We start from the raw sequence: 113,918 nt of genomic DNA, 5'->3' as shown, positions 1-113,918 counted from the left end.
GCGGCGGCGGTGCACTGGGTCTACTGCTCGGCGGCATGCTCACCGAGTGGGCCAACTGGCGCTGGAGCCTGTACGTCAACCTGATCTTCGCTGCGCTCGCCTTCGTCGGAGCCTTCCTGTTCCTGGCCAAGCACAAGGTCGACGTCCGGCCCAAGCTCGACATCCCCGGAACGATCGCCGTCTCCGCCGCGCTGTTCTCTATCGTCTACGGCTTCGCCCATGCCGAGTCCGACGGCTGGAGCAACCCCGTCACCCTCGGCTTCCTCGCGGCAGGTGTCGTTCTTCTCGCCGTCTTCGTGACCATCCAGAATCGCGTCGAACACCCTCTGCTGCCGCTGCGCATCGTTCTGGACCGCACCCGGGCCGGATCCTTCCTCGCGGTGTTCGTCACCGGCGCAGGCATGTTCGCGGTGTTCCTGTTCTTGACCTACTACCTGCAGAGCACGCTGAAGTACACCCCGATCACCACCGGGTTCGCGTTCATGCCGATGATCGCGTCGCTGATCCTCACCGCGACACTGTCGACGGCACTGATCCTCCCCCGGTTCGGACCACGCATCCTGATGACGACCGGCCTGATCGTCGCGTCGATCGGAATGGGACTGCTCACCCAGATCGATCTGGACAGCAGCTACGTCACGCACATCCTGCCCGGCTTGATCATCATGGGCCTCGGACTCGGTGCCACCATGGCACCGGCCATGCAGGGCGCAATCTCGGGCGTCGCCCCGGACGACTCCGGAGTCGCGTCGGCAACGGTGAACACCATGCAGCAGGTGGGCGGCTCGATCGGCACCGCACTCCTGAGCACCGTGGCAGCCAACGCCGCCACCAGCTACGTCAGCTCCAACATGGCGACGGCAACCGATGCGGCTCTGCTGCAGGCCAACGCCGAAATTGCCAGCTACACGACCACCTTCTGGTGGGCGTCGGGCATCTTCCTACTGGGCGCGGTGCTCTCTGCCACGCTCTTGAAAAAGGGGCCGTTGCCCTCCGCTCCCGAGGGTGCGGTCGTCGTCGGGCACTGAGAGCGGCTTCGCCGCATGTGAGTGGAAACGCGTAGCCTGCTACGAGTTTCCACTCACATGCGTTCAGCCTTCGAGCAGCTTTTCCGTCGCGGCCAGCAGAACGCAGGTCGCGACGCCGTCCATCGACTTCTCCAGCTCACCGAGCGACGGGAAGCTCGGGGCGAGGCGAATGTTCTTGTCTTCCGGATCTTTTCCGTACGGGAAGGCCGAGCCGGCGGCCGTCAGAGCAATTCCGGCGTCCTTGGCCAGCGCGATCGACCGCGCGGCCGTGCCTTCGAGCACGTCGAGACTGATGAAGTAGCCGCCCTTGGGTTCGGTCCACGACGCGATCTTCGACGCACCGAGCCGGTCCTCGAGGATCTGCTGCACCAGCGCGAACTTGGGCTTCAGGATCTCGCGATGCTTGGCCATGTGAGCCCGCACCCCCTCGGCGTCACCGAAGAAACGCAGGTGACGTAGCTGGTTGAGCTTGTCTGGTCCGATGCTCTTCTTGCCGAGGTGCTTCTGATACCACGCGAGGTTCTCCTCGGAACTGCCGAAGAAGCTGACCCCGGCACCGGCGAACGTGACCTTCGAGGTCGACGCGAACACGAACGCACGATTGGGGAAACCTGCCTCCGCCGCCATCCCGATGACGTCATAGGACGGCGCGAACTCCTCGGTCAGCGGATGCACCGCGTAGGCGTTGTCCCAGAACAGACGGAAATCAGGCGCAGCAGCAGGCATGGTGGCCAGCGCGCGAACGACTTCCTCCGAGTAGACGGCTCCGGTGGGGTTGGCGTAGTTCGGCACCACCCACATGCCCTTGATCTGCGGATCCGACGCCACCAGGTTGGCGATCTCGTGCACGTCCGGTCCGTCGGGACCCATCGGCACCGTAATCATCTCGATGCCGAAGCTCTCGGTGATCGCGAAGTGACGGTCGTAGCCGGGGGCCGGGCACAGGAAGCGAACGTTCGGCTCCGCCGACCACGGGCGCGGCGAATCCGACAGCCCGTGCAGCAGAGCCCAGACCACGAGGTCCTGCATGATTTCGAGGCTGGCGTTGTTGCCGGCCACCAGGTTCTTCACCGGGATGCCGAGCAACTCGCCGAAAATGGCACGCAGTTCCGGCAGACCCGCGAGGCCACCGTAGTTGCGGCAATCGGTGCCGTTGCCGTCCTTGTAGTCCGCGCCGGGGAGCGTCAACAGATCGGCAGCGAGATCGAGCTGCTCGGGCGACGGCTTGCCGCGAGTGAGATCCAGCTTCAGATTCTCGGCTTTGAGCTGCGTGTACTTCGCGCTCTGCCGCTCGTGCTCGGACGCGAGCTCCTCATGGTTCATCAGACCCAACTGGGTTTGCGCTGGCATGCGGAGCGGCCTCTCGGTGACTGGGTTCCCCGGACAGTGTCTATGTCACTGAAATAAAGGGGACCCCGCGCACCCGGCAGAGCCCATTGACCCTTGCTGCCTTCCGGCCCTGGGGGAGTTCACAGGATGCGCGCCGCGCGGGATCCGTTAGGAAGTGTAGCCGCCTCCCGTCGGGCAACGCATCACCACCCTTCGCGCCTCCCGATTTGGGAGATGGTGGGGGTAACCGGGTAAGCTCCCCCACGGAGGATTCGCCTAGTGGCCTATGGCGCTCGCCTGGAACGCGGGTTGGGTTAACGCCCTCAGGGGTTCAAATCCCCTATCCTCCGCCAAAGAAGCCCCCGTGACCTGTCACGGGGGCTTCTTGCTGTTCAGGGAGGGGTGCTCCGGCTCGCGCCCACCCGTCTCCCGATCAGCCCACCCGTCTCCGGATCAATGGGCGTTCGAGTCCGTCTGAGTGCAACAAAGCCGCATTCATCCGGTGGGGTGCGGCGACCCGATCCGGATGAATGCGACTTTGTTGCAATCTGAGCGACTGAAACCCACATTGATCCCAAAGTGGGGGCGCAGCAGACGGGCGGCACCGAACCTAACGAGCCGACCAACCACCATCCATGGTGTAGGACGCCCCGGTGACCATGCCTGCGTTCTTGGACGTCAGCCATCCCACCAGTGAGGCGACTTCGTCCGGTTCGACGAGTCTCTTGATGGCGGCTTCGGTCAACAGCACCTTTTCGAGTACTTCGTCCTCGGGGATGCCGTGCGCCTTGGCCTGATCGGCGATCTGTTTTTCCACCAGCGGTGTGCGGACGTATCCGGGGTTGACGCAGTTGCTCGTCACGCCATGCGCGGCACCTTCGAGGGCTGTCACTTTCGACAGTCCTTCGAGTGCGTGTTTGGCGGTGACGTAGGCGACCTTGAATTCCGATGCCCGCAGTCCGTGCACCGACGACAGGTTGATGACCCGGCCGAACCGGCGGGCGTACATCCCAGGCAGCGCCGCACGAATCAGCAGGAACGGCGCCTCCACCATCAGCGTTTGTATGCGACGGAACGCGCCGGGGTCGAAGTCGACGATAGGTGCGACGGTTTGAATACCCGCGTTGTTCACCAGGATGTCGACGTCCAACCGAAGGTCGTCCAGTGCGGCGGTGTCGAGCAGATCGACCGACCACACCTCGCCGTCGAGCTCGGCTGCCAATTCCTTTGCTGCGACGTCGTTCACGTCGGCGATGGTGACGCGGGCACCGCGGCCGGCGAGCTCACGCGCGCACGCGGCCCCGATGCCGGACGCTCCTCCGGTGACGAGGGCGGAGCGTCCGGTCAGGTCGGTCACCGCTTTACACTCGGATCGAGCAGACCGGCCTTCGCCAGCTCGGCTTCGGTGGCCAGGTTCTTGGCGTCGGCGATGTCGATGCTTTCGAGCGCCAATCCCTTTGTCTCCCTGGCTACGACGACGGCAACCACGGTGATCGCGCAGGCCACGGCCAGGTACACCGCGATCGGGACGGACGAGCCGTAGATGTCGAGCAGCTTCACCGCGATGATCGGGGCCAGCGAGCCGGCGACGATCGAGGTGACCTGATAGCCCAGGGACACACCGGAATACCGCATCCGCGTCGGGAACATCTCAGCCATGATGGCGGGCTGCGTGGCGTACATGAAGGCGTGGAACATCAGACCGATGATGATGGCCAGCAGGATCACGACGTTGTGGCCGCTGTTCATCATCGGGAAGGCGAAGAAGCCCCACGTTGCCGCGGTGAGGGCACCGGCGAAGTAGACCGGACGGCGGCCGATGCGGTCGGCGAGCCTGCCCACCAACGGAATTGTGCAGAAGTGGATCGCGTGGGCGATGAGCATCCACCACAGGATCGTGCTGGTGTCGGTGCCGACCTCCACCTTGAGGTACGTGATGGAGAAGGTGACGACGAGGTAGTACATGACGTTCTCACCGAAGCGCAGGCCCATTGCGGTGAATACGCCACGCGGGTAACGCTTCACAACCTCGAAGACGCCGTACGACGCCGCCTTGATGACCTCGGCCTGCTTGTGTGCCTCGATGAAGATCGGGGCGTCGGAGACCTTGGTACGGATGTAGTAGCCGACGAAAACGATGACGGCAGAGAGCCAGAACGCGACGCGCCAGCCCCAGCTGAGGAAGGCTTCGTCGGACAGGGTTGTCGTCAGGACGAGCAGTGCGACGGTGGCAAGGAGGTTACCGGCGGGCACGCCTGCCTGCGGCCAGCTGGCCCAGAATCCGCGGCTCTTGTTCGGACTGTGTTCTGCGACAAGGAGAACCGCGCCACCCCATTCGCCGCCGACGGCGAAGCCCTGAATGAATCGCAGGGTCACCAGCAGTGCCGGGGCCCAGTAGCCGATGGCCTCGAATGTCGGTAGGCAGCCCATGAGGAACGTGGCACCGCCGACGAGGACGAGGCTGAACTGCAGCAGCTTCTTTCGGCCGTATTTGTCGCCGTAGTGCCCGAAGACGATGCCGCCCAGGGGTCGTGCGACGAAGCCGACGGCGTAGGTGACGAAGGCCGCGAGGATGGCGTCGAGCTCGCTGGTTCCGGCGGCGAAGAAGATCTTGCTGAACACCAGTGTGGCGGCGGTTCCGTAGAGAAAGAACTCGTACCATTCGACGATGGTGCCGGCCATCGATGCTCCGACGACCTTCTTCAGGCCGGTGGGGGTGGCATCGGGGTCCGGCTCGGACCTTTCTGCCAGCGGTTGGTCGACGCTCATAGCTTCTCCTGTGTTGCTCGGCACTGCGTGCTCGTGTTTGTGACAGACCACACATGTAGCGGGGTTGGTCTGAGTATTGGTGCAGATCTTTTTCTGCGCAAGAGGCATGGACGCAGGTTCGATCTGCAAAACTGCACACATGACACGCGGTGACGGGAAGGTTCCCAGTGCCGACGACCTGCTGGTGCTGCTCGCCGTCAGTCGAACCGGACGCTACAGCTCCGCTGCCGACGACCTCGGCATCAACCACACGACCATCTCCCGACGCATCGCCGCACTCGAGGACACCCTCGGCGGACGAGTGCTCACCCGTGCCGGCGGAGGTTGGGAACTGACCCAACTGGGGCACGGCGCACTGGCCGCTGCCGAGGCCGTCGAAAACGCGCTGCAGACGCTGGTCTCGAGCGACGCGGGTGCGCTGAAGGGCGTCGTACGCATCTCGGCCACGGACGGTTTCAGTGCGTACATCGCAGCCCCTGCGGCTGCTCGCGTGCAACGCACCCATCCGCTGGTGTCGGTGGAGATCGTCGCGACCACCAGACGTGCGTCGAGGCAACGGTCCGGACTGGACATCGAGATCGTCGTCGGACAACCGCAGGTGCATCGGGCGGAGGCCATCCGGCTCGGCGACTACGTGCTGGGTCTGTACGCGTCGCAGACCTACGTGGACGAGCACGGCACACCGCAGGTGCCGGCCGACCTCGCCGCCCATCCGTTCATCTATTTCATCGACTCGATGCTGCATGTCGACGATCTGGATCTGGCCCCCAACTTCACTCCGACGATGCGCGAATCGGTGACGTCGACCAACGTGTTCGTCCACGTCGAGGCCACACGAGCCTCGGCAGGCATCGGATTGTTGCCGTGTTTCATGGCCGACCGACACCCCGACCTGCAACGAATCCTGCCCGACGCCATCGCCGTAACACTGACGTACTGGCTCGTCACCCGCACCGAAACTCTCAGACGCCCCGAGGTGTCCGCGGTGATCGACGCAATTCGCGCGGTGGTCACCGAACAACGCTCGGCTCTGCTGGGTGAGAAATGAACGCACGGAACCTACGCCCCACAAGGAGAGTCCCCTGATGTCCGATATCGACTTCTATTTCGATCCGGTATGCCCGTTCGCGTGGATGACCAGCAAATGGGTTCGCAAGGTTCAAGCCCAGCGCGATTACACCGTCGACTGGCGGTTCATCTCGCTTCGCCTGCTCAACTCCCACATCGACTACGACGCCCATTTCCCACCCGAGTACGAGGCCGGCCACACCGCAGGTCTGCGACTGTTGCGGGCCGCTGCCTCTGTTCGTCGTGAGCATGGGTCGGACGCTGTCGGGCCGCTGTACGAGGCCCTCGGCACCCATATCTTCGATACCGAGATCGTGCCCGACGACGCTGCGAGCCACGGACATCGCGGCACCGCCGCGTTCCTCGGGCCGATCCTCGAGGAAGTCGGGCTGCCCACCCATCACACTGCAGCACTGGACGATTCGACGATCGACGACGAGATCCGGGCCGAAACCGATCATGCGCTGTTGCTGACCGGTAAGGACGTCGGAACTCCCATCATCGCCTTCGAGCCGCCGGACGGTGTCGCGTTCTTCGGTCCGGTGATCAGCCGGCTTCCCAGTGACCAGGAGGCAGTAGCGCTGTGGGACAACGTGATCGGACTCGCACGATTCCCTGGATTTGCCGAGATGAAGCGCAGCATGCGTGAACTCCCCCAGTTGAAGGCACTCGGGGTGAGAGAGGACGAGGTTGGCGTGCAACAGGATTGGCACGGCGGGAGCCGGCGGCAGAAGAAGTGAATTTCCCTCCGAGCTAGTCGGTCAGTACGTCGTCCATGTTGCCGACGTCCGGAGTCCCGGCGTCGAGGCCGTATCGCAGGTAGACGGTGCCTTTGCTTCCGACGGCTGGTGGCTCGAGCAGCGTCAGGTTGCTGGGCACGGTGCCGTCGGCGAAGACCTTCTTTCCGACTCCGAGAAGGATGGGGTGCACCCATAGATCGAGCCGATCGAAGAGCTTCTCGCGCAACAGGGTCTGCACCAGATCGAGACTTCCTACCACCTTGATGTTGTCGTGTCGATCTCGGATCTCACGCACCGCCCCGGCCAGGTCCGGTCCGAGTTGAGTCGAACCGTCCCACCGCAGATCGGGTGTGCCGCGCGAGGCCACGTACTTCGGGATGGTGTTGAACAACGTTGCGAACGAATCGTGTTGGTGTGGCCAGTACGCGGCGAAGATGTCGTAGGTGCGCCGCCCGAGCAGGAGCGCATCCGTGCCCTCGTAAGCGGCGGCGACCTGCGCCCCCGAAACCTGGTCGAGCAGAGGAGCCTGCCAGCCGCCGAAGGGAAAGTTCTCGGGGTCTTCCTCCGGGCTTCCGGGTGATTGCGCGACGAAGTCGAGGGTGGCGAACAGCTCCAACGTGATGAGGCCCATGATTGCTCCTGGTTCTGTAGGACGAAAGCTTCTTCAGCTCAATACTTTCCGTAGTGTTTCGGCAAATTCGGTCGGCTTTCCCGTCTGACCGAATTCGCCGCCGAGGAAGCCCGAGTGGCCGCCCGGAAAGACGATCGGCTCCGATCCGAGGAGCGCCGCAGTGGAATACGCTGCGCGAGCGGCGATATGACCGTCCCCGGGACCGCCGGATTCCTCGCCGACTCCGATCACAACCGCGGTGGGAGCAGCACGCACCGCATCGACGTCGGGTGCGAAATCGACCCCACCACCGCGCATGTTGGCCATCAGGGCGTCGTCGCGGGTTCCGTCGTCCTCGGCCGAGAGGCCGAACTGCGCCGGGTCCGGTGCCGGGCGATCGAAGAACGTGTTGTCGATGGGGCCTGCGTGCATGAGCAACGCCATGAACTGGGCCATGGCCGGACCGCGGCCGTGAGCGTCGTATGCGGCCACCATGTTTGCGCACACGGTCGCGATGTTCTCGCGGTCCGGCAGGGTGCCTCCGGCGGGTGGTTCGTGGGCCACCAACGTCCGCACATCGGACGGGTATCGGCTGACGAGTACCAGCGCATTGACCGCACCCCCGCTCGAGGCGAACACATCCACAGGCCCATGTCCGACGGCGGTGAGCACTGCGTGCAGGTCGTCGGCATGTTGGCCGAAGGCGACCGCGGCCGTCGTGTCGTCTCGTCGACTGCGTCCCACATTTCTCGGGTCGTACGTGACGACCACTCGGTCGCGGAAGTGCGATGCCAACGTCCCGAACCCGCTCGCATCCATCGGTGAGCCGATGAGTACCAAGGGAGTGACCCCGGGCTCGAGTTCGCCGACCACGTCGTACGTCAGGGTCGCACCGGGAACGGAAACTGTGTGTGTGGTCATGCTGGGGTGGACCTCGGTACGAGCGAAAACTCACCGGTTAGTCGTAGAGAATCGCAGTTCCCGTCTGTCGCAACTTCTCCAAACCTTCACGAAACCGGCTCAGGTATTCGGGCGAATGCCCGACCCACTCGGACGTCTCCTCGACGACACGAACCGGTTCTGCGCTGCGATAGGAGTGCGTCGGATTGCCGGGAAACTTCTTGTCCGTCACGTTCGGATCGTCCTCGACACTGCCGGTCGGCTGCACGATGTAGACCCGAGGACGCCCCTCGCCGACGGCCATCTCGGCCGCGAGCACGGCACCGTCCAGCACCTTGGTCATGTAGATGTAGTTCGAGATGTGCTCGGGACGGTAATTCGAGCGATAGCCGGGAGACAAGTAATCGCCGGCCTTCAGATCGGCCTTCGTGCCATGAAAGTAGGCACCGGACTCGTGCACGCGAAATCGCTCCGGTGTGTCGGCCATGTCTGCCATAGAAATTCCTCCGTGTCGGTAGCCGGAAGAGTGTGCACCGCCGATGGGGTCTTGCCGCAAGCCCCCAACTCAGCGATAAACTGAAGGCAACGGTGGCAGGCACGGCCACATCACGTCGCGCATTCACTCGACACGAGAAAGTCACGCGTAGTTCGTGGTTCGCGACCGAGCAGTTCGCCCAACAGCGGGTCGGTACCGGCGAATCGGCCGTCGTGGGCGGCGAGAAAGAGGCCAAGAGTGAAGCGAGCCATGAACTCGTTCGCACCTGCAGCCACGCGATCGGCGACCCACTGCTCCTCACCCACGATCGATACCTCGATCTTTCGACCCACGACTTTCGACGCGATGGCCGCTACCTCGGTCATTGTCGGGGCATCGCGGGCCGTCAACACCGTGGGGCCCTCGTATGCGCCATCCGACGTGAGTATCGCGGCGGCAGCTTCCGCCGAATCCGCTCTGTCGGTCCACGAAACAGGGCCGTCCACGGGTATGGATGCAACGCCGGTCTCGCGCCAATCGCCCATGACGAAATCGAGGCTGTGTGCGTAGAAGCCGTTGCGTAACGACGTCCACGCCACACCACTGTCGGCCAACATCTGCTCGGTCGCAGCATGATCGCGCGCAGGCTTGAACGGACTGTCGAGCCCCGCGCCCTGGTGACTCGTATAGAGAATACGTCCGGCACCGGCGGCGACCGCCGCGTCGATCGCGTTGCGATGCAACGCTGTCGCGTCGGCCCCGGGATCGCTGGACGAGACGAGCAACACCTGGTCTGCCCCGTCGAACGCCGTCGTCAGCGAGTCCGAATCGTCATAATCGCCTCGACGCACCTGCACGCCACGATCCGCAAAGCGCTGCGCCCGAGCCACATCGCGAACCGCGACGGCGATCTCCGAGGGGTGAACGAGTTCGAGTAGATGGTCGACGGTGGCACCGTTCAACGCCCCGGTAGCTCCGGTGATGACGATCATGACGACCTCCTGTTATCAATGGAATTAGACAAAAGATAACACCGGAAACACAACGATAGCAACAGTGCGTTATCGTCGATACGTGAAGGATTCGTCGACGAGCACCAGAGACAGCACACGTCGACGAATCGTCGATGCCGCAGCTCGGCTTCTGCAGGAAAACGGCCCGGGGGCGGTGACCACTCGCGGCGTCGCCGAGTCGGCCGGGGTTCAGGCACCGGCCATCTACCGATTGTTCGGGGATAAGAATGGTCTGCTCGACGCCGTCGCCGAACATGTCATGGCCACCTATGTGTCCACGAAGTCCGAGATCGCAGACAATGAGCTCGCCGAGAATGGTGACCCCGTGGAGGATCTGAGAACCGGATGGCGCGCACAGATCGAGTTCGGGATCGCCAACCCAACCTTGTTCGCTCTGCTCAGCGACCCTGCTCGAGTGCCCGATTCTCCCGCGGTCCGGGAAGGAGAAGCCGTTCTCGCGGCACGGATTCGCCGGATAGCCCGCACCGGCCGACTTCGGGTCACCGAGCAGCGCGCGGTGGAGCTCATTCATGCCGCGGGTACGGGTGCTGTCCTGACCATCCTCGGCACACAGCACGATCGCCGAGACGTCGGACTCGCCGACGAGCTGTTCGATGCAGTCATGCGCCACGTCGTCGTCGACACACCTCGGTATCCCGAAAGCTCTGCGCACGGTGCAGCGATTGCCTTGCGAGCCTCAATTTCCGACATCGACGTACTGAGCGATTCGGAGCGGCAGTTGTTGGCCGAGTGGCTCGATCGGATATCCGGGTGACGATGCACCCGATGCGCGGACGCTGGTGGTATGGCCGCACTAATTGACTCGATCGCCGTTCGACGAGGCAGACCTCGCGCGACGACGAGCCGTTCGACGCCACCGTTCATGAACTCGGCTCTGCCGAGCCAGAGTTGACAGTCCCGACGCGAATCTGGATATGGCCTCCGCGGACAGCGCGGGCCGAAAGATCCTGCAGCAGAGGCGTCATCGCCGTCCACGGATGCGCCTCGATATCCGCCCCTCCGAGTCGACACGCAAGCTTCGCGAGCGGCGTCCACGCAGTTGCTCGTCCGACGGGCCGCTGCATGTCGACGACGGCCACAACGCCGCCCACCCGCGTAGCCGAGATCATCGACTCGAGGGCCACCTGCCATGGCGTCATCAGGGACAGCGCGTAGGTGCTCAGGGCCGCATCGAACGGGACCTGCTCCCCCAGATCGGCGGACGTCAGGGCGGTGGCGTCGGCGGGGATCAATGTGACATTCATCCACCCTGCGCGGGCAGCTCGAAGTCGGGCCTGTTCGAGCATCTGCGGGCTGGCGTCGATTCCGGTGATCGAGCCGGTCGGGCCGATCATCCGCTGCAACCCGGCGAAGTTCAGCCCCGTCCCGCAGCCGAGGTCCAGAACATGGCTCCCCACAGGCAGATTCATCAGCTCGAACGCCGCGTCCCGTCCGGCTCGGTACACCGGCCATTCGGCGGAGATCACGTCGTACAGGCGCGCCGAGAAGGTGTACTTGGTCGGTCGTCTCATCTCGGGTCTCTCCAAGGCGCGGGCATAGTGGGAGGTATGGGAATTCGTCGTTCGTCTTCGAGTGTGCCCGAGAACCGCGCCGACGTGGTCGTGGTGGGCGGCGGTACCGCCGGCATCGTGGCGGCAAAGACCGCGGCCGGCTTCGGCGTTCGCGTCGTGTTGATCGAACGGGACCGCACCGGCGGCGACTGCCTGTGGACCGGATGCGTGCCGTCGAAGGCCCTGCTCGCGGCGGCCTCGGTGGCAGCTACGGTTCGATCCGCGTCCCGGTTCGGCATCGACACCGAGCCACCGCGCGCGGATTTCGCGCGCGTGATGCAGCACGTGCACGGGTCGATCGCCGAGATCGCGCCGATCGATTCACCGGAGGCACTCACTGCGGCCGGGGTCGACGTCATCAGCGGTGACGCAGTCTTCACCGGTCCGAACACCGTTTCCGTCGGTACGCGGATACTGCATTTCGGTCAGGCGATCGTGACCACCGGCGCGCATCCCACGGTGCCGGCGATCGACGGCATCGAGCAAGTGGACTACCTGACCAGCGACACCCTGTGGGATCTGAAGGACTTGCCGCAGCGACTGCTGATCGTCGGTGCCGGGTCGGTGGGTTGCGAAATGGCGCAGGCATTTTCGCGCCTCGGTTCGGACGTGACCCTCGTCGGACGGTCAGCGACGATCCTTCCCCGCGAGCACCCTGAGGCCTCGTCGATACTGACGAAGGCCCTGACCGACGAGGGCGTGCGCGTCCTGACCTCCACCGCCGTCGTGCGCATCGAGAACGGCTCGGCCGTGACCGACGCAGGTGTCGAGATCCAATTCGATCGAGTACTGATCGCCACCGGACGGACTCCGCGGACCGCGTCACTCGGGTTGGATTTGGCCGGTGTGGAATTGGACGACAACGGATTCGTACGGGTCGACGAGCATCTACGAACCACCAATCCCCGCATCTGGGCGGCCGGAGATCTCACCGGCCATCCGCAGTTCACGCACACTGCCGGCGTGCACGGCAGTCTGGCTGCGAGCAATGCTGTTCTGGGACTGCGGCGCAGGGTAAGTACGACGGGAACTCCGCGGGTGACGTTCACCGATCCCGAGATCGCATCGGCCGGAATCGATGTGCGGACTGCAAGGGAGCGTGGTTTGCGGCTGCAGACGCTCGAGCACCACCACGTCGATCGCGCCGTGACCGAGAGTGCAACGAACGGATCGACGACGCTCGTGCTCGACACCAAGCGACGTATCGTCGGAGCCTGCGTGGTGGGTCCGCGAGCGGGCGAGACGATCGGGGAGCTGATCATCGCCATCGAGCAGGGTTTGCGTACTCGCGACCTCGCCGGGACCACGCATCCGTATCCGACGTACAACGACGGGCCGTGGAATGCGGCGATCGCAGACGTGAAGGCGCAGTTGGGTTCTCCGGTGATTTCCCGAGCAACGGCCGCACTGGCGAAGGTCCGGGGCAGGTGGATCAGGAGAGGGCGCGATACCCGGCGATGATCCGCTGGGTGGAGCTCACCGCGACCACCGCCGCCCACACCACCGCAATCTGCCACGAGATGCCAGGTAGCAGTAGCCAGAGACTGTGCACCGCAATTGTTTCGGCACCCTCGGCCAGGCCCCCGAGGAACGACAGCGAGCGGCCGTCGTCGATGGTGCGACCGGTGCGCTCGGCAATGGAGGAGAACGCAAGAAACGCGGTCCCGTTGATGTAGTACGCCAACAGCACCAGCAGGAACGGCCACCACGGGGCGTCGTATCCGGCCGAGGCACCCACCGCGACGCCCACCACCGTGGTGCCGTACACCACGAAATCGGCGGTGATGTCGAAGAATCCGCCGGCACCTCCCGTATTGGAACGCCTACGCGCCAGAGGCCCGTCCAGACCGTCGGCGATGCGGGAGACGATCCACAACGCCAACGCGAGCAGCCAGAACTGCAGGCCGGCGGCCAGTGCACTACCGAGGCCCAGAACGAGTCCGGCAGCGGTGATCCGGTCGGGTGTGATCGCGGGGCGATCGAGTGCGCGGGCACAGCGATCGAGTGGGCCCTCGAGGTGTCGGCGCAGGAAGCTGTCGATCATTCGGCAGCTCCGGTGAGTCCCAGACGCCGCGCCAACAGCGCCGAGCCGGCCGCGATCGCCAGGACCGCGAGCAATGCGATGGCGAACGGCCATGAGAGCGGCGAGGTCCCGTAGGCACCGAGCGCGGTGTACGCGACGGTCGCGGGCACGATGCCGATCATGGTGCCCACCACGTAGTCACGTTGCCCCACGGCACTCACTCCGGCCGCGTAGTTGACCAACGAGAACGGCAGCGGCACCAGTCGCACGAGCAGTACCGACAGCAACCCGCGTCGTCCGAGCATGGCGTCGAGCCGACGGAGCCTGTCCCATTCGGTGCGGGCCACCTGTCCACGGCCGAGCGCCCGGGCCCCCCAGTACCCGAGATATGCCCCCATCGTGGCGGCGAACACCACGACGGTTGCGCCCACCGCCAATCCGAACAGCAGTCCCGACGCGATAGTCAACGTGCTGGCGGGGAACGGGGTGGCCGACAGGACGGCATAGAGCACGACGAACAACGCGATGCCCCACGGCCCGGCCGACGCCACTCGGTCCCGGATGAACGACGGATCGGGTAGGTCGACGGTGCCGAGCACGATCACCACAGCGACGACGACCACGGCAGCCGCGAGCAATTTCAGGGTGGTGCCGCGGCGACTACGCGTCGGGCGGTCCTGCGTCACGGTGGTGCCTCTCGTCCGGCGGTCAGGATCCATTGTGCACACGACCGGTGTGCCCGCGTGTTCAGCGGTTGTCCCATACGACCGATTACGGTGGTGAGGGCAGCGTCGACGACGGCTGCTTCGGTTGATCTGGAGGGCCCACGGTGATTCGTTCGGTACGGCGCGCAGTGACGATTGCCGCGAGCGCTGGGCTGTTGCTCACCGCATGCGCAGCACCATCATCGGAGGCTCCGCGCGCCGAGGAGTTGTCCTGGAGCGAGATCCAGGAGCAGGCGCAAGGACAGACGGTGTCGCTGTGGATGTACGGCGGCGATGAGCAGGGCAATGCCTATGTCGACGACGTGCTCACCCCCGCGGCCGCCGCGGAGGGCGTGACGCTGCGTCGCGTTCCTGTGGAATCGACGACCGATGCCGTCAACCGCATCCTGTCCGAGCGGCAGGCCGGGGTCACCGACGGCGAAGTGGACCTGGTGTGGGTCAACGGCGCGAACTTCGGCACCGGTAAGCAGGCCGGGGCGTGGCTGTGCGGGTGGACGCAAAATCTGCCGAACATGGAACTGACCGATCCCGAGGATCCACTGTTGCTCGACGACTTCGGCACTCCGGTCGAGAACTGCGAATCACCCTGGCACAAAGCTCAATTCACCCTGGTCTACAACGCAGCAGCCATCCCCGATCCGCCGACGACATTCGACGGCGTGCTCGACTGGGCGCGAGCGAACCCGGGCCGCTTCACCTACCCCGCTCCCCCGGACTTCACCGGTTCGGTGTTCGTGCGTGAAGCCTTGATCAACGCCTCCGGCGGTGTCGACGAGGTTCCCGCTCAGTTCGATCAGGACTCCTACGACCGACTCGCCCCGGCATTGTTCGATCGATTGAACGAGCTCGCCCCGTCACTGTGGCGCGAGGGAACGACGTATCCGCAGTCCTCCTCCGAGCTCGACGCCCTCTACGCCGGTGGCCAGGTCGACATGACCATGACGTACGGCCCCGCGACCCTCCCGAAACTTGTCGCCGACGGCACCTTCCCGCCGGAGACCCGCGTCCTGACTCTCGACGAGGGAACCGTCGGGAATGCGAGTTTCCTTGCCATTCCGTCGACGTCGGGGAAGTCGGCCGCGGCGCAGGTGGTTGCCAATCTCGCGTTGTCGCCCGAGCAACAGCTTGCAAAGGCGACGCCGGACGTGTGGGGCCAGTTCACCGTGCTCGATATCGAGCGATTGCCCGATGACGCCCGCGCCCGGTTCGAGGCGTTGCCGAGTTCGACGGTGCTGCCCTCCTACGAGGAGTTGTCGGCCAACGCGCATCCCGAGCTGTCGGCGGACTGGGTCTCGCCGGTCGACGAGGGTTGGCGTCGAAGCGTGCTCGCCGGTCAGTGAGCGCGTCCACGAAGAGCTTTCGCGGCACGGCTGCGGTACTCCCCGCCGTCGTCTTGGTTGTTCTCGTCGTCGGCGGCGGTCTCGGAACCGTGGTGCTGCAGAGCCTGGGTCTGATGCCGTTGGTCGGAACCCCCGAACTATCGGTCGACGCGTACTCCGCGCTGGGCGACGACCTGTGGCGCTCGGTGGTGCTGACACTGTCGATCGCCATCGTGTCGACCGCCTTGGCCACGGTGATCGGGCTCGCGGCGGCGCTGACGGCTTTGTCGGGTGGACGCGCCGCGTTGGTTGCTGCCGGGTTGACGGTCACGGTGCCGCACCTGATCGGGGCCGCCGCGATGGCATTGCTGTTGGCGGATTCGGGCATGCTGCCCCGCATTCTCGGCATGACCGACGGCGGCTGGCCGGAGTTGGTCGGTGGGAAGTGGTGGATCGCCGTCGTCGCCGAATATGCCTGGAAGGAATCGGCTTTCGTCGCCGTCGTCGTGGCGGGCACGCTCGCCACCCGAGTCGCCGCATTCGACGAGACGGCCGCGACCTTGGGTGCAGGCCGGTGGGCTCGACTCCACTTGGTCACCCTGCCGTTGGCGCGGCCCGCACTGATCGCGTCGGCGGCCATCGCGTTCGCCTACACGGTCGGATCGTACGAGGTGGCCCGCATTCTGGGTCGCCCGTATCCGGAGCCGTTGTCGGTGATGGCCATTCGCCTGTTCACCTCGATCGATCTCGAGACGCGTCCGCAGGCAGCGGCCGCCGCGACGATCGCCACCGCGCTGACGGTGGTCGTGGCCGCCGTGGCCCTGCACTATCTGCGCAGATCGGCAGCGTGGAAATGAACAAGGTGAAAGTGACTCGGGTCTTTCCAGCGTTCGGCCGGGCCGTGTTGATCCTGTGGTTCCTGCTGCCGCTGATTCCGGTTGGCTTGTGGGCCATCAGCAATCGCTGGTCGTTTCCCGGTTCGGTTCCTCAGGAGTGGGGATTCGACGGCGTTCGGAGTGCTCTCGACGCCGGTGGCGTCGATGCGTTCTTGCGCTCGACCCTGCTCGCTCTCGCCGTCGCCGCCATCGCAACACCATTGGGCGCGTTGGCCGCTCGCGCCCTGGTGAACGGTACTGTGCGTTTCCCCGCTGTCGTGGCCGGCGTTCTCTTCGCTCCGCTGGCCCTGCCCCCGTTTGCCGTGGCATTAGGGCTCGATGTCCTGGTGCTGCGCTCACGCGTTCCGAGCACGGTGGCGGTGATCGCATTGCTGACCGTTGCGGCCATTCCGTACACGACGTATTTGATGCGAGTGGCATTCGGCGCGTACGACATCGGCTACGAGGAGGAGGCACGCACTCTCGGTGCGTCGAGTGCCATGGTTCTGCGACGGATTCGCATTCCGCTGTTGGCTCCGGCGTTGGCGGGTGCGGCGTTGCTCGCGTTTCTCCTGGCGTGGAGCGACTACGTGATCACGCTGCTGATCGGTGGAGGCAGACTGGTCACCGTGCCCATTCTCGTCGCCTCGTTCGCCGCAGGCACCGGCAACGATTCGGTGGTGGCTGCGCTGTCGGTAGCTGCCGTGGTTCCGCCATTGTTGTTGGTGCTCATGCTCGCTCGGTTGCGTCGTAGGAGTGCACGATGAGCATCGAATTGTCCGTTCACGGACTCACGAAAGTGCATGCCGGTCAATCGGTTGCGGCTCTGGATTCGTTGGATCTCACCGTGTCACCGGGGTCATGCACGGCGATTCTCGGGCCGTCGGGTTCGGGCAAGAGCACTGCACTGCGACTCATTGCCGGCCTCGATTCACCCACTGCCGGAACGGTGCGCATCGATGGCCGCGAGGTGAACGGCGTTGAGGCCGAGAACCGCGGAGTGGGCATGGTGTTCCAGCGTCCGATGTTGTTCCCGCACATGAGCGTGCTGGACAACATCGGCTTCGCCTACCGCGCTGCCGGGGAAAGTCGCAAGCGGTCGCGCCAACGTGCCCGCGAGTACCTCGACCTAGTCCATCTCGGTGACATCGGGGATCGAGCAGTGTCCGAGGTATCGGGCGGGCAGGCCCAGCGGGTGGCATTGGCGCGTTCCCTCGCCGGTTCACCGCAAGTGTTGTTGTTGGACGAGCCCTTCAGTGCGCTGGACCCGGTGCTGCGCACCGAGATGCACGACCTGGTGCGCGAATTGCGTTCGACGTTGGATCAGACTCTGCTGCTCGTCACCCACGATCAGCAGGAAGCGGCTGTGCTGGCCGATTCGGTGGCGGTGCTCATTGATGGCAGGCTGGAGCATAACTCTGATATCGCGACGGTTTATACGCGGCCGAGCACGCTGGCCGTGTCACGGCTGATGGGCGGAATCAACGAAATCGCGGGGCAGTGGGATGGGGTTGGGGTACATCGCTCCGAGCTCGGGGAGTTCGAGGTCGACGGAGTTTCTCTGCCGGCCGGGCCTGCCGTGCTGCTGTTGCGACATGAGCTGATCACTCTGGATGACAACGGGGTTCGTGGGGTTGTTTCGGGCTTGAGACCCACCGGATTTCGCAGCATTGCCGATGTGACGGTGGGTTCGCTGACCGTGAAGGTGGAGTTGGAGGCGGGATCTACGGTGCGGGTCGGGGATGCAGTGGGATTGGAAATTCCCAGTGGGGTGAGGTTTGTTGTCACGGGCTGAGGATGTGGCTAATCACAGTCCTCACGCTCCTGGATCCGGATGTAGTGCCCACGTCACTCAATCTATTAAAACTACAGTTTCCGCACCGTCATCGGCATATTGACGGTTAGGTACCCGAAGAGCAGAACTAATCAAAGACAGTGGGGGTAGAATTGGCTCACGCGATCACAGACGTCCCAGCAACCAGGGGCTAATGACACCACGCGCACCATTGCCCGGGAGCGCGTGGTGCCGCACCAACAGGTCTATCTTGATTCCAATTCCTAAATCCCTATACATAAGATGCGCCACGCATATAGTCAATTGGCCCACGCATATAGAGTTAATAAAGCTCCTCACGGAGAGGTCAGCCAGGGTCTTCACCGTCGCCAGCTGGAGACGATTCTCGGTCAGTCATGTTCAACATAATGAGAAGTGCTGATTTTAACAAGCACAGGTAACGCATGGCGTCAGGACTTTCAAGGGAAAGAGAGGAAATCCGTCGAATTGCATATCTCGCACGGAGAGGTTTGGAGCTTCCGACGGCCTCGGCGCTCTCCTCGTACAGCTTCTCCCAGTGCTCGCAGAACAACTTTCCTGCCATCGCCTCAAAATTCGGGTTCTGAGTAGCATAAATAGGGTTAACGTCTAGAGGATCTTCACTCAGATTTTTAACGTCTGCCATTTCAGGGTCAAATCCAAAAGATTTGAAAATATCTTCCCTTGCGGTCTGGGTACTTGAAATGTCGCTAGTTTTCGTTTTGTCGCTGTCAGTATCGAAAATGCAGTAAACCGGAATTCCCATAGCCGAGTACAAACGTCGCCACTTCGCAATATTACTAAGCCCTTCAGCTGATACCACGGCGATCCCGTGGCGGAGAGGATCGAGGCCGGCAAACCTCAACATCTCAGGTAAGGCAATAGCTTCGGTTGGACCCTCGACCAGAACGCACAGACGAGCGAAAAGTCCGTTCTTGATTTCTGTCGTAGCGGCAGCCGAGTAGAATGAACCTACACTGTCCGGGGTAGTACGGGTCTCATCCGCACCAGCCTCGATCAAGCTAGCCGCCAAGTTCGCTCGGGATAGCTGCGTTGTTCTCGTTGTGCGCCCGTCTGGCTTTCCAACAACAACGAGGTTTTCGGGCCGGGCCAGGTCCACAAAGTGTGGGCTGTGCGTGGTAATGACTAGCTGCAAGCCTTCGTTCGTAATATTATTAAGTTGAGTCGCTAGCCATTGCTGCGCAAGTGGATGCAGATGCGCCTCGGGCTCGTCAATTACTAGTATCAATGTTTCGTGATCACCAAACGATTTTGAATATGCGTAGGCGAAAGCCATAGCCAACACCTGTTCTTGGCCTGTCCCAAGTTCGTCGAACGATCGAATTTGCGAGTCTAGTTTCGGATTTACGCGCAAGGAGCGGAAAAAATTGCTGGGATCGTAAGCAGAGAAATCGATGTCCAATCGGTAAGAAAGATTTTGCCCAAAGTCTTCCGCCGTTGAACCCAGTAGGCTTCTAAACGTTTTGAACTCCGCCACCCCGCCGAATTCCTCTACCAGATAGTTGAACGTATTCTCAAGGCGTTCTTTACGTTCAGGGTCGCCAACCAACTTCTCGTGGAAACGATGCATCAGTTTCGATAGAAGCGTGTACTGATTCGTATATGAAAGTTGATATTTAAGGCCTCGGTCAGCCTGCATCGAAAAAGCAAACAGACGCGACCTCAGATCCTTATTTATGTAATTTCTAGTGCCACATTGCGTGCACGACATCCAGTACTTGGCCGGCCCGCCATCTCCCTGTTCGTCGTATTTCCAGGCAGCAAAATTGATATTTCCACCACATTTGTCACACGAAAAATTAGAAATTTCTGCCTGAACTGTGATTGCTATGCCATCGGAGTCGCGTCCATGGAAGTCATGCTGTTGGATTTGGTGGGTGGTGGGCCAACGATCGCCGAACAAGATATCCACGGCTTTGGTGAGATTACTCTTGCCCGCGTTGTTTTCGCCGAGAAGCACCACGGGTCCCTCAGCTGGAAGCTCAAATACCTGAAGTTCATTACCGATCGAGCGGTAGTTACGAACACCAATCCGTGTAAGGCGAGGGGGCACTTGCGAGAGCTCCGTTCTCTTACCACCAGGCATTATTGCTGGCTACTGACAGCGTACTAGCCGTTCGGAGCAATACGTCGGACGACACGGCCGCGAGGTCGAACCCATTTAATCTGGATGACCAGGCGGTGACACGCCATGGGTGGGTCGGGTGTGTCCGCGCTGGGGTGGGGACCGTCTTGCGAAGACTGTCAGTGAACAAACCTGGTTTGACAAACCCATACCGTTGCTTAGTGGCAAGCTGATTGGCATGACACACCAAACAGCGGACCATCCAAATCCTAGCGTTGTTCTATACCAGAATCCAGATTTCGTGTCCGGGCTGATCCAAGAGATGCTGCAGACCGGCCTACTTGAATCGGCCGAAACCGACGCCCAGAGTCAGTCGAACAGTTCCGAAAGCGCAAATCTTTCGACCGACGGTAAGGCATCTGCCGAGGTAAGCGTGCCAGGTTTCGGCGGCGCTGGTCTCGGTGGGGGTCGCAGTAAAGTTCGTGAAACGATGAAGGCAGATGAGAGCAGCAACGTCGAACGGTTAAGGTATGTGTTTTCACAAGCATATTATTTGGATCAAGTTCGAAAGCGTCTGAAGGCCGACGGACGAATCAAACAGGTGCACGCGTTGACAGAGGCCCAAGGGTTGAGGCCAGGGGACATTGTCGAGTACTCAAGTAGTTTCGTGCCCAACGAAATAAATACGGTGCTAGACATTGCGACGCCTGAACTTGTCTCAACAATTGTGAAGTTTTGGAAGCTTCGTGAGAACCGCCAACTGATGAGCAGTATCGACAACGTCGACCAGCTCCGGGTTCATAGGCAAGCTGGCGAGTACCTTGCGGCAGACTATGCGGAACTGGGGGCGGCGATCAGCTCGGCCCTCCGTAAAGATTTTCGCTCAGAACATACCCGCGAATACCACGGTGTGATCGTGGAGGGGTACGCCGGTGAGTCAGTCGTTGACGGCGCTCCTGAGGCCGCCCTGACAGCGTTAACCATATGTGAAACCGCGCATTTTGTGACCGCAGACCCAGACCGGTTGCTGGATGGAGAGTTCACCGTGCTTGGTAAGGTGGTGACGCTCCTGGCCAAGGACGTTCCAGTCCTGGACAGAAACAAATTACTAAACCGTATTGATCCTCAGTTGCTAGAAAAGACGCTCGCAAAGATGCAGCCAGATGAGGCCGCTCAACGGCTGGCTGGCGACGACTACTCTGGGGCTGGCGTTGATTTGACGTTCTCAGCTTTGATTGAGGGCAACTCATTCACGGTTTTACCAATAGCAATTTACGTATGAACGTGGTGGGTCTCTCTACATAGTGTTGGTCTCGGCGGCCTGGATTGTCCCCGCTTAGTTACTACAGCCCAATGCCGGAAACTACGTTGTCGATGATGGGTGCGTGTTCGCTGCGGTACACCTCTACCGAGCCGAGCCGAGCCGAGCCGGGGCTGGCGTGGCCGGTCTGTCGAGCGACGGCAGATCCGTCGGCACGTTGCGGGTGCCTCAGTGACGAATCCAGCGCGGAGCGGGTGGCCATTAAGTTTTATCAGAGCGGCGGGGTCGAAGCCGGCGTGTTCTGCGCGGCGGCGGCCGGTCTGGTGGACCGCAGCCCCGGACAGCGGCGTGTCGCTGAGGTTACCGTTCTTTGCGACTGCCCAGAGTAGCGGTGCGCGGGCAGCGGTGCGAGGCACTCCCCACGGCACGCATGTGCGTCGAACGGTTCCCGCTTACGGAGCCACCGGATCACTGAAGGCCTGCCGCCAACATCGAATGCGGCGACCACCTGCACCCACGATGGTGCGGAAAATGCAATTTGCAACGCCTAGGTCTGGTCGGTCGGGGCGAGCTCGGGGTCACAACTTCTGTGTCCGACAACCAGAAACTAAGCTGCTCCCATGCCCGCCGGCCGCTTCGCTCCCAGTCCCTCCGGCGACTTGCATCTCGGGAATCTAAGAACCGCCTTACTGGCCTGGCTCTTCGCCCGCTCCACCGAACGTCGTTTCGTCATGCGCGTGGAAGACCTCGATCGCGTCAAGGCCGGCTCGGAGCAACGCCAACTCGACGACCTTGCCGCCATCGGACTCGACTGGGACGGGCCGATCATGCGTCAATCCGAGCGTCGGGAGATCTACGACGCCACGATTCGGGCGCTCGCCGCAGCGGGGATGACGTACGAGTGTTTCTGTACGCGTCGGGAAATCCTGCAGGCCGCATCCGCGCCTCACGCTCCCGACGGCGCATATCCCGGAACCTGTCGCAATCTCACCTCGGACCAAAGAGCGGCGAAGGACCGCCCACCAGCCATTCGACTACGTTCGCAGGTAACCGAATTCACCATCGTCGATCAGCTGCACGGCCTGTTCCGAGGCCAGGTGGACGACTTCGTTCTCCGTCGATCCGACGGTGTACCTGCCTACAACCTTGCCGTCGTCGTCGATGATGGTGCGCAAGGCGTCGACCAGATCGTGCGCGGCGACGACCTTCTCACGTCCGCGCCGCGGCAGGGCTACCTCGCTCAACTCCTGGGCCTGACCCCCGCGACGTACGTCCACGTCCCCCTCGCACTGAACGTCGAGGGCAAGCGTCTGGCCAAACGAGACGGCGCGGTGACGCTGCGCGAACGACCCGATGCATGGGTGCTCATCACAGCATCCCTCGGCATGCCGGACGTCAAGAACGCCGAGGAACTACTCGAGCGGTGGAAGCCGAGGCTGGTGCCGCGCGAACCATGGGTGTTCGACCCCTCGATCGTCTAACCACGGACCGATCGAGATCACGTTGCAATGCGACAGAACCCGACTCGAGGACGAATCGGACGTACAGTGACCGCGACAAACTTATCCCGAGGGAGAAGGACACCATGACCTCAGGCGGCTACGACCCCGACAAGGATCCACAGAACCCCGGTGGTTATCCCCCGCCGCAGGGCGGCGGCTACCCACCACCCGGCAACTACCCACCACCCGCGCAGGGCAACTATCCGCCGCCCGGGAATTACCCGCCTCCTCCCGGCGATTACCCCCAGCAAGGCGGTTACCCGCCACCCGGCGGCTACCCACCGCCCCCACAGGGCAACTACCCGCCTCCTCCGCCGTTCGGTAACTCGCCGACGGCGACGCAGCTATCCGTGGGAACAGCCATCGGCTACGCGTTCGAGAAGTTCAAGCAGAACGCCCTCGTCTGGATGGGCATCGTCCTGATCGCCGCGATCATCCAGGGCGTGCTGAACTTCGTTCTGAGCTCCGACAGCATCGTCCTCAGCCTGGTCTTCAGCATCATCGTCGGTGTCGTCGCACTCCTCATCCAGGCGGCGCTCGTCCGCGGCGCTCTGCACGAGGTGGACGGGATCAAGCCCGCGTTCGGGTCCTTCTTCCAATTCGGCAACGTCGCCGCCGTCATCATCGCCGGCATCCTCGTCGGCATTGCAACCAGCATCGGCTTCGTCCTGCTGATCATCCCCGGCATCGTCATCACGTTCTTCACGTGGTGGACCTTCCAGTTCGTCATCGACCGCGGCGACGAGCCGATTCCCGCCATCAAGGCCAGCGCGCAGGCAATCGCGTCGAACGGTGGGACCCTCTTCGTGCTGGCCCTGGCCTTGGTCGGCATCAACATCGTCGGAGCGATCCCCGTCGGCCTCGGTCTGCTGGTGACCATTCCGATCACGATCATCGCCGGTACCTACGCTTACCGCGTCACGGTGCGCGGCAACGTTGCCTGACCTGTAATCCGCCTCGATGGGCGCGCATCCCTCACCCGGGGATTCGCGCCCATCGTCGTCTCGGTGCTTGGATCGTCAGGTGACTACTACCCAACACACCGCCCCCGACGGCGGCGCCGAGTCTGGGCAGGCCACGTTCGCTCACATCAGCCGGGGCTACTACCCCACCATTGTCGCGTTGTTCGTCGCGACGCTGCTGATCTCGAATGTGGCCGCCAGCAAAGGTGTCGCCTTCTTCGCCTCGTCCGACGTCATGCTCGGACCGTTCCAAATCCTGCCGATCAATACCGACGGCGCATTCTTTCTGTTCCCCCTCGCTTACATCCTCGGCGACGTGCTCAGCGAGGTCTACGGCTTCAAAGCCACGCGCCGCGCGATCTACCTCGGTTTCGGCTCCCTGCTGCTCACGTCCGTGTGCTTCTGGATCGCCATCGAACTCCCCGCCGCCTCGTTCTACGAGAACCAGGCCGCCCTCGAAAGCGTCGTCGGCGTCGTTCCCCGTCTGGTCCTCGCCGGTCTCGCCGGGTACACCGTCGGGCAGCTCCTCAACTCCGTCGTGCTGGTCAAGATCAAGGAACGCACCAAGGAAAAGCACCTGTGGGCGCGACTGATCGGCTCGACCATCGTCGGCGAATTCTTCGACACCCTGATCTTCTGCTCCATCGCCGCCGGAGTCATCGGCATCACCACGTGGACCGACTTCATCAATTACGTCATCGTCGGATTCCTGTGGAAGACGCTGGCCGAGGTCATCGTCATGCCCATCACGTACCGCGTCATCTCGTACATCAAAAAGCGCGAGCCGTCGTACCAGGATCGCTAGAACGCGACCCACTCCATACTCAGATCGAAGTAGCGCTCCCGGGCCGTCTCGAACGTGGCGACGGCCCGGGTGCCCGGCCAGTCCTCCGGCGTCATCGACGGCGGGAGACCCGGGTCGACGTAGGGAATGACGCGCCATTCGTCGAGCAACGGCACGAATGTGACAAACGCGTCGCGCGGGTTCCGCGCCGGCGACCCGCCGTCGAAAGCGTCGAGAAATGCCCGATGCCGATCAGCGATGCCGGCCAGATCCCACCACTGCTCGGCACTTTCGCGCAGCGTGCCGGGAGGCGCGACCTCGGACGCGACGAACGTCGTGACGTACTGCGACAACTCCAACGCGTCGACGATGGCAATGGCCTCCGCCGCGAGATATTCGGGCGCGATCCACAATCCTGGTGAGACGGTCCCACAACCTATCGACGTGAGCCGACGCCTCAGCTGGTGCCGCGCCGCGCGTTGCGTCTCGGGAATGGTGAACGAGATCAACCGAAATGGATCGCCGTCGGCCATCCGCCGGAAGCCGAAGATGCGTCCGTCTCCCCGAGCGAACATTGCGTCGGCCTGCTCGGTGATCCGATAGCCGGTGCGGCCCTCTCGATTAGCTGATTCGACGACGCCCTTCTTCTTCAACCTCGTCACCGCAATGCGCGTGCTTTCCGGTGGCACTCCCAGCGTGTCCATCCAGACGACGAAATCGGCGATGGCAAACCACCCGCCGAGAGGGCGAACGTAGGCACCGAGCACCGTGCGCACCAACGACGTCGCACTCCCCGGACGCGACTCGAAGTCGTCGAGGATGGCCCCGGCAGTGCTAGGCGCGGAGTTCGTCACGAATCGCCACGATACCCAGGTACACCTCGCGATACGAGGTACTCAGTGGGCTCAACCCCAGCCGAATACCCTGTGGTGCGCGGTAATCCGGGATGACACCCTGCTCCCACAGCCGAGCAGTGATGGCCTTGAATTCCGGATGGTCGATGGTGACGTGACCACCGCGCCGATTCGAATCCTCGGGTGAGGCGATCTCCACCCCGAGCGGTACCAGCATCTCGCGCACGAGCTCGAGGGCGTATTCGGTGAGCGCAACGGACTTCGCACGGATCGCGTCCATGCCCACCTCGGCGATCATCTCGATGGTGTCCTGCATCGCGATCATCCCGAACACCGACGGCGTGCCACTGATGACGCGTCGAATACCCTGCGCCGGAACGTAACCCTGCGCCATCTCGAACGGATCGGCCCGGCCCATCCAGCCCCAGATCGGCTGCACGAAGTCGGCCAGAAGGTCACTACGCACGTACGCGAAGGCCGGCGAACCCGGACCGCCGTTGAGGTACTTGTAGGTACACCCGACGGCCAGATCCACTCCCCACGAATCGAATTCGAGCGGAACCGACCCGACGGAATGGCACACGTCCAACAGCATCAGAGCGCCGGCCTCGTGCGTGATGCGCGTCGCCTCGGCCACGTCGACGAGGAAGCCCGACCGGTACGCGACGTGGGTGATCACGACCAGTGCGGTGTTCTCCCCCACCACCTCGGCGAGTTGTTCCGGTTCGATACCACCGCGGCGGTCCGTCTCGATCCACCGGAGCGTCATATTCATCTCGGCCGCAATACCTTCGAGCAAGTATCGGTCGGTCGGAAAGTTGTCCCGATCGATGACGATCTCGCTGCGGCCCGGCCGCATGGCGATCGCCGCCCGTGCCAGTTTGTACAGCAGTACCGTCGTCGAATCACCGATCGTGGTCTGGCCGGGCGCTGCTCCGAGGGTGGCGTCGGCCAGGGCGTCGCCGATGGTGACGGGGAGGTCGAACCACTGCTCGTCCCAGCCGCGGATGAGGCGTCCGCCCCAGGCGTCGGTCATGAAGGTGTTGATGCGTTCGACGCTGGCTTTGGTGGGCCGACCCAGGGAGTTGCCGTCGAGATATGCGGTGATCGACGGGTCGTCGCTACCGAGGAACTTGTCGCGATAGCTGCGGAGCGGATCCGTGTTATCGAGTTCGACTGCGAGTTCCATCATCGACCGATCTCCGTTCTCACAGCGAGCAATTCGGGGAAGAACGTGAGTTCGAGTGCTTTCTGTAAGAACCCGACGCCGCTCGACCCTCCCGTCCCGCTCTTCATTCCGATGGTGCGCAGCACCGTGCGCATGTGGCGGAATCGCCAGAGCTGAAAGTTCTCCTCCAAGTCGACGAGCTCCTCGAATGCCTCGTACACCGCCCAATGTTCGGTGTGGTTCTCGTAGACGAACTTGATCAGCGGCATCAGGTCCTCGTTGAACGTGTATGCCGTCGTGACATCACGGTCGAGGGCCGATGCCGGTACGTCGTACCCTTGCCGCGCCAACGACTGCCAGAAGGCGTCGTACAGGCTGGGTTCGCGCAACAGGGTCGAAAGCAGCTCATGCGCAGCAGGATCGGACTCGAAGACCGTCAGCATGCCCGCATTCTTGTTGCCGAGCACGAACTCCACGGCCCGGTACTGATACGACTGGAACCCCGAGGAGTTGCCGAGGAAGTCGCGGAACTGGGAGTACTCCGTCGGGGTGAGTGTCGCCAGTACCGACCACTGCTCGGTCAGCGTCTTCTGGATGTGCTTCACCCGGGCCACGCATTTGAGTGCGGTGCCGATGTCGTCGGCATCGAATGCGGCTCGCGCAGCGAGTGTCTCGTGCAGCACCAGCTTGAGCCACAGCTCGGTGGTCTGGTGCTGGATGATGAACAGCAGTTCGTCGTGATGCTCGGGGGTGCTCACCGGCTTCTGAGCGCTGAGCAGTGTATCGAGGTCGAGGTAGGACCCGTAGCTCATGCGGTCACTGAAATCGGTGACGACGCTCTTCTCGATCTTCCGGGTGTTCGCTTCGACGCTCATGGATCGTCCTCGAGGTGGTGGGCTGGTGAGATCAGCGTATTACATCAATGTGCCGACCGCTATGCATCTGTAAGCTAGCGAATGCCGCGAATCCGTACGGCACCGATCAGCGCAGCGATGCTGACCAGGGACACCGCCAGGATGTAGTAGCCCGGGGACACCGCCTGACCGGTAGCGGCCACCAGAGCGGCCGCGATGGTCGGAGTGAATCCACCGAAGATCGCCGTGGTGACGTTGTATCCGAACGACAGGCCGGTGGCCCTCGAATGGACCGGGAACGCGTCGGACATCACCGACGGCAGCGCACCGAAGTACAGCGCCTTCAGCAATCCGAGCACGGTCATGACGAGCGCGAGGGTGAGGAACGACGGCACCGCGATGAGCCACATGAAGAGCGGGACGACGCTGACGCCGATCGCGATCGCCGACGGCAACATGATCTTGATGCGGCCTACCTTGTCGGACAACTGACCGACGAACGGCGTCACCACGGTCAGAATCACGCCGGTGATCATCAGTGCGACGAACGACAGCGAATTGTTCAGTCCCAGTTGCTTGATACCGAAGGTAGGCAGGTATTGCAGAATGAAGTTCAGCGCGGTGGACACCACCAGCACACCGCCGGCAATGAGAATTCCGCCCCACTGATTCCGAAACAGATCGCGTACAGGCGATTTCGGGGTGTCCGACGCGGCGACGACGGCCGGTGATTCGTCGACGTGACGTCGGATGAACCATCCCACCGGGCCCACCATGAGCCCGAAGACGAACGGCACTCGCCAACCCCAGTCGACCATGTTGGCCTCGGACAACACCGCGGTCAATCCGGCGGCGAACGAGGCCGCCATCAGTGTGGCCAGTCCCTGGCTTGCGAACTGGAAGCTGCCGAAGAATCCGCGGCGCTTGCCGTTCTGTTCGACGAGAAAGGATGTGGCCGCGCCGAATTCGCCACCGGCCGCGAAGCCCTGAATCAGGCGCGCCACGATGATACCGATCGGAGCGAGGATGCCGATGTCGTCGTAGTTGGGCATGAAGGCGATCAACGCGGTGCCGAGCACCATCAGGCGAATGCTCATCACCAGAGCCTTCTTTCGCCCTTTCCGGTCTGCGTAGGAGCCGAGGATCAGTCCGCCGAGGGGACGGATCAGATACGAGACTCCGAAGACCGCGAACGTCTGCACCAGTTGCACGCCGGGGTCGGCCGAGGGAAAGAAGTTCTGCCCAATGTAGATGGCGAACAGCGCATAGATGGCGATGTCGAACCACTCGAGAGCGTTGCCGATGGTGGCGGCCGCGATGGCGCGGACCGGATTCTTGACGGACACAACGGCTTCACCCGCGCCGTCTCGATCGGGAGTTCGATGAACGTGTGCAGTGGACATGTAGGATTCTCCGGTGGGTTCAGGAGCGCGAGGCGCTGGCGGATTCGAGCGATGCGTCGCGGTCGTCGTCTGCACCTGCGCCGAGGTCGAAGAACAGGCCCGTGGCCATGGCGAGTCCTTGGCGCGCAACGGATGCGAGCATGTGTTCGTCGGGTGCATGTTGACGACATCCGGGGTAGGAGTGCGGCATCCAGACCGTCGGAATGCCGAGGGTGTCGGTGAATACGTGATTGGGCAGTGACCCACCGATGTTGGGCAGCACGGTGACCGGGGACCCGACGGTGCGCTCGACCGACTGGGCGACCGTGCGAACCCAGGGGTCGTTCGGGTCCGTTCGGCTCGCAGGAAACGAGATGCCGAGTTCGACGGCGACCATCGAGTACCCGTGCGCGTCGAGGTGTCGTCGTAGCCGCACGCCGAGATCGTCGAGGTCGGTCCCGACGACGTACCGCAGCTGCAACCGCGCTCGCGCCTGGCCCGGAATCGCATTGACCGGTTCGAGAATGTTGCCAGCGTTCATAGCGATCACTTCGAGAGTGTTCCACCCGAAAACCCGCTCTGCAGGCGACAATTCGGTCGCCGACCAGCCGGAGTCGACCACCGGATCGCCCGGGGTGCGTCCGACCTCGATAGCTCTGAGCGCGTCGACGACGGACTCGGGAATGTGCTCGGGTACGAGGCTGTCGAGCTGGATACGGCCGTGGCCGTCGACGAGGGTCCCGATGGCACCGGCCAGGGTGGTCGCGGGGTTGCGGAGCAGTCCACCCCAGTTGCCCGAGTGGTAGCCGCGCTCACGTAGGTCGACGACGAGGTCGAAGTCCACGCCCCCACGGGCACCGAGAAACAGTGTGGGCGTCTGGGCGTCGAGGCGTGGTCCGTCCGAGGCGATCAGCACGTCGGCAGCGAGGTCGCCTCGGTGATCCGACACGAATTGTTCGAGTCCGGGTGAGCCGATCTCCTCACCGGTCTCGAACAACAGCGTCAGGTTGAATCCCAACGATCCGCGGGCGTCGAGAACCGTCCGCAGTGCCGCGAGGTTCACCAGATGCTGACCCTTGTTGTCGGCCGTTCCGCGCCCGTAGAGCCGGCCGTCTCGCTCGACGAGAGTCCACGGCGACAATCCGTCCGACCAGTCCTCGGCCATGCCCAGAACCACGTCGGCGTGGCCGTAACAGAGCACGGTCGGCAGTTCGGGGGCCTCGTGACGGGTGGCGATCAGGAAGGGACCACCCTCCTCGACCGGGTTGGGATAGGTCTCGACCGCACACCCGAGTGCCTCGAGCCTCGGCACGAGCAGATCCTGAAGATATGCCGACAACGCAACTCGACCGGCCGTCGACTGGCTTTCCGAGGGGACCGACACGAGCTCGGAGAGTTCACGATGGAACGCACCCGAATCGTAGAAGTCCTGGGCCTGCGCGATCACATGCTCGCGGTTCATCGAATCTCCCTCGCCGTCGGCCTGGTGTTCGCCTGACAGTAGCGAGCCCGATACCGTCTACACCATTGCCGATTGACGCTCCCTGCGTTGCCTCAGAAGCAACGCTCGGACCGACAGAGGCTCGATGACAATCACGTGTCACCGCCGTGAGAGTGCTGTGAAAGAAGAGGTGATTTCGTTGCATCTGATGCCCTCTGCGCTGACGTACTTCTGCGAAGTAGCGCGAACGGGGTCGGTCACCGAGGCGGCCGCAACACAACATCTGGCCGCGTCGGCGGTCAGCAGACAGATCGCCAAGCTCGAACGTGACATCGGCGTGCCGCTCTTCGCGCGACATGCCCGGGGAATGACGCTCACCGAAGCGGGCCATCGCCTCCTCGCCCACGCGCGCAGACACGAAGTGGAATCGTCGACTCTCATCGCCGAAATACGCAGTGTCGACGCCACCGAACACGGCAGCGTCACCGTGGCCTGCACCGAAGGTTTCTCGCAGTCCGTCGTCCCACGGGCCATGGCGTCGGTCCATCGGACTCACCCGTCGGTCACGTTCACTTTGGACGTGGTGGGGCCGGACGAGGCCAGCCGACGGGTGGTCGACGCCCGCGCGGACGTCGCGGTCACCTTCTCGCTCGGTCGACGCACCGACGTGACGGTCGAACATTCCGTCACCGTGCCCATCTGCGCCGTCGTCGCGCTCGGTCACCCGCTCAGCGACCGAGCCAGCGTCGATCTGGCCGATATCTGCGCCTATCCCCTCGCGCTGTCGACCACCGGATCGAGTCAACGCGAATTGTTCGACGCCGGAATCCGTCTGGAGGGACTCTCACCCCACGTCGGTCTGCAATGCGAGCGGCTGGCTCCGATACTGGAGTTCGCTCGCTCGAGCGACGGCGTCGCACTCGTCAGCGACCTCGGTGGTGACCGCAAATCGGGCCTGACGTACATCCCCCTCGTGCATCCGGTGTTCGCTCAGCGCCGGGCCGAAATTCACACGATGCGCGGTAGGCCGCCGTCGGCCCGAATCGTGGCCCTGATCGACGCGTTGACCGACATTCTCGAGGCCGCGGGATAAAATCGGACGCAGCCGAGCACCATCGATGCCTCCGCTCCTGATCGTCGCCGTCTTGCCGTGGGCGCTGTCGCTGCTCCTCGGATTCGGAGCCGACCGCATCGACCGTCGTCTCAACCCCTCGACCGCCGTCGTACTGCTGCCCGTTCTGTCTGTGGTCACGGCGTTCTCGCTGCTCGCGTCCCTGACTGCGCTCGCCGCGGTGTTTCTGACGACGAGTCGGGCCGTGTGGGTGACACTCGGAATCGTAATCTGCGCGTGGGCAATCTGGCGGTCGGTCGAGGTGGCCCGCCATGTTCGACGCGTCATCGCCAGTACGTCCATCGCATCCGAATGCGGCGGCGAGGCGCGGACGCGGGCGGCATCGTCGTCGTTGAGTCCGAGGTTCCCGACGCTTTTGCCGTCCCCTCCGGCGGAGGTGCGGTCGTGATCACCACCGGACTCGCGGAAGCGTTGTCGAACAACGAATTGCGAGCAGTGATCGAGCACGAGCGCGCCCATCTGAGGCACCGTCACAGCGTGTGGATCCAGATGTGCGAAATCGCGGCCCGCGTCGATCCGATTCTCGAACCGTTGACCGCGAAGGTACGGCACGCGGCGGAGCGTCGAGCAGACGAGAGTGCGGCAAGGCTGGGACGGCGAGAGACGTTGTCTGCCATCGCCAGGACCTCTCTGCTCCGGAATCATTTCGACCGTGGAACTCGCACTCTCGCCGGTACCTGGGGCGACGTCGTACAAGATATGGTGGCACCCGAAACCGGAGAAGCAGCCACCTCGATCTTCCGCTGATCTCAAATACCCGCGACGCCCGCGAGTTGCCCGATCGCGTAGGTGACGGCCATCGCGATCGCACCACCGATGACGATGCGAGTCACCGCCGGCCGACTCGGCGCTCCACCGAGGCGTGCGCTGATGGTTCCGGTCAACGCCAGAGCAAGCAACACGACGACGAATGTGACCGGAATACGTTGCGAAGCAGGCAGAAGCAGGATCGAGAGCAACGGCAAGAGCGCACCGCTGATAAACGACACCGCCGACGACGCGGCCGCCTGGCACGGATTGGTCAGCGCATCCGGATCGATACCCAACTCGACGTCCACGTGGGCGGCAAACGGATCGTGTTCGGTGAGTTCCTGCGCGACCTTCTGCGCGGTCTCCACCGAAAGCCCCTTGGCCTCGTAGAGCGCAGCCAGCTCGGCCAACTCTTCCTCGGGTTCCTCGGCCAGCTCTCGCCTTTCCTTGATCAGCAGAGAACGCTCCGCGTCGCGCTGCGTGCTCACCGACACGTATTCGCCAAGTGCCATCGACACCGCTCCGGCGACGAGACCGGCGATTCCTGCTGTGAGCAGCGACCCACGATCGGTGGTGGCAGCGGCCACGCCAACCACGAGGCCCGCCGTGGAGACGATGCCGTCGTTCGCGCCCAGTACCCCTGCTCGTAGCCAGTTCAACCGACCCGAGAGATCACTGTGCGGTTCATGCTCGTGCAGGGCCGGCTCGGGTTCAGACATGACCGACCGCTGTCACGTCTTCCCACGCGGCACGCGCGCCGAACTCTTCGATTCTGTACACCTGCACGATTGTCGTCGTTCCGAAGCGAACAACCAAGACGGCGACAGAGCCGCTACCAGCCCACCAGTTCCCGAAGACAGGCTAGGCTACACTCACCAACTGGCTGATTGTCTCTGTCGAGAAAGTAGCGTCGTTCGTGTCGGTGTCTGATTCCGCGGTACCACTGATATTCGATGCGGTGACGGTGTCGACGGTGTTCGTGACTCCGTCGATGATCAGGGTTCGATTCGGAGGTGCCGGACTCGACGGGTTCGAGAGCACCGGGGTACCCGACGAGCGGCTACGACTGCTGTTCGATGACGGCACCGAACAGGTCGCACGCAGCTACACAGTGCGTGCATTCGATCCACAGGGACCATTTCTGGATGTCGACTTCGTCGTCCATGACGGTGGAATCGCGGCCGCCTGGGCGCTTCATGCGGAGCCAGGCGATCGTCTTCGAATTTCCGAGGCCCGCGGCTGGTACGAGCCTCCTGCCAACACCGACTGGCAACTACTGGTCGCCGACATGACCGGGCTCCCGGCTTTGACCCGTGCCATCGAACAGCTCTCTGCGGGCGCTCGCGCTTTCGTGATCGCTGCGGTTCCCGATCGCGCCGATCAACAGATCGTTCCCACCCGGGGCGACGTGTCCTACCTTTGGCTTCACACAGATCCATCACGGCGTGAGCAGACCCGAGGACCGCAGGCCCCGTCGCTTCCCGACGCGGTACGAAACTTCGACCTCCCCTCCGGTGCCGGGTACGTGTGGGCGGCCACCGAGGCATCCGAGGCCCGATCCATCCGAAAGTACTTTCATCGCGAATTACGCTGGGATCCAAGATCTTTCGATATCAAAGGCTACTGGCGGCACGACAAAGAACGATGGCAGCAACGCTTCGCCCAGGTAGAAGATCGCATCGACGCTGTCCGTGAACAGGCCATGGCCGACGGGAAATCCGGTGACGAGCTCGCCCGGATCGTCGACGACGCACTCGAACAAGCTGGATTGTAGATCGCCCCTTCGAACCACCCGACGATGTAAAGGAACTCTCATGCCCTCCCTCAGCGTCCACGACAACCCCGTCACCGATGACCTCTCACGCCGGCGCTTCGGTGCTGCTGCAGGGCTGTCCCTCGCTGCCTGGTTCGGCGCGGCATGCTCCACCGCGAGCCAGAACACCGACGACGGTGCGAGTAGTGAGACTCGCACCGTCGACACGCCGATGGGCCCGGTCGAAGTCCCGGTGGATCCACAGCGGGTCGTGAGCTTGGACGCATACGTCGGCTTGCAGGCCCTCGACGAACTCGGAGCCCCGGTCATTGCAACCGGAACCCTCGGCGGTGGACTACGCACACTGGTCAGCGCCGCGTCACAGGAATTGCCGTCGATCGGTGTCACCGCGCTGGGGGACATGCAACTCGAAGCGATCGCCGCCGCTGCACCCGACCTGATCGTCGGACGCCAACCGATCGGCGAGGAGTATTACGCCGAACTGTCCGGTATCGCTCCCACCGTGCTGATCCCGTTCACCTACTGGCGTGACCAGTACATCGATGTTGCCGATTCCGTAGGACTCACGGCGCGGGCCTCGCAGAACTTCACCGGTCTCGACGAGCGCATCGCCGCCCTCCGCTCCGACCTCGAGCAGGCTTGGCCGAACGGACTACGCCTGTCGGTGGTTCGAGTCTCGGACACATCGGGCGATGTGCGCTCCTACAACACACTCACCGCCTCGGCCACATTCCTGTACGCCGACATTCTTTCCGGAGCAGGAATCGTGCCCAGCTCCAACTTCTTGCCCGGAGCCGACCCGAGCAAGGTCAACACCGCTGTCAGTGCAGAGAATCTCCCATTCATCGACGGTGACGTGATCATCTATTACGTCGGAGCAGGCGGCCAAGCCGACGCCGGTGTCGCCGTCGAGCAGGCTCTCACCTCGAGCCCTCTGTGGTCGAGACTTTCTGCCGTACAGGCAAATCGGGCCTTCAAGGTCGATTCTGCGCCGTGGTTCGACGGCTACAATCTGAGCGGGGCGAACGCAGTCATCGATGACCTGCGAAGGATACTTCTCTGACGGTAGAAATGGGCGGGATCGCATCTGGCACCCGCCCGCTCGCAGCTCTATGGTTGCACTGTGACACTGCCTGAACGTACGAGCACGCCGTCGGCCTTCTGACATGCCGCCGAACAACCACTATCACCACTTGATGTTCGGTCCTGCCGCGATTGCGCGGCAGCAGGTCGACGGCAGTTACACCGCCTACGGCTCGCAGACCGAGCGACCCGACGACGGCCCGATGCCGCTCGACGATCGCGAGAAGGCGATGATCCGAGCCCTGGATCAGTTCCAGATCGCCACCGTCACCGAGTCCGGGTGGCCCTACATTCAGTACCGCAGTGGGCCGAAGGGGTTCCTGCAGGTACTCGACGACCACACTCTCGGTTTCGCCGATTTCGCCGGCAACCATCAGTACGTGACGGCAGCCAATCTCGACCATGACGATCGCGTCGCGATCTTCCTCGTGAATTATCCTCTGCGACAACGACTCAAGCTCTACGGACGGGCACGTACGATCGAGGCCGCGGACGATCCCGAACTACTGGAGCGACTCAAAAAGATCGGCGACCTGACCGTCGCCGCCACCTGCGAACGCAGCGTCGTCATCCACGTCGAGGCATTCGACTGGAATTGCACGCGCAGCATCATCCCGCGCTACGACGCGGCGTACCTCGCGGACCTGTCCGAGGTGTACCAGCGCAAAGCTGCCGAGCGGGAAACCGAACTACTGCAGCGTATTTCGGAGCTGGAGGATCAGCTCAGGCAGTCTTCGACGCATAGAACCGGCCCAGAAACTCCGACTTGAATTCGGCGAAGCGTCCCTGCTCGATCGAGGCGCGGATGTCGTCCACCAGTTTGACCGTGAAGCGCTCGTTGTGGATGGTGCACAGCGTCGACGCGAGCATTTCCTTGGCCTTGAACAGGTGATGGATGTACGCCTTGGTGTAGTGCGCGCAGGTGTAGCAGTCGCAGTTCTCGTCGATCGGGGTGAAATCGCGCCGATGCTTCGCGGTGTTGATGTTGAAGCGGCCCGTGGGCACGTAGATCGCCGCATTGCGCGCCACCCGTGAGGGATTGACGCAGTCGAAGGTGTCGGCACCGTTCTCGATCGCAACGAAGAAGTCGTCCGGCTCGCTGATCCCGAGCATGTGGCGCGGCTTGTGTTCGGGCAGTTCCTCGTTCACCCACCGAGTGATGGTGCCGAGGTTCTGCTTCTCGAGTGCGCCGCCGATTCCGTAGCCGTCGAACCCACGGCCCGTGTCCCCCGTGATGGTCTCGAGGTCGTGCGCGGCCTTGCGTCGCAGGTCCTCGTACTGCGCTCCCTGCACCACTCCGAACAGCGCCTGGTACGGCTTGTCGGCACGCTCGACGGTGAGGCGTTCGTGTTCGAGGACGCATCGCTTCGCCCATGCCTGGGTGCGGTCGACCGACTTCTCCTGATACCCGCGGGTATTCATCAAGGTAGTCAGCTCGTCGAACGCGAACATGATGTCGGCACCGAGCCGATGCTGAATTTGCATCGACACCTCGGGAGTGAATCGATGCTTGGAGCCGTCGAGATGGGATTTGAACGTGACTCCGTCGTCGTCGACGTGGGCCAATCGCTCTTTGCCCTCGGCGATGACGTCGTCGGACTCCACTCGTGAGGCGTCCATCGAGATGACCTTCTTGAACCCGACACCGAGGGACATCACCTGGAAGCCGCCGCTGTCGGTGAACGTGGGCCCGTCCCAGTTCATGAATTTGCCCAACCCACCGGCCTCGTCGACGATGTCCGAGCCCGGCTGCAGGTACAGGTGATACGCGTTGGCGAGTACCGCCTGAGCGCCGAGTTCCTTCATCGCCTCCGGCAGCACTGCTTTGACGGTCGCCTTCGTCCCCACCGCAATGAACGCCGGGGTGGCGATGTCGCCGTGCGGAGTGTGGATGGTGCCGGTGCGGCCGAGCTCGCCGTCGAGCCGGGTGCCGATATCGAAGCCGAAATTGGAAGAACTCACCGCGTCAGTATGCGGCTTCGCCGCATGTGAGTGGAAATTCGTAGCCCACTACGATTTTCCACTCACGTGCGGCGCCAGCCGCCTAACTGCTGTAGAGCCGGTAATACGCGCCCTTGGCCTCGAGCAATTCCTCGTGGTTGCCCTGCTCGACGATGCTGCCGTTTTCCATCACGACGATGGTGTCGGCGTCACGGATGGTCGAGAGACGATGCGCGATAACAAAACTGGTGCGGTCGTTGCGCAGCGCTGCCGTCGCCTTCTGCACGAGCAGTTCGGTGCGGGTGTCCACCGAGCTGGTGGCCTCGTCGAGGATCAGGATCAGCGGCTTGGCCAGGAAGGCACGGGCGATGGTGATGAGCTGCTTCTCACCGGCGCTGACGTTGTTGCCCTCCTCGTCGATGATTGTGTCGTATCCATCGGGCAGCGAATGCACGAACTTGTCGACGTAGCTCACCCGAGCCGCCTCGAGGATTTCTTCCTCACTGGCGGTCGGGTCACCGTAGGCGATGTTGTCGCGGATGGTGCCGCCGAACAACCACGTGTCCTGCAACACCATGCCGGTTCGTGAACGCAGCTCGTCGCGCGTCATCTTGCGGGTGTCGACGCCATCGAGTGTGATTCGGCCGGAATCGATCTCGTAGAACCGCATGATCAGGTTGACCAGTGTGGTCTTGCCGGCACCGGTCGGTCCGACGATCGCCACCAGATGTCCCGGATCCGCTGTGAGCGACAGGTTCTGGATGAGCGGCTGCTCCGGCGAATAACTGAACGAGACGTCGTCGAACACGACGAGTCCGCGGCGCTCCATGGGGCTGGACGCAGGCACGACGTCGGGGTCTTCCTCGTCGGCGTCGAGCACCTCGAAGATGCGTTCGGCGGACGCGACTCCGGACTGAATCAGGTTGATCATCGCGCCGACCTGCGACAGCGGCTGAGTGAACTGCCGCGAATACTGAATGAACGCCTGCACTTCGCCCAGGCTCAATGTTCCCGACGCCACGCGAAGACCGCCCACAACGGCGACGACGACGTAGTTGATGTTTCCGAGGAACATGATGATCGGCATGATCAGACCGGAGATGAACTGCGCCCGGAAGCCTGCTTGGAAGAGCTTCTCGTTGCGGTCACCGAACTCGCGTTCCACCTCCGCCTGGCGGCCGAACGCCTTGACGATCTCGTGGCCGGTGTAGGTTTCCTCGATCTGGGCGTTGAGCTTGCCGGTGTGCTGCCACTGCGCCACGAAGTGCGGCTGCGACCGCTTGGCGATCAGGGCGGTCACCAGGAACGAGGCCGGGATCGTCAGCAGCGCAACCAGAGCGAGCAGCGGCGAGATCCAGATCATCACGCCGAGGATGCCGAGCACGGTCAAGATACCGGTGATCAGCTGGCTCAGTGTCTGCTGCAGGCTGGTCGAGACGTTGTCGATGTCGTTGGTGACGCGGCTGAGTGTCTCGCCTCGGGCATTGTTGTCGAAGTACTGCAGCGGCAGACGATGCACCTTGGCCTCGACGCTGCCGCGCAGCAACAGAATTCGACGTTGCAGCGCGATGTTGAGGATGTAGCCCTGTGCCCAGGCCAGCAGTGCAGACACTACGTACAGTGCGAGAACCCAGAGCAACACCGTTCCGACGGCACCGAAATCGATTCCCGCACCCGGCGTCACGTCCATGCCCGAGACGAGGTCGGCGACGGTGTCGTTACCGGCGGCCCGAAGGCCGTCGACCGCTTGCTCTTTCGTCTGCCCCGGTTCGAGATCTCCGCCGACGACTCCGTTGAAGATGAGGTTGGTGGCATGCCCGAGGACGGTCGGCGCAGCGACGCTGAGGACCACGCTGACGATTCCCAGCACGAGCATGAGGCTCAGCAGGAATCGTTCCGGAGCGAGCAAACCGATGACGCGTTTGAACGAGCCCTTGAAGTTCTTGGCTTTCGTGGCCGGCAGTGCCTTCGCGACGCGACTGCCCTTCTTCTTCTCCAAAGAGGGCTTGGCCGCGGAATCCTTGGTGGTGTCGGTGTCGGTCACAGTGCACCTGCAACTTGCCGCTGCGAGTCGACGATCTCGGCGTAGGTGGGGCAAGTGGCCATGAGTTGCTCGTGGTTACCCACGCCCACCGGCTTTCCGTCGTCGAGCACGAGTATCTGGTCGGCGTCGACGATGGTCGACACCCGTTGAGCCACAACGATCATGCATGCATCTCGCGTCACCGGCCGCAGCGCCGCACGCAGTTTCGCGTCGGTGGTGAGGTCGAGAGCGGAGAAGGAATCGTCGAACAGGTAGATCTTGGGTTTGCGTACGAGTGCCCGGGCAATGGCCAGTCGTTGCCGCTGCCCTCCCGACACGGTGGTGCCGCCCTGCGCGACGGCAGTCTCGAGGCCGTCGGGCATCGCGCGCACGAAGTCGGCTCCCTGGGCGATCTCGAGCGCCTCCCACAGTTCCGCGTCGGTGGCGTCGGCCTTGCCGTACCGCAGATTGCTGGCGATGGTGCCGGAGAACAGGTACGGCTTCTGCGGCACGAATCCGATCTCCGATCGCAGCAGGTCCAGATCGAGTTCGCGAATGTCGACACCGCCGACCCGCACCTGACCGCCGGTGACGTCCATCAGCCGTGGAATCAGATTGACGAGAGTCGACTTACCCGATCCGGTGCCGCCGATGATGGCGGTGACCTTGCCTGCCTCGGCAGTCAGATTCACCCCGCACAGCACCGGGTATTCGGCTCCGGGATAAGAGAATTCGGCCCCGACGAGCTCGACCGTGCCCGGTGAGGACACGAACGTCCGGGGATTCTCGGGCAGCACCACCGAGGATTCGGTCGCCAGAACCTCGCTGATGCGATCGGCGCACACCGATGCGCGCGGCACCATCATCGCGATGAACGACGCCATCATCACCGACATCAGGATGAGCATGATGTAGCTCAGAAGCGCAGTGAGCGAACCGATCTGCATCGTGCCGTTGTCGATGGCGTGACCGCCGAACCAGATGACGGCGACACTGGTGACGTTGCTGATGAGCATGACGGTCGGAAACATCAGGGCCATCAGCCGGCCGACCTTGAGTGCCGTCTCGGTCAACGAGGTGTTCGCTGCGCCGAAACGGTCGACCTCGAACTGTTCGCGAACGAACGCCCGCACGACGCGAATACCGGTGATCTGTTCGCGTAGTACGCGATTGACCGCGTCGATGCGCTTCTGCATGGAGCGGAAGGCCGGCACCATACGAACGATGATCAGGCCCATCGCGAGTGCGAGGCCGGGCACGGCGATGAGCAGGATCCACGACAGGCCGATGTCCTCGCGTAGCGACATCACGATGCCGCCGATGCACATGATGGGAGCCATCACCACGATGGTGAATCCCATGATGATCACCAACTGCACCTGCTGCACGTCGTTGGTGTTGCGCGTGATCAGTGACGGAGCACCGAATTTTCCGACCTCGCGGGCGGAGAACGTCCCGACGCGTTCGAGGATTGCTCCGCGAAGGTCGCGTCCGACACTCATGGCCGTGCGTGCACCGAGGAACACCGCTGCGGCAGAGCTGATGATCTGTACTGCCGAGATCAACAGCATGACGCCGCCGGCGGACAGGATGTAGCCGGTGTCGCCGACGGTCACACCGTTGTCGATGATGTCCGCGTTGAGGCTCGGGAGGAACAACGCGGCGAGGGTGGCGATCAGCTGCAGCAGCACCAAGCAGAGAATCGGCAGCTTGTACGGGGCGAGAAACCTACGCAGAAGGGGGATCAGCATGATGACCGAAGATTACTCGTACACATGGATAACAGTCTCTCCGTTTCGAGTATTACGAGCAATCTTCGGCCTCTCAGCTGCGACGCGAGTACTACGCGCGCTTCTCCGGGGCCGTCTTCAGCTTGGCCCCTTCGATGTCGACGTTGGGCAGGATCTTGTCCAGCCACTTCGGCAACCACCAGGCTTTGTCGCCCAGTAGCGCCATCACCGACGGAATCAGCACCATACGGACGACGAACGCGTCGAAGAAGACGGCGGCGGCCAATGCGAAGCCGATGGACTTGATGAACGAGTCCGGCTCGGCGATGAAGGCGGCGAACACCGAGATCATGATGACCGCTGCCGAGGTGACCACGCGTGCGCCGTACTTGAAGCCGTTGACGACGGCGTCCTTGGCGGCCGCGCCGTGCACGAACTCCTCACGCATGCGCGAGACGAGGAACACCTGGTAGTCCATCGCGAGGCCGAACACCACACCGATGAGGAAGATCGGCATGAAGCTGACGATCGGCTGCGGGTTGGAAATGATGCCGAGCCCGCCCTCTTGGAAGATGAACACCGTCGCGCCGAAGGTGGCGAGCACGCTGAGCAGGAACCCGACCGTTGCCGTCAGCGGCACCAGAATCGAGCGGAACACCAGCATCAGCAGCACGAACGCCAGTCCGACGACCACGGCCAGGTACGGAATCAGCGCGCTCTGCAGCCGCTCCGAGATGTCGATCCCGATCGCGGTTTCGCCCGTCACTCCGTAGGAGACGCCCGAGCTCTCCTGCAATCCGCTCTCGGCATCGCGCAGGTTGGTCACGAGCGCCTTCGTCTGGTCACTGTTGGGTGTGCTCGACGGGGTGACGAGTATCTGCGCGGTGTCACCCGCCGGGTTGACGGCGACGATCTGTGCATTCGTGACGTCGGATTGTGCGGTGATCGTCTCGATGACCTTGCCGAAGGACGCGGTGCGGTCGGCCTCGGCGACGTCGGACGCGTCGGCGATGACGAGCAGCGGTCCGTTACGTCCCGGCCCGAATGCCTCTTCGGTGATGTCGTAGGCCTGACGGGCAGGCGTGGACGGGTCCGAGGTGGCGATCGACGGGAGAGCCAGCGACAGCCCGGTGGTCGGGCCCGCGATGACACCGAGCAGCACGATGCCTCCGACGAGGCCGAGGATCGGCTTCTTGACCAGGAACCGTGCCCACCGAAGACCGTTGGTGGGGGTTGCGTTCGGGTCCTCCGGGTCGGTGGTGTTGACGAACTTGAGCTTGCCCGCGAAGGCCTTGCCCTTGTAGACGCCCAGCATGGCGGGCAGGAACGTCAGGGCGATGAGTACCGCGACGAACACTGCGAAGCCTGCTGCCAGACCCATCTGCGACAGGAACGGGATGCCGACGACGCGCAGGGCGACGAGGGCGATGAGCACGGTCGCGCCGGCGAACACGACGGCCGATCCGGCGGTACCGACCGCTCGACCGACTGCTTCTTCGCGGTTGTCGGTGAGCGTGAGCTCGTGCCGGTACCGCGCGAGGATGAACAGCGAGTAGTCGATCGCGACGGCAAGACCGATCATGATCGCGAGAATCGGGGTGAACGAGGACAGGCTCGCGAACCCGGAGGCCGTCGTGATGGCCAGACTCGAGATACCGATACCGACGATCGCGGTGATCAGCGGCAGGCTGGCAGCGGCGGCGGAGCCGAACATGATGAGAAGCACGATGGCGGCGACGGCCAGACCGACGATCTCCGAACTTCCGCCGGGCGACGGGTTCTCCTGGGCGACGGTGCCACCGAGGATGACGGTCAGTCCTGCGTCACGCGCGGGTTGCGCCGCGGCATCGAGATCGCTGCGAATCGCGTCGGTGACGTCGGCCAGCTCGACGTTGATCGGAACCGTGACGGTGCCGACGTTGCCGTTGGGGCTCAACGGCGACGTGGCTGCCGCGTCGGCTGCCACCTTGTCGGCCGGCGTTCCTGCCTCGGCGGCGGCGTCGGTGTACTGCTGCACGATGGCCTTGTTGGCCTCGACCGGATCGGCAAGCGGCGGAGCGCCTTCCGCCGGCTTGGCCGCATCGACCTTCTCGATCTCGGCGATCGTGGCGTCGATGGCCGAGGTGTACTGCGGGGTATCGAGCGACTGACCGTCGGGTGCCTGGAACACGTACTCGGCGTTGACGGCCTGAAGGGGATCCTCGGCTCCGCCGAATCGTTCCTTCTGCAGATCCAATGCGGCCTGAGCAGGCGTTCCGGGGATGCTGAACGAGTTGACGGTAGGCGCGGACAGCGTGGCTGCGCCCACTCCGGCCAGGATCAGAATGACGAGCCAGAGGCCGAGGACGACCCCCTTGCGGCGGTAGGCGAATCTGCCGATTCGGTACAGATAGGTGGCCACTGTCAGGCTCCTCGGTTGTTATCGGATACGTTCTGGCGAGATTTCGGCTCGGGGATTCCGGCGCGGAGTTGTTGGAATGCGTTCTCCACGAGTGCTTTCGGAGTGTTCTCTCCGCCGGGGTCGTTGATCCACAGGTTCAGTGCGGCGGTCACGGCACCGCCGACTGCCATCTGCAGCAGGTTGGGGTAGAGGTCGGAATCGATATCGGTTCCGGTGCGCTCAGCGATTGCCTCGCCGAGTTTGCGGGTGAGCGAGTGGTGCATTTCGAGCTTGCGTGCCATCAGCGCCGGGTTGGCCTCGATGAGTCGTGCTGCGGCGAATGTGTCGTCGAGGTCGCGGCCCGGGTCGGCGACGAGGTTGACGGCGATGTGCTGCAACGAATCCCAGATGGGTTCGGCCTCGGGTCTGGCGCGAAGCAGCTCGAACCATTCCAGAGCCGAGGCCTCGATGTTGTGGAGTACCGCTTCTTCCTTGTTGGAGAAGTAGTTGTGGAACGTTCGGGTCGACACTCCGGCTTCGTGTGCGATGGCGTCGGCCGTCACGGCATCGAGTCCGTGCTCTTTTCCCAGACGGACTGCGGCAATGCCGAGGGCGTCGCGGGTGGCTGCCTTCTTCTGATCGCGAAGGCCGGTCGGGGTGGTCACCCTGTCCAACATACGGAAGTTGCACAGCTCGGCAAGTTTGCAGAGCTGTGCAATATTGACGACCGCGCCACATCGGCGTCCGACTGTGACTCAGGTCATCGACGGGACCATGCGGTCGGCTCGCTGATCAGCTCTCCGACAAAATCCGGGAGGTCGTCGTCGACGATGTCGGCCAGCGATACCGATTCGAGAACCGCACGCAGATTGACTCGGACGGCCAGCCACACGCGCGTCAACGGCTCGGCGGGACCGGCGTACTGCGCATCCTCGGGCCGTTGCCCGCGAACCGACGCGAGCGGCCCCTCGACGGCACGCATCACGTCCGCGACGGAAATGTTCGACGCCTCCCGCGCGAGCCAGTATCCGCCGTCGGGTCCCCTTCTACTTCGCACCAACTCGGCGCGACGCAGGTCCGAGAGCACCGACTCGAGAAATTTGTGCGGTATCCCTTGAGCGGCGGCCAGCGCCTCGGCCTTGGCGGGTGCTCGGCCGCCGACCGCGGCGAGCTCGACGAGAGTCCGCACCGCGTAGTCCGCTTTCGCCGTGATGTGCACGATTCAATTCCTATCATTTCGATAGGAAATTAGCGACCGGGTACGTACCGATGCTCGACGGCTCTGCGCCCGTCGGGCAACACCCAGTCCGCGGGCACGGTACCGGTCCGGACCCAGCCCGACTTTTCGTAGAACGCGATCGCCGCAGCTCACGCTCCTCCAGCACGTCGAGCAGATCTGTCAGGAACCGTCCGGCACCACCACGACCACCTCGTTGCGACGGAGTGGTGCCAAGGTCCAGGGCGGATCGTAGAATTAGGTCATCGGCTCGCCTTGCATCTCGATGCCGTGTGCGCGCAGCGCTTCGGTCAACGCCGCTATCTGCGGTTCGATGTTGTCCCGGCCCCGCCCACCGCTGAACCGCAGCACGGCCACTGTCTCCGCCGGAACCGACGTCAACGTCACGCGGTCGTCGTCGGGCTTGGGCAGCGTGTCCATCGTCCACTTGGACGGCATGAAGAACCGGACTACCCAGCCCCCGCCGCCGGGCGTGCTCGACACGGGGGCCGTCATAGCAATCTTCTGCGGGCCTGCAGACGACTGACTGACGGGAGCGGTCATCGCAACCTTCTGCTTACCTCCGTTTCCGCCGAAGATGTACCGGGCCAGGCGACGGAAGCCCTCCTGGCGTGCCTCTTCCTCATCTGCGTCGACGGTGGTCTGGGCCGCGATGCGTGGCTCGTAACGACGGATCTCCACCGCATCTGTCAGTCGCCGGCTCGTGTGCGGCGGCTCCTCGGTGCCGACGCGAATGCCGACGACACCCAACACGGACTCGCCCACCTGCCCGATCGTGGACGTGATCTTCTCCAACAAGTCCCACTCCGCTCTCTCGGCAGCTCGGTACCCACGCTCCACAGTACGAGCCGCGCCCGTTCACCCGCAGACAGTCGCCCGACACCTGACCGCCACGCTGCGGCCCGCCGAATGCGTAAACAAGGGACAGCAAACAGCGTTACACTTCGCACAGCAGTGTCACGCACGGGAGGGCCGTACACATGAGGGACCAACTCGCATCGGCGTGGAACGCGCTACCCGAACCGCTGCGGGATCCGGTCGCCCTGGCCGTCCCCGCGTTCGCTCTACTGCTGACGATCGAGTGGATCGCGGCGAAGAAACTCGAAGACGGAACCCCCGGCGCGTATTCGGCCCGGGACGCACGGGCGAGCCTGAGCATGGGCTTGGTCTCGATCGCAACCACGACTGCATGGAAAGCGCTGGCCCTGATCGGCTACACGGCCGTCTACGTCTACATCGCGCCGTGGCATCTACCCGCCGACGCCTGGTACACGTGGGTCATCCTGATCCTGGGCGTCGATCTGCTGTTCTACGGCTACCACCGCATCGCGCACCGAACCCGATTGATCTGGGCGACCCATCAGGCTCACCATTCGAGCGAGTACTTCAACTTCGCCGCGGCGCTGCGGCAGAAGTGGAACAACAGCGGCGAGATCATCATGTGGCTGCCCCTGCCGCTGCTGGGGATGCCGCCGTGGATGGTGTTCGTGGGCTTTTCGATCAATCTCGTCTACCAGTTCTGGGTACACACCGAACGGATCGACAAGTTGCCGCGGCCGTTCGAGTTCGTCTTCAACACGCCTTCTCACCACCGCGTCCATCACGGTCGCGATCCGCAGTACCTCGACAAAAACTACGGCGGCATCCTCATCGTCTGGGACCGGCTGTTCGGCAGCTACGCAGACGAAGTGCAGCGGCCGAACTACGGGCTGACCAAGCCCGTCGACACGTTCAACATCTGGACGCTCCAAACACACGAATACCGCAACATCGCACGGGATGTTGCGGCATCGAGGTCATGGAAGGAACGCGTCGGATATGTCGTCGGACCGCCGGGATGGACACCGGCAGCCCCACGAGAACGGGCTACTGCCGACTCAGATTGATCAGGAAGTCGACGGTTCCCGAACCCTCGACGGTCACGAAACCGAGCGACGGCGGCTCGATGCCGTAGTCCGACCACGTCGTCGGAATTGCGCCCGACGCGATGAGCGTGTCACCGGACTGCAGCACCTCCATCTCGACCGACACCGGACGCGTCTGATCCTTGAGCGTCAATGTGCCTTCCGCCGTGACGGTTTGGGTGGTGCCGTCCTTGGGCAACGACGAGAGGTCGACGGGCTGGTCGATGGTGAACGTCGCCGTCGGATATGTGGCGGTGTCGAAGATGTTGCCGCGGAACTGACCGTCTCGACGGTCACTGTCGGTGGTGATCGAATTGGTCTGCACCACAACCTCACCGGCGGTCAAAGAATTGTCCGCCACGGTCACCGAGCCGCTGACCTCGGGCGTCGACCCGACGACGGTCACGTCAGATCCGTTGAGCACCTCGTCGACGGTGTAGCCGGCCGCGGTCTTGTTCGACGCGTCGCCTGCCGTCACCGTCCAGGTGCCGTTCAGATCGTCGGTGGTGGCAGCCTGCGCACCGGAGGTGTCGACGGTCGCCGCCGGAGCGTCGTCCTCCTGGAAGGACGCGTAGATCTTGGGGCCGAAATACAGCCCGAGGGCCACGAGCACTACGACAACGACGCCGACTGTCCACCATTTCTTGGTCATGACCGACGATGATAGTTGCAGCTTCAAGCCCATGGGGAGTGAGCGACCTGGCAACTCCCTGAGAATTTTGTCCGATTACCCCGTGCGCAGGTGTCGGTGGTGCCAGGCACAATGGAACCCATGGATCCGGTGGAGGCACTTCGTGAGATCGGCTTCTGGCTCGAGCGTTCGCGCTCGGACACCCATCGCGTCAAGGCCTACCGCCGAGCCGCGGATGTCGTCGAATCACTCTCTCCTGCACAGCGATCCGAGCACGAGAAGGCGGACAGCTGGTCGTCGTTGGCCGGAATCGGTGCCAAGACCTCGCTGATCATCCGGCAGGCGCTGACCCAGGACGTTCCGGACTACCTGGCCGAACAACGCGACGCCGCAGAACCCATCGGCAACAACGCACTACGGGCCGCGCTCAAAGGCGACCTGCACACCCACTCCAATTGGTCCGACGGCGGCAGCCCCATCGACGAGATGATGCGCACCGCCAAGAACCTCGGGCACGAGTACTGCGCGCTGACCGATCATTCACCGCGGCTCAAGGTCGCCAACGGGCTCAGCGCGGAGCGTCTGCGAAAACAACTCGACATCATCGCCGAGCTCAACGAGCAACTCGCGCCGTTCCGTATCCTCACCGGAATCGAAGTGGACATCCTCGACGACGGTTCGCTGGATCAGGACGAGGGATTGCTCGCCGAGCTGGACGTGGTGGTGGCCAGCGTGCATTCGAACCTGCGGGCCGATTCTGTGGCGATGACGAAACGCTTGGTCACCGCTATCGCGAATCCGCACGTCGACGTACTCGGTCATTGCACCGGCCGACTGGTCGAGGGCGGCCGGGGAAAGCGGCCCGAGTCGACGTTCGACGCCCCGGTGGTGTTCGAGGGATGCCGACAGTTCGGCACCGCGGTGGAGATCAACGCCAGGCCCGAACGCCAGGACCCGCCCGAGCGCCTGATCGACATCGCCCTCGAACGCGACTGCCTCTTCTCCATCGATACCGACGCACACGCACCGGGCCAGCTCGACTGGCAGGGCTACGGCTGTGTCCGCGCCGAAGCCCAAGGCGTTCCCGCCGATCGCGTCATCAACACCTGGTCGCTGTCCGAGCTGCTCGATTGGACGGCTCAGGGCACGTGAATCGTCGCCACTTCCTGTCCGGCCTGCTCGCTGTCACGCTGGTCGGCTGCAATTCCACGGACACCGCATCCTCACCGAGCACAGCAGAGACGTATTCGGCTGCACTGCAACCTGTTTCGGGACCGACCGGAGATCCGATCCGGCTGAAGTACGGGTACCAACCCGACAACATCGGAGACCTGTATCTGCCTGCCAACGCTGCGACATCACTGCCGGTGGTGGTGATGATTCACGGCGGTGGATGGCAGGAGAACCTCGATCTGTCGTACTTCCAGCAGATGTCCAAGGCCATCGCGGACCAGGGCATCGCCGTGTGGAACGTCGAGTACCGGCGCGGTCCGAACAATTGGGCCAACACCCTCACCGACGTCGACGACGCCACCGAGGCACTGGCAACCGTCGTACAGAACGCCGCCGACGGGCGACTCGACCTCGATCGAGTGCATGTCGCCGGACATTCGGCCGGCGGACAGCTGGCCGCGTGGGTCGCTGCGCGTCATCTGATGCCGATCGACGCACCGGGAGCGGACCCCAGAATCCGGCCGCGCAGTGCCACCATCATGGCCGGGGTGTTCGACATGAAACGAGCGGCGAACATCGGCAACGACAAGTTCGTGCCCGCATTCCTCGGCGGCATGCCCAACGACGTTCCCGGTCGGTACAAGATCGCCTCCCCTATCGAATACCTCCCGCTCGACGTCCCGTTGACCGCGTTGCACGGTGATGCAGACCAGACCGTGTCGGTGAACCAGAGCCGCGTGTACGTCGACGCCGCGACCCGCGCAGGAAGCACCGACCCCGAGCTGGTCGTACTGCCCGGAGCCGGACATGGAGCGTTCCTGGACCCCAAGCACATCGCCTGGTCCACCGCATTGAGCACCATCACCGGGCGCGCGCAGACACTGCTCTGAGCCGCAGGTGGTACACAGTGGCGATGAAACGAAAGATCGTGACCGGATTGCTCGGGCTGATCGTGGCCACCTCTGTAGCCGGATGCGGCGACGACGCGTCGACCGAGAACGCGTCGACCACGTCCGTTCAGGCCACGTCTGTTCAAGCCACGTCAGCTCCGGCTACGACGACGCAGGCGACCACAGCAGCTGCCACTCCGACGGCCGATGCACCCGCTGACAGCCCGGCTCCCGAGGCCCCGTCCGCCGCTGAACCCGAAGCCCCAACCTCGGGCGTCACCGGCGAAGCGCTGTACCAGCAGACCTGCACCCAGTTTCTGCCGTCCATCGATGCACTCGAACAAACCGGGATCTCCGATCGCGCGAAGTCGGTCGAGGGTCTGCGCACCGAAATGACCACCGCGCCGAGTTGGTCCACGGTGCCCGAGGCCGATCAAGGCGAAATTCTGCGGGGACTCGACGCCGCCGGTGCGGGGCAATGCTGAGCGTCTGAGTCGGTCGCCGCCCCTCTACCGCCGCAAACGCGCGCGCGTTCGCTAGGTGCGCGCGAAATAGACCCCGAATCGGTGGCAAATTCGCTCGCGTCTGACAAATGCGCACGCGTTTGCCGCGCAACACCCGCCCGGTGATCCCGTCCGGGCCCTGGGGGTTCGATGCCCGGGCCCTGGTGATCCCGCAAACGCGCGCGCGTTTGCCAGGTGCGCGCGAAGTAGACCCCGAATCGGTGGCAAATTCGCTCGCGTCTGACGAATGCGCGCGCGTTTGCCGAGCAACAACCAGCCACCACCCCGCGCACAAAAAAACTCCCCACCCGACGGATCGGGTGGGGAGTCTTGGCGGTGGCGGAGGGATTTGAACCCTCGGAGGGGGTGAACCCTCACACGCTTTCGAGGCGTGCTCCTTAGGCCGCTCGGACACGCCACCGCAGAAGACTGTACCGGAATGAGCGCCTGAGGCTAAATCGCCTGCTCAGAGCGCAAAGTTACTTACCGGTGAGCTTGTCCTTGATGTTCGAGGCCGCGTCCTTGACCTTCTCGGCACCGTCTTTGAATGCGGCGGAGGTCTGATCGCCCTTGCCCTCTGCTTCGAGGTCCCTGTCTCCGGTTGCCGAACCTGCGGCTTCTTTTGCCTTGCCGCCGAGGTCTTCGGTCTTGTTCGAGATCTTGTCGTCGAGTCCCATGAGTGTCTCCTTCGCAAGTTCGGAGCGCAGCGTTGCGCCCTGCCCTCCACCCTCCCCAATGTTGGACATTCCGGCCACCCTGTGACGAGATCGTTATCTCTGCCGGGCGAAGAACTTCGTCAGCACTTCGGCGCATTCGGCTTCCAACACTCCCCCGCGCACCTGTGGGCGGTGGGTGAGTCGACGGTCTCGGACGACATCCCACAGCGAGCCGACGGCCCCGGTTTTCGGTTCCCAGGCTCCGAACACCACGGTGCCGACGCGGGCCGCAACGAGGGCACCGGCGCACATCGTGCAGGGTTCCAAAGTGACTGCAAGAGTGCAGTTTTCGAGTCGCCAGCCATCTCCGTGGACGGCGGCTGCTCGACGTAAAGCGAGAACTTCGGCGTGCGCAGTGGGGTCGCCCGACGCCTCCCGCGCATTGCAGGCTCGCGCGATCTCACGTCCCGACGCGTCGTACACGACTGCTCCGACGGGGACGTCGGCGTCCGATGCCTCGGCTGCGGCCGACAGCGCTGCGCGGATCATGTCCGCGTCGGGCAGCGGCATCGGTTACCGCCGCAGCTTGTTCACCGCTGCGGCGAATTCGTTCTCGAAGCCCAGGCGCTCGGCAATGGATTGCAGTTGTTCGTCCGGATAGTCGTCGGTCTCGGCGACGATGATGCCCAGGACTGCCTCGGGCAGGCCCAGGTCGGCGAGGAGAGCGAGGTCGCCTTCCTCGTAGGGTTCGATGTCGTCGAGTTCGTCGGGGTCGACGTCGGGGATCTCGATGTTGAGTGCGTCGAGGACGTCGGCGGCGATTTCGTAGTCGACGGCGGCGACCGCGTCGGACAGCAGCAGGCGGGTGCCGTTGGGTGCGGGACGCAGGATGACGAAGAATTCCTCGTCCACGTCGAGCAGTCCGAACACCGCTCCCGAGCTGCGTAGTTCACGCAATTCGGTCTCTGCTGCCGACAGGCTGGTCAGTGCGTCGTCGGACAGTGGCGTCACGGTCCACTTGCCGTCCTCTCGGACAACTGCAACGCCGAATCCTTCGAGGTCGTCGTACTCCGATGCGGAGGCACGGTTGTTGTTCGCGCGCTGTGCGGCCATGTGCGCAACGGTAGTCCGGTAGGTGCCGGAATTCGAAGTCCACCTCCCTTGGAAGTCACCCACCTGTGCCAATCTGATCGGGTGACTTCTTCCTCGGTGTGCGTTCTCGGTCTGGGACTGATCGGTGGGTCGATTCTGCGGGCGGCGCACGACGCCGGTCGCCGGGTGTGGGGCTGGAACCGATCGGCCGACGCGATCGCCGGGGCTGCGGACGATGGCTATGACGTCGGCACTGATCTGACAGCCGCTTTGACCAGGGCTGCAGAAGAGGATGCGCTGATCGTCATCGCCGTTCCGATGCCTGCCGTCGACTCCGTTCTGCAGGCCATCGCCGAGCACGCACCCGCCGCCCCGATCACCGACGTGGTGAGCGTCAAGGCCGAGGTTGCCGCGGCCGTCGCTGCTCGCGGACTACAGGCCCGCTATGTCGGCGGCCATCCGATGGCGGGTACCAACCACTCGGGCTGGTCGGCGACGGACCCGGCACTGTTCGCCGACGCGGTCTGGGTGGTGTCCACGGATCCCGGGGTCGACGCGCACGTGTGGGTCCGGGTGGCCCAGCTGGCCCTGGACTGCGGTTCGGTGGTCGTTCCGGCCGGCAGCGTCGAGCACGACAGTGCCGTCGCCCGCATCTCGCACCTACCGCATCTGCTGGCCGAGGCGTTGGCGATCGTCGGGGCCGCGGGCGGGCCGTTGGCGCTCGGGCTCGCCGCGGGGTCGTTTCGCGACGGCACCCGGGTGGCGTCCTCGGCCCCGAACCTTGTCCGTGCGATGACCGAGGGCAACGCGACCGCGCTACGAACCACGCTCGACGAGGCGCTGCATACGCTCACCGCAGCGCGCGAAAAATTGGACGAGAACTCGACCGAAACGCTGGTCGACGCCGGACACGCAGCGCGACTGCAGTACGAGCAGCATCAGCGATTCGACATCACCGACGTCACCCCGGGCGAGCCGGGGTGGCGAGAGAACCTGCAGGACGCGGGGCGACGCGGTGGCGTCGTGCGTCAGATCCGCTCGGCGAGTCCCGGGTAGTCGACGACGAAGCCGTCGGCGTCGACCGTCACCGACGATGTCGAGACCGGCGAGATGACGTGGATGCCGTGCGCGCCGCTGCTGTAGGTCAGCGTCGCTTCCTGGATGCTCAGATCGAGGAGGTTGACGTAGACCGTCGGCACCTCGAGGTCCTGTACCTGGGTGTGCAGACCGAATCGTCGGATCGGCAGGGTGTTGAAGAACGGGCTGAGCACCATGTCGACGTCGAGGGCACCGCTGTAGGTCGAGCGCTGGTGGTTGGCGGAGTTCTCCACCATCCAGTAGCCCTCGTCGTCGCGGCTGACCGAGGCCTGCCGGTCGCCCGACGCGAGCGAGGTGCGCACCGAGAGCCTCTTGGTGACGCCGTATTCGTCGGTCACCAGGTCGTACGACGCACTGAACGCGGGATGATCACTGCAGGCGGCCCCGATGATGCGTCCGGCAGCTTTGATGCGGTTGCCGGAAAGCTGGACGCGCACGGACTCCATGCGGGGAACGTCGTGCGCTCGCCACGTCAGGATCGAGGGCCAGGATTTCGCGTCGGTGGTGGCGGTTGCGGGAACGGAGACGTGCTCTGCACCCGATGCTTGAGTGATCACAGGTCCTACGGTATGCGACAGGGCCCCCTGTAGAACAAGCGGACGCGACTTTTCTTTGCACCGACCCGGCCGTTCATGCTGCGCTCGACCCCGGCCGACCCCCGTCGACGTCGACTTCTGGCCCGCTACCGTGTGCGACGCCTTACAGCGGCCGGGCCCTGTCGATTTCGCTCACGATTACTAAGGTGATGGCCGTGACGACAGGGAACCCAGGCGGCGGCCAGTTCGATTTCGCGCATTCCGAGCAGGCCGCGAAGAGCCGACAGGACAAGGCGACCGCTCTGGCGCGCTACGTCTGGGAGCGCGGCATCAGCGGCGCGGAACTGCTCGATCTCACCGACGCCGCCCGTCGAAAACTGGCCCGCGCAGCGGACCTGCATCCACCGAGCACGATGGAAACGTGGACCATCGTGGCCGAGTTGCTCGACCGCAAATCCGCGTGGGCGGCCGAGCACCCGGGTCACGACGGGGCGACGCCCCAGCACGCCGACGAGAAGATCATGTGGGTCAAACCGCCGATCACCCCCTGGACCTAGACGAGCGAGTCCTCCCACGCCTCGTGCAGGTGCGCGAAGCGGCCCTCTCCCGCAATGAGGTCCGCCGGGGTGCCGTCCTCGACGATGTTCCCGTCCGCCATGACGAGGACGCGGTCCGCGATGGCCACCGTCGACAAGCGGTGCGCGATGATCAACGCCGTCCGGCCCTGCAGAATCGTTTCGAGTGCGCGCTGCACCAACCGCTCGCTCGGGATGTCGAGACTCGACGTCGCCTCGTCGAGCACGATCACCGACGGCGCAGCGAGGAACACCCTCGCGAAGGCCACCAATTGCCTTTGGCCCGATGACAATCGGCCTCCGCGTTTACGCACGTCGGTATCGATCCCTTCGGGGAGCGAGGCGATGAACTCGGTCAGTCCGACGGCCTCGGCGGCAGCGCGGACCTCGGCGTCCGTCGCGTCGGGGCGTCCGAGGCGGATGTTGTCGGCCACCGAGCCGGAGAACAGGAAGGACTCCTGTGTCACCATGACGACGTTGCGGCGCAGGTCTTCGTCGGAGATGTCGCGCATGTCGATGCCGTCGAGTCGCACGGATCCGGCGGTCGGATCGTAGAAGCGCGCCAACAGCTTTGCCAGCGTCGACTTTCCGGCTCCGGTCGCGCCGACCATGGCAACCACCTGTCCCGCCGGCACGTGCAGCGAGAACTCCGGCAGCACGACGCGCTCGGTGCCGTAGGAGAAGTGCACGTCGTCGAACGTGATGTCTCCCTTCACCGTTCCGATCGACACCGGGTTTTTCGGGGCAACCACCGACGGCTCTTCCTCGAGTACGCCGGAGATCTTCTCCAGCGCAGCGGCGGCCGACTGGTAGGCATTGAACACCATCGCCAGCTCGTCGAGCGGGCCGTAGAACCGGCGAAGGTACAGCACGTACGCGGCGAGCACGCCGACGTCCATGTGCCCGTTGATCACTCGCCAGCTACCGAACACCAGGATGATCGCCAGAGTGACGTTGCCGATCCACCGAACGATTCCGGTGTAGCTCGCCATGCCACGCAGGGCCGCGGTGGTGGCGTCTCGGTACTCCGAGTCCTCGGTCTCGAGGATCGCGTCGTTGCGACCTTCACGCCGAAAGACCTGTACGGCACGGATTCCGCCCATCGACTCCACGAAATGAACCACCACACGCGCGATCGCCACCCGTGTTCGACGGTATCCCTGGCGTTGGCGTCGCTGTGACCACCGGGTGACGAGCACCAGCGGTACGAAGCCGGCGAGCACGATCATCGCCATCGGAACATCGAGATACACGAGGATGACGGCAATCGAGACCATCGACAGGATGGCCGTCAACGCGTCGTTGAGCGCACTTTCGAGCAGTGTCTGCAACGACTCCACGTCACTGGTCAACCGCGAGATCAACCGTCCCGACGTGTATTTCTCGTGGAACGACAGACTGAGTTTCTGCGCGTGGTCGAACACGCGTCCACGAAGGTCGTAGAGAATGTTCTGACTGAGTCGGCCCGAGACGGTGAGAAACGCGTAGGTGGTGAACATTCCGAGCAGGCCGAAGCCGGTGTATCCGCCCACGGCCCACAGCAGCGGACCCCAATCACCCTGTCCGGCAGCACCGACGCCGTTGTCGAGGGCGTAGGCGACGAACAGCGGGCCGGCCACATAGGTGATGTTGTCGATCAGGATGATGACGAAAGACAGCAGGGCCTGCTTCTTGTACGGGCGCACCAACGAGGCGAGCAGCCGCCGAGAACGCCCGGCCAACACCAGGTTTCCGGTGGCGTCCACCTCGGAGTCCTCGCCACCCACTCCCCGCCAGTCCGCGGTTGCGGTCTGCTCAGCCATGGATCGACCCCATCACGTCGCGGTACCGCGGCGACGTCGCCAGCAGTCCCTCGTGCGTTCCCTGCTCCACAATTCTTCCGTTCTCCAGATACAGCACCCGGTCGGCCAACGCCGCAGTCGACGGCCGGTGAGCCACCAGCAACGTCGTCGAATGGGCCAGCACGCGACGTAGTTCCTTCTGCACTTTCGCCTCGGTGTCCACATCGAGTGCAGAGAGCGGGTCGTCGAGCACGAGCACCCGAGGCTTGCCCAGCACCGCACGGGCCAGTGCCAGACGCTGCCGCTGCCCGCCCGACAGACTCATGCCCTGCTCACCGATGCGCGTGGCCAGGCCCCACGGCAGCCGGTCGACGAATTCCGTTGCGTGGGCAATCTCCAGCGCCTCGGTGATCTCGGCATCGGACGCGCCGGGAGAGCCGAGCGCGATGTTCTCCCGCGCACTGGCCGAGAACAGCACCGGATCCTCGAACGCTACCGACACGATCGAGCGCAGATCGGCCAGCCGCATCGACGCCACGTCGATACCGTCGATCGAAATGGTGCCCTCGGTAGCGTCGAACAAACGAGGAACGAGGTTGGTCAGTGCCGTCTTTCCGCTGCCGGTGTTGCCGACGAGCGCGACGGTCTCCCCCGGCTCGACGACGAAACTGACATCGGTGAGCAGCGGCGAGGACGCGTCGGGAAAGGTGAATCCGACGCGGTCGAATTGCACTCGGCCACGGATCGTGTCGGGCAGTTCGACGGGGTCGTCCGGATCCGTCACGGTTTCGGGGGTGTCGATGATCTCCCAGTACCGATCGGCTGCGGTACGCGCATTGTTCAACTCCGCCAGCAGGTATCCGAAGGATTCGATCGGCCACAGCAGGAACGTGACGATGGCGATGGCAGCGACGAGCGTGCCGACCGTCATCGTGCCCTGCACGATCGAGTAGGTCCCCACGGCCAGAATCGCGCCGATGGTGATCGGCTGCAGTCCGACGATCACCGCCCAGATGATCGCGAGATAGCGCACCTTCTTCAGCTCGGTGCCGCGAAGAGTGTAGGCCTGACGCAGAAACTGCTTGCCCAGGTGCGCACTTCGCCCGAACGCCTTCAGAACGCGGATGCCCTGAATGGACTCCTCGACCGTCGTCGTCACATCGCCCGCTTGGTCCTGAGCATCACGCGCGACGACGCGGTACAGCGTCTCGAACCTGGTGCAGGCGATCACCAGCGGAACCGATGTCACCAACATGATCAGACCCAATTGCCATGCCTGAACGAGCAATACACCGATACCCACGACGAGCGTGACGGCATTGATGATGATGAACGGACCGATGAACGCCATGAACCGGCGCAGCGACCCGAGATCGGCGATGGCACGGGAGAGCAGCTGACCCGATTCCCAACTCTCGTGCGCCGCGACCGACAGCCGTTGCAGCTTGTCGAATACCGTTGCCCGAGCACTGATCTCGAATTGGCTCGATGGGCGGGAGACCAGGTATCGACGCACCCAGATGCCGGCCGCGTCGATGGTGCCGAGCAGCAGGATCAAAGCCGCGGGCCACCACACCGCGGAAAAGTTGCGGTCGGCGATGGGCCCGTCGATGACGCGTTGCATCACCAGCGGAATGATGAGGCCGGTCAAAGTCGCGATGAGCGAGACCACGATGGAGCCGATGTAGAACCACTTGTACGGGGCCAGGAACGGCGCGAAACGCTGCAGCGACGTGGGTGTCCGCGCAGCATTCGGGTTCGGCTCAACGACGGTTGGGGCTTCGGGGTCGAGCACACCCGTGGACACGTGTTGTTCTCCTTATTGCGGTGCCCGAATGATTTCATTGCTCAGGCTCAGTTTCCAACCTATTTTCGGCGGCGTGCATTCCAGTGTGGAACCTCGAGCGCGGTCGAGGTCAAGTTCGACCGACGCTCAGCTTGTGGACCTTCAGCGCACCGGCTCTCGAGTAACGTGAAACCGTCGGGCGAGGGAAGGGCACACGTGAGCACACGGTCGATGGTCGGGTTGTTCGCCGGTATCGGCGGGCTCGAGCTGGGGTTGGCCGAGGCAGGCTGGACGACTCAGCTGTTGTGCGAGATCGATCCGGGTGCCGGCGCGGTGCTGTCGGCGCGCATGCCGAACGTTCCGCTGCACACCGATGTCACCACACTGCGCAGCCTGCCCACCGGCACCGAGCTCGTGGCCGCCGGCTTCCCCTGCCAGGACCTCTCCCAGGCCGGACGGACGGCAGGCATCACCGGGGCTCGCTCCGGGCTGGTCGACGAGGTGTTCCGGCTGGTCTCACGTCGCCGCGGCCCGCGGTGGCTGTTGATGGAGAACGTGCCGTTCATGCTGCAACTCGGACGTGGCGCAGCGATGCGACACATCACCGACGCGCTAGAGGACCTCGGCTACATGTGGGCCTACCGCGTCGTCGACGCCCGTGCGTTCGGGTTGCCGCAGCGTCGACAGCGCGTGGTGATGCTGGCCTCGCGCACCGACGATCCGCGTGAGGTGCTGTTCTCGCAGGATGCCGGGCCGTTGCCCGACGGCGATCCGAGTACTGCGCCCTGCGGCTTCTACTGGACCGAGGGCACCCGCGGACTGGGCTGGGCCGTCAACGCCGTCCCCACCCTCAAGGGCGGCTCGTCCCTCGGCATCGCCAGTCCGCCGGCCGTGCGGTTGCCGTCCGGGGAGATCGTCACGCCCGGCATCATCGGGGCCGAGCGGCTGCAGGGGTTCGATCCTGACTGGACGCTGCCCGCGGTGGAGCGCGCCGGAGTGCGTACCGGGCATCGCTGGAAGCTCGTCGGCAACGCCGTCAGTGTGCGGATGGCGTCGTGGGTGGCCGGTGCACTCGACGACCCGAAGCCCTACGACGTCGCAGGCGACACCGCATTGCTGCCCGGTCAGGCCTGGCCGACGGCCGCGTGGGGCCGAGACCGCGCGAGCTTCAAGGTGACCGTCTCGACCATGCCGGTGCACGAACCGCCCGAGGACCTGATCGACTTCCTGGACGACTCCACCCTGCTGTCAGCGCGAGCCACGGCCGGGTTCCTCAAGCGCGCGCGAGCCGGCAACCTCCGCTTCGCCGACGGTTTTCTCGACGACCTCGACGCCCACCTCGAGCGCATGGGTGGGTACACGCAACGGGTGTCGGTGTGAGCGCGACACGCCCCGCCACCGACGCGAAAACCAGTGCACGGCTCAGTAAGCAACGCCGCCGCGACACCAAGCCAGAAGTGGCGCTGCGTCGAGAGTTGCACCGACGAGGACTGCGCTATTTCGTCGACCGCGCCCCGCTGAAGGGCATGCGGCGTCGAGCAGATCTGGTGTTTCCCCGTCGCAAAGTGGCGGTCTACGTCGACGGTTGCTTCTGGCACAGTTGCCCCGTCCACGCGACGAAACCACGCAACAACGCCCAGTGGTGGGCCGACAAGCTGGCTGCCAACGTGGCCCGCGATCGCGACACCGACACCCGCCTGATCGAGGAAGGCTGGCGCGTCGTGCGGATCTGGGAACACGAGGACCCGGTCGTCGCCGCCCAACGCGTCGTCGATGATCTTGCTGCAGATCCGATAGTGACCGACTGAAACCCACAGCACTCCCCGCGCGTCCAACCTGATGATCGGTCGATTCGAGTCGGGGGATGAGGACAGTGCGTAAAAGTTGGGTGCTTGCGGTGATGGCAGCGGCGATGTCGGTATCGACCAGTGGATGCGCGGTGGTGTTGCTCGGCAGCGCATTCCCCGCCGGCAGTGCGTCGCCTGTGGGGCAGAACCGGTACGGATTCGAGATGTCGGAGGCAGACCGCTATCTGGCCGACTCGGCGGCCTTCGTCCGCAGCCTGGATCCCTGCGGCTTCCTCACCGAGGACGACCTCACAGCTCTCGGCACCGTGGTGCAGCTCCGGCCGGACGGCGAACTGAGTAGCTGCTCGGCAGAAGTCAACCCTGGGCGATCGGACGCCACGGACTCCGTGTCGATCAAGCTGAACGGATACCAGCCGACGCCGGCCGACCCGAACTTCGAGCAAGTCACGATCGGCGACGAACAGGTGTACCTCGACGACGCCTCCCGAGGGACGTGTCGCGTCAGCTTCCCGCTTCGCGACGAGTTCGACGGCACCACCTCCGGGCCCATGGACGATGTTCTCACCGAATCCGGTCGTAGTTTCGCCACGATCGACGTCTATCTTGCTGACGGGGACGCCTGCAGTGCAGCGAAATCCGTAACCGAGACCGCACTCGGCCTCGTGAGCGATCCCCCACTACGTGCCGATTCCAGGTACAACCTTCCGTTGGCCACGAAGGATCCGTGCAGCGTTCTGGAGCATCTGCCCGAGACCTGGACGGTCGACCGGTGGAACCCTGCCGCGGATCCGTACGGCTGCCACTTCGAGGCGTCGTCTGCGACGTTCGAGGACAACCTGGTACTGCTCGACGTCGCGCTCACCTACGACGACAGCGACTTGCGTTCGACAGATCGCGAGAAGATCCGGCAGGGCGGTTACACCGTCGAGACTCGCGACTCGGATTCGGTGTGTTCGGCCGACATCGTGTTGGGCAACCCCGTTCTCGGCCTGCCCGGTAACGACGACTCAGCCGCGCGTTACGCCCGCACGGTTCCCGAGCTGTCCGTCATGGCGGACGACTGCGACTCCGCCGTCGCGCTGGCGGTGGCAGCTGCCGACGAGCTCACTGGTTAGCCTTGGTCGGTGCGCTCGAAAACCGAAGGTGTGGATATCCGCCGAGTAATCGCGGTGGTGTTTCTGATCCTCGCCGGTTTGCTGTACTCCGCGTGGGTGGCCGAATTCTTCCTCGATACCGGGCTCGACCCGGCTCGATCCTTCCTCAGCGAACTCGATGCCCGCGATCAGCCGTACCGCGAATTCTTCTCCACTGCAGACGTGGTCACGGGTTCGCTGATGATCCTCGCCGCCGTGCTCGGTTTCCTCGTCAGCCCTCGCCGACGGCTCGTCGTCACCGGCTGGGTGGCGTCGGGCATCTTCGGTATCGCCACCATCGCCGACGCGAAACTGCCACTCGAGTGTGTGGCCGCCGACGATCCGAGCTGTCCGATCGAGCCCAGCGGGTTGTTCCCCCAGCTTCATCATCTTCATGCCCTGACGAGCACCATCGCGGTGTTCGCGATTTTCACGGTCATGATCGCGTTCACGCTCGCCGCATTCCGCTATGGGGCCTATCCCCTGCTTCGGACGCTCGGTGTCGCGGTACTGGCCATCACGGCCCTGGCCACGGCGTGGCTGTTGATCGCCGACAACCTTCCCGGCGATCACGGCCTCGGTATCGCTCAGCGGGTGCAGGTGGGCGGGATGTCGGCGTATCTGGTGGTGCTGGGGTGTGCGCTTAGACTCGGCGCATGTCCTTCACCGCGACAGCACTGAACGGGTCCAAGGTCGAGCAGTACCAGCAGCTCGCCGAGCAGGCCAGGGGCCTCGTCTACGAGGAATCCAACCTGATCGCCAACGCCGCCAATCTTTCTGCGTTGGTCTATCACGCTCTGCCCGAGGTCAATTGGGTCGGCTTCTACCTGTTCGACGGCACCGAACTGGTGGTCGGCCCGTTCCAGGGCCAGCCTGCCTGCGTTCGCATCGCGCTGAGCAAAGGGGTCTGCGGCGCTGCCGCGACCACCCGCGAGACACAGCGAGTGGCCGACGTTCATGCCTTCCCCGGCCACATCGCGTGCGATGCCAACACTCGCTCCGAGGTCGTCGTTCCGCTGTACCAGGGCGAGAAACTGATCGGTGTATTCGATCTGGACAGCCCGATACCCGATCGCTTCGACGCCCACGATCAGGCCGGCCTCGAAGCGATCGCGGCGGTGTTCCTCAGCTCGCTGGAGTAGAGCCTGCGGAACGACCCGGGTTTGCTGGAGTAGAGCCTGCTGCCGCCTCGAAGAACCAGGCCATGACCAACGCACCGGGGTCGACGACGCCTCGCGCGGCCTCACCGACATAGCTGGCGCGGCCGCGGTTGGCGGTGATGTCCTTGGTCGATTCGGCTCCGGTCTTCGCGGCGTCGGCGGCATCCTGCAGGGTGCCGCTGTCTTTCTCGAGCGCGTCGACAGCCGGGGCAATGGCGTCGATCATCGTCTTGTCGCCCACGCGGGCTCCACCGAGTTCGGTGATGCTGTCCAGTCCGGCCCGCGCGGCCGCTGCGACAGCCGCGGCAGATGGCTCGGATTCGAGCATCGTTCGGTAGAACTGGCGGAACCAGATGCCGAACAGTGCACCGGACGTACCGCCTGCGTGGCCGAGGTAGGCCTCGCTCACGGCTTCGAATACCGTTGCTGCCGAATAGGTTTCCTTGATCGCGTCGAGGTCGAGTTGTTCCAGTGCGGCCACCATGTTGGTACCGAAGTCGCCGTCGCCCGCCTTACGATCCAATTCGGTCAGAGCGGGCTCCTCGTCGAGTACCCGCTGGGCCCACGACCCGATCCACTCCGAGACGAATGCCGACTTCTCTCCGGTGTCGGACGGCGAGAACGTCGGCCCGAATGCGCCGCGCTCGCCCACCGGTTTCGCACCTTGGCTCTGCGCGTTGGGCCAACCGGGCGCATCGGTGGGGGCGTCCCAGAGTTCGAGCATCTCGTCGTCGGCGCGCACCAGAGTGATGGACGCTCCGCCCATGTTGAGCGCGGTGACAAAACTTCCGACGAGTGAGCGGGTTATCTCGATGCCCTTACCCGCGAGGTACTCCGAGAGTTCCCCGAACAGCAGATGCAGTTCGAGCGGGTGCGTTGCGCCGAGCCCGTTGACGATGGCGATCACCGATTCGCCCGAGTTCAATCCGAGCGAGCTCACGATGGGCTCGGTCAGCTTCTCGACGACCTCCTGAGCAGGCAGCCGGGACACCCGGTCGGTGCCGCGCTCACCGTGGATACCGATGCCGAGTTCGATTTCCTCCTTGGGCAGTTCGAACGACGGCCCGTCGGCACCCGGTAGCGTCGGCGGGTTCAATGCGACCGCCATACTGCGCGCGTTCTCCGCTGTTCGACGCCCCAGCGCGACCACCGCCTGCAGGCTGTCGCCACGTTCTGCCGCTGCGCCGCACACCTTTTCGACGACGATGGTCGCGGCAGTGCCACGGCGACCCGGGCCGTCCTCGCTCTCGCTGGCCACGTCGTCGTCGACGAGAACGACATCGGCCGCAATACCGTCTTCCTGCAACAACTCTCGGGCGATCTTGAAGTTCATCACGTCGCCGGTGTAGTTCTTCACGATGTGCACCACTCCGCCGCCGGAGTCCACGGCCTTGGATGCCTCGTGTACTTGGAGGGCGTTCGGTGACGTGAACACCAGGCCGGGGCACGCGCCGGTGAGCATGCCGCGACCGATGAATCCGGCATGCATCGGCTCGTGGCCCGATCCGCCACCGGACAGCAGCGCGACTTGACCGTCGGAGATGCGATAGCGACGGGTGAGAAATCCGGGATCGGCGTGCCAGGTGACGTCGTCGGTGGCGGCCACGAAGCCGCGGAGGGCGTCGGCGACGAATGTTCGAGGAGAATTGGAGAACATTCCTTCACACTAAGCCTCCATTGTCGGCTTCGGTGAGCTGCCGGGCCGCCGCGCGTCTACAGTCGCGAAGATGACCACCGAGACCTGGGCTTTCGACGCATCGGACGGCGGGCAGCTGGCTGTTCGGACGGATGTCACCGGGAGGGCATCCAAGATGGGGCATCGACTCACGATTGCGGTGACCTCCTGGACCGCGACGGTCGAGTGGTCCGGGGACGCCCCCACCGCGGTGTCACTGACCGCCGAGGTCGGCTCACTCGAGGTGATCCACGGCGAGGGCGGACTGACACCGCTGGTCGGGCCGGAGAGGATCGTCGCAAAAGCCAACGCACTCAAGACCTTCGATGCCAACCGGTACCCGACAATTCGATTTCGTTCGGAGGAGATCACTGCCATTGCCTCCGGATTTCGCTTGGCGGGTACCGCCGAGATACACGGGGTCTCGAAGGAGATCACCGTGGACGTGGACGTCACCGACTCCGGCGACAGATGGCAGATCGGTTCCGAAACTACTGTGCGTCAAACGGATTACAAGATCACGCCGTATTCGCAGATGTTCGGAGCCATGAAGGTGGCAGACGAAGTGACCGTGACATTCAACGCCGAGTATCTCAAGCCCTGAGCCTTCCCAATTCACCTGCAATGGTGGACACTACGGCGGTGAACCGAAATCGATGGACGATCGGATCGTGCGCATCGGCCCTGGTGTTGGCCGTGGCCCTGACCGCGGGCTGCAGCAGTCCGGCGACCACGTCCCCGGACGGACCTCCCGGAGTGAACGTCAACGGAGTGGGCGAAGTCCAGGGCGCACCGGACACGTTGACGACTCAGATCGGCGTTCAGGCCACAGCCGAGGACGTCACTGCCGCCATCGAACAGGCCAATGCTGCGGTTACCGAGGTGACCGACGCAGTGATTGCTGCCGGCGTCGCGCGCGAGGACATTCAGACGCAGCAGGTGTCGATCGATCCGCAGTACTCCGGAGCACTGCCGGGCGGCACCTCGGCCATCTCCGGATATCAGGCCACCAACACCTTGCAGGTCACGGTGCGCGACCTGTCGAAGGCGTCTGCAGTCCTGGGCGACGCCACCTCCGCCGGTGGCAACGCGACCCGAATCTCCGGGGTCTCGTTCAAGATCGACGACGATTCCGAGCTGATCACCGATGCCCGGTCCAGGGCGTTCGCCGACGCCCGCGATCGCGCCGAGCAGTATGCGTCGCTCGCAGGCGGCGAACTCGGTGACGTTCTGTCGATCACCGAGTCGATCACCGGTCAGGAGCAGCCGACGAGCTTTCGCGACTCCGCTTCGTTCGACACGGCAGTGCCCATCGAACCGGGACAGCAAACCGTCAGCGTGTCCGTGTCGGTGAAGTGGGCGCTGAACTAGCGCAGCGAGTTACTGCCGCTGCAACTATTGCTCCACTGAAGAGGTTGCATACCGGGGATTCGCCGACTCGAGCCCGGGAGTGGAGCACAAGTTGCAGGACCACCACGCGCGGGCTCAGCCGGCCGGCGGAGGTGGCAGCCGGTAGTTCACCGGGGTCGCCGAGAAATCCACCGGATTTCGGACGCCCTCGGCCACTGCCCCTGGAACCCCGATGCGTGGTTCGAGACCCAACGATTCCGCGAACGCGAATGCCTCCTCGATGGAATTGACCGGCCCGGCGGGAACGTGCCGCGCCATCAGTTCTCGATACCAGTCGTCCGCAGTACGCGTCTGCAACGCCGTGTTGAGCAGGTCGACCAACTGATCTCGATGTTCGACGCGAGCAGAATTGGACGAGAAGCGTTGATCCGCAGCCAGATCCGGGGTACCCAGCACGTCGACCAGCGCCTGAAATTGCCGATCGTTGCCCACGGCCAACGCGAGCGGTCGATCGGCGGTCTCGAACACCTCGTACGGCACCAACGACGGATGCTTGTTGCCCATGGGAACCGGTACGACCCCGGCCCCGAGGTATGCCGCCGACTGGTTGCTGAGTGCGGACAGTACCGACGCCATCAGCGAGGTGTGCACCCGCTGACCCGCACCGGTGTTCGATCGATGATGCAGTGCGGCAAGGATTCCGCTCAGCGCGTGCAGACCGGTGACGATATCGACCATCGCCACGCCCACTTTCGTCGGCGTGGATGCGTCGGGGCCGGTGACGCTCATCAGCCCGCCGACGGCTTGGACCACCAGATCGTATCCAGGAAGAGCAGCACCGCCGCCGGTACCGAAACCGGTGATCGAGCAGTAGATCAGGCCAGGGTTCGTCTGCGCGACAGCCGAATAGCCGAGACCGAGCCGGTCCATCGTTCCGGCGCGGAAGTTCTCGATCACGATGTCTGCGCCCGCGACGATCTCACGGGCCTCGGCCACACCGCTCTCGGACTGCAGGTCGATGAACCGAGACGTCTTGTTCCGATTGACCGAGTTGAAATACGTTGCGGTACCGGCAGAATCGTACGGCGGACCCCACAATCGGGTGTCGTCGCCGCTGCCGGGCCGCTCGATCTTGATCACGTCTGCGCCCATGTCGCCGAGCATCATCGTCGCGTACGGTCCGGCGAGCACACGAGAGAAGTCCGCGACCACGAGGCCTGCGAGCGGACCGGTGGCGTCTGTCATCGGTCCACTGTATTGCGCGGCCGGCTGCAGTTCAGTTCAGGTCCGGAACGAACGCTGCCAGGACAGCAACCATCGTGTCCACGATCTGCTCGATGGGTGGACGAGGCGGAGCAGTGCGGGACCAGTCGGAGACGATCTCGGTGAGCGCACCGAGGAATGCCGTTGCGGCCAAGCGGTATCCACCCGGGGGAACGAAATCGGAACCGACTTCCGAGCGCAGGGTGTTCTCGAAGAACTCCACCCACTGCGCACGACGGCGCGTCCGATGCTGTTCGACGGCATCGCTGACACCCAGCATCTCCAGATAGGAGATGCGCGCCCGACGTGGGTCACCTCCGATCGATCCGACCAGGGCCGTCATCGCTGCGACGACCAGAGAGCGACGATCACGGTCGACCTGCTCGTCGAGTGCGGCGACGACGGCGGCCAGCGCGTCGTCTTGGATCAGGTCGTAGACGTCCACGAGCAGCGCCTCACGGTTGGCGAACTCACTGTAGAACTGACTGCGCGCGAGGCCTGCCGCGGAGCAGATATCCGCCACCGAGGTGGCGGCGTACCCGCGTCCCCCGATGACCTCGATAGCCGCGTGCAAGAACCGAGCTCGTCGATCGGCTTTCCGAACAGCGGAGGATCGTCCGGCGTAGGTGCGGCCCTGATCATCGGCGACAGTCACCGAGGGAGTCTACAGGCGACGCACCGCTCGCAGCCCCGCTGATCGGTTCCATCACGACCCGATCGGCTTCCCGAACAATCCGGCGATTATCTCGCCGACGGCCGCGACGAACGTCGGGTGTGCACGCGTGTCGAGCGCCATCGAGCCGACATCGTTCGTCCGGCAACCCGGTTCCACCGGAACACCGGCAAATCGGTCGCGCATCCACAACACCGCACTCGGAAACGCGATCAGCTCCAAGCTGATGTGCTCACTGAAATGATCGCGGGTGTAGGTGACGTCGGCACCCGGACGGCTGCAGTACGACTCGACCATCGCGTTGACCGGCCCGATCGGCACCAGCCAGTCCGGGTTGGAATGGTAGACGTAGAGCGGCATGTTCGGAGTGGTGCGGCCGAGCTCCATCGCAGACAGCGCCTTCTTCACCACCGGTTGCTGGATCGGGTCGCCGTCGGTGTGCAGCAAGCCTTTCAGGTTGACGAACGGCAGCAGCGCCGACGAGTAGCCGACACAGAGGTTGTCCTTGGCCGCGAACAACGTCCTACCGAACGGGTCGACGTGTTCGTCGATGAAGGCGGCCAGCTCGGGACTCTCGCGGCTGGCACCGATGATGCCGGCGGCCACGATGCCCGATCCCAGGGTGTTGTTCGCGTTGTCGACCAATGCCCCGAGTTCGGCCGGGGTGCCGCCCTCGGTGACTCCGACGATATCGAGCTCAGGGGCGTAGTTTTCGGCCAGTTCTGCTGCGTGCCCGGTGGCGATCGCGCCACCGGAGTAGCCGCTCATCCCCACCTTGGTGGCCTCCCCGGCCAACTGCATCGGCGCGAAATTCTCGGCAGCTCGGATGCCGTCGAGTGTGATCCGGCCGGCGACCGGCCCGGCGGCGAACGAATTGTTCGGGCCCTGATGATCGGGTACCGACACCGCCCATCCTTGCGCCAACGCTGCCTGCACTTCGAGGAATTGAGCGCCCGACGTCACCGCGCCGGTCACCGGCCAGGGGATGGCACCCGCTCGCATCGCGTACGACGGAGCGCAGTAGGCCGCGAGAGAATCCTCGGCCACCTGGATGGAGATCAACGGACGCGGTGCCGCAGGCACTCCACGCGGCTTGATGACCGTGGTCACGGCGGCGATCGGCTCGTCGCGCCCGTTGTTGGACCGGAACGACAACTGCCACGCGTCGACCTGTGTGGGAATGATGTTGAGAGTAGCCAGCTCGACGGGCCGTGCGGCGATGATCTGGCCCGGCGCGGCCGCTGCCACCACGTCGGCGGGAGGAAGGTAGAAGTCGGTGTCGAACTCGGGAATCTTCGGCCACGTGAGCGGCGGCAGAGGCGGCTGAACCTCCACACCGGCCGGACCGCTGGATTCGGGTTCAGCGGAAGCGGGGCTGGTCGTAGCGGCAACGGCGGCGGCTACGGTCGCCACACCGATCGCTACCCGCAGCGTCCAAGATCGGGCAGAAGACACAGCTGTACTCCTTCGCGCCGGACAACGGGGTCCACAGGACGCGCGCCCGGCGACATTTCGTACAGCGCATCCGACGATCTTGGACACCGATGTCCGAGATGGTGCTCAGAACTGTAGAGCGAAGTGGCGTGGATAACAATCCCCGGCTCGAAAAGAATTCAGAAGTGAATCTGTTCCAACTGCGACCGGCTGCGTCCAACCGCCTACACGACCGAGAACGACCGCTTCGCCAAGCCGAACTGGAAGCCGGTGATCGCCGTGGTAACCGGCGCCTCGGGATTTTCGGCAGCACCGAGGGTGACGAACAGCGGAGTGAAATGTTCGACGGTGGGGTGGGCATAGGGCATTCCCGGCGCGGCGTTGCGGAAGTCCGCGAGAGTCCCGACGTCACCGCGCGACAATGCGTCGGCTGCCCAGAGGTCGAAGTCCTCGGACCACGTCGGCACGGTGTTGGTTGCGAAATTCTCCCGGGACAGGAACGGCAGTCCGTGGGTCATGAACCCGGAACCGATGACCAACACACCCTCGGCCCGAAGTTCCTTCAGCGCAGCGCCTATCGACATCAGCCGATCGGGCGCGTGCGTCGGCAGGCTCAATTGCAGAACCGGGACATCGGCATAGGGATACATGACTTTCAGCGGCACCCAGGCACCGTGATCGAGTCCGCGCGCGGTGTGCCGATGCAGGTTCTCCGACGCCGGAATGGCCGCGGCCACCCGTGCAGCCAGCGCCTGAGCGTCGGGAGTTCGGTATTCCATCGAGTAGTAACGCTGCGCAAATCCACCGAAGTCGTAGACGAGTGGTGTCGCCGCAGCCGTCGCGGACAGGCTCAACGGGGCCTCTTCCCAGTGCGCGCTGACGATCAGGATCGCCTTCGGCTTGGGCATCGACTGCGACCAGGTGAAGAGCTCGTTCATCCAGAGCGCGTCGTCGAACACCGGGGGTGCACCGTGACTGATGTACAGCGCGGGCATCGGCCCGTCGTGTGGGGTCCACATCTGCTGCGACCGGCTCGCGGGTGCTGCGTCGGCGAGAAACGCATCGAATGCGGCACCCGCGACGGGCGGGTTCATCACAGAAGTCATGGCGGGTCCTTCGAAGTACCTAAGTTGAAACTTCAACTTAGCATCCATTGGGCATTCCAGCCAGCATCGATACTCTCGGCTGTATGCCGGATGTCTATCGCGCCCCGATGCCGAATGGCGTCGAGCGTGCCCTCACCTACGGACTCTGCGGCATGTCGGCGAACGACGAACGCTCGCTACGACGGGTCGCGCGTTTCGAGCAGGTCGCGGACGGATCTTTCGTTTGGACGCGAACCGAGCACGGCGAGTACTTCCTCGGCCGAATTTCCGGCCCACTGCGGGAAGATCACAGCGCCGACGCGGTGGCGTCGAACCTGATCTTCGTCCGGAACTGCGAGTGGATCGGCGAGCCCGTTCCCGAACGCGACGTACCCGCCGCCACACTCCGCACATTCGCGCGTGGCGGGCGGAACTTTCAGCAGACACACGACCCGCAGGTCGGTGCAGAATCGGCTAGCGTGTGGCGAGCGCGAGGTCGCTGACCTGGGGGTCGACCTGAACAACCGAGTAACCCTGGATCTCGAACTTGTTCTCGCCCTCGGGCGGTCCGAGCACGGCGCGAACGATCAGCGTCGCGGCGGCAGCGACGAGTGCGATCACGATGACCACTGCTGCCACGATGAGCAGGGTGCGGGGACCGCCGAACAGGTTCTTCGAGCTCATGGGTCCATCATGACCCCTCCGGGATGAGACATGAATTGCGCGTACTGAAGTGATACAGGTGTTGATCAGATGAGTTCGTGGCTACAGTGAATCCGTGACCGACGCACCCGAGCCCGATTTCTGGTCGTTCATCGACACCGCCAACACCACGCTGGCCCGGGAGTACGGGTTCGAGCATCAGCTGGCCACCGAGGTTCTGCTGACATTGAACCGAGCGTCGAACATTGTCACGTACGACCTCGAGTCGACGGTTCATCGCCCGCGAGGCTGGTCGTGGTCATCGTTTCGGCTGATGTTCGTCACGTGGCTCGCCGGCCCGATCGAGCCACGACGAGCAGCCGAATTGACCGGCATGAGCCGCGCCGCCGTGTCGAACCTGTCCAAGACACTCATCTCCGGCGGCCTGCTCGCCAGTACGCCCGACGAGAAGGACGGGCGTTCGGTGCGCCTCGCCCTGACCGCACTGGGGCACGACGAGATGGTCGAGGCGTTCGCCGAACAGAACGAACGGGAGAACGCATGGGCCAGCGCGCTCACCGAACCCGAACAGCGAATCCTGGTGATGCTGTTGACCAAACTGATCACCAACCGCAGCCAGTTCGACGTCCGGGGGCGCAACTGAAGGTTGCGTAGATCACGTCAAAGTAGTTAATGTCTTTACTACAAGCGGTGACAGAACTCAGGAGAGAGCACGTGGCCTACTACCGGCAGCTCGGATCGGTTCCGCCGAAGCGGCACACCCAGCACCGAACTCCAGACGGCAACCTCTACTACGAGGAGCTGATGGGCGAAGAGGGCTTCTCCTCGGACTCGTCTCTGCTGTACCACCGCCACATACCGTCGGCCATCGTCGATGCCACGGTGTGGGACCTGCCCGATCAATCGACGACGCCGAATCACCCACTCAAACCCCGGCACCTGAAGTTGCACGAGCTGTTTCCCGAGTCCGTCGTTGGGGACACCGACGTGGTCACCGGACGACGCCTCGTTCTGGGCAACGCCGACGTCAGACTGTCCTACGTCGTCGCATCGAAAACTTCACCGCTGTATCGCAATTCGATCGGTGACGAGATGGTCTACGTCGAATCCGGTTCTGCCACCGTCGAAACGGTGTTCGGCGCTCTTCAGGCACAGCAGGGCGACTACGTGCTCATTCCGCGCGCGACAACGCACCGTTGGATTCCCGACGGCACCCTGCGCGCCTACGCCATCGAGGCCAACAGCCACATCGCACCACCGAAACGGTTCCTGTCGAAGTACGGCCAGTTGCTCGAGAACGCTCCCTACTGCGAACGCGATCTGCACGGCCCCACCGAGCCTCTACTCGCCGACGGCGAAGACATCGAAGTACTTGTCAAACACCGTGGTTCGACGGGCATCGTCGGCACCCGCTACGTCTACCCGCAACACCCATTCGACGTGGTCGGTTGGGACGGCTGCCTGTATCCGTACACGTTCAACATCTCCGACTACGAACCGATCACCGGCCGTGTGCATCAACCGCCGCCTGCTCATCAGGCATTCGAGGGGGCCAACTTCGTGATCTGTAATTTCGTTCCGCGCAAGGTCGACTACCACCCGCTCGCAATCCCGGTGCCGTACTACCACTCCAACGTCGACTCCGACGAGATCATGTTCTACGTCGGCGGCGACTACGAGGCCCGCAAGGGTTCCGGAATCGGCCAGGGATCGATCTCGGTGCATCCGGGCGGGCATGCTCACGGGCCGCAACCCGGTGCCTACGAACGCAGTATCGGCGCCGAGTTCTTCGACGAACTGGCCGTCATGGTCGATACCTTCCGCCCCCTCGAACTCGGCGAAGGAGCGCTCGCGTGCGAGGACACCGGGTACGCGTGGACGTGGGCAGGCCGGGGGCCGAACCGATGATCCCGAAGTTCTTCCATCGCCTGTGCGACGACGCCGCTGCCTTCCCTCCCGGCAATGCACCACTCGATGTTGCTGCAGCACAACATCTCGAGTACCGGGCGAGTTCTTTCGCAGACCTCGTCGGACCGTTGGTCGTTCCGATGGACCGGGTGAACGAGCTCGTCCTGGGTGCCCGGATGGAGGTCGCGTTGATCGCACCTGCAGGCCCGGGCAGCGTAGAGGCAGGCCTACGCGCCGCCGACCGCACCGCCGGAGTGACGGTCGTTGCCGTCGAAGTGGCCGTACCCGAGGGCACGAGCATCGACGCCTTGCGCAACATCACTCAGGACATCGACATCTATGTCGAAATTCCCCGAGACTCCCGACGAGACGACATCTTCGACGCTGTCGACGAGTTCGGGTATCGCGCCAAATTCAGGACCGGCGGCGTCACGGCCGACGAGTACCCGGACGAGCGAGAGCTTGCCGCGTCCATCTACGAGGCGGCACAGCGCGAGGTCCACTTCAAAGCCACCGCGGGTCTGCACCATGCCGCCCGTAACACCGATCCCCACAACGGTTTCGAGCAACACGGTTTCCTCAACGTGATCCTCGCGGCGCAGGCCGCACACAGCGGCGCACGCGTCGGCGAGCTCGAGAAGATCCTGGCGATCCGGGACGCCGACGTCCTCGCCGGTCTCGTCGCCGGGATCGAGGGTCAACGCGCCTTCGCCTCGTTCGGCACCTGCAGCATCCGCGAACCGCTGGACGACCTCGTCCGCCTCGGACTCGTCCCACCTCAGTGAACCAAGGAGCGCGCCGTTCATGACGCACATCGACGTCCCCGCCGACTCCGAGTTCGGAATCGACAACCTTCCTTACGGCATTTTCAGTACTCCTGGTTCGGACGCTCGGGTCGGAGTCCGCTACGGCGACAATGTAATCGATCTGTTTGTCGCTCTGAACGATTCGGATCTCGCCTCGCCCAGCCTCAATGCTTTCATGGCGCGCGGCCGCAGTCGGTGGGTCGAGGTCCGCGAGTCCGTCACCGCCATGATCGACAGTGACACGACCCCCGCGGAAGCGATCGTCTCGGTTTCCGACGTCACGATGCATCTGCCGTTCGAAGTTGCGGACTACGTGGACTTCTACGCGTCCGAGCACCACGCGTCCAATCTCGGCCGACTCTTCCGGCCCGATGCCGAACCGCTGCTACCGAATTGGAAGCACCTGCCCGTGGCGTATCACGGCCGGGCAGGGACGGTTGTCGTGTCCGGTACCGATGTCAAGCGTCCGAACGGTCAACGCAAGGCACCCGACGAGGCGTCACCCACGTTCGGCCCATCTCGTCGACTGGACATCGAGGCAGAGATGGGCTTCGTCGTCGGCGTTCCGTCCGACGGTCCCATTTCGCCGGATCAGTTCTCCGAGCACGTGTTCGGTGCCGTCATCGTCAACGACTGGTCTGCTCGCGACATCCAAGCCTGGGAGTACGTGCCGCTGGGCCCGAACCTCGGCAAAAGTTTCGCGACGTCCATCTCGCCCTGGGTGGTCCCCTTGCTCGCGTTGGAACAGGCTCGGATGTCGACGCCGACTCAGGACCCCGCGCCACTCGAACACCTCCGCGAATCCCGTTCCTGGGCACTCGATATCGATCTCTCCGTCACGTGGAACGGCCACGTCGTATCCCGTCCGCCATACAGTTCGATGTATTGGTCGCCGGCCCAGATGCTGGCGCACGAGACCAGCAACGGTGCAACAAGCCGAACCGGTGATCTGTTCGCGTCGGGCACCATCTCGGGACCCGAGAAGAATCAACGCGGTGCCTTCATCGAACTCACCTGGGGTGGAAAGGAACCGGTGTCACTCGGCGCGGAGACCCGGACCTTCCTCGAAGACGGCGACGAGGTCGTCATCGCCGCCAGCGCTCCGGGGCCGAACGGTGCGCGCATCGGGTTCGGCGACGTCCGTGGCCGGATCGTTCCGGCCTGAGCGACTGCTACCAGTCCGACCGCACGAGAAGGGACTCCTCGATCTCCTGTGCTGCTTCGCGCACGGCCTGCCCCCACAGCTGACCCGCCGACGTCGCCACTCTCTCTATCGGACCCGCAACACATACGGCGGCAACGATGCGCTCGTCCCGGCGGACCGGTGCACTCACCGAGGTCAGCCCTGGGGTCCGCTCGGACACCGATTCCCACCACCCGAGTGCGCGACTCTCGGCATCGGCCTCGAGATCGCCGGCCAACACGTGACCGGCCGACCCTGCTCCCAGAGGAAGTAGCGCCCCTACGGGCAACGATGCGCGGAGTTCGTGCTGAGAATCCTCGGAGACCAGGCACAACCGGTGCGATCCCCGTAGTACCCACAACTGGGCGGATTCCCCGGTCTCCTGCCGCAGGCGTCGAAGAATCGGCACCGCCAGTCCGCCGAGAGTGGAGGTACCGAAGCGATCACCGGGGTGAAGAAGACCGTCGTTGTCCCGTCGGAGCATCGAGTACCGCACCATCTCGCCCACCAGTCGATAGACGGTCGATGCCGAGAGGCCCAACAGCTTGGCGAGGTCACCGGTCGTTCGGGGACATGCCTCCACCGCATTCAAAATTGCGGCGGCTCGCGCGAGAACCCCGGTAGTGGTGTCGGCGCTACCGTCCGTCACTGCTGTCGACCTCCGTTTTCGATTCGTGCACCGCACCGGCAACATGGCCGACACTGCCTACGCAGCATAGGTGTCGGGCCGGTGCACGACGCTGTCAGCAGGGCCGAGCGCCACGGTGGACGCCGGCCAGCTCGCGGTAGGTGAGCGCGTTGGCCGTACAGTGCGCCACCTCATCGTTGGTCAATTCCCGGCGAACCTTGGCGGGAACACCGGCGACCAACGATCTCGGTGGAATTTGCGCACCTTCTGTCACCAGCGCACCCGCTGCAACGAGGCAGTCCTCTCCCACCACTGCTCCGTTCATGATGACGGCACCCATGCCGACCAAGGTTCCGTCGCCGACGGTGCAACCGTGCAAGACGGCATTGTGCCCCACACTCACGTTGTGTCCAATCGTGAGCGGGAAGCCCGGATCCACATGTGCGACAACGCCGTCCTGAATATTGGACCCGTTGCCGATCGTGATGTCCTCCGAGTCGGCTCGCAGCACGGCCTGGTACCAGACACTGCAGTCCGGGCTCAGATTCACGCGCCCGACGAGTGTCGCAGTGGGGGCGACCCACGCGGACGCGTCGAGGGTAGGAGATCCGCACTCGAGCGCGAGCAGCATCGACCCTGGGTTTTTGCCGGTCATGAGTTTTTGTTTCCTTCCAGCGGAGCACTGATTGCGAATGTACGCATCACAGTGGTTGTCATAAGTGATCCAGCACACTATGTTCATTCCTAGCAGAAGATAACGCCATTATCAAATAATGATAATCAAGCGGTATTCACCCAGGCTTACTACCCAACTGCAGGGAGAGACCACCGGTGTCCATCACCTCCGAGAACGGCCCTTTGCACGGAATCCGTGTGATCGAACTGGGCAATTTCATCGCCGCACCCTTCGCGAGCCGCCTTTTCGCCGACTTTGGTGCCGACGTCATCAAGATCGAACGTCCCGGCGTCGGCGACGAACTTCGCGGCTGGCGTCGGAGCCGCGGAGACACCTCCATGATGTTTCGGACCATTGCTCGCAACAAACATTCGGTGACTCTCGATCTGCGTACCGACGAAGGCCGCGATCTCGCGCTGAAGTTGGTCGAGACCGCAGATGTCGTCGTCGAGAACTTCCGGCCGGGCACCCTCGAGCGTTGGGGCCTCGGACCCGACCGACTACAGGAAGCCAATCCCGACGTGGTCATGGTCCGCATCTCGGGTTACGGCCAAACCGGCCCGCATCGCGACCGAGCCGGGTTCGGCGGTGTAGCAGAAGCATTCGGCGGACTACGCCACGTCACCGGACACGCGGATCGCGAGCCGGTCCGGCCGGCAGCACCCATCGGCGACGTACTGGCCGGACTACACGGTGCCGTCGGCGCTCTAGTGATGCTCCTGGCTCGCGAACGAAGCGGAAGTCATTCCCGGCCCAAGGTTGCCGACGTCGCCCTGTACGAGGCTGTGTTCATGGCGATGGAATCGCTGGTACCGGACTACGACGCATACGGCACGGTTCGCCAGCGCACAGCCGGCAATCTCCCCGGGGTCGTCCCCAGCGGCATCTATCCTTCTCTGGACGGAAGCGTCATGATTGCCGGCAACTCGAGCAGCGTGTTCGGACGGCTCATGACCGCGGTAGGGCGAGCAGACCTGGCCGCCGACCCGGAACTCGCCGATGGCGACAAGCGATTTGCGCGCGAGGCCGAGCTCGACGGAGCCATCTCCGACTGGACATCGGGGAGGCCGACAGCTGTTGTCGTCGACGAACTCGGTGCCGCCGGTATACCCGTCGGAGAAGTGCTCGATGCAGCCCAGATCGCGGAGGACGAACACTTCGTCTCACGCGGCATGGTGCAACCTCTGAAAGTCTCTGTGGAACAGGGTAGTACCGAGGAAGTACGTTTCCCCGGGGTGGTTCCACGCTTCGGCGATACCGCCACGGCCGTGAGGTGGGCCGGGCCGGACCTGGGCGAGCACACCGACGATGTCCTCGGCCGGACGCTCGGGCTCACCGAGGAGCAGCTGGACGATCTCCGCGCCAGGAAGGTGATCTGAGATGCCTCGCGTACACATCACCGACGTCTATCTCCGAGACGGATTGCAGGACGAGAAGTGCATCGTCACCACCGCAGACAAGCTGGCGGTACTCGACGCCACCCTCGCGTCGGGCATCACGTCCCTCGAGATCGCGTCGTTCGTCTCTGCCACCCGAGTGCCGCAGATGGCCGATGCCGAGGACGTCATCTCACGCGCACCTCGCCGAGACGGAACCCGTTACAGTGCGTTGACTTTGAACAGTCGTGGCGTCCACCGGGCTGCCGAGACGGACATCGACGTGATCCAGATCGTCACGTCCGCCAGCGAGGGTCACAGCCGCGCCAATGCGGGTCGCTCCCCCGACGACGCGTTGCGTGACCTGAGTTCCGCGGTCGCGTTGCACCGGGACCGCACGTTCATCGGCGGAGTGAGCACCGCATTCGTGTGCCCGTTCGACGGTGTCATTACGCCCGATCGGCTCGTCGAGGTCTGCACACGCATGGCAGACATCGGCGTATCGAGCCTCGGTCTTGCGGATACCCTCGGCATCGCCACCGCCGAGCAGGTTCTGACCGGTGTCGAGGCAGTCCGAACAGCGTTGCCCGAGTTGACAATCAGCCTGCATTTGCACAACGCTCACGATCAAGCCCTCGACACAGCAGTACTTGCAGTACTCGACCTCGAGATCGAATACTTCGACAGCGCTCTCGGCGGGTACGGCGGCTGTCCCTTCGCCCCGGGCGCGCACGGAAACCTGGCCACCGAGCAGCTCGTGGACACGTTCCATCGCGCCGGAATCGACACCGGTATCGACACTGCAGCTCTGGCCGTCGCGGCCGATCTCGCTCGTGCAGTGGTCGATCGCGCCCTTCCTCTCCCCACCCCCGCTTCCGCACTGTGATCAGGCGGGCTTCGGCCCGCGCATCGCCGCTTCCCCTGCGGCACAACCACATCCTCCGTCCGAAAGGCCAGCCATGGTCTACGCAATCTCGATCATCGCCCTCATCGCCATCTTCACGGTCGCGACGATCACTCCCATCAACATGGGTCTGCTCGCCTTCGCCGGTGCCTTCATCGTCGGTGGCGCAATATCCGGCATACCTGTCGAAGATGTCATCGACGCCTTCCCCGGTAGCACCTTCATCATCGTCGGCGGCATCACCTTGCTGTTCGCCATCGCCAAGGCCAACGGAACCATCGATGTCGTCATCGATCGATCCCTCCGACTGGTGGGCGGACGGCGCTGGGCCATCCTGTGGATGATGTTCCTGCTGTCCGGCCTGCTGATGGCCCTCGGATCCGTTCTGGCCGTGGGCATGCTGGCACCGATCGCGATGCCATTGGCCAAGCGCAACAACATCAATCCATTCCTGATGGGCATGGTCGTCAGCCATGGAGCTCTGGCCTGCTGCTTCTCGCCGATCAACCTCTACGGAGCATTCGTCAACGGCTTGATGGACTCCACCGGCGTCGGCTCACATCCACTGGCCCTGTTCCTCATCCCGTTCGTACTCAATACCCTCATCGCGCTCGTGCTCTTCCTCGTTCTCGGCCGCGACCTCATCCGAGACCGCACGCGTGCGTTCGATGTCCAGGATTTGCGCGACAACGAAGGCGGATTGCCCGTCCCGTCGGGCCCACGCCCGGGTCATACCGGACTGCCCGAGGGCAGTGGTGGCGGCACTTCGGTGAAGGTCGAGGTAGATCACGTCGAATCTTCCTCGGTCACAACTGTTCCCAACGAGAGCGTCCCGCTCACTCGAGTTCGCGTGTTGACCTTGCTCGGCATTGCAGCGCTTGTTCTGTTGTCCGTGACGCTGGGAGTCGACATCGGCGTCAGCGCGATCTGCGTGTCGGTCGTGTTGCTGCTGTTGGCACCCAAGACCCACCCCAAGGTGGTCGACAACATTGCCTGGCCGGCCGTGGTTCTGGTCTGCGGTGTTCAGACGTACATGGCGGTCATGACCCAGAACGGCACGCTGGGATTCCTCGGCGACGCCGCCTCGGCCCTCGGTTCACCCCTGTTGACAGCGCTCATCCTGTGCTACGCCGTGGCGATCATCTCGGCTTTCGGTTCATCGATCGGCACCATCGGTATCGCACTGCCACTTGCCGCGCCACTGCTCGCGGCCGGCGAGCTCGGAGCCATCGGATTCGTTGCCGCCATTGCCTTCTCGGCTACCGTGGTGGATGTGAGCCCGTTCTCCACCAACGGGGTCATGGTTCTGGCCGAAGCCCGAGTGGACGACAAGGCCCGATTCCAAAGAAAGATGCTCGGCTACTGCGGATTGGTCGTTCTCCTCGCTCCGCCGACCGTATGGCTGCTGACGGTGGTCGCGCCCTCGATGACCTGATCCGAAAGCCTCGACGGCCCCTGCCTCGCCTCGTACGCGCTCAGTCGTGCGTTCGTCGATAGGCAGGGGCCTTCGGCGTTCTGTCGGGCTCGGCGGTGTTCAGCAACGGCATCGCTCGAAACTCGACCAACTCCGAGAGCACGACCACACTGGTGGACCGCGCAATTGTACGAGATTGGTTGAGTACGATCAGGGTTCGCTGTAGGTCGTCATGGGACGCGGCGGCGACTCGGCACAACACATCTCCGGCTCCGGTCGTCGCGAATGCCTCCAACACCCCGGGTATTTGCTCCAGGACGGCGACGACGTCACCGAGCGCGCCCTGGGCAATCTCCAAGGTGACAAACGCCTGCACCCCGTAACCTGCTGCGGCCAAACCGATTCTCGGCTGATAACCGGTGATGACGCCGCTGTCCTCCAATCGCTGCAGACGGGCCGACACGGTCGCACGCGCAACACCGAGCGTTCGAGAGAGCTCGAGCACGCCGATCCTCGAATTGTCATGCAGCGCAGCGAGCATTGCCCGGTCCAACTCGTCCAATGTGGATTCCATCGCGCACCTCCGGTTTGCTATACGAATTGTATAGCAAACCGGGATAAGTCCTAACCCTTCTGTACAGCACAGCTAGTAGAACTTGGGTCGATTGACACCCCCAACATGCGATGTTTGAGTCATCAGGACAGTTCGCGCAGCTGGAACCGAAGGCGGCCGAAACTCTTGTCGCCGCACCCGATCCATCACCTGAACCAGGGAGACTTCATGAGCCTCGACAACATCCTCAACGACGACGAGAAGCTCGCCGATCTCGACGCCGATCAGCTGCGGCAGCTCGTCGGTCTGGTCGAGTACGACGACAAGCGCGACCCCTTCCCGGTCAGTGGCTGGGACGCCATCGTGTGGGTGGTCGGCAACGCGACGCAGACCGCGCACTTCTTCCAGTCCGCCTTCGGCATGGAGCTCGTTGCGTACTCGGGCCCGACCACCGGCCAACGCGACCACCACGCGTACGTGCTCAAGTCCGGCGCAGTGCGTTTCGTCATCAAGGGAGCCGTCGACCCCGACAGCGAACTGGTCGCACACCACACGCGCCACGGCGACGGCGTCATCGACATCGCGCTGGCCGTACCCGATGTCGACCGATGCATCGAGCATGCGCGAGCCCAGGGCGCGCGCGTACTACAAGAGCCGACCGACATGTCCGACGAGCACGGCACGGTCCGCACCGCGGCCATCGCGACCTACGGCGACACCCGACACACGTTGGTCGACCGCTCCCGCTATACCGGCACCTACCTCCCCGGTTATGTGCCACGCACGTCGACGTTGCAGCGACCGGAAGGCGCTCCCAAGCGCATCTTCCAGGCTCTCGATCACGTGGTCGGCAATGTCGAGCTCGGCAAGATGGACGAGTGGGTCGACTTCTACCACCGCGTCATGGGCTTCACGAACATGGCCGAGTTCGTCGGGGCCGACATCGCCACCGATTACTCGGCCTTGATGAGCAAGGTCGTCTCCAACGGCAACCACCGAGTGAAGTTCCCGCTGAACGAGCCGGCCATCGCGAAGAAGCGCTCACAGATCGACGAGTACCTGGATTTCTACCGCGGCCCGGGCGCACAGCATCTGGCGCTGGCGACCAACGACATCCTGTCTTCGGTCGATGCGCTCCGCGCGGCGGGCGTCGAATTTCTCGCCACTCCTGATTCGTACTACGAGGATCCCGCACTGCGAGCCCGTATCGGTAACGTCCGAGTGCCGATCGAAGAGTTGCAGAAGCGCGGAATTCTCGTCGACCGAGACGAGGACGGGTACCTACTGCAGATCTTCACCAAGCCGCTGGTCGATCGCCCGACGGTGTTCTTCGAGATGATCGAACGCCACGGCTCGCTCGGCTTCGGCATTGGCAACTTCAAGGCACTGTTCGAGGCCATCGAACGTGAGCAGGACGCTCGCGGCAACTTCTGACCCGTACCCCGAACGACGCCGCCCACTGTCAGCGTTCGGTGGGCGGCGCAGTTCGTCCCAGACCACCTCGGTCCTCGTCGAAGATCAACCACGTGCGCGTCGCCCGGACGCCGTCGAGCGACTGCAGCCCCTCCAGCACCACTTGCCGCAGGCTCTCGTTGTCGGGAGTCCTGATGAGTACCAGCACGTCGAAATCCCCTCCGAGCAAACTGAAGTGGTCGACGAATTCCATCGACCGCAACCCCTCGGACACACTGCGCCACGAATCCTGACGGATCGACAACGCGATGAACGCTGAGGTCCCTAGCCCGGACGCCCCGTGATCCACCTGCACGGTGAACCGTTCGATGACACCCGCATCCTTGAGCCTGTCCACCCGTGTATAGGTATGTGCCCGAGAGAGATTCAAACGATCGGCCAGCACCCGCATCGAGACCCGCCCGTCGGCAGTCAGCTCGGCGAGGATGCGACGATCCGTGTCGTCCAATTCCACACGTCTCGAGACGTCGTCCATTCGTCCGCTCCTACCTGGTGGTTCGTTGAGTCGATCGGACACATTTCTTGTCTGCGCCGAGATCGGCAGCCATATGTCTGCAATTCTACGACGATCGGACTTCTTCCTCACCGAACCGGCCAGAATCGCCGTACAAGCCGATTTCAGGAGAGTGCAACATGACGACCGTCGAGAAGGTTCCGGCAACGTCCTACCAACAGTTCATGCCTGCCGACCGTCCCGTGCAGTACCTCGCACCCGATGGGACGGGCGTGGACAGTGCCGCCCGCTACGCACACCCGTCGAACGAGCGCCTGCTCGAGATGTACCGCTCGATGGTCCACGGCCGCCGATTCGACCAGCAGGCAACAGCATTGACCAAACAGGGTCGGCTTGCGGTCTACCCGTCCTCCCGCGGCCAGGAGGCCTGCCAGATCGCCGCAGCCCTGTGCCTGGGTGAGCAGGACTGGATGTTCCCGACGTACCGTGACTCGATGGCTCTCGCGGCGCGAGGCGTCGACCAGGTGGAGTTGCTCGGCATGCTCGCCGGCTACTGGCACTGCGGATACGACCCCACCGCCTACAAGGTCGCTCCCCAATGCACACCTCTGGCAACACAATTGCTGCACGCGACCGGTTTCGCCTACGCCGAGGCCAAGCAGGGACGAGACACCATCGCCCTCGCGTTCTGCGGTGACGGCGCGACCAGTGAAGGCGACTTCCACGAGGCCCTCAACTTTGCCGCGGTGTTCCGCGCACCGGTGATTTTCCTGGTGCAGAACAACGGATTCGCCATCAGCGTTCCACTCGCGCGTCAGACTGCAGCTCCGTCGTTGTCGCACAAGGGCGTCGGCTACGGCATCGGCAGCGAGCAGGTCGACGGCAACGACCCGATCGCGATGATGGCCGTGATGGACGAGGCCGTGAAGTACGTCCGAGCAGGCAAGGGACCGGTGGTCGTCGAGGCGCACACCTACCGCATGGACGCACACACGAACGCCGACGACGCCACTCGCTACCGCAAGGCAGACGAGGTGCAAGGGTGGTTGGCCCGAGATCCGCTCTCGCGCCTCGATTCCTACCTCGAAGCCCAGGGTCTGCTCACCGACGAGCTGCGCGAACAGATGACGGTATCCGCCGACGCCGATGCCGCGGCACTTCGCGCGGGCATGAACGTCGAGCAGGACGTCGACCCCGAGGATCTGTTCCGGTTCGTCTACTCCTCCCCCACCCCCGGCCTGATCGAACAGCGAAATCAGGTCGCCGCCGAGATCGCAGCAGGAGAACTGTCATGACCACGATGACCATGGCCGGAGCCCTCAACGCCGCCCTGCGCGACGCGTTGACCGAGGACGAGAAGGTCGTTGTCTTCGGCGAGGATGTCGGCACGCTCGGCGGCGTCTTTCGCGTCACCGACGGACTGACCCGAGACTTCGGTGACGATCGTTGCTTCGACACCCCGCTCGCGGAGTCCGGCATCGTCGGATTCGCGATCGGCATGGCGATGTCGGGCTACAAGCCCGTCGTCGAGATGCAGTTCGACGCCTTTGCCTACCCGGCTTTCGAGCAGATCGTGTCCCATGTTGCAAAGCTGCGCAACAGAACTCGCGGATCACTCACCGCGCCGATGGTCATCCGCATTCCATTCGCGGGCGGCATCGGCGGCGTCGAACATCACTGCGACTCGTCCGAGGCCTACTACGCGCATACCCCAGGCCTGAAAGTCGTCTCGCCGTCCACCGTGGCCGACGCGTACTCGCTGATGCGTGACGCCATCGCCGATCCCGATCCGGTGATCTTCCTCGAACCGAAGCGGCTGTACTTCTCCAAGGACGACATCGAGCTGGCCAAGACCGAGCCGATCGGTACCGCCGTCGTGCGTCGTGCCGGTACCGACGTCACTCTTCTCGCGTACGGCCCCACCGTGTCGGTCGCCATGCAGGCAGCAGAGTTCGCGGCCGAGGACGGCCGGAGCGTCGAGGTGATCGATCTGCGGTCGATCAATCCGTTCGACGACGAAACCGTCGCAGCCTCGGTACGGAAGACCGGACGCTGCATCGTAATTCAGGAAGCGCAGGGGTTTTCCGGCGTCGCCGCGGAGATCGCCTCGCGCGTCTCCGAGCGCTGCTTCCACCACCTGCACGCGCCGGTACTACGGGTGACCGGGCTCGACATTCCCTATCCGGCTCCGAAACTCGAGCACTTTCACCTGCCGTCCGCCGACCGCGTGCTCGATGCCATGGACCGACTGCAGTGGAACGATGCTCCAGACCTCAGCAAGGCGGTCACGGTATGAGCATGCAGGTATTCCTGCTCCCCGATCTCGGTGAAGGACTGACCGAGGCCGAGATCGTGGAGTGGAAGGTCAAGCCCGGCGATACGGTCACCATCGATCAGGTCGTCGTCGAAGTAGAGACAGCAAAAGCGTCCGTCGAGGTGCCCTGCCCGTTCGAGGGTGTCGTCGGCGAACTGCATGCGGCCGAGGGCACCTCACTCGCCGTCGGCGCGCCGCTCATCAGCATCACCGGCGGTGCCGTCGCCGATACGCCTGCAGCCCACGAGCGATACCGCGAGGAAGAACGCGCCGGCTCAGGAAATGTGCTGATCGGCTACGGAACCGGCCACGGCCCCACCGGCCGCCGAAAAAGAGCTTCGCACGTGAGTGGAAAGGCGACCCAGGCTACGAATTTCCACTCACATGCACCGAAGGTGCTCTCCCCCATCGTCCGCAGCATGGCACTGCAGGGTGGGCTGGATCTGGCGTCTATCGATGTCGTCGGCAGTCATGGAGTCATCACCCGCGCGGACGTGGAACGGGCACTGTCCCCGAGCGCTCCCAGCACCGAGGGCGTCACGCGAATTCCGATCACCGGTATTCGTAAGACCATCGCAGACAAGCTCTCACGCAGTCGCGCGGAGATTCCCGAGGCGACCGTCTGGGTCGACGTCGACGCGACGGCTCTGCTGCAAGCCCGACGTGACCTCGACGCCTCCATCGACGGCGTGAAGGTGACGCTGCTAGCGGTGCTGGCAAAGCTGACGATGATCGCGCTGTCCAAGTTCCCCGAGCTCAACAGCACGGTCGATACTGCGGCGGGCGAGATTTTGCGCTACGAGAACGTCGGACTCGGCATTGCCGCGCAGACCGATCGCGGATTGATGGTTCCCGTTGTGCCGCAGGCCGACAAGGCCGATCTGAAGGAACTCTCCGAGCGGTTGGCCGAGCTGACCGAGCTCGCGCGAACCGGCTCTCTCCCCGCAGCTCGACTGAGCGGCGGAACGTTCACACTCAACAACTACGGAGTTTTCGGGGTCGACGGCTCGGCCGCGATCATCAACCATCCCGAAGCCGCAATCCTGGGCATCGGACGCATCATCGACCGCCCGTGGGTGGTCGACGGCCAATTGGCCGTCCGCAAGGTTGCGCAGCTGTCATTGGCGTTCGATCACCGCGTGTGCGACGGCGGAGTGGCCGGCGGTTTCTTGCGCACCGTGGCTGATTTCGTCGAGAACCCCGTCGTGGCATTGGGATCCGTCCGATGAGTGACGTCGACGTTCTCATCCTCGGTGGCGGATCAGGTGGGTACTCCTGCGCCCTGCGCGCCGAGCAACTCGGCCTGACGGTCGCATTGGTCGAGGAGGACAAGCTCGGCGGCACCTGCCTGCATCGCGGATGCATCCCCACCAAGGCGCTGCTGCACACCGCCGAGGTCGCCGACGCGGTGCGCGGTTCGGCGCATGTCGGCGTCACCGCATCGTTTGCTGGCGTGGATATGCCTGCGGCACTGGGCTATCAGCGCAGTGTGGTCGCAGGCTTGTATTCCGGACTGCAAGGCTTGTTGAAACGTCCGGGAATCGAGATCGTCTCCGGCCGTGGTCAGGTGGTCGGTCCTCGCACCGTCGAAGTCGATGGGCGACGCATCACCGGGGCTTCACTGGTTCTCGCCACCGGGTCGTATTCGCGCACCATCCCCGGTATGGAACTGGGCCCACGTGTGCTCACCAGTGACAGCGCACTGTCGCTCGACCGTATCCCCGAGTCTGTCGTCGTGCTCGGCGGCGGTGTCATCGGTATCGAATTCGCCAGTATCTGGGCCTCTTTCGGTGCCAAGGTCACCGTCGTCGAGGCCCTCGATCGCATCGTTCCGGGTGAGGACGAATGGTCCTCGAAGCAGCTGACCAAGGCATTGCGCAAACGCGGCATCGACATTCGTACCGGCACCAAGGTCGAGACCGTGACCGAATCTTCCGACGACGTCGCAGTGGCACTGTCCTCCGGAGACACCCTCGCCGCAGATCTTGTGCTCGTGTCCGTCGGTCGTGGACCCCGTACCGATGGCCTTGGTCTGGCCGAGCAGGGCATTGTCACCGAACGGGGCTTCGTCACTGTCGACGACGATCTGCTCACCACCGCGGACGGCGTCTATGCCGTCGGCGACATCGTGGCGGGGTATCAGTTGGCTCATCGCGGTTTTCAGCACGGCATGTTCGTCGCCGAGCACATCGCCGGCCTCGCACCGGCACGCATCGACGGTGATCTCGTTCCGCGCGTGACCTATTCGCATCCGGAGGTCGCATCGGTCGGACTCACCGAGAAGGCCGCGGAGCAGAAGTACGGCACCGTGACCTCGGTAGTCTACGACCTCGGCGGCAACGGCAAGAGCCGCATCCTCGCCACCGCGGGCGGAGTCAAGGTTATTCGCGCACGTGAGGACGGCCCCGTCGTCGGGGTTCACCTCGTCGGTGACCGCGTGGGCGAGCTGATCGGCGAGGCGCAACTCGCGGTGGCATGGGAAGCACTGCCATCGGAGGTCGGTAGCTTCGTGCACGCCCACCCCACTCAGAACGAAGCATTCGGTGAGGCAATGATGGCGCTCTCGGGTAGGCCGTTGCACGCGCATAGCTGAGCATTGGTGGTCGATGTCTTTCCATCCGGCGGACGAGCAGGACACAATGGATACTGATCGGTAGGTTCTATGAACGCGGGGTCCGAGCAGGGGGCGGTTTCGACATGGAGATCAAGCAGCTCAGATACTTTCTAGTGGTCGCCGAGGAACTGCATTTCGCCCGTTCGGCGGAACGATTGCACGTGGTCCAGGCCGTGGTCAGTCAACAGATTCGAAGACTCGAACACGAGCTGGGTCAGCCGTTGTTCGACCGGTCCAAACGTCAGGTGACACTCACCCCCGCCGGGTGCAGGCTGGTCCCGGAGGCTCATGCAGTGCTCGACGCGGTGGCACACGCCGCGGCGACTGTGCAATCTCGCTCCGATGAGCCGGACGGGCCACCACACCTGCGACTGGGGATAGCTGGAGGCTCGGGCACTCGCGTCGATCTGGTGCTGGACCACCTTGGAACTCAGTTTCCCGATCTGCTCGTCACACTGGAAATCGGGCAGGTGTGGGAGCAACTCGACGCTGTTCGTTCGGGAGCACTCGACGCCGCACTTGTTCGCCTGCCCAGGAACGATCACGATCTGGAGATGACTCCGGCGTGGTTCGACCGGATCGTCGTTGCGATTCCCACGCGCCACCCACTGGCTTCCAAACCCGATCTCACGCTATCTGATCTGGCGGACCTTCCGCTGCGTCTGATTCCGTCCGAGCAGAACCCCGCCTTCGCCGCCACCGTGCTCCGTGCTTGTGCGGACGCCGGGTTCGAGCCGGCCACGGGAATTCCATTCCGAGATCTACAAGCGACAGTGCTCGAACTCGGCTCGGGACCACCATCGTGGACAGCGATGTACGAGGGCTCAGCACAAGCGCTGTCGACCGAACGCGTCACCTTCCGGCCCGTGACCGATCCTGGCATGGCCGTGCAGATGTGGTTGGCGGTACGAGAACGGACCACACTCGTCGACGCCCTGGCCGAAGCGTGCGCCCGCATCTGACCTCCGATTGTTTTTCGTGAACGCTGAGTGCACGAATTGATTCTGGTTCACACCGACGGATCGGCGTTGACTCGTCGTCGTACAGATTCACACCCTCTCGGTGTGACCACACGACGAGATCGGATACGCCGATGTACACGACGATCAACACCCCTGACTCTGATACTCCCATCCAACGTCTCGAAGCCGAAGATCCGAAGCCGGCCGCCGATGAGGCTCTCGTGCAGATCCATTCGTTCTCTGTCAACCGCGGGGAACTCTCCCTCATGGCCGCGAGGGGCCACGGCTGGCGACCCGGCCAGGACATCAGTGGCGTCGTGATCGATGCGGCCGCAGACGGGAGCGGACCCAAAGCAGGCACACCCATTGTCGGAATGGTCGACGGAGCCGGATGGTCCGAACTCGCAGCCGTGCGCACCGACCGAATGGCAGTCCTCCCTGATACGTTGGGCACCAACATCGCTGCCGCTCTACCAATGGCGGGGCTGACCGCGCTACGCACTGTGCGTATGGGTGGCGACCTCCTGGGACGCAAGGTCCTGATCACCGGCGCCAACGGCGGCGTGGGTCGATTTCAGATCCAATTGGCAAGTGCCGCAGGTGCGTCGGTCACAGCGACCACGACAGCCGGCGAGAACGAAGCCAGCGAACTGATCGAACTCGGAGCAACCGAGGTCACTACTACACCGTCGGATGCATCAGGTCCCTTCGATCTGATCATCGAATCAGTTGGCGGCGCAGTACTCGAAGCGGCACTGTCCGTGCTGGCACCCCGTGGCACGCTGGTAATGATCGGCAACAGTTCTGGTAGCAAGGCCGAGCTCGATGTGTTCTCGTTCATGGGTCACGAGGGCGCGACGATCACCAACTACATGTCGTATGCAGTCGAGTACCCCGAACACGAGGACCTCGAATTGCTCGTGAGATTGGCCGCCGACGGCCGTCTCGATCCGACACCCGGGTACTGCGTCGATTGGTCGGAACTCACTCATGTCATCGAACTGATGACACGACGCGAATTGCCCGGCGGAAAAGCTGTATTGACGATTCGCCACTGACACTGCATCACTGATCACCCGAGGGACAGCTCGGTGAAGTGCTGGAACGGTCGGCGAGTTCAGCCCTTGACGCCGCACTTGCATTTTGCAAGTATCAGCGCATGAGCCTGTTCATCACCTGTCCCGTCGAGAACGTCGAGCGCGCAACCGCCTTCTACACAGCCCTCGGCTGGACGCTCAACCCCGAGATGTCCGACCACAACGTGTCGTGCTTCGCCATCACACCGGGGCAGTACGTCATGCTCGGCAGTCGCGAGATGTATGCGAGCGTGGGCGGCACCGAGGAGCTGATCGGCGGTCCCGACACCCCGTCGAAGGTCACGGTCTCGTTCGACCTCGGTAGTCGCGAGGCGGTCGACGAGCTCACCGAGCGAGCCGGTGCTGCCGGTGGACGCATCGGAGACATCGATGACTACGCCTTCATGTATCAACGGCAGTTCGACGACCTCGACGGCTACCACTACTCGCCGTTCTGGATGAAGCCGGACACCGATACGGCCGAATGAGCGACCTCGCCGCCGCCCTCGACATCGTCGGTGCCCGGTGGGCACTTCTCATTGTCGAGCGACTGCTCGAGGAACCGCAACGGTACGGCGATCTGCAGCGCGACCTCGGAGTACCGACGAACATGCTCGCTACCCGGCTGCGCGAACTCGAAGCGGCAGGAGTGTTGACCCGTCTCCCCCTTCGGCACAACACTCGCGCGTACGCGCTGACCGAAAGAGGTCTCGCCCTGCGTGACGCAATTGTCGCACTCGAACAATGGGGCAAAGAGGCTGCACCACAGGTCAGTTGAGCTCACGCGGAACGAACACCGTCTGGGCCACATACGCGACGACAGCCCCGCAACTCGGCTGGTTGCGGGGCTGTCGTCGTCGTTGTGTCAGACGTTCAGATCCTCGTCGCGACGGTTCTTGATGCGCGAGGTCGCAACGAACGAGATTGCCGCCAGGATCATCAGGTAGATCGAGATGGACATCGAGGTGCCGGTTCCCTTGAACAGTGCCTCGGAGATCGTCGGAACGAAGGCTCCACCGAGCACGGTGCCGATGGCGTAGCCGATGGATGCTCCACTGAATCGGACTGCTGCGGGGAACATTTCGGCGTACAGCGCCGGCTGTGGTCCGTAGGCGAGGCCGAGTCCGACGGCGAAGAGTCCGAGGGCCACGTAGATCCACTGCAGCTCACCGGTATCGACGAGCAGGAAGAACGGGATGGCACACAACACCATCGATGCGTTGCCCAGGTTCATGATGGCGGTCCGGGAGTAACGGTCGGACAGATACGCACCGAGCAGGGTGAACACACCCCACACGAGAGCGGCGAACAGACTGGCCACCAACACGTCCACACGGGCGAGCCCGTGCTCCCTCGTCGAGTACGCGACGATGAAGCCACCGACGATGATGTAACCGTTGCCGTTGTTACCCACGAACGACAGCGCGGCGAGCATGACCTGCTTCTTGTTGGTGCGCCACAGTGCACGAACGGGAGTGTGGTTGCGCTCCTTGCGTTCTGCGAGCTCCTTGAACACCGGGGTCTCTTCGACGCGGCGTCGGATGTAGAAGCCGACCAGGATCAGCACGAAGCTGATGAGGAACGGAATACGCCAGCCCCAGGCCTCGAACTGCTCTTCGCTGAGCAAACCGGTGCACAGTGCCAACGTTCCCACCGCGATGAGCATGCCGAGCGGAACACCCATCTGGGTTGCGGCACCGTAGATTCCGCGCTTGCCCTTCGGGGCGTGCTCGACGGCCATCAATGCCGCGCCGCCCCATTCGCCGCCGGTCGAGAATCCCTGCAGGATGCGCAACACGATCAGGATGATCGGAGCCCAGATGCCGATGGTCGCGTAGGTGGGCAGCAGTCCCATTCCGACGGTGGCCGCGCCCATGAGGGTGAGGGTGGCGATGAGGACCTTCTTGCGACCGATCTTGTCGCCGAAGTACCCCGCGACGATGGCCCCGAGAGGACGGAACACGAAGCTGATACCGATGGTCACGTAGGCGACCAGCTGTCCGGACGAGCCCATGGGCGCGAAGAACAGTTGAGCGAAGATCAACGACGCGGCCTGCGCGTAGATGAAGAAGTCGTACCACTCGACGGTGGTTCCGACCATGCTGGCCATCGCGGCGCGGCGATGCTCACGCGACACCCCGGTGGGCGTCTCGACCTGTGTTGTCATCGACGATCTCGTTTCGTTCGGGCTCCGGCGCTCGTGAGAGCGAGCGACAGTTCGGAGTGACGTGGGGTATGAACAGCGGCGGATTCAGGTAACCGACGAACCGGATAAAACTCACCGTCCATTCGGTCGGTAATTACTGTGACCGGCGCCACCGTAGTTTGTCAAGGTGGTCGCGTGCATAACAAGGCCCTGCCCACACTTCGTCGGAAACTACCGATCGAGACCTCGTGCTTCGTCCGAAACGACGCAGACATCGACAGCGCCGCCCGACATACTCGAATCCATGGCTGCTCCGACCACCCTCGTTCTCCATTCGCCGGTCATCGACGAACTGATGCGCGCCCTCGGTGCCGACGCGGTGGTGACCGACCCGGACATCCTGCAGAGCTTCCGGCACGACGCCGCCGCTCTGTGCGAATCCGCCCTACCCCTGGCGGCAGTGCTACCGAGCACCGAATCGGACGTACAGGCGATCATGAAAATCGCATCGGCACATCGCATTCCCGTGGTACCGCAAGGCGCATTGACCGGCCTGGCGGGAGCCGCGAACGCCAGCGTCGGAGCCATTGCCCTCAACACCCGGCGGATGAACAAGATCGTCGAGTTGGACGTCGTCAACCGCACCGCCGTCGTGCAACCCGGTGTCACGAACAAAGAGCTGAAAGATGCTGCCCTGCAGCAGGGATTGACGTACCTCCCCGACCCGTCCAGCTGGGAGGCGTCGACCATCGGCGGCAACATCGCCACCAACGCCGGCGGTCTGTGCTGCGTGAAGTACGGCGTCACAGCACGGTTCGTCCGTGGTCTGCGCGTCGTACTCGCCGATGGGCGCGCCACGTTCGTCGGTCGACGCACTGTCAAAGGCGTGGCCGGGCTTTCCCTGGCCGAACTGTTCGTCGGATCCGAAGGCACACTCGGAATCATCACCGAGGCAACCGTAGGACTCGACTTTCCTGCTGCCACGCCGCTGACCATGGCCGCGACCTTCCCGTCGACTGTCGCGGCCGGTGAAGCGGTGACGCAGATCCGGGCCGCCGGTATCACTCCGAGCCTGTTCGAATTGCTGGACCGCACCACCATCGCCGCGATCGACGCGTACGCCCGGATGGACTTCGGCACCGACGCCGCGGCCGTGCTGATCGCTCAGTCCGATATCGGCGCAGGCTCTGTGCAGGAGCTCGAAGCCATCGCCGCACTGTGCACCGCAGCCGGGGCAACCGATGTGGCCGTTGCCGAGGACGAGGTCGAATCGGAACAGCTCGTGCAGGCCCGTCGACTGGCGTACCCGGCACTCGAGCGTCTCGGCTCACCGTTGGTCGACGATGTGTCCGTTCCTATTTCGCAGCTCGCCGCGATGATCGACGAGGTGGGTCGGGTCGCAGACCGACTGGATATCGTCATCGGCGTCGTCGGCCATGCAGGGGACGGCAACATCCATCCGACGGTCATCGTCGACCCGATGGACCCGTCATCGTTGGTCAAGGCACACCGCGCGTTCGACGAGATCGCGGCATTCGCACTCTCGCTGGGCGGGACCATTACCGGTGAACACGGCGTCGGCCTGCTCAAACGCGATCTTCTCGAGACCGAACTCGATTCTGTTGCAGCGGAACTGCAGCGCGGCATCAAGGAACTGCTCGACCCGCATTACCTGCTCAACCCAGGGAAGGTCCTCACCGCCCGGTCGTGAGCCGCAGCGACATCCACACCAGTAGACGGGTGTCCACGTCGTCGAGATCGAGACCGAACAACTCCTTGGTACGCCGAAGTCGGTAGCGAAAGGTATTGGGGTGCAGGTACAGCGACGCAGACGCGGCAGCGACGTTGGATTCGTGCGCCAACAACGCCAGCACCGTGGCGGCGTATTCCGTACCTTCCGAGGCATCGCAGGACAGCATCCGTTCGACGGCAGGCAAGGCGAGCGACACCTCGGACAGCGCCTCACCCGCTCTCCGAAGAGTGACCGATACGCGATTATGCTCGAATGTCGTTGTCTTTGCACCCGTTTCGATCGCGTCGAGTACCCAGTGAGCATGCTTGAGCGCTGTCGCGGGACGGGCGTCCGGGCCACCGATCGCGAAGCTCACCGCAGCACCGAAGGCCGCCTCTGCGCGTCGTCGAACCTCCTCTGCCTCCGCAGCGAATGCGCGTTCGTCGTCGGACTCCACCACCAGCAGGACGGTGTTCCCGTCGACGATGCATCCGGAGTCGCCCGCGTTCCCGAACGTGAGCTGCAGCAGACCAGCGAGCTGCACCAACATTTTCTGCGCTCGCGGCGACTCCACTTTTGCGGCCAGAACGGCGTAGCGCTTTCCCGCCGTAGTGACGACGTCGGGATCGGTCAGTAACGCACGCACCCTGGGATTGTCGGCATCGGCCGGATGATGTCGGGCCGACAACAACGGCACTGCAGCTGCGGCCGCACGCGTCAATGCAGCCACTGCCGCAGGGGCCGGCGGACGGATGCCGGCACCGGACGCAATGCACCAGATGGAGCCGAGGTACTCACCGTCGACCGAAACCGCTACTGCCAGACGGGGTAGTGCACCGGCCACATCGACGACGTGCACGGTCGAGCTGCGCCGGAAGTCCGGATCGATGTGATGCACCATGTATCGAGCCGGGACCTGCTTGCCCAGAATGCCGTCGCGTCGCACGTCGTCGATCGGCTGCCCCGGCACCGACGAATACGCCACCACATAGCCCTGCGGATCCATCACCGACACAGCACCACCCACCGCAGTGGCGGTGGCGTCTGCCAGCGCCGACAGGTCTGCAGTGGTCACCGACTCACAGTACTTCCACGCGCCGGATCGCTAGCGCGCTATCGTGCGACTGTCGCCTCGGAATTCGGCGATCAGCTCGTCTCGGCACGTCACCGACACGTCGTAGAGTCCGTTGCGGCCGAACCTCGCACGCTCGACGGCGTCGGCGACGAGGACGTCACCGACCTTCGTCGGACGGAGGTACCGGATGTCGCATCGGGCAGCGACGGCCGAGTCCTCGTGCGAGTTGCAGGCCATCGCAAACGTCGTATCCGCGAGCAGGAAGACGTATCCGCCGTGGGTGATGGCGTAACCGTTGACCATGTCCTCGGTCACGACCATCGACATTCTCGCGTGACCGGGTGACAGCTCGATCAATTCGATGCCGAGCTTGCGGGACGCGGCGTCGACCTCGAACATCTCTCGCGCAATAGGCGAATCGGTCACGGCTGCAACACCGAACGCTCGTTCTGGGTGAACATCGTGACGCCACCGCTTGCGAAGTTTCGCAGATCCTTCCCTGCCGCTGTCATCTCGGGCGAACCCAATCCTGCCTTCAGCGACGCCTCGTCCGCGAAGTACAGACTTGCGATTGCGTAGTAGGGCGGCGGGGACTCGTCGAGCGAGTCGAGCGTGCCCCAGGTGAAGTCGACCAGGCCGGGAATTGCCCGAGCGAGGGGCACGTGCACCTGTGCGTAGTGCCGATCGAAGGCGGCAGGGTCCTCGGGCATTCCGTAACAGACGGCTACTCGCACGCTCATGACGCGGCCTCGGGCTTCGCGACCAGAGTGAGTACGTCGTAGGTGGCGACGGGGTCACCGTCCTGGTTGACGACCGCTGCGTCCCACCGCACCTCGCCGTAGTCGGCACTCTGACGCGGGGTGATGAGCTTGGCCGTCAACGTGACCGTCAGCGAATCCTCGGCCTTGACCGGCGTCAGGAAGCGCAGGCTGTCGACGCCGAAGTTCGCCAAGACTGGGCCCGGTGCCGGGTCGACGAACAGCCCCGCGGCCAGCGAGACCACCAGGTAGCCGTGCGCCACGATGCCGCCGAACAACGGATTTGCCGCTGCCGCTTCGGGATCGGTGTGCGCGTAGAACGTGTCGCCGGTGAATTCGGCGAAGTGATCGATGTCGGCGCGGGTGACCTGTCGTGGGCCACCGACGATGGTGTCACCCAGTCGCAGTTCGCCGAGGTTCTTGCGGAACGGGTGAACGTCCCCGGTCGTCTGCTTCGCCCCGGTGACCCACTTGTTGCCGATGGCCGTCAGCACGTCCGGGGTTCCCTGAATTGCGGTGCGCTGCATGTGGTGCAGGACGCCGCGGATACCGCCGAGTTCTTCACCACCGCCTGCGCGGCCGGGTCCGCCGTGCACCAGTACCGGTAGCGGCGAACCGTGACCGGTCGATTCCTTCGCGTCCTCGGAGTTCAGGACCAGGATGCGCCCGTGATACGGAGCGGTGCCCAGCACGATCTCGCGCGCGATGGCCGAATCTTTGGTCACCAGAGATGCGACCAGAGAGCCCTTTCCGCGGGCGACGAGGTCGAGCAGGTCTGCGGTGCTGTCGTAACCGATGACGGTGGAGACGGGCCCGAATGCCTCGATCTCGTGCGGTTCGGGTGCGCTCTTGTCGCCGGCCTTCAACAGGACCGGTGCCATGAAGGCACCGGGCCGTGAATCCACGGAGTCGGGATCACCGAAGACGACGGTGGCCGACTTGATCAGTCCACGAATGGATTTGAGGACCTCGTCGCGCTGGTCGATGCTGGCGAGTGCACCCATGGTGACGCCGTCGTCCTGCGGGTCACCGACGACGACCTTGTCGAGCTTGGCCTTGAGCGCCTCGATGACGGGTTCGACCGAGTCCTGCGGCACCAGCACGCGGCGGATGGCCGTGCACTTCTGGCCGGCTTTGGATGTCATCTCGGTGAAGACACCTTTGACGAACAGATCGAACTCCGGATCACTCTGTGACACATCGGAACCCAGGATGGACGCGTTGAGAGAATCGGCTTCCGCCGTGAAATGGAGTCCCTCGCCGACGACGTTGGGGTGTGAGCGCAGGGTTGCAGCGGTATCGGCCGATCCGGTGAAGGCCACCGAGTCCTGGCCGCCGAGGTGGTCGAGGACACCGCGGGCACTGCCACACAGCAACTGAACCGACCCCTCGGGCAGCAACCCCGACTCGATGATCCGACGGAAGACAAGCTCGGTCAGGTACGCAGTTTGACTGGCTGGCTTGACGATCGAGGGCACGCCCGCGATGAACGCGGGTGCCAGCTTTTCGAGGAAGCCCCAGACGGGGAAGTTGTACGCGTTGATCTGCACGGCGACGCCGCGCCGGGAGGTGTAGATGTGCTGACCGAGGAAGGTGCCCTTCTTGCCGAGCTGCTCGATGGCGCCGTCGAGGTAGACCGTCTCGTTGGGGAGTTCACGTCGAGCCTTGCTCGCGTAGCTCAGCACGGTGCCGAAACCTCCGTCGATGTCGACGCCGGAATCGCGGGTGGTGGCTCCGGTGTGCCGGGAGAGTTGGTAGAACTCCTCTTTGCCGGCCAGCAGCGTCAGGCCCAGTTGTTTGAGCAGGGCTGCACGCTCGTGGAACGTCAGGGCTGCGAGCGCGGGGCCGCCGACGGTCCGGGCGTAGTCGATCATGCCTGCGACGTCGAGACCGCTGGATGACACCCGGGCGATCTCACTGCCGTCGACGGCGCTCAGCAGCGGCGTTCCCTCGTCGGTCGCGGAATACCACGTGCCCTGGGCATAGCTTTCCAGAAGTCTGCTCACAACGCCTCCATCTCACCGTACGTTCGGTCGGTAATTACCATCGCCGCCGAACGCCGAGAAGTCAAGACCAGGAGTGGAGCCTGCGGAACGACCCGGCTGAGCATGCCCTCGCTACGTGCGGCGCAGGCCGTCGAAGGTCAGCGCGACCACGGCGTCGGCCAATTCCTCGACGGATCCGCCGGTGCGCGGGCGGTACCACTCGATGAGCGAGTTGACTGTGCCGAAGACGAGCTTGGACGCCAGAGCCGGGTCGACACCGGGACGCAGGTCGCCCTCCTCGGCGGCGGCGACGACGAGCCCGGTGACGAACGTGTCGAATTCGCGCCTGCGAGCGAGAGCGCGCCGCTCGACGTCGGTGTTGCCCCGCACCCGCAGCAACAGCGTCACATAGGGCAGTTCCGCGCACAGGATGTCGACGCTGCGACGCACCAGGTATTCGAGGCGATCGATATACCGCCCGGTGGTCGCCCGATCCTCGGTCGTCACGGCGAACAGTGCGTTGAGAGCCCGCGACAGCGCGAGTTCGAGCAACTCGGACTTGCCCGATACGTGGTGGTAGATCGACGACTTGGTGATACCGAGCCGCTTCGCCAGAATCTCCATGCTGGTGCCGTCGTACCCACGGTCGTTGAAGACCTTGACCGCCACGGCCAAGAGGGAATCCAGGTCGTATCCCGGCCGCCCTGGCTGTCCGGTCTTGCGCGGCGCGCGTGCGGTTGTCATTGCCACATCTTCGCAGTCGGCGGACGATTCCACAGCACCACGGGCAGCAGACCTTGCCAAACGACCGAATGTTCGGTTATTAATGACGCAACCGACGAAGGAGTTGCGAAGTGGGCGAAGTATTTCTCGTGGCCGGCGCACGTACCCCGCACGGGCGCTACGGCGGTGCAATGGCCTCGGTGCGCCCCGACGATCTCGCCGGGCTGGTCGTGGCCGAGGCGGTCCGCAGAGCGGGCGTACCCGTCGATCGAATCGACGAGGTGATTCTGGGTGCGGCCAACCAAGCAGGCGAGGACAATCGCGATGTGGCCAGAATGGCGGTTCTGCTCGCAGGTCTGCCCCAGTCGGTGCCGGGATATACCGTCAATCGCCTGTGCGCGAGCGGACTGACCGCAGTAGCCAACGCCGCGAGCACCATTCGCAGCGGTGAGGCCGACATCATCGTCGCCGGTGGCGTCGAGTCCATGACGCGCGCGCCGTGGGTCATGGCCAAGCCCGGGACGGCGTGGGCCAAGCCCGGCGAGATCTTCGATACCTCCCTCGGCTGGCGATTCACCAACCCGACCTTCGCAGCGCACGACGCGGGGACCGACCCCAAGATCACATTGTCGATGGGCGAGACCGCCGAAGAGGTCGCGCTCAGCGAAGGCATCACCCGTGAAGAGTCCGACGCCTTCGCTTTCCGCAGTCAGCAGCGTGCCGTCGCCGCCCAGGATGCCGGGCGCTTCGCCGACGAGATCGTGCCCGTCAGCACCAAGAACGGCGAGGTCACCGAGGACGAGACGCCGCGCCGCGGAACCACGTTGGACAAGCTCGGCACCCTGAAGACCGTGTTTCGCAAGGACGGGATCGTCACCGCCGGCACGTCGTCACCGTTCACCGACGGGGCATCGGCATTGGTCGTGGCCTCGGAAGAAGCCGTGCGCACGTACGGCCTCGAGGTTCGCGGCCGCATCGTCACCAGTGCGAGCGCCGGCATCGCGCCCCACATCATGGGACTCGGGCCGGTCCCGTCCACGCAGAAGGCGCTCACGCGCGCCGGATGGTCTGTCGACGACCTCGGTGCCGTCGAACTCAACGAGGCCTTCGCGGCACAGTCCCTCGGCGTCATCCGCCAGCTGAAGCTCGACGAGGACATCGTTAACGCCGACGGCGGGGCCATCGCCCTCGGCCACCCCCTCGGCTCGTCGGGAGCTCGAATTCTGTTGACGCTGTTGGGCCGGATGGAACGCGAGAAGGCCTCCCGTGGGCTCGCGACACTGTGCGTCGGCGTCGGGCAAGGCGTGTCGATGCTGATCGAGGCACCGTGAACACACTCATCGTGGAGGAGTCGACGGACCGCGTTGTCGTCACCCTGAGCCGCGAGACGCAACGCAACGCAATCGATTCCGACATGATCGGCGAGTTGCACGAGGTGTGCGCGCTCGTGGAGCAGGATCCCAGGATCGTGATCCTGACCGGAGCAGGCGAGCATTTTGCCGGCGGTGCCGACATCAACCAGTTACGGGCCCGCACCCGCGACGACGCACTGCGCGGCATCAACCGAAACCTGTTCGACCGCATCGCCGCACTCCCCCTGCCGACGATCGCAGCCGTCCGCGGATACGCACTCGGCGGCGGAGCCGAACTGTCCTACGCCTGCGACATCCGCATCGCGTCGCCGACGGCCGTGTTCGGCAATCCCGAACCGGGACTGGGCATCATGGCTGCCGCCGGAGCCAGCTACCGGTTACCGACGCTGGTGGGGGTGTCCGTAGCGAAGCAGGTGCTTCTCGGTGGCCGGACACTGGACGCAGAGGTGGCACTTCGGTGCGGCCTGGTGCTGGACGTCGTCGACGAGCCGTTGACTACAGCGCATTCCCTCGCGGATCGCATTGCGAGACAAGCACCACTGGCCCTGAAGCTGACGAAAAGGATTCTCGATGCACCCGGTTCGCACCCGTGGGCCGACGACATCGCGCAGGCTGTTCTGTTCGAGACCGAAGACAAACAACGCCGCATGACGGCATTTCTGGAGAAGAAGAAATGACAGTTCCTGTGAAAGTAGCTGTTGTCGGCGGAGGCCGCATGGGTGCAGGTATTGCCCAGGTGTTCGCGGCCCTCGGCTCGACCGTCGTCATCGCCGAAGCAGCCGACCAGACTGCAGCCCTCGGACGAGTCTCGACCGGGCTGGACCGGGCGCACGAGCGCGGCAAGCTCAGCGAGGACCCCGCTGCGATTCTCGCCCGGGTCTCCACCGTCGCCGGCCCCGCGGATCTTGCTGCCGACCTGGACCTGGTTGTCGAAGCGGTTCCCGAGATTCCGTCGCTCAAGGTCGAGGTACTGGCTCTCGTCGACAAGATCGCCGGGCCCGACACGGTCATCGCGTCGAACACGAGCTCGATCTCCATCGCGGAACTCGGCGCAGCATTGAGCGATCCGAGCCGCTTCGTCGGGATGCACTTCTTCAACCCGGTTCCGGCGTCGACTCTCGTCGAGATCGTGCGCGCTCCGGCCACTTCCCTAGACGTCGTGCAGCGAGTGCAGCAGTGGGTGTCACTGCTCGGCAAAACCGAGGTGCTCGTCAACGACTCCCCCGGGTTCGCTACCTCCCGGCTCGGCGTGTGCCTCGGACTCGAGGCCATCCGGATGCTGGAGGAAGGCGTCGCCGACGCCGAATCGATCGACCGCGCCATGGAACTCGGCTACAAGCATCCGATGGGTCCGTTGCGGTCGACCGACCTCGTCGGGTTGGACGTTCGGCTCGCCATCGCAGAACACCTGGCGTCGACCCTCGGCGACAGGTTCACTCCCCCGCAGTTGTTGCGAGACATGGTTGCTCGCGGCGATATCGGACGCAAGTCCGGTCGCGGCTTTCACGATTGGACGAACGCATGACGGTACGGTTCGACGTCACCGACGGCCTGGCGACCATCACCCTCGCGCGCTCCGAGGCACACAACGCCCTCGACGTCATGACGAAAGTCGGCCTGATGTCTGCAGTGCAGAACGCCGCCGCACCCAGTGTGCGCGCGGTGCTCATCACCGCGGAGGGCAAGAACTTCTGCGTTGGCCAGGACCTCGGCGAGCACGTCACCGCGCTCGAAGCCGACCCGGCCACGGCGATGGATACCGTCGGCGAGCATTACAACCCGCTCATCCGAGGGCTCGCAGCGCTCGAGGTGCCGATCGTCGTGGCCATCCCCGGCGCGTGCGTCGGTGCCGGTCTCGGGATCGCACTCGCCGGAGACATCCGGGTTGCCGGTACCAAGTCGTCGTTCGCCACGGCGTTCACCGGCATCGGACTGGCCAGCGACTCGGGATTGAGCTACACGCTGGTCGACGCACTGGGCGCGAGCCGGGCCGCGGGACTGATGCTGCTCGGCGACAAGGTCACCGCCGCGCAGGCCCTCGACTGGGGTCTGGTGCATCGCGTCGTCGACGATGCCGACGTTCTCGAGACCGCGCGCACGCTGGCCACAACGCTCGCTGCGGGACCCACCCTGGCGTACAAGCAGGTCAAATCACTGATCGCGCGGTCCGGACTGTCCGACGCCCTGGACCGCGAGGCGCAGGCGCAGACCGCTCTGGGACAGACCGCCGACCACAAGGCCGCCGTCGATGCCTTCCTGGCGAAGAAGAGAGCCTCCTTCGTCGGCATGTGAGCGGGAGTGGAGCCTGCGGAACGACCCATGTGAGTGGAAACTCGACCCCTGCTACGAACTTCCACGCACGTGCGGCGAAGCCGCACTTGTGCCCGGGGTCACTTCGATGCATACTGGTTACCAACCGATCATTCGGTAATGAAAGTAGGACTTATGACCACGTCAAACACCCTGTCCACCGAGACGCTGCAGGACGGGTTCGACGAGACCATTGCCCACGAGCAGCGCGTCGAGCCTCGCGACTGGATGCCGGACGGCTACCGCAAGTCGCTCATCCGCCAGATCGCCCAGCACGCGCACTCCGAGATCATCGGCATGCAGCCGGAGGGCAACTGGCTCACCCGCGCACCGTCGTTGCGCCGCAAGGCGATCCTGATGGCCAAGGTGCAGGACGAAGCCGGTCACGGCCTCTACCTCTACTCTGCTGCCGAAACCCTCGGAGCGGACCGCGCCGACCTGACGGTCAAGCTCATCGAGGGCAAGCAGAAGTACTCCTCGATCTTCAACTACCCCACCCTGACGTACGCAGACGTGGGCACCATCGGCTGGCTCGTCGACGGCGCAGCGATCTGCAACCAGGTTCCCCTGTGCCGCAGCAGCTTCGGGCCCTACGCGCGCGCGATGATCCGCGTCTGCAAGGAAGAATCCTTCCACCAGCGTCAGGGCTACGAGCTGCTGGCCACGATGATGCGCGGCACCGACGAACAGCGTGCCATGGTCCAGGAATCCGTCAACCGATGGTGGTGGCCGGCACTGATGATGTTCGGCCCGCCGGACGACGAGTCCCCCAACACCGAGCAGTCCATGAAGTGGGGCATCAAGCGCCACACCAACGACGAACTGCGCCAACGCTTCGTCGACATGTCGATCCCGCAAGCGAAGGCACTCGGAGTCACGTTCCCCGACCCGGACCTGAAGTGGAACGAGGAGCGCAAGTCACACGATTTCGGTGAGCCCGACTGGTCCGAGTTCATGCAGGTGATCAAGGGCAACGGTGCCTCCAACGTCGAGCGCATCGCGAACCGTCGAGCAGCTCACGACGGCGGAGCCTGGGTCCGTGAGGCCGCAACCGCATTCGCCGAAAGGAACGCAGCATCATGACACGCCCTGAAGAGGCCCAGTTCACCGCCGAGGGCGGCCACGGAGCAGTGCCCACCGAGGGTGTTCCGGTCGAGCCGAAAAGGGAAGCGGTCAAGGCCGATTGGCCGTTGTACGAGGTGTTCCTGCGCGGCAAGCGCGGCCTGAACCACGTGCATGTCGGATCGCTCCACGCTGCCGACGACCACATGGCCCTGCGGCATGCTCGCGACGTCTACACCCGCCGCAACGAAGGCGTCAGCATCTGGGTGGTTCCGTCCAACTCGATCGTCGCGTCGTCGCCGTCGGAGAAGGATCCGTTCTTCGCACCGAGTGGCGACAAGGTGTACCGCCACCCGACGTTCTACGAGATCCCCGACAACGTTCCCCACATGTGAGACCCATACTCCCAGAGGACAAGCACTCATGACCGATCACGACAGCGCCTACGAGGGCCTCGTCGACGAGGACTCGCACGGGCAGTGGGCATTCGGGACGAGTTTCGACGACCCGCTCGCCGGAGTCGATACCACCGTTCCCGATGACGTCGACCTGAAAGCCCTTGCCGCGTACTGCCTCATGCTCGGTGACGATGCGCTGATCAGCTCCCAGCGCCTCGCCGAATGGAGCACTCGCGCACCGGAACTGGAAGAAGAGGTGGCGCTGGCGAACGTCGGCCTCGATCTCCTCGGCCAGGCCCGGCTGCTACTGGCCCGCGCCGCGAAAGCCGATCCGACGGTGGTGCCGTTCATCTCGGACACCTCCCCCGCACCCGCCGAGGATGCGCTGGCGTTCTTTCGCGACGAGGCCGACTTCCGCAACGTCAGACTCACCGAGCTCGACAACGGCGACTTCGCGAAGTCGCTGGTTCGGCTCCTCGTGTTCTCGACGTGGCGGCTCGCGGTCTTCACTCGCCTGCAGGAATCCCGTGATCCCGTTCTTGCCGCAGTTGCGAACAAGGGCGTCAAAGAGCTGACGTACCACCGCGATTACGCGGCACGCTGGGTCGTCACCCTGGGCTGCGGAACCGACGAATCGAAGCGACGCGTCCGCGACGCCGTGACCCGGATCTGGCCGTACGTCTCGGAGCTGTTCCTCCCGACGGACGAGGAGATCGCACTCGCGAAGGTCGCTGTCGCCGTCGACCCTCGCGATGTTCGCGAGGAGTTCGATTCGGTTCTTGCACAGGTGCTGCACGCCGCGGAGCTGGAGGCACCCGAGGGCAAGTCCGTGGGCACCATCGGCGGCCGCGGTGGTCGTCGCGGCATCCACACCGAGGCCTTCGGCCCGTTGATCGCCGAGATGCAGGTCGTGGCGAGGGCACATCCGGAGGGAGTCTGGTGACCACGATGGAACTCTCCGCTCGCGACATCGCAGCTACCGTCATGGATCCGGAGATGCCGCTGCTCACCCTCGACGACCTCGGCGTCCTGCGCGACGTCGAGGTACGCGAGAACGGCAGCGTGCTCGTCACCATCACTCCGACGTACTCCGGCTGCCCCGCCATGGCGACGATGCGGGACGACATCGCTCACAAGCTTCAGGACCACGGCTACGCGGATGTCGAGATCGTCACAAGCCTGACGCCGGCATGGAGTACCGACTGGATCTCCGAGGAGGGCCTGCGCAAGCTGCGCGAGACCGGCTACTCCACTCCGGGTCCGGCCCCGGAACGTACATCCGGCCCGGTGCCGCTGACCTTGACCGTCAAACCCCGTCAGCTCACCTGCCCGCAGTGCAGCTCGCGCAACACCCGGCTCACGTCCGAGTTCGGCGCCACCCTCTGCAAAGCCCAGTACCGGTGCGACGACTGCCTCGAGCCCTTCGACCACGTGAAGGAAATCTGATGACCGTCACCGCCGAGCCCGTTCAGAAGAATCTGCGCAACAAACCTTTTCATTCACTGACCGTTGCCGACGTGGAAGCCCTCTGCGACGACGCCGTTGCTGTCACGTTCGACGTCCCGGAAGAATTGCGCAAAGAGTTCGACTTTCGCCCGGGCCAGTCACTGATGCTCAGCCGCACCGTCGACGGCGTCGAGCACCGCCGCTCCTACTCCATCTGCGCCCCGGCGGGTGCGCGTCCCCGCGTCGGTGTCCGTGAGGTGTCCGACGGTCTGTTCTCCTCCTGGCTCGTTCACGACGTCAAAGCAGGCGACCGAATCGACGTGCAGGGCCCGAGCGGCACCTTCCACGCTGATCCGGCCCAGGCCGGCAGGCACGTGCTCATCGCCGCCGGTTCCGGTATCACCCCGATGTTGTCGATTGCGGCGTCCGTTCTGGCGAATCCCGACTCCGAAGTGGTTCTGCTGTACGGCAATCGCCGGACGCGAACGGTGATGTTCGCCGAGGAGATCGCCGACCTGAAGGACCAGTACGGCAGTCGATTCGACGTCATCCACGTACTGTCTCGCGAGCCACGGGAAGTCGAATTGTTCAGCGGCAGGCTCGATGCCGACCGGCTTCGCGAGATACTCGACACCGTCGTCGCAACACCGGATATCGATCATTTCTGGTTGTGTGGCCCGTTCGGGATGGTCACCGATGCCCAACAGGTTCTCGGTGACCTCGGTGTGGCGAAGACCAGCATCCACGCCGAACTGTTCTACGTCGACGATGTACCGCCGCCGCAGGAGCAGCACCGCGAGCCCGGTATCACCGGCCCCAGCAGTGAAGTCACGATCATCCTCGATGGCCGCGAGGTGAAAGGCGCTCTACCGCAGGACGAGTCGATACTCGATTCGGCCGAGCAGCTGCGCTCGGACCTCCCCTTCGCATGCAAGGGCGGAGTGTGCGGCACCTGCCGCGCGAAGGTGACCTTCGGAGAGGTCGACATGCGTCGTAACTATGCATTGGAAGACAACGAGGTCGATGCCGGCTTCGTGCTCACCTGCCAAACCTTCCCACTCAGCGACACCGTCACCGTCGACTTCGACGCCTGAGACCACGAGAGACCGATCATGACCAGTGTGCTGTCCGCCCCCACCGATACCCCCGACATCGAGTTCGCCTCTCGGGACCGCATTTCCACGCTGCAGTTGGAGCGCCTGCGATGGTCGCTGCAGCACGCGTACGACAACGTTCCGCACTACACGAAAGCATTCGACGACGCCGGGGTGCATCCGACCGATCTGAAAGACCTGTCGGATCTGGCGAAGTTCCCGTTCACCGCCAAGAAGGACCTGCGGGAGAACTACCCCTTCGGGATGTTCGCGGTTCCGCAGGACAAGGTCTCACGCATCCATGCGTCCTCGGGCACCACGGGGAGGCCGACAGTGGTGGGGTACACCGCGAACGACATCAGCAACTGGGCCGATCTCATCGCGCGCAGCCTCCGGGCAGGTGGTGTCAAGCCGTCGGACAAGGTGCACGTGGCCTACGGTTACGGTCTCTTCACCGGCGGACTCGGCGCACACTACGGCGCAGAACGACTGGGTTGCACCGTTATTCCGATGTCGGGCGGTATGACCGATCGTCAGATCCAGCTGATCGAGGACTTCGAGCCCGACGCCATCATGGTCACGCCGTCGTACATGCTCACGATCGTCGACGCGATGGTCAAGAAGGGCATCGATCCGGCGAAGACCTCACTGAAGACGGGCGTCTTCGGCGCGGAGCCCTGGACCGAGGAGATGCGCAAGGAGATCGAGAAGACTCTCGACATGGACGCCGTCGACATCTACGGCCTGTCCGAGGTCATGGGACCGGGCGTCGCGATGGAATGCGTCGAAACCAAGGACGGACTCCACATCTGGGAGGATCATTTCTACCCGGAGGTCATCGACCCGGTGACCGGCGAGGTTCTGCCCGACGGCGAGGAGGGTGAATTGGTGTTCACGTCCTTGTCCAAGGAAGCGATGCCGATCATCCGCTACCGCACCCGCGATCTGACGCGTCTGCTACCGGGCACGGCTCGCACGATGCGTCGGATGCAGAAGGTCACCGGCCGCACCGACGACATGATCATTCTGCGCGGAGTCAATCTCTTCCCGACGCAGATCGAGGAGCTGATTTTGACGGTTCCCGTTCTGGCACCGCAGTTCCAGTGTGTGCTCGAGCGTGCCGGACGCATGGACACTCTGACCGTCCTCGTCGAGGCCCGACCCGATGCCGCGCTCGACACTCATGTAACAGCAGCCGCGACGCTGAAGAAGCTGGTCAAGGACCGGATCGGCGTCAGCGTCGCGGTCGACGTCGTCGCACCGGCAGCCCTCGAGCGTTCCATCGGTAAAGCCCGCCGTCTGATCGACAACCGTCCGACCGTATGACATGCGCCCGGTGGCACAGGATTTCGAGCAATGGCGCGAGAACGTCTCGACGGCGTTCGTGCCGCTCGACGCTGTGTCCACCGGGCAGTCGCCGTTCCAGGGCACCCTGGTGTCGTCGACATTGGGATCTCTCCAATTGAGCGAGGTCGCGGGGCGCGAGGTGGATGTCCGCCGCACACGCGCCACCATTAGGCGTGCCGATCCCGGCCTGATCAAGGTCGGCCTGCAGCTGACGGGGTGCGGCACGATCGTCCAGAACGAGCGCGAGGCCGTACTCCATCCTGGCGACTTCGCGGTCTACGACACCAGTGCCCCTTACGATCTGCACTTCGCCGGGGACTTCGAGATGTTCGTGGTGATGTTTTCACGCGACGCACTCCGCATCGTTTCCCGTGACTTGACGACCGTCGCGGCGCGTCGCATCGAGGGCGATCATGGCGTCGGCGCGCTGGTGTCGCCGTTCCTGTTCAATTTGCGTCGCAACGCCGCCGACGGCACATTGCCGACGACACCGATGCTCGAGAACGCCGTCCTCGATTTGCTCTGCGCCGCCCTCGACGACGCGGCTCCCCACGATGCGCCGGGATCCACACTCCTGATCGAGGCCAAGAGTCTCGTCGAATCTCAGCTGTCCGATCCGACACTGTCCACGGCGTCTCTCGCTGCGCACCTGCATATTTCGACGCGCTACTTGCAGAAGCTCTTCGAGCAGGACGGTCGCACGGTGGCCGGCTGGATCAGATCCAGGCGTCTGGAGAGGTGCCACCGCGACCTGCGTGACCCTCGTTTCGCCGCAGACAGTATCGGAACCGTCTGTGCGCGTCACGGTTTGATCGATTCCTCGAACTTCTCGAAGCTGTTCAAGGAGACGTACGGCATGTCGCCGCGGGAGTACCGCGCCGGGTGAGAGCGCACGCCGCCCTCACCCGACCACGAACTACTTTCCGAGGATCAGATCCGAGGCCCGCTCACCGACCATGATGGACGGCGCGTTGGTGTTGCCCGACGGCACCGTGGGCATGATCGACGCGTCCGCCACCCGCAATCCATCGACCCCGCGGACCCGAAGGTCAGCTCCGACAACGGCATCGGAGTCCGACTCGGCTCCCATCTTGCAGGTGCCGACCTGGTGGTGGTACGTACCGGCAGTCTGTCGTACGTACGCCCGCAGGTCGTCACGGGTGCGGGCGCTCGGTCCCGGAACCACCTCCGCCTTACGCCACGGCGCGAAGGCATCGGACGCACCGATCTCACGGCAGATCTCCACCGCGTCGACCATCGCCTCGAGGTCGTACGGATCGGCCAGGATGTTCGGATCCGCCAGCGGCAGTTCATTAGGATCCGAGGACGCCAGTCGCAGTGTGCCACGCGAACGCGGAGCCACGATTCCCGGTGCGATCGTGTAGCCGTTCTCCGGCACCGGGTATCCGTCGGCAGGATAAGGGATGTGCATGAACAGGGGTTGCAGATCGGGTGCAGCGCCGGCCCATCCGGTACTGCGGGCGTACAGCTGCGCTTCGAGCAGGTTGTTCGTACCGGCTGCGAGCGGCTCGAGGGACTCGTAGATGTTGCTGAGCAGCAAATGATCGTGCAGGTTCTCGCCGACCCCCGGCAGGTCGACGACGGTGTCGATTCCCAGTTCAGCCAAATGTCTGGACGGCCCGATTCCACTGAGCAGCAACGTCTTCGGAGAGCCGAGGGCTCCGCCGCACAGGATGACCTCGTGATCGGCGAACGCTCGCTCCAGCTCGCCATCTCCGCGGCTGTATTCGATGCCCACCGCTCGGCCGTTCTCGAGCACCACTCGGTGCACGAGAGCACCGGTGGTCACCGTCAGGTCGGGATTGTCGAGCACCGGGCCGACGAAGCTCTTCCAGGCGCTCATCCGCTCACCGTCGCGCGTGGTGGTGTGATTGTAGCCGGCACCGACCATCTCGTCGGCGTTGAAGTCGTCGATGAGCTTGTGCCCGTGCTCGACGGCAGCGTCGACGAAGGCTGCCGCCAGCGGATGCGGGGTACCCATGATGGACACCGGCAGTGGCCCGTCACCGCCGTGGAACTCGTTGGCACCGAGCTCGTGTGACTCCGAACGCTTGAACAGCGGCAGCACGTTCTCCCACGACCATCCGGCGTCACCGCTGGCCGATGCCCACCCGTCGTAATCGCTGGAATGCCCACGTACGTAGATCATTCCGTTGAGGGACGAGCTGCCACCGAGGACGCGTCCGCGTGGCCAGAAGATTCGCCGATCGTTGGCGTGCTTCTGCGGGGTGGTGAACAGTCCCCAGTCCTGCGGCCCGCCCAACAGCGTCGGCCAGCCCTGCGGTGAGTGGATCGCCGGATCGGTGTCCACGGGACCGGCTTCGATCACGTGGACGGCGTGGCCTGCGTCGAGGAGCCTCCTGGCGATGACGCTTCCTGCTGATCCTGCTCCGACGACGACGTAGTCGGTCGATTTCTTCGGCATGTCAGTCCTTGCTGTTTCGTTGCTGCACGAGGGAGTCGGGCTACAGAACTACGGTGACGACCTTCTCTTCGGTGTTGGCCTCGATACCGGCCCACCCGAGTTCCCGGCCCGTGCCGCTGGACTTCATGCCGCCCCAGGGGAGAGCGGGATCGATTGCAGCCCAGCCGTTCACCCACACCGCGCCGGAACGGACCTGCCCGGCCAGTATGTGCGCCCTCGACACGTCGCGGGTCCAGATCGAAGCGGCCAAGCCGTACACGGTGTCGTTGGCGATGGAGATCGCCTCGTCGGCCGTATCGAACGGAATCACCGTTCCGACCGGCCCGAAAATCTCCTCCTGGGCGATCTTCATGTCGTTGTCGGCGTCGGCGAAGATCGTCGGCTCGACGAAATAGCCGGCACCGTCGGGACGTCCGCCACCGGCTGCGACTCGGGCCCCGCCGTCGCGTCCGGCCTCGATGTACCCCAGCACACTGTCTCGCTGCTTCGCGTTGACGAGGGCACCCATCGTCGTCGACGGATCGAACGGATCTCCCAGGACCTGAGCAGAGGCCGCTGCGGCCAAACCGTCGACCACCTGCGAGTACAGCGAGCGATGCACCAGCACTCGGGTTCCGGCGGCACACACCTGGCCCTGGTTGAAGAACAGTCCCATCGCGGTTCCGTTGATCGCCGCGTCGAGATCCGCATCCTCGAGGATGATCTGCGGCGACTTGCCGCCGAGCTCGAGCGTCGTCCGCTTGAACGTGTCGGCGGCCTTCTTCGCGATGAGCTTACCGACCCGGGGGCTGCCGGTGAAGCTGATCTTGTCGACGTCAGGATGCCCGACCAAGGCGTCACCCGTCACTTCACCCAGTCCTGGAACAACATTGACCACTCCGGCCGGTACGCCTGCCTCGTCGATCAGTCGAGCCAGGTGCAGGATGGACAGCGGCGCGTCCTCCGGCGGCTTGACGACCACGGTATTTCCGGCTGCCAGAGCGGGAGCGAGCTTCCACGCCGCGATCATCAGCGGGGTGTTCCAGGGAACGATCATGCCGATGACGCCCACCGGCTCACGGACGGTGTACGAGTGCGTCGGCTGCCCGAAGTAGCCCGCAGTGGGGATGGAGCTGCCGGTGATCTTGTCGGCCCAGCCCGCGAAGTGCCGGAACGTGGCTGCGGCATTAGGGACGTCGAGCATCGCGGGCTGACCCACCGGCTTACCGACGTCGAGTGCTTCGAGTCGAGCGAGAAGGTCACCGTCCCGCTCGATCAGATCGGCCACCCGATTGAGCAGCTGGCCCCGGACTGCTCCGGGGGTAGCACCCCACTCACCACCGAGCTGGGCACGGGCCGCACGCACCGCTGCATCGACGTCCGACGCGGTGGCCGCAGCAATCTCGGCCAGGGGCTGTTCGGTGGTCGGGTTCAGGTCGGTGAAGGTGCCTCCGTCGGATGCACCGTGCCACTGCCCCGCGATGTAGAGCTCGGTGGCGGTGCCGGTCGGCAGCGACGGTGCGGCCGATTCCTGTACTGCGGTCATATGTTTTCGCTCCTTCTCGGTGCCGTGTGCAGGCACCTCTCGCATGTCTGCTCCAGACTGCGCCCGGGCGAACGCGCCGGTCTTGTGTGATCGCGCACACATTGTGCGGTAGATGCGCACAGTCGCGAGAGTGCAGCAGGCAGCCGAACGGGTTCCGTGCCGGCACCGAAAGGCGCAGTATGAGGTGGTGAACGTGACACCGACGCAATTGCGAGCGCAGTTCGCCCTTCGTCTGTCGGCTCTGTACGGGCGGGAGGTTCCCGCGTACACGACGCTGTTGGATGTCACCGCGTCGATCAATGCCGACACGATGCGCACCAGCGGTGCCGATGCGGAACGTTTCGGCTCCATCGATCGCGTCACCGCCGAGCGGCACGGCGCGATTCGGGTCGGCAATGCACGTGAGATGTCGCAGGTGGCACTGATATTCGGTGCCATGGGCATGTATCCGGTGGGTTTCTACGATCTGCGTGAGACTGCGTCGAGTTCGATTCCGGTGGTGTCGACAGCGTTCCGGCCGATCGATCCGGCCGAGCTGGCGATCAACCCGTTCCGGATCTTCACCTCGATGCTGGTGGCGTCGGATCGACGGTTCTTCGACCCGGATCTCGGCCGTCGCCTGACGGAATTCCTCGATCGCAGAACACTGTTCCCTCCGCTACTGCTCGAGCTGGCAGCCACGTGCGAGAGGGACAACGGCCTCGCAGCGGAGGAGTCTGCTACTTTTCTGGACCTCGCGACGGCGGCGTTCGCATTGTCGACCGACCCTGTCGACAGAGCGTGGTACCGCGAACTCGAGGCAGTCTCGGCGGTGGCCGCCGACATCGGTGGTGTCTCCTCCACCCACATCAACCACCTGACACCGAGGGTTCTGGACATCGACCTTCTGCATCGCCGTATGGGAGAGCACGGGGTGGCGATGATCGACACCATCCAGGGCCCTCCTCGTACGTCCGGTCCCGGATTGTTGTTGCGCCAGACGTCGTTCCGAGCGCTGGACGAGCAGCGGATGTTTCTCGACGAGAACGGCAACGTCGAACCCGGCCATCTACGGGTGCGGTTCGGCGAGGTCGAAGCCAGGGGCGCGGCAGCTACCGCACTCGGACGACGTCGCTACGACGAGTATCTGGATCGACTCGATACCGAGAAACCCGAGGACGCGTCCGCACTGTGGTCGTCGCTGGTGCCGGACGACGAGACACAGTGGATGGCAGAAGACCTCGCCTACTTCACCTTTCGAGTCACTGGGACCAACCCGTCCGCTGCAGACCGGGACGGTGGCCTCGTCGATCTGGTCAGGTCGGGTGTTCTCGCGGCCGACCCGATCGTGTACGAGGACTTCCTGCCCAAGTCGGCGGCGGGCATCTTCAGGTCCAATCTCGAATCCGACGGCACCCGCAATTCCGACAACACCGCGGCAGCCTTCGATGCGGAGGCGATGGAAAGCGTTCTGGGACGGACCCTGCACGACCCGTACCGAATCTACGGCCGTCTCCGAGACGAGTCGGTGGCGCGAGTCGAGAAGCACCTCGGCCTGACGAAGCCTCTCGACTGCCCATGGACCCACTGAGCAATCGGCCCGAGATACCGAGTGTCAGCCCGAGATACCGAGGGATCCGGCGAGGGTCGGCCAACTCTTCGGTAGCTGCTCCACCCAGTACGGCCACGAGTGCGTTCCGGTCTCGGTGAAGTCGAACGTTGCAGGAATGTTCAACTGGCCGAGCCGATCCGCGAGTCGGTGTGTGCAGTAGTTGGACCCGACCTCGATGAGGCCACCGACCACCACCCTGTCCCATCCCGCTGCAGTGTCGAAGCTTTCGTGACGTCCGGGAGCGCCGGTTCCCACCGACACGTAGACATCGGTACCGCGCAGACTTTCGGCATTGGCCACCGAATCATGTTCGGCCCACGCAGGATCGAAGGGTCCGCCCCACATGTTGTCGGCATTGCCGCCGAATGCTCCGACGATGGCTCGAATACTGGCCTGGCCCAACGGTTCGGCGGACGCGAAGCAGCCGCTGTACGACGCCACGCCGGAGTACACGTCCGGGTTACGTGCGGCGAGCATCATCGCCGATTGTGCGCCCATCGACAGGCCGGCGATCGCGTTGCGGCCGTTGCCATCCACGGCTGCGTCGATCAGCGGAGGCAGTTCCTCGGTGAGAAACGTTTCCCACTGGTAGCGGCCGAGTTTCGGGTCGTCGCGCTGCCAGTCGGTGTAGAAGCTGCCTGGTCCGGCCAACGGCAGGACGACGTTGACGTTCTTGTCGGCGAAGAACTCCGCTGCCTGCCCCTTCCGCAGCCACATGCTGTTGTGCGGATCCTCTTCGCCGATGCCGCTGAGCATGTACAGCGTCGGACGCGGTCCGCTTTTCGCCGCGGGTGTGAGCACCTGCACTTCGACGACGGCCCCCATAGCGGGTGAGTCGACCTTCAGCGTGCGCAGCGTGTCGGATGTCAGGACGGTGTCGACGATGCGGGCGGAGGGGGCAGCCGGCTCGGCGGATGCGATACCTCCCGAGGCGATCGACAGGGACAACGCTGCGACGAAGACAGTGGTGGAGATGCGTCGGCGACGCATGGCGATCCTCTCGGGATTATCACGGTAAGGGTGAATCGAGGTGCAGCATTGCACAATTGCGCGCCCGGTAACACGTTGTGGGCAAACTTTCACCACTGACGCAGACTCGATACCCGATCGAGGTGGCGAACCTGTACCTCCGCCCTTTTTCGTCCTTTGAGTTGCACACGAACAATTCGTGCACTAATCAATTCTGATACTCTGGCCAGCGTGACCACCACCGAGGATCCACTCGCGCTCGATCGCCAGGTCTGCTTCGCCCTGGCCGTCACCAACCGGGCTGTGCTGTCGGTGTATCGGCCGTTGCTCGAACCGATGGGCCTGACCCATCCGCAGTATCTGGTGATGTTGGCCTTGTGGGGCGAGTCGCCGATGTCGGTCAAAGCGATCGGCTCAGCGCTGCAACTCGACTCGCCCACCCTGTCCCCGCTGCTGAAGCGTCTGGAATCGATGGGCCTGCTCACTCGCACACGCAGCACGGAAGACGAGCGCATTCTGCTCGTATCCCTCACCCCCGCCGGAGCCGCTCTCCGCGCCGAGGCCGAAAAGATTCCATCCGCGGTCGTGGCGAGACTCGGTGCGTCACTCGACGAACTGGAGCAGTTGCGCCGCGTCCTCACTCGCGTCAACGACGCGGCGATCGCAGCAGGAGCACTGACATGAGCGCACGACCCCAGCGCACCCGTCCGAACGCCGGCCAATGGTTGGGCTACGCCGTCCTGGGCCGCAAACTCCCCGACTCGATGCAGGATTGGGTTCGACGCGACCTCGTCGGCCCCGGCGCGACACCGCGTCACATCCTGCGCTCGATGATCCCGTTCCTGCCCATCTTCATCGGGTTCTTCGTGCTCTTTCCCGGCGCGATCTGGTTACGTGCCTCGATGGTCCTGTTGGCCCTGCTGCTCGCGCTGTTCTACACCGCCGCATACATGGACCAGAACCGCGCCCGTCGTCTCGAGATTCACGGACTGCCCGCCGATCTGAAGAGCGAGAAGAAAACGGCGGAACTCGAACGCGAACGCGAGAACTACCGCCGCAACCACTGACCGGCCGGTCAGTGCTCGCGGGCGAGGCCTGCGGTGAAGTCGTCGGCGATCATGACGGCCAGATCCCGCGTCTTGCGGTTGGTGTTCTGTGAGAGTTCGGTCAATTGCGTGAACGCGGCGTCCGCGTCGATGCGGTACACCGACATGAGGATGCCGACGGCTCGGCCGATCGTGCCGCGGGTCTCGAGCGCCGTACGCAGTGTCGCGGCCTGATTGCCGCTCTCGGCGATCAGCTGCTCGCGCATCCGTGACAGTTCGAGGTGCACGCGAACGCGCGCGACGAGTTCGCGGTCGTGGAACGGCTTGACGATGTAATCGTCGGCACCGCGTCCGAGTCCGTCGAGCACAAAATCAGTTCCCGCACGAGCGGTCAGCAAGATGACCGGTATTCGCTTCAACTCGGCGTCGCCGCGGATGTCGTCCACCAGATCCAGACCACTGCGCCCCGGCAGCATGACGTCGGAGAGCACGAGACCCGGCAGCATCGTCCGGGCACGATCGAGAGCGGTCTCGATGTCCCCCGCTGTCGAGACGGACCACCCTTCGTCGGTCAGCAGGCGCGCGAGGTAGTTGCGCATGTCGACGTTGTCCTCGACGAGCAGGACGTCGGCGCGATCGGTCGTCTCGGGAACGGGCTCGATCGAGGGGAAGATCGCCGAGATCGGATCGGCCGGAGCGCCGGGTCGATCGACAGCGGCAGCTTCTGCGGGCAACCGCGGCACCTGCACGGTGAAGGTAGTGCCCCGGCCCACGTCGCTGTCGACGTCGATGCGCCCGTTCAAGGCGGTAAGCAAGTCCGTCACCAGGGCAAGCCCGATTCCGGACCCTTCGATGCTGTGCGCGCCTTCTCGTTCGACTCGGTGGAACCGGTCGAAGATTCGAGGCAGGTCCTCGGCCGGAATTCCTAGCCCGGTGTCTGCGACCACGAGCCGAACGGTGTCCTCGTCCGCGACCAGACGAACCGACACCCGTCCGGCCGGGGTGTACTTGACGGCGTTGGCGACGAGGTTGAACACGACCTTCGACCACATTTCGGCGTCGGTCAGGACCACGACGTCC

At 64.0% G+C, this 113,918-nt stretch carries 114 protein-coding genes, 2 tRNA genes, 1 other RNA gene and 1 pseudogene (2 of these 118 running past the window's edge); 65 read left to right on the top strand and 53 right to left on the bottom strand.

The genetic code is table 11. The annotated features are described in order from the left end of the window. A protein-coding gene (locus tag CH262_RS04660) for an MFS transporter (RefSeq protein WP_094717086.1) crosses the window boundary here: on the top strand, positions 1-1,028 show its 3' portion. 490 nt of this gene lie to the left of the window's left edge; 1,028 of the gene's 1,518 nt are visible here — the last part of the coding sequence; its start codon lies off the left edge, out of view; it ends in the stop codon at positions 1,026-1,028. Positions 1,029-1,091: 63 nt separating this feature from the next. On the opposite strand, the gene CH262_RS04655 is transcribed toward CH262_RS04660, so the two are convergent. Both CH262_RS04655 and ffs read right to left on the bottom strand, forming a co-directional pair. Continuing rightward, positions 1,092-2,378 carry an aminotransferase class I/II-fold pyridoxal phosphate-dependent enzyme gene (locus CH262_RS04655; RefSeq protein ID WP_094717085.1) on the bottom strand — a complete coding sequence of 429 codons (1,287 nt, stop codon included), beginning with the start codon at positions 2,376-2,378 and terminating at the stop codon, positions 1,092-1,094. A gap of 54 nt (positions 2,379-2,432) precedes the next feature. Continuing rightward, an RNA gene (ffs, locus tag CH262_RS04650) (signal recognition particle sRNA small type) lies at positions 2,433-2,527 on the bottom strand. A 95-nt stretch (positions 2,528-2,622) separates the two neighbouring features. On the opposite strand from ffs, the gene CH262_RS04645 reads away from it, so the two are divergent. After that, positions 2,623-2,710 (top strand) — tRNA-Ser (locus CH262_RS04645). 257 nt (positions 2,711-2,967) lie between these two features. On the opposite strand, the gene CH262_RS04640 is transcribed toward CH262_RS04645, so the two are convergent. After that, the gene (locus CH262_RS04640) at positions 2,968-3,714 is read right to left on the bottom strand and encodes a 3-hydroxybutyrate dehydrogenase (RefSeq protein WP_094717082.1); all 747 of its coding nucleotides are present in this window, start codon (positions 3,712-3,714) and stop codon (positions 2,968-2,970) included. Further along, positions 3,711-5,126 (bottom strand): MFS transporter, encoded by a 1,416-nt coding sequence (locus CH262_RS04635; RefSeq protein WP_032385966.1) that lies wholly within the window; start codon positions 5,124-5,126, stop codon positions 3,711-3,713. The genes CH262_RS04640 and CH262_RS04635 overlap by 4 nt, the downstream gene beginning before the upstream one ends. 139 nt (positions 5,127-5,265) lie before the next feature. Here CH262_RS04635 and CH262_RS04630 point away from each other — a divergent pair, with 139 nt between their 5' ends. Further along, entirely contained in the window at positions 5,266-6,174 is a 909-nt protein-coding gene (locus CH262_RS04630; protein WP_094644222.1) for a LysR family transcriptional regulator, read from the top strand. Between the two features lie 37 nt (positions 6,175-6,211). Continuing rightward, positions 6,212-6,934, top strand: a complete 723-nt coding sequence (locus CH262_RS04625) for a mycothiol-dependent nitroreductase Rv2466c family protein (RefSeq protein ID WP_094717080.1) — start codon at positions 6,212-6,214, stop codon at positions 6,932-6,934. A gap of 13 nt (positions 6,935-6,947) precedes the next feature. Here CH262_RS04625 and CH262_RS04620 read toward each other — a convergent pair whose 3' ends face one another. The 4 genes from CH262_RS04620 to CH262_RS04605 form a co-directional block, all read right to left on the bottom strand. Further along, complete coding sequence (locus CH262_RS04620) at positions 6,948-7,565, bottom strand: dihydrofolate reductase family protein (RefSeq protein WP_094717078.1); 618 nt, start codon at positions 7,563-7,565, stop codon at positions 6,948-6,950. Positions 7,566-7,598: 33 nt separating this feature from the next. Beyond that, complete coding sequence (locus tag CH262_RS04615) at positions 7,599-8,465, bottom strand: alpha/beta fold hydrolase (protein WP_094717076.1); 867 nt, start codon at positions 8,463-8,465, stop codon at positions 7,599-7,601. A gap of 37 nt (positions 8,466-8,502) precedes the next feature. After that, a complete protein-coding gene (arr, locus tag CH262_RS04610; protein ID WP_094717361.1) occupies positions 8,503-8,931 on the bottom strand; it encodes an NAD(+)--rifampin ADP-ribosyltransferase in 429 nt (142 codons plus the stop codon). A gap of 119 nt (positions 8,932-9,050) precedes the next feature. Then, complete coding sequence (locus CH262_RS04605) at positions 9,051-9,911, bottom strand: NmrA family NAD(P)-binding protein (protein ID WP_094717074.1); 861 nt, start codon at positions 9,909-9,911, stop codon at positions 9,051-9,053. Positions 9,912-9,993: 82 nt separating this feature from the next. Between CH262_RS04605 and CH262_RS04600 the strand changes: the two genes are divergently transcribed. Then, on the top strand, positions 9,994-10,707 hold the full coding sequence (locus tag CH262_RS04600) for a TetR/AcrR family transcriptional regulator (RefSeq protein ID WP_218829292.1): 714 nt from the start codon (positions 9,994-9,996) through the stop codon (positions 10,705-10,707). A gap of 106 nt (positions 10,708-10,813) precedes the next feature. Here the strand turns inward: CH262_RS04600 and CH262_RS04595 are convergent, their stop codons facing one another. Then, on the bottom strand, positions 10,814-11,464 hold the full coding sequence (locus CH262_RS04595) for a class I SAM-dependent methyltransferase (RefSeq protein WP_094717070.1): 651 nt from the start codon (positions 11,462-11,464) through the stop codon (positions 10,814-10,816). Positions 11,465-11,500: 36 nt separating this feature from the next. Here CH262_RS04595 and CH262_RS04590 point away from each other — a divergent pair, with 36 nt between their 5' ends. After that, positions 11,501-12,964, top strand: a complete 1,464-nt coding sequence (locus tag CH262_RS04590; RefSeq protein ID WP_094717067.1) for a dihydrolipoyl dehydrogenase family protein — start codon at positions 11,501-11,503, stop codon at positions 12,962-12,964. Here the strand turns inward: CH262_RS04590 and CH262_RS04585 are convergent. Further along, positions 12,936-13,547: a CDP-alcohol phosphatidyltransferase family protein gene (locus CH262_RS04585; protein ID WP_094717065.1), complete on the bottom strand. Its 612-nt coding sequence runs from the start codon at positions 13,545-13,547 to the stop codon at positions 12,936-12,938. The two genes, CH262_RS04590 and CH262_RS04585, sit on opposite strands and share 29 nt — an antisense overlap. Next, a complete protein-coding gene (locus CH262_RS04580; protein WP_256988713.1) occupies positions 13,544-14,212 on the bottom strand; it encodes a TVP38/TMEM64 family protein in 669 nt (222 codons plus the stop codon). The genes CH262_RS04585 and CH262_RS04580 overlap by 4 nt, the downstream gene beginning before the upstream one ends. Positions 14,213-14,355: 143 nt before the next feature. Between CH262_RS04580 and CH262_RS04575 the strand changes: the two genes are divergently transcribed. Genes CH262_RS04575 through CH262_RS04560 form a run of 4 tightly spaced genes read left to right on the top strand, consistent with a single transcriptional unit; the run spans position 14,356 to position 18,240 of the window. Beyond that, positions 14,356-15,591, top strand: coding sequence for an ABC transporter substrate-binding protein (locus tag CH262_RS04575; protein ID WP_094717063.1), 1,236 nt, complete (start codon positions 14,356-14,358; stop codon positions 15,589-15,591). Continuing rightward, on the top strand, positions 15,588-16,427 hold the full coding sequence (locus CH262_RS04570) for an ABC transporter permease (protein ID WP_094717061.1): 840 nt from the start codon (positions 15,588-15,590) through the stop codon (positions 16,425-16,427). Before CH262_RS04575 ends, CH262_RS04570 begins: the two co-directional genes overlap by 4 nt. Then, positions 16,424-17,212, top strand: a complete 789-nt coding sequence (locus CH262_RS04565; protein WP_256988712.1) for an ABC transporter permease — start codon at positions 16,424-16,426, stop codon at positions 17,210-17,212. Before CH262_RS04570 ends, CH262_RS04565 begins: the two co-directional genes overlap by 4 nt. Then, a complete protein-coding gene (locus CH262_RS04560; RefSeq protein ID WP_094717058.1) occupies positions 17,209-18,240 on the top strand; it encodes an ABC transporter ATP-binding protein in 1,032 nt (343 codons plus the stop codon). Before CH262_RS04565 ends, CH262_RS04560 begins: the two co-directional genes overlap by 4 nt. Before the next feature lie 346 nt (positions 18,241-18,586). On the opposite strand, the gene CH262_RS04555 is transcribed toward CH262_RS04560, so the two are convergent. Next, on the bottom strand, positions 18,587-20,365 hold the full coding sequence (locus tag CH262_RS04555) for an ATP-dependent nuclease (protein ID WP_094717056.1): 1,779 nt from the start codon (positions 20,363-20,365) through the stop codon (positions 18,587-18,589). Between the two features lie 280 nt (positions 20,366-20,645). On the opposite strand from CH262_RS04555, the gene CH262_RS04550 reads away from it, so the two are divergent. From CH262_RS04550 to CH262_RS04530, 4 genes are all read left to right on the top strand, one after another. Then, the gene (locus tag CH262_RS04550) at positions 20,646-21,626 is read left to right on the top strand and encodes a DUF6414 family protein (protein ID WP_143547063.1); all 981 of its coding nucleotides are present in this window, start codon (positions 20,646-20,648) and stop codon (positions 21,624-21,626) included. A gap of 599 nt (positions 21,627-22,225) precedes the next feature. Then, positions 22,226-23,086 (top strand): tRNA glutamyl-Q(34) synthetase GluQRS, encoded by an 861-nt coding sequence (gluQRS, locus tag CH262_RS04540; protein WP_094717052.1) that lies wholly within the window; start codon positions 22,226-22,228, stop codon positions 23,084-23,086. Positions 23,087-23,190: 104 nt separating this feature from the next. Next, the gene (locus CH262_RS04535; RefSeq protein WP_094717050.1) at positions 23,191-24,051 is read left to right on the top strand and encodes a hypothetical protein; all 861 of its coding nucleotides are present in this window, start codon (positions 23,191-23,193) and stop codon (positions 24,049-24,051) included. Between the two features lie 79 nt (positions 24,052-24,130). Beyond that, entirely contained in the window at positions 24,131-24,874 is a 744-nt protein-coding gene (locus tag CH262_RS04530; protein WP_027494587.1) for a queuosine precursor transporter, read from the top strand. Here the strand turns inward: CH262_RS04530 and CH262_RS04525 are convergent. From CH262_RS04525 to CH262_RS04505, 5 genes are all read right to left on the bottom strand, one after another. Next, on the bottom strand, positions 24,871-25,707 hold the full coding sequence (locus CH262_RS04525) for a PaaX family transcriptional regulator (RefSeq protein ID WP_094717048.1): 837 nt from the start codon (positions 25,705-25,707) through the stop codon (positions 24,871-24,873). The two genes, CH262_RS04530 and CH262_RS04525, sit on opposite strands and share 4 nt — an antisense overlap. Further along, on the bottom strand, positions 25,688-26,896 hold the full coding sequence (locus CH262_RS04520) for a kynureninase (RefSeq protein ID WP_094717046.1): 1,209 nt from the start codon (positions 26,894-26,896) through the stop codon (positions 25,688-25,690). Before CH262_RS04520 ends, CH262_RS04525 begins: the two co-directional genes overlap by 20 nt. Beyond that, on the bottom strand, positions 26,896-27,750 hold the full coding sequence (locus CH262_RS04515) for a tryptophan 2,3-dioxygenase (protein ID WP_094717045.1): 855 nt from the start codon (positions 27,748-27,750) through the stop codon (positions 26,896-26,898). The genes CH262_RS04520 and CH262_RS04515 overlap by 1 nt, the downstream gene beginning before the upstream one ends. A gap of 74 nt (positions 27,751-27,824) precedes the next feature. After that, positions 27,825-29,132, bottom strand: coding sequence for an MFS transporter (locus CH262_RS04510; protein ID WP_094717360.1), 1,308 nt, complete (start codon positions 29,130-29,132; stop codon positions 27,825-27,827). A gap of 19 nt (positions 29,133-29,151) precedes the next feature. Next, the gene (locus tag CH262_RS04505; protein WP_094717043.1) at positions 29,152-30,573 is read right to left on the bottom strand and encodes a M20 family metallopeptidase; all 1,422 of its coding nucleotides are present in this window, start codon (positions 30,571-30,573) and stop codon (positions 29,152-29,154) included. A 124-nt stretch (positions 30,574-30,697) separates the two neighbouring features. Between CH262_RS04505 and CH262_RS04500 the strand changes: the two genes are divergently transcribed. Genes CH262_RS04500 through CH262_RS28065 form a run of 3 tightly spaced genes read left to right on the top strand, consistent with a single transcriptional unit; the run spans position 30,698 to position 32,431 of the window. Beyond that, positions 30,698-31,645, top strand: a complete 948-nt coding sequence (locus CH262_RS04500; RefSeq protein WP_218829291.1) for a LysR family transcriptional regulator — start codon at positions 30,698-30,700, stop codon at positions 31,643-31,645. A 25-nt stretch (positions 31,646-31,670) separates the two neighbouring features. Then, positions 31,671-32,072, top strand: coding sequence for a hypothetical protein (locus CH262_RS28070; protein ID WP_256988711.1), 402 nt, complete (start codon positions 31,671-31,673; stop codon positions 32,070-32,072). Beyond that, positions 31,976-32,431 (top strand): M56 family metallopeptidase, encoded by a 456-nt coding sequence (locus CH262_RS28065; protein ID WP_373453762.1) that lies wholly within the window; start codon positions 31,976-31,978, stop codon positions 32,429-32,431. Before CH262_RS28070 ends, CH262_RS28065 begins: the two co-directional genes overlap by 97 nt. A gap of 2 nt (positions 32,432-32,433) precedes the next feature. Here CH262_RS28065 and CH262_RS04490 read toward each other — a convergent pair whose 3' ends face one another. Next, complete coding sequence (locus tag CH262_RS04490) at positions 32,434-33,153, bottom strand: VIT1/CCC1 transporter family protein (RefSeq protein WP_094717041.1); 720 nt, start codon at positions 33,151-33,153, stop codon at positions 32,434-32,436. A 203-nt stretch (positions 33,154-33,356) separates the two neighbouring features. Between CH262_RS04490 and CH262_RS04485 the strand changes: the two genes are divergently transcribed. The 3 genes from CH262_RS04485 (at position 33,357) to CH262_RS04475 (ending at position 36,061) form a co-directional block, all read left to right on the top strand. Continuing rightward, positions 33,357-34,208, top strand: coding sequence for a siderophore-interacting protein (locus tag CH262_RS04485; protein ID WP_256988709.1), 852 nt, complete (start codon positions 33,357-33,359; stop codon positions 34,206-34,208). A 40-nt stretch (positions 34,209-34,248) separates the two neighbouring features. Next, entirely contained in the window at positions 34,249-35,271 is a 1,023-nt protein-coding gene (locus CH262_RS04480; protein WP_094717039.1) for an ABC transporter substrate-binding protein, read from the top strand. 103 nt (positions 35,272-35,374) lie between these two features. Further along, the gene (locus CH262_RS04475; protein ID WP_094717037.1) at positions 35,375-36,061 is read left to right on the top strand and encodes a pyridoxamine 5'-phosphate oxidase family protein; all 687 of its coding nucleotides are present in this window, start codon (positions 35,375-35,377) and stop codon (positions 36,059-36,061) included. Here CH262_RS04475 and tgt read toward each other — a convergent pair. From tgt to CH262_RS04440, 7 genes and pseudogenes are all read right to left on the bottom strand, one after another. Further along, complete coding sequence (gene tgt, locus CH262_RS04470; RefSeq protein WP_032385946.1) at positions 36,015-37,253, bottom strand: tRNA guanosine(34) transglycosylase Tgt; 1,239 nt, start codon at positions 37,251-37,253, stop codon at positions 36,015-36,017. The genes CH262_RS04475 and tgt overlap by 47 nt on opposite strands. Before the next feature lie 82 nt (positions 37,254-37,335). Beyond that, on the bottom strand, positions 37,336-39,231 hold the full coding sequence (locus CH262_RS04465) for an ABC transporter ATP-binding protein (RefSeq protein WP_179274935.1): 1,896 nt from the start codon (positions 39,229-39,231) through the stop codon (positions 37,336-37,338). Between the two features lie 41 nt (positions 39,232-39,272). Beyond that, positions 39,273-41,006: an ABC transporter ATP-binding protein gene (locus CH262_RS04460; RefSeq protein ID WP_027494600.1), complete on the bottom strand. Its 1,734-nt coding sequence runs from the start codon at positions 41,004-41,006 to the stop codon at positions 39,273-39,275. A 91-nt stretch (positions 41,007-41,097) separates the two neighbouring features. After that, positions 41,098-43,386 carry an MMPL family transporter gene (locus CH262_RS04455; protein WP_032385945.1) on the bottom strand — a complete coding sequence of 763 codons (2,289 nt, stop codon included), beginning with the start codon at positions 43,384-43,386 and terminating at the stop codon, positions 41,098-41,100. Between the two features lie 2 nt (positions 43,387-43,388). Beyond that, positions 43,389-44,042, bottom strand: a complete 654-nt coding sequence (locus CH262_RS04450) for a TetR/AcrR family transcriptional regulator (RefSeq protein ID WP_179274911.1) — start codon at positions 44,040-44,042, stop codon at positions 43,389-43,391. Between the two features lie 83 nt (positions 44,043-44,125). After that, entirely contained in the window at positions 44,126-44,584 is a 459-nt protein-coding gene (locus CH262_RS04445) for an RrF2 family transcriptional regulator (RefSeq protein ID WP_027494603.1), read from the bottom strand. 180 nt (positions 44,585-44,764) lie between these two features. Then, positions 44,765-45,400 (bottom strand): annotated as a pseudogene (locus CH262_RS04440) (SOUL family heme-binding protein). A 182-nt stretch (positions 45,401-45,582) separates the two neighbouring features. Between CH262_RS04440 and CH262_RS04435 the strand changes: the two are divergent. Further along, positions 45,583-46,488, top strand: coding sequence for a sterol desaturase family protein (locus CH262_RS04435; RefSeq protein WP_094717034.1), 906 nt, complete (start codon positions 45,583-45,585; stop codon positions 46,486-46,488). Here CH262_RS04435 and CH262_RS04430 read toward each other — a convergent pair. Further along, the gene (locus CH262_RS04430) at positions 46,469-47,158 is read right to left on the bottom strand and encodes a YceI family protein (RefSeq protein ID WP_032368648.1); all 690 of its coding nucleotides are present in this window, start codon (positions 47,156-47,158) and stop codon (positions 46,469-46,471) included. The two genes, CH262_RS04435 and CH262_RS04430, sit on opposite strands and share 20 nt — an antisense overlap. Positions 47,159-47,278: 120 nt before the next feature. On the opposite strand from CH262_RS04430, the gene CH262_RS04425 reads away from it, so the two are divergent. The 3 genes from CH262_RS04425 to CH262_RS04415 are packed head-to-tail and all read left to right on the top strand — an operon-like array spanning position 47,279 to position 49,685. Then, the gene (locus CH262_RS04425) at positions 47,279-48,289 is read left to right on the top strand and encodes a PHP domain-containing protein (RefSeq protein WP_094717357.1); all 1,011 of its coding nucleotides are present in this window, start codon (positions 47,279-47,281) and stop codon (positions 48,287-48,289) included. Further along, positions 48,286-49,200, top strand: coding sequence for an alpha/beta hydrolase family protein (locus CH262_RS04420; protein WP_032368649.1), 915 nt, complete (start codon positions 48,286-48,288; stop codon positions 49,198-49,200). The genes CH262_RS04425 and CH262_RS04420 overlap by 4 nt, the downstream gene beginning before the upstream one ends. 23 nt (positions 49,201-49,223) lie before the next feature. Then, positions 49,224-49,685 (top strand): hypothetical protein, encoded by a 462-nt coding sequence (locus tag CH262_RS04415; RefSeq protein ID WP_094717032.1) that lies wholly within the window; start codon positions 49,224-49,226, stop codon positions 49,683-49,685. A gap of 349 nt (positions 49,686-50,034) precedes the next feature. On the opposite strand, the gene CH262_RS04410 is transcribed toward CH262_RS04415, so the two are convergent. From CH262_RS04410 to CH262_RS04395, 4 genes are all read right to left on the bottom strand, one after another. After that, positions 50,035-50,124: transfer RNA gene (locus CH262_RS04410), tRNA-Ser, on the bottom strand. Between the two features lie 58 nt (positions 50,125-50,182). Then, entirely contained in the window at positions 50,183-50,380 is a 198-nt protein-coding gene (locus CH262_RS04405; protein WP_027494609.1) for a CsbD family protein, read from the bottom strand. 93 nt (positions 50,381-50,473) lie between these two features. Beyond that, positions 50,474-50,929: a nucleoside deaminase gene (locus CH262_RS04400; protein ID WP_063216190.1), complete on the bottom strand. Its 456-nt coding sequence runs from the start codon at positions 50,927-50,929 to the stop codon at positions 50,474-50,476. A 3-nt stretch (positions 50,930-50,932) separates the two neighbouring features. Next, positions 50,933-51,472: a tRNA adenosine deaminase-associated protein gene (locus CH262_RS04395; RefSeq protein WP_094717030.1), complete on the bottom strand. Its 540-nt coding sequence runs from the start codon at positions 51,470-51,472 to the stop codon at positions 50,933-50,935. Positions 51,473-51,535: 63 nt separating this feature from the next. Between CH262_RS04395 and CH262_RS04390 the strand changes: the two genes are divergently transcribed. Further along, positions 51,536-52,507 carry a prephenate dehydrogenase gene (locus CH262_RS04390; RefSeq protein WP_094717356.1) on the top strand — a complete coding sequence of 324 codons (972 nt, stop codon included), beginning with the start codon at positions 51,536-51,538 and terminating at the stop codon, positions 52,505-52,507. On the opposite strand, the gene CH262_RS04385 is transcribed toward CH262_RS04390, so the two are convergent. Next, complete coding sequence (locus CH262_RS04385) at positions 52,480-52,995, bottom strand: putative glycolipid-binding domain-containing protein (RefSeq protein ID WP_027494613.1); 516 nt, start codon at positions 52,993-52,995, stop codon at positions 52,480-52,482. The two genes, CH262_RS04390 and CH262_RS04385, sit on opposite strands and share 28 nt — an antisense overlap. A 305-nt stretch (positions 52,996-53,300) precedes the next feature. Here CH262_RS04385 and CH262_RS04380 point away from each other — a divergent pair, with 305 nt between their 5' ends. Then, on the top strand, positions 53,301-53,642 hold the full coding sequence (locus CH262_RS04380; protein ID WP_256988708.1) for a hypothetical protein: 342 nt from the start codon (positions 53,301-53,303) through the stop codon (positions 53,640-53,642). On the opposite strand, the gene CH262_RS04375 is transcribed toward CH262_RS04380, so the two are convergent. Both CH262_RS04375 and CH262_RS04370 read right to left on the bottom strand, forming a co-directional pair. Then, complete coding sequence (locus tag CH262_RS04375) at positions 53,639-55,462, bottom strand: ABC transporter ATP-binding protein (RefSeq protein ID WP_032373324.1); 1,824 nt, start codon at positions 55,460-55,462, stop codon at positions 53,639-53,641. The two genes, CH262_RS04380 and CH262_RS04375, sit on opposite strands and share 4 nt — an antisense overlap. Then, positions 55,455-57,248, bottom strand: coding sequence for an ABC transporter ATP-binding protein (locus CH262_RS04370; protein ID WP_094717028.1), 1,794 nt, complete (start codon positions 57,246-57,248; stop codon positions 55,455-55,457). The genes CH262_RS04375 and CH262_RS04370 overlap by 8 nt, the downstream gene beginning before the upstream one ends. Before the next feature lie 210 nt (positions 57,249-57,458). Between CH262_RS04370 and CH262_RS04365 the strand changes: the two genes are divergently transcribed. The 5 genes from CH262_RS04365 to CH262_RS04345 are packed head-to-tail and all read left to right on the top strand — an operon-like array spanning position 57,459 to position 61,310. Continuing rightward, complete coding sequence (locus tag CH262_RS04365; RefSeq protein WP_176456770.1) at positions 57,459-58,607, top strand: DNA cytosine methyltransferase; 1,149 nt, start codon at positions 57,459-57,461, stop codon at positions 58,605-58,607. Next, entirely contained in the window at positions 58,604-59,035 is a 432-nt protein-coding gene (locus CH262_RS04360; RefSeq protein ID WP_094717026.1) for a very short patch repair endonuclease, read from the top strand. Before CH262_RS04365 ends, CH262_RS04360 begins: the two co-directional genes overlap by 4 nt. 56 nt (positions 59,036-59,091) lie before the next feature. Continuing rightward, complete coding sequence (locus CH262_RS04355) at positions 59,092-60,150, top strand: hypothetical protein (protein ID WP_143547062.1); 1,059 nt, start codon at positions 59,092-59,094, stop codon at positions 60,148-60,150. Positions 60,151-60,159: 9 nt separating this feature from the next. Further along, entirely contained in the window at positions 60,160-60,849 is a 690-nt protein-coding gene (locus CH262_RS04350) for a DUF998 domain-containing protein (protein ID WP_256988707.1), read from the top strand. Next, positions 60,825-61,310 (top strand): GAF domain-containing protein, encoded by a 486-nt coding sequence (locus CH262_RS04345; RefSeq protein ID WP_094717021.1) that lies wholly within the window; start codon positions 60,825-60,827, stop codon positions 61,308-61,310. The genes CH262_RS04350 and CH262_RS04345 overlap by 25 nt, the downstream gene beginning before the upstream one ends. Here the strand turns inward: CH262_RS04345 and dhaL are convergent. Next, positions 61,294-62,985: a dihydroxyacetone kinase subunit DhaL gene (dhaL, locus tag CH262_RS04340; protein ID WP_094717020.1), complete on the bottom strand. Its 1,692-nt coding sequence runs from the start codon at positions 62,983-62,985 to the stop codon at positions 61,294-61,296. The genes CH262_RS04345 and dhaL overlap by 17 nt on opposite strands. 70 nt (positions 62,986-63,055) lie before the next feature. Between dhaL and CH262_RS04335 the strand changes: the two genes are divergently transcribed. Together CH262_RS04335 and CH262_RS04330 are read left to right on the top strand one after the other, a co-directional pair. After that, on the top strand, positions 63,056-63,607 hold the full coding sequence (locus CH262_RS04335) for a YceI family protein (RefSeq protein ID WP_032368659.1): 552 nt from the start codon (positions 63,056-63,058) through the stop codon (positions 63,605-63,607). Positions 63,608-63,645: 38 nt separating this feature from the next. Beyond that, positions 63,646-64,374 carry an SIMPL domain-containing protein gene (locus tag CH262_RS04330; protein ID WP_230592852.1) on the top strand — a complete coding sequence of 243 codons (729 nt, stop codon included), beginning with the start codon at positions 63,646-63,648 and terminating at the stop codon, positions 64,372-64,374. Positions 64,375-64,488: 114 nt separating this feature from the next. On the opposite strand, the gene CH262_RS04325 is transcribed toward CH262_RS04330, so the two are convergent. From CH262_RS04325 to CH262_RS04310, 4 genes are all read right to left on the bottom strand, one after another. Beyond that, a complete protein-coding gene (locus CH262_RS04325; protein ID WP_032368660.1) occupies positions 64,489-65,598 on the bottom strand; it encodes a CaiB/BaiF CoA transferase family protein in 1,110 nt (369 codons plus the stop codon). Positions 65,599-65,629: 31 nt separating this feature from the next. Continuing rightward, on the bottom strand, positions 65,630-66,271 hold the full coding sequence (locus CH262_RS04320; protein ID WP_094717018.1) for a TetR/AcrR family transcriptional regulator: 642 nt from the start codon (positions 66,269-66,271) through the stop codon (positions 65,630-65,632). 51 nt (positions 66,272-66,322) lie between these two features. After that, entirely contained in the window at positions 66,323-67,744 is a 1,422-nt protein-coding gene (locus tag CH262_RS04315) for a lipase family protein (protein ID WP_256988706.1), read from the bottom strand. Positions 67,745-67,947: 203 nt separating this feature from the next. Beyond that, positions 67,948-68,829, bottom strand: coding sequence for a dioxygenase family protein (locus tag CH262_RS04310; protein ID WP_094717016.1), 882 nt, complete (start codon positions 68,827-68,829; stop codon positions 67,948-67,950). 83 nt (positions 68,830-68,912) lie between these two features. On the opposite strand from CH262_RS04310, the gene CH262_RS04305 reads away from it, so the two are divergent. Then, the gene (locus tag CH262_RS04305) at positions 68,913-69,311 is read left to right on the top strand and encodes a hypothetical protein (protein WP_094717014.1); all 399 of its coding nucleotides are present in this window, start codon (positions 68,913-68,915) and stop codon (positions 69,309-69,311) included. Here the strand turns inward: CH262_RS04305 and CH262_RS04300 are convergent. After that, positions 69,283-69,492, bottom strand: a complete 210-nt coding sequence (locus CH262_RS04300) for a hypothetical protein (protein ID WP_032368666.1) — start codon at positions 69,490-69,492, stop codon at positions 69,283-69,285. The two genes, CH262_RS04305 and CH262_RS04300, sit on opposite strands and share 29 nt — an antisense overlap. A 94-nt stretch (positions 69,493-69,586) precedes the next feature. Here CH262_RS04300 and CH262_RS04295 point away from each other — a divergent pair, with 94 nt between their 5' ends. From CH262_RS04295 to fahA, 4 genes are all read left to right on the top strand, one after another. After that, a complete protein-coding gene (locus tag CH262_RS04295; RefSeq protein WP_032384151.1) occupies positions 69,587-70,114 on the top strand; it encodes a MarR family winged helix-turn-helix transcriptional regulator in 528 nt (175 codons plus the stop codon). Between the two features lie 71 nt (positions 70,115-70,185). Then, positions 70,186-71,379, top strand: a complete 1,194-nt coding sequence (locus CH262_RS04290) for a homogentisate 1,2-dioxygenase (protein ID WP_094717012.1) — start codon at positions 70,186-70,188, stop codon at positions 71,377-71,379. Next, a complete protein-coding gene (locus CH262_RS04285) occupies positions 71,325-72,164 on the top strand; it encodes a hypothetical protein (protein WP_306436771.1) in 840 nt (279 codons plus the stop codon). The genes CH262_RS04290 and CH262_RS04285 overlap by 55 nt, the downstream gene beginning before the upstream one ends. A gap of 19 nt (positions 72,165-72,183) precedes the next feature. Next, complete coding sequence (fahA, locus tag CH262_RS04280) at positions 72,184-73,350, top strand: fumarylacetoacetase (RefSeq protein WP_094717008.1); 1,167 nt, start codon at positions 72,184-72,186, stop codon at positions 73,348-73,350. Positions 73,351-73,357: 7 nt separating this feature from the next. On the opposite strand, the gene CH262_RS04275 is transcribed toward fahA, so the two are convergent. Next, positions 73,358-74,017 (bottom strand): IclR family transcriptional regulator, encoded by a 660-nt coding sequence (locus tag CH262_RS04275; RefSeq protein WP_256988705.1) that lies wholly within the window; start codon positions 74,015-74,017, stop codon positions 73,358-73,360. 94 nt (positions 74,018-74,111) lie between these two features. Further along, positions 74,112-74,651 (bottom strand): gamma carbonic anhydrase family protein, encoded by a 540-nt coding sequence (locus CH262_RS04270; protein WP_179274909.1) that lies wholly within the window; start codon positions 74,649-74,651, stop codon positions 74,112-74,114. Positions 74,652-74,827: 176 nt separating this feature from the next. Between CH262_RS04270 and CH262_RS04265 the strand changes: the two genes are divergently transcribed. From CH262_RS04265 to CH262_RS04255, 3 genes are all read left to right on the top strand, one after another. Continuing rightward, positions 74,828-76,051 carry a CaiB/BaiF CoA transferase family protein gene (locus CH262_RS04265; protein WP_256988704.1) on the top strand — a complete coding sequence of 408 codons (1,224 nt, stop codon included), beginning with the start codon at positions 74,828-74,830 and terminating at the stop codon, positions 76,049-76,051. Between the two features lies 1 nt (position 76,052). Then, positions 76,053-76,934, top strand: coding sequence for a hydroxymethylglutaryl-CoA lyase (locus CH262_RS04260; RefSeq protein ID WP_032385926.1), 882 nt, complete (start codon positions 76,053-76,055; stop codon positions 76,932-76,934). A 73-nt stretch (positions 76,935-77,007) separates the two neighbouring features. After that, the gene (locus CH262_RS04255; protein ID WP_032385925.1) at positions 77,008-78,387 is read left to right on the top strand and encodes an SLC13 family permease; all 1,380 of its coding nucleotides are present in this window, start codon (positions 77,008-77,010) and stop codon (positions 78,385-78,387) included. A gap of 40 nt (positions 78,388-78,427) precedes the next feature. Here CH262_RS04255 and CH262_RS04250 read toward each other — a convergent pair whose 3' ends face one another. After that, the gene (locus CH262_RS04250; RefSeq protein WP_032385924.1) at positions 78,428-78,940 is read right to left on the bottom strand and encodes an Lrp/AsnC family transcriptional regulator; all 513 of its coding nucleotides are present in this window, start codon (positions 78,938-78,940) and stop codon (positions 78,428-78,430) included. Between the two features lie 207 nt (positions 78,941-79,147). Between CH262_RS04250 and hppD the strand changes: the two genes are divergently transcribed. Further along, entirely contained in the window at positions 79,148-80,353 is a 1,206-nt protein-coding gene (gene hppD / locus CH262_RS04245; protein WP_032386563.1) for a 4-hydroxyphenylpyruvate dioxygenase, read from the top strand. Between the two features lie 28 nt (positions 80,354-80,381). Here hppD and CH262_RS04240 read toward each other — a convergent pair whose 3' ends face one another. Next, a complete protein-coding gene (locus CH262_RS04240; protein ID WP_032368670.1) occupies positions 80,382-80,867 on the bottom strand; it encodes an Lrp/AsnC family transcriptional regulator in 486 nt (161 codons plus the stop codon). A 158-nt stretch (positions 80,868-81,025) separates the two neighbouring features. Here CH262_RS04240 and pdhA point away from each other — a divergent pair, with 158 nt between their 5' ends. From pdhA to CH262_RS04200, 8 genes are all read left to right on the top strand, one after another. Then, positions 81,026-82,141, top strand: coding sequence for a pyruvate dehydrogenase (acetyl-transferring) E1 component subunit alpha (gene pdhA / locus CH262_RS04235; protein WP_027494637.1), 1,116 nt, complete (start codon positions 81,026-81,028; stop codon positions 82,139-82,141). Continuing rightward, positions 82,138-83,142 (top strand): alpha-ketoacid dehydrogenase subunit beta, encoded by a 1,005-nt coding sequence (locus tag CH262_RS04230; protein WP_094717005.1) that lies wholly within the window; start codon positions 82,138-82,140, stop codon positions 83,140-83,142. Before pdhA ends, CH262_RS04230 begins: the two co-directional genes overlap by 4 nt. Next, positions 83,139-84,389, top strand: coding sequence for a dihydrolipoamide acetyltransferase family protein (locus CH262_RS04225; protein ID WP_094717004.1), 1,251 nt, complete (start codon positions 83,139-83,141; stop codon positions 84,387-84,389). Before CH262_RS04230 ends, CH262_RS04225 begins: the two co-directional genes overlap by 4 nt. Then, positions 84,386-85,753: a dihydrolipoyl dehydrogenase gene (gene lpdA, locus CH262_RS04220; protein ID WP_032388019.1), complete on the top strand. Its 1,368-nt coding sequence runs from the start codon at positions 84,386-84,388 to the stop codon at positions 85,751-85,753. Before CH262_RS04225 ends, lpdA begins: the two co-directional genes overlap by 4 nt. A 104-nt stretch (positions 85,754-85,857) precedes the next feature. Beyond that, positions 85,858-86,736 (top strand): LysR family transcriptional regulator, encoded by an 879-nt coding sequence (locus CH262_RS04215; protein WP_032367832.1) that lies wholly within the window; start codon positions 85,858-85,860, stop codon positions 86,734-86,736. Positions 86,737-86,867: 131 nt separating this feature from the next. Next, complete coding sequence (locus CH262_RS04210) at positions 86,868-87,794, top strand: zinc-binding dehydrogenase (protein ID WP_094717002.1); 927 nt, start codon at positions 86,868-86,870, stop codon at positions 87,792-87,794. 101 nt (positions 87,795-87,895) lie between these two features. Continuing rightward, positions 87,896-88,300 (top strand): VOC family protein, encoded by a 405-nt coding sequence (locus CH262_RS04205; RefSeq protein WP_032373306.1) that lies wholly within the window; start codon positions 87,896-87,898, stop codon positions 88,298-88,300. Beyond that, positions 88,297-88,590 (top strand): winged helix-turn-helix transcriptional regulator, encoded by a 294-nt coding sequence (locus CH262_RS04200; RefSeq protein WP_032367835.1) that lies wholly within the window; start codon positions 88,297-88,299, stop codon positions 88,588-88,590. The genes CH262_RS04205 and CH262_RS04200 overlap by 4 nt, the downstream gene beginning before the upstream one ends. A gap of 87 nt (positions 88,591-88,677) precedes the next feature. Here the strand turns inward: CH262_RS04200 and CH262_RS04195 are convergent, their stop codons facing one another. Then, on the bottom strand, positions 88,678-89,979 hold the full coding sequence (locus CH262_RS04195) for an MFS transporter (RefSeq protein ID WP_032385917.1): 1,302 nt from the start codon (positions 89,977-89,979) through the stop codon (positions 88,678-88,680). A gap of 283 nt (positions 89,980-90,262) precedes the next feature. Between CH262_RS04195 and CH262_RS04190 the strand changes: the two genes are divergently transcribed. Further along, a complete protein-coding gene (locus CH262_RS04190) occupies positions 90,263-91,669 on the top strand; it encodes an FAD-binding oxidoreductase (protein WP_094717000.1) in 1,407 nt (468 codons plus the stop codon). Here the strand turns inward: CH262_RS04190 and CH262_RS04185 are convergent. From CH262_RS04185 to CH262_RS04165, 5 genes are all read right to left on the bottom strand, one after another. Beyond that, a complete protein-coding gene (locus tag CH262_RS04185; protein WP_094716998.1) occupies positions 91,653-92,765 on the bottom strand; it encodes a PucR family transcriptional regulator in 1,113 nt (370 codons plus the stop codon). The two genes, CH262_RS04190 and CH262_RS04185, sit on opposite strands and share 17 nt — an antisense overlap. A gap of 30 nt (positions 92,766-92,795) precedes the next feature. Beyond that, a complete protein-coding gene (paaI, locus tag CH262_RS04180; RefSeq protein WP_094716996.1) occupies positions 92,796-93,164 on the bottom strand; it encodes a hydroxyphenylacetyl-CoA thioesterase PaaI in 369 nt (122 codons plus the stop codon). A gap of 23 nt (positions 93,165-93,187) precedes the next feature. After that, positions 93,188-93,505, bottom strand: coding sequence for an EthD family reductase (locus tag CH262_RS04175; RefSeq protein ID WP_094716994.1), 318 nt, complete (start codon positions 93,503-93,505; stop codon positions 93,188-93,190). Then, positions 93,502-95,529: a phenylacetic acid degradation bifunctional protein PaaZ gene (gene paaZ, locus CH262_RS04170; RefSeq protein ID WP_094716992.1), complete on the bottom strand. Its 2,028-nt coding sequence runs from the start codon at positions 95,527-95,529 to the stop codon at positions 93,502-93,504. The genes CH262_RS04175 and paaZ overlap by 4 nt, the downstream gene beginning before the upstream one ends. Positions 95,530-95,640: 111 nt before the next feature. Continuing rightward, positions 95,641-96,252, bottom strand: a complete 612-nt coding sequence (locus CH262_RS04165) for a TetR/AcrR family transcriptional regulator (RefSeq protein ID WP_027494651.1) — start codon at positions 96,250-96,252, stop codon at positions 95,641-95,643. A 110-nt stretch (positions 96,253-96,362) separates the two neighbouring features. Between CH262_RS04165 and CH262_RS04160 the strand changes: the two genes are divergently transcribed. From CH262_RS04160 to CH262_RS04110, 11 genes are all read left to right on the top strand, one after another. Then, entirely contained in the window at positions 96,363-97,562 is a 1,200-nt protein-coding gene (locus tag CH262_RS04160) for a thiolase family protein (RefSeq protein WP_094716990.1), read from the top strand. Continuing rightward, positions 97,559-98,281 carry an enoyl-CoA hydratase/isomerase family protein gene (locus CH262_RS04155; protein ID WP_094716988.1) on the top strand — a complete coding sequence of 241 codons (723 nt, stop codon included), beginning with the start codon at positions 97,559-97,561 and terminating at the stop codon, positions 98,279-98,281. The genes CH262_RS04160 and CH262_RS04155 overlap by 4 nt, the downstream gene beginning before the upstream one ends. Further along, positions 98,278-99,129 (top strand): 3-hydroxyacyl-CoA dehydrogenase family protein, encoded by an 852-nt coding sequence (locus CH262_RS04150; protein WP_027494654.1) that lies wholly within the window; start codon positions 98,278-98,280, stop codon positions 99,127-99,129. The genes CH262_RS04155 and CH262_RS04150 overlap by 4 nt, the downstream gene beginning before the upstream one ends. Then, a complete protein-coding gene (locus tag CH262_RS04145; RefSeq protein WP_094716986.1) occupies positions 99,126-99,896 on the top strand; it encodes an enoyl-CoA hydratase-related protein in 771 nt (256 codons plus the stop codon). Before CH262_RS04150 ends, CH262_RS04145 begins: the two co-directional genes overlap by 4 nt. Positions 99,897-100,049: 153 nt before the next feature. Next, complete coding sequence (paaA, locus tag CH262_RS04140) at positions 100,050-100,997, top strand: 1,2-phenylacetyl-CoA epoxidase subunit PaaA (protein ID WP_027494656.1); 948 nt, start codon at positions 100,050-100,052, stop codon at positions 100,995-100,997. Further along, positions 100,994-101,371 carry a 1,2-phenylacetyl-CoA epoxidase subunit PaaB gene (gene paaB, locus CH262_RS04135; RefSeq protein ID WP_032373518.1) on the top strand — a complete coding sequence of 126 codons (378 nt, stop codon included), beginning with the start codon at positions 100,994-100,996 and terminating at the stop codon, positions 101,369-101,371. Before paaA ends, paaB begins: the two co-directional genes overlap by 4 nt. A 28-nt stretch (positions 101,372-101,399) precedes the next feature. After that, on the top strand, positions 101,400-102,317 hold the full coding sequence (paaC, locus tag CH262_RS04130) for a 1,2-phenylacetyl-CoA epoxidase subunit PaaC (RefSeq protein ID WP_094716984.1): 918 nt from the start codon (positions 101,400-101,402) through the stop codon (positions 102,315-102,317). Positions 102,318-102,322: 5 nt separating this feature from the next. Further along, on the top strand, positions 102,323-102,820 hold the full coding sequence (gene paaD, locus CH262_RS04125; protein ID WP_032368688.1) for a 1,2-phenylacetyl-CoA epoxidase subunit PaaD: 498 nt from the start codon (positions 102,323-102,325) through the stop codon (positions 102,818-102,820). Beyond that, a complete protein-coding gene (gene paaE / locus CH262_RS04120; RefSeq protein ID WP_094716982.1) occupies positions 102,820-103,914 on the top strand; it encodes a 1,2-phenylacetyl-CoA epoxidase subunit PaaE in 1,095 nt (364 codons plus the stop codon). Before paaD ends, paaE begins: the two co-directional genes overlap by 1 nt. An 18-nt stretch (positions 103,915-103,932) precedes the next feature. Further along, positions 103,933-105,240: a phenylacetate--CoA ligase PaaK gene (paaK, locus tag CH262_RS04115; RefSeq protein WP_094716980.1), complete on the top strand. Its 1,308-nt coding sequence runs from the start codon at positions 103,933-103,935 to the stop codon at positions 105,238-105,240. A 1-nt stretch (position 105,241) separates the two neighbouring features. After that, positions 105,242-106,147 (top strand): helix-turn-helix domain-containing protein, encoded by a 906-nt coding sequence (locus CH262_RS04110; RefSeq protein ID WP_094716978.1) that lies wholly within the window; start codon positions 105,242-105,244, stop codon positions 106,145-106,147. A 30-nt stretch (positions 106,148-106,177) separates the two neighbouring features. Here CH262_RS04110 and CH262_RS04105 read toward each other — a convergent pair whose 3' ends face one another. Both CH262_RS04105 and styD read right to left on the bottom strand, forming a co-directional pair. Continuing rightward, complete coding sequence (locus CH262_RS04105; protein WP_094716977.1) at positions 106,178-107,707, bottom strand: GMC family oxidoreductase; 1,530 nt, start codon at positions 107,705-107,707, stop codon at positions 106,178-106,180. 40 nt (positions 107,708-107,747) lie between these two features. Further along, the gene (gene styD / locus CH262_RS04100) at positions 107,748-109,232 is read right to left on the bottom strand and encodes a phenylacetaldehyde dehydrogenase StyD (RefSeq protein WP_094717352.1); all 1,485 of its coding nucleotides are present in this window, start codon (positions 109,230-109,232) and stop codon (positions 107,748-107,750) included. 184 nt (positions 109,233-109,416) lie between these two features. Here styD and hglS point away from each other — a divergent pair, with 184 nt between their 5' ends. Beyond that, positions 109,417-110,802 (top strand): 2-oxoadipate dioxygenase/decarboxylase, encoded by a 1,386-nt coding sequence (hglS, locus tag CH262_RS04095; protein WP_373453768.1) that lies wholly within the window; start codon positions 109,417-109,419, stop codon positions 110,800-110,802. Between the two features lie 24 nt (positions 110,803-110,826). Here the strand turns inward: hglS and CH262_RS04090 are convergent, their stop codons facing one another. Continuing rightward, positions 110,827-111,813, bottom strand: a complete 987-nt coding sequence (locus CH262_RS04090; RefSeq protein WP_027494666.1) for an alpha/beta hydrolase — start codon at positions 111,811-111,813, stop codon at positions 110,827-110,829. 210 nt (positions 111,814-112,023) lie between these two features. Here CH262_RS04090 and CH262_RS04085 point away from each other — a divergent pair, with 210 nt between their 5' ends. Together CH262_RS04085 and CH262_RS04080 are read left to right on the top strand one after the other, a co-directional pair. After that, positions 112,024-112,476: a MarR family winged helix-turn-helix transcriptional regulator gene (locus CH262_RS04085; RefSeq protein WP_027494667.1), complete on the top strand. Its 453-nt coding sequence runs from the start codon at positions 112,024-112,026 to the stop codon at positions 112,474-112,476. Then, positions 112,473-112,859, top strand: a complete 387-nt coding sequence (locus CH262_RS04080) for a DUF5313 family protein (protein ID WP_032367853.1) — start codon at positions 112,473-112,475, stop codon at positions 112,857-112,859. The genes CH262_RS04085 and CH262_RS04080 overlap by 4 nt, the downstream gene beginning before the upstream one ends. An 8-nt stretch (positions 112,860-112,867) precedes the next feature. Here CH262_RS04080 and CH262_RS04075 read toward each other — a convergent pair whose 3' ends face one another. Next, a protein-coding gene (locus CH262_RS04075; protein ID WP_094716972.1) for an ATP-binding protein crosses the window boundary here: on the bottom strand, positions 112,868-113,918 show its end. Its footprint extends 1,325 nt past the window's final position; the window shows 1,051 of its 2,376 coding nt (coding positions 1,326-2,376); its start codon lies beyond the right edge, outside the window — the gene reads right to left on this strand; its stop codon occupies positions 112,868-112,870.

The organism is Rhodococcus sp. 05-2255-1e (genome assembly GCF_002259025.1).
Classification (GTDB): domain Bacteria; phylum Actinomycetota; class Actinomycetes; order Mycobacteriales; family Mycobacteriaceae; genus Rhodococcoides; species Rhodococcoides fascians.
Note: the sequence above shows the minus strand (reverse complement) of the source record. Positions and strands in the feature narration are given on the sequence as shown.

Excerpts from the sequence above, each read along its gene's own strand:
- CH262_RS04655 (WP_094717085.1), bottom strand. The coding sequence starts at position 2,378 with ATGCCAGCGCAAACCCAGTTGGGTCTGATGAACCATGAGGAGCTCGCG.
- CH262_RS04635 (WP_032385966.1), bottom strand. The coding sequence starts at position 5,126 with ATGAGCGTCGACCAACCGCTGGCAGAAAGGTCCGAGCCGGACCCCGAT.
- CH262_RS04630 (WP_094644222.1), top strand. The coding sequence starts at position 5,266 with ATGACACGCGGTGACGGGAAGGTTCCCAGTGCCGACGACCTGCTGGTG.
- CH262_RS04625 (WP_094717080.1), top strand. The coding sequence starts at position 6,212 with ATGTCCGATATCGACTTCTATTTCGATCCGGTATGCCCGTTCGCGTGG.
- CH262_RS04620 (WP_094717078.1), bottom strand. The coding sequence starts at position 7,565 with ATGGGCCTCATCACGTTGGAGCTGTTCGCCACCCTCGACTTCGTCGCG.
- CH262_RS04615 (WP_094717076.1), bottom strand. The coding sequence starts at position 8,465 with ATGACCACACACACAGTTTCCGTTCCCGGTGCGACCCTGACGTACGAC.
- arr (WP_094717361.1), bottom strand. The coding sequence starts at position 8,931 with ATGGCCGACACACCGGAGCGATTTCGCGTGCACGAGTCCGGTGCCTAC.
- CH262_RS04605 (WP_094717074.1), bottom strand. The coding sequence starts at position 9,911 with ATGATCGTCATCACCGGAGCTACCGGGGCGTTGAACGGTGCCACCGTC.
- CH262_RS04595 (WP_094717070.1), bottom strand. The coding sequence starts at position 11,464 with ATGAGACGACCGACCAAGTACACCTTCTCGGCGCGCCTGTACGACGTG.
- CH262_RS04590 (WP_094717067.1), top strand. The coding sequence starts at position 11,501 with ATGGGAATTCGTCGTTCGTCTTCGAGTGTGCCCGAGAACCGCGCCGAC.
- CH262_RS04585 (WP_094717065.1), bottom strand. The coding sequence starts at position 13,547 with ATGATCGACAGCTTCCTGCGCCGACACCTCGAGGGCCCACTCGATCGC.
- CH262_RS04565 (WP_256988712.1), top strand. The coding sequence starts at position 16,424 with ATGAACAAGGTGAAAGTGACTCGGGTCTTTCCAGCGTTCGGCCGGGCC.
- CH262_RS04560 (WP_094717058.1), top strand. The coding sequence starts at position 17,209 with ATGAGCATCGAATTGTCCGTTCACGGACTCACGAAAGTGCATGCCGGT.
- CH262_RS04555 (WP_094717056.1), bottom strand. The coding sequence starts at position 20,365 with ATGCCTGGTGGTAAGAGAACGGAGCTCTCGCAAGTGCCCCCTCGCCTT.
- gluQRS (WP_094717052.1), top strand. The coding sequence starts at position 22,226 with ATGCCCGCCGGCCGCTTCGCTCCCAGTCCCTCCGGCGACTTGCATCTC.
- CH262_RS04535 (WP_094717050.1), top strand. The coding sequence starts at position 23,191 with ATGACCTCAGGCGGCTACGACCCCGACAAGGATCCACAGAACCCCGGT.
- CH262_RS04520 (WP_094717046.1), bottom strand. The coding sequence starts at position 26,896 with ATGGAACTCGCAGTCGAACTCGATAACACGGATCCGCTCCGCAGCTAT.
- CH262_RS04515 (WP_094717045.1), bottom strand. The coding sequence starts at position 27,750 with ATGAGCGTCGAAGCGAACACCCGGAAGATCGAGAAGAGCGTCGTCACC.
- CH262_RS04510 (WP_094717360.1), bottom strand. The coding sequence starts at position 29,132 with ATGTCCACTGCACACGTTCATCGAACTCCCGATCGAGACGGCGCGGGT.
- CH262_RS04505 (WP_094717043.1), bottom strand. The coding sequence starts at position 30,573 with ATGAACCGCGAGCATGTGATCGCGCAGGCCCAGGACTTCTACGATTCG.
- CH262_RS04500 (WP_218829291.1), top strand. The coding sequence starts at position 30,698 with ATGACAATCACGTGTCACCGCCGTGAGAGTGCTGTGAAAGAAGAGGTG.
- CH262_RS28070 (WP_256988711.1), top strand. The coding sequence starts at position 31,671 with ATGCCTCCGCTCCTGATCGTCGCCGTCTTGCCGTGGGCGCTGTCGCTG.
- CH262_RS28065 (WP_373453762.1), top strand. The coding sequence starts at position 31,976 with ATGCGGCGGCGAGGCGCGGACGCGGGCGGCATCGTCGTCGTTGAGTCC.
- CH262_RS04490 (WP_094717041.1), bottom strand. The coding sequence starts at position 33,153 with ATGTCTGAACCCGAGCCGGCCCTGCACGAGCATGAACCGCACAGTGAT.
- CH262_RS04480 (WP_094717039.1), top strand. The coding sequence starts at position 34,249 with ATGCCCTCCCTCAGCGTCCACGACAACCCCGTCACCGATGACCTCTCA.
- CH262_RS04475 (WP_094717037.1), top strand. The coding sequence starts at position 35,375 with ATGCCGCCGAACAACCACTATCACCACTTGATGTTCGGTCCTGCCGCG.
- CH262_RS04460 (WP_027494600.1), bottom strand. The coding sequence starts at position 41,006 with ATGCTGATCCCCCTTCTGCGTAGGTTTCTCGCCCCGTACAAGCTGCCG.
- CH262_RS04450 (WP_179274911.1), bottom strand. The coding sequence starts at position 44,042 with ATGTTGGACAGGGTGACCACCCCGACCGGCCTTCGCGATCAGAAGAAG.
- CH262_RS04435 (WP_094717034.1), top strand. The coding sequence starts at position 45,583 with ATGAGGGACCAACTCGCATCGGCGTGGAACGCGCTACCCGAACCGCTG.
- CH262_RS04430 (WP_032368648.1), bottom strand. The coding sequence starts at position 47,158 with ATGACCAAGAAATGGTGGACAGTCGGCGTCGTTGTCGTAGTGCTCGTG.
- CH262_RS04425 (WP_094717357.1), top strand. The coding sequence starts at position 47,279 with ATGGATCCGGTGGAGGCACTTCGTGAGATCGGCTTCTGGCTCGAGCGT.
- CH262_RS04415 (WP_094717032.1), top strand. The coding sequence starts at position 49,224 with ATGAAACGAAAGATCGTGACCGGATTGCTCGGGCTGATCGTGGCCACC.
- CH262_RS04405 (WP_027494609.1), bottom strand. The coding sequence starts at position 50,380 with ATGGGACTCGACGACAAGATCTCGAACAAGACCGAAGACCTCGGCGGC.
- CH262_RS04400 (WP_063216190.1), bottom strand. The coding sequence starts at position 50,929 with ATGCCGCTGCCCGACGCGGACATGATCCGCGCAGCGCTGTCGGCCGCA.
- CH262_RS04395 (WP_094717030.1), bottom strand. The coding sequence starts at position 51,472 with ATGGCCGCACAGCGCGCGAACAACAACCGTGCCTCCGCATCGGAGTAC.
- CH262_RS04385 (WP_027494613.1), bottom strand. The coding sequence starts at position 52,995 with ATGGAGTCCGTGCGCGTCCAGCTTTCCGGCAACCGCATCAAAGCTGCC.
- CH262_RS04375 (WP_032373324.1), bottom strand. The coding sequence starts at position 55,462 with ATGGCTGAGCAGACCGCAACCGCGGACTGGCGGGGAGTGGGTGGCGAG.
- CH262_RS04365 (WP_176456770.1), top strand. The coding sequence starts at position 57,459 with ATGGTCGGGTTGTTCGCCGGTATCGGCGGGCTCGAGCTGGGGTTGGCC.
- CH262_RS04355 (WP_143547062.1), top strand. The coding sequence starts at position 59,092 with ATGAGGACAGTGCGTAAAAGTTGGGTGCTTGCGGTGATGGCAGCGGCG.
- CH262_RS04345 (WP_094717021.1), top strand. The coding sequence starts at position 60,825 with ATGTCCTTCACCGCGACAGCACTGAACGGGTCCAAGGTCGAGCAGTAC.
- dhaL (WP_094717020.1), bottom strand. The coding sequence starts at position 62,985 with ATGTTCTCCAATTCTCCTCGAACATTCGTCGCCGACGCCCTCCGCGGC.
- CH262_RS04335 (WP_032368659.1), top strand. The coding sequence starts at position 63,056 with ATGACCACCGAGACCTGGGCTTTCGACGCATCGGACGGCGGGCAGCTG.
- CH262_RS04325 (WP_032368660.1), bottom strand. The coding sequence starts at position 65,598 with ATGACAGACGCCACCGGTCCGCTCGCAGGCCTCGTGGTCGCGGACTTC.
- CH262_RS04310 (WP_094717016.1), bottom strand. The coding sequence starts at position 68,829 with ATGACTTCTGTGATGAACCCGCCCGTCGCGGGTGCCGCATTCGATGCG.
- CH262_RS04305 (WP_094717014.1), top strand. The coding sequence starts at position 68,913 with ATGCCGGATGTCTATCGCGCCCCGATGCCGAATGGCGTCGAGCGTGCC.
- CH262_RS04300 (WP_032368666.1), bottom strand. The coding sequence starts at position 69,492 with ATGAGCTCGAAGAACCTGTTCGGCGGTCCCCGCACCCTGCTCATCGTG.
- fahA (WP_094717008.1), top strand. The coding sequence starts at position 72,184 with ATGACGCACATCGACGTCCCCGCCGACTCCGAGTTCGGAATCGACAAC.
- CH262_RS04270 (WP_179274909.1), bottom strand. The coding sequence starts at position 74,651 with ATGACCGGCAAAAACCCAGGGTCGATGCTGCTCGCGCTCGAGTGCGGA.
- CH262_RS04260 (WP_032385926.1), top strand. The coding sequence starts at position 76,053 with ATGCCTCGCGTACACATCACCGACGTCTATCTCCGAGACGGATTGCAG.
- CH262_RS04255 (WP_032385925.1), top strand. The coding sequence starts at position 77,008 with ATGGTCTACGCAATCTCGATCATCGCCCTCATCGCCATCTTCACGGTC.
- CH262_RS04250 (WP_032385924.1), bottom strand. The coding sequence starts at position 78,940 with ATGGAATCCACATTGGACGAGTTGGACCGGGCAATGCTCGCTGCGCTG.
- hppD (WP_032386563.1), top strand. The coding sequence starts at position 79,148 with ATGAGCCTCGACAACATCCTCAACGACGACGAGAAGCTCGCCGATCTC.
- CH262_RS04240 (WP_032368670.1), bottom strand. The coding sequence starts at position 80,867 with ATGGACGACGTCTCGAGACGTGTGGAATTGGACGACACGGATCGTCGC.
- pdhA (WP_027494637.1), top strand. The coding sequence starts at position 81,026 with ATGACGACCGTCGAGAAGGTTCCGGCAACGTCCTACCAACAGTTCATG.
- CH262_RS04230 (WP_094717005.1), top strand. The coding sequence starts at position 82,138 with ATGACCACGATGACCATGGCCGGAGCCCTCAACGCCGCCCTGCGCGAC.
- CH262_RS04225 (WP_094717004.1), top strand. The coding sequence starts at position 83,139 with ATGAGCATGCAGGTATTCCTGCTCCCCGATCTCGGTGAAGGACTGACC.
- lpdA (WP_032388019.1), top strand. The coding sequence starts at position 84,386 with ATGAGTGACGTCGACGTTCTCATCCTCGGTGGCGGATCAGGTGGGTAC.
- CH262_RS04215 (WP_032367832.1), top strand. The coding sequence starts at position 85,858 with ATGGAGATCAAGCAGCTCAGATACTTTCTAGTGGTCGCCGAGGAACTG.
- CH262_RS04210 (WP_094717002.1), top strand. The coding sequence starts at position 86,868 with ATGTACACGACGATCAACACCCCTGACTCTGATACTCCCATCCAACGT.
- CH262_RS04205 (WP_032373306.1), top strand. The coding sequence starts at position 87,896 with ATGAGCCTGTTCATCACCTGTCCCGTCGAGAACGTCGAGCGCGCAACC.
- CH262_RS04200 (WP_032367835.1), top strand. The coding sequence starts at position 88,297 with ATGAGCGACCTCGCCGCCGCCCTCGACATCGTCGGTGCCCGGTGGGCA.
- CH262_RS04195 (WP_032385917.1), bottom strand. The coding sequence starts at position 89,979 with ATGACAACACAGGTCGAGACGCCCACCGGGGTGTCGCGTGAGCATCGC.
- CH262_RS04190 (WP_094717000.1), top strand. The coding sequence starts at position 90,263 with ATGGCTGCTCCGACCACCCTCGTTCTCCATTCGCCGGTCATCGACGAA.
- paaI (WP_094716996.1), bottom strand. The coding sequence starts at position 93,164 with ATGTTCGAGGTCGACGCCGCGTCCCGCAAGCTCGGCATCGAATTGATC.
- CH262_RS04175 (WP_094716994.1), bottom strand. The coding sequence starts at position 93,505 with ATGAGCGTGCGAGTAGCCGTCTGTTACGGAATGCCCGAGGACCCTGCC.
- CH262_RS04165 (WP_027494651.1), bottom strand. The coding sequence starts at position 96,252 with ATGACAACCGCACGCGCGCCGCGCAAGACCGGACAGCCAGGGCGGCCG.
- CH262_RS04150 (WP_027494654.1), top strand. The coding sequence starts at position 98,278 with ATGACAGTTCCTGTGAAAGTAGCTGTTGTCGGCGGAGGCCGCATGGGT.
- CH262_RS04145 (WP_094716986.1), top strand. The coding sequence starts at position 99,126 with ATGACGGTACGGTTCGACGTCACCGACGGCCTGGCGACCATCACCCTC.
- paaA (WP_027494656.1), top strand. The coding sequence starts at position 100,050 with ATGACCACGTCAAACACCCTGTCCACCGAGACGCTGCAGGACGGGTTC.
- paaB (WP_032373518.1), top strand. The coding sequence starts at position 100,994 with ATGACACGCCCTGAAGAGGCCCAGTTCACCGCCGAGGGCGGCCACGGA.
- paaC (WP_094716984.1), top strand. The coding sequence starts at position 101,400 with ATGACCGATCACGACAGCGCCTACGAGGGCCTCGTCGACGAGGACTCG.
- paaD (WP_032368688.1), top strand. The coding sequence starts at position 102,323 with ATGGAACTCTCCGCTCGCGACATCGCAGCTACCGTCATGGATCCGGAG.
- paaE (WP_094716982.1), top strand. The coding sequence starts at position 102,820 with ATGACCGTCACCGCCGAGCCCGTTCAGAAGAATCTGCGCAACAAACCT.
- paaK (WP_094716980.1), top strand. The coding sequence starts at position 103,933 with ATGACCAGTGTGCTGTCCGCCCCCACCGATACCCCCGACATCGAGTTC.
- CH262_RS04110 (WP_094716978.1), top strand. The coding sequence starts at position 105,242 with ATGCGCCCGGTGGCACAGGATTTCGAGCAATGGCGCGAGAACGTCTCG.
- CH262_RS04105 (WP_094716977.1), bottom strand. The coding sequence starts at position 107,707 with ATGCCGAAGAAATCGACCGACTACGTCGTCGTCGGAGCAGGATCAGCA.
- styD (WP_094717352.1), bottom strand. The coding sequence starts at position 109,232 with ATGACCGCAGTACAGGAATCGGCCGCACCGTCGCTGCCGACCGGCACC.
- CH262_RS04090 (WP_027494666.1), bottom strand. The coding sequence starts at position 111,813 with ATGCGTCGCCGACGCATCTCCACCACTGTCTTCGTCGCAGCGTTGTCC.
- CH262_RS04080 (WP_032367853.1), top strand. The coding sequence starts at position 112,473 with ATGAGCGCACGACCCCAGCGCACCCGTCCGAACGCCGGCCAATGGTTG.